The following is a 115,343-nucleotide window of genomic DNA, read 5'->3' as shown; positions in this document are numbered from 1 at the left end:
CTAGCGAATATGAAGGATGACCGTATTCAAAGAAAAGAAATTCGGGATCCATGCTTCCTAATGCTGATATAAAGAACAAGAGGCCTGCAATGATGAGTGATTTCTTGCGACCAAGGTTGGTGGCCAGGAAACCAGATATTGCAGAGCCAATGATACAGCCAATCAGGGCACTCGCAGAAGTAAAGCCGTGCCAACCATCGGTGTAGTCAAAGTCTCCAGCTGTCTTGAAGAATGCTTGAAGTCCCTTTTCTGCTCCAGAAATCACAGCAGTATCATAGCCAAACAAAAGTCCGCCTAATACTGCTACCATAACTATACTAATTAAATAGCCTCTGCTACCATTTTCATTCTGTGCCATAATACTTGATTGTTATTTGTTATTTGACAGAGAACTTATAGGCGGCGTGACTGTAGTACTTCTCGCCGGGATTAAGTACTGGACTAGGCCATTCGGGATGGTTGGGTGAGTCGGGGTACTTTTGGCTTTCCAGACAAACTGAGATGTACTGAGGATAGTGTTTGCCATGCTTGCGAACGATCTTCTCCTCACCCTGAATACCCTGGAAATTGCCAGTGTAAACCTGTACACCAGGTTCGTTTGTAAACATCTCCATGAAGATGCCGGTTTTGGGACTGTAAAGTGTAGCGCATACCTGTGTGTCATCACCTTTGGTGTTTAAACACCAATTGTGGTCATAACCGCCATTCGCATTCTTTACTTGATTGAACTCGCGATCTAGTCCGTCAATGATTGCATGTTCGGTGCGGAGATCCATTGTTGTGCCCTCAACTGCGCGAATCTCACCGGTAGGCATATATGAGTCGTCGGCCACGGTAAATGAATCAGCATTCACCATTAGTAGCTGATTCAAGCCGCCAGCTTCTTCCTCAAAATCGCCTGAGAGATTGTAGTAGTTGTGATTGGTCTGGTTGATGATAGTGGGCTTGTCTGTGGTAGCCTCCCACGTGATGTCGAGGGTATTGCCATTGACGATCTTATAAGTTGTGGTGGCAGTTACAGTACCAGGGAATCCGTTCTCGCCGTCTTCAGCTACGATGGTTAGCTTCAAAGTCTGCTCGTCAATCTGCTCAGCTTTGTATACCTTGTTCATCCAACCCGTATCGCCGCCGCCATGTAGACAATGGTCGCGTCCATCGTGCTTGTCGTTTTGCTTCAATTGAATGGTGTCGCCATTTAGCACAAAGCGACCCATGTTGATTCGGTTGGCATAGCGGCCAACACTTGAACCGTAGTCGGTGGTCTTCTCCATGTACTGGGCAATGTTGTCGAAGCCAAGTACAACGTCAATGAGTGAGTCGTTTTTGTCGGGTACCATCAGCGAAACAATTCGTCCACCATAATTTGTGATACATACTTCCATGCCCTTGTCTCCTTTTAAGGTGTAGAGCTTTACGGTATCACCGTTAATAATTGTGTCAAACTTAGCTGGGTTAAGGCCCGAAGCAGTTAATTCAGATGCGGTTGGTTGGGGATCACACGACATCATCGTGAGAGCCACCAGTGCCCCAAATCCAAAAAGTGAAGCTTTCAATGCTTTCATTGTTTTTGATAGGTTTAAATTAAACAGTTTTAGTTATTATTTTAAAATTGGGTGTAAAGTTACAATTTTTATTTGTTCTACCCAAGACAATGGCAATCTATTTTGTAGTAGGCGCCTTCTTTTAACAATTTTTTTGCCTTATGTGGTTGATTTGTGGTGTGAAATGATTAACTTTGCAGTCCATAAACATATATTATGAAAGAGATTAAAGTACAAGATGCACAACTGAGTGAAGCTGCTATGAAAGGAATGGATGCATTCCTTCAGGTTATTATTCATGCTATTCGCAAAGCTGTTGGTGGCGAGCCTACGGTGGAAGTGATGCAGGCGTTGAATGCCGATCAGATGACTCTGCTCTGTTGGGATACACTCCATCAAGAGGTGATGGATGGAGGCTTTATCCAGTTGATACACAATGGATATGGCCCCTTTATCTTCAAGAATCCCTTTGCCAAGGCCTTGAATAAGATGTGGCATATGCGAGATCTCTCGAAGATGCTTTACGAGGTTCATACATTATGGCTCGAGAATCGCGAAGTGTTGGAGATGGAATGCTCGGACGAGGAGTTTATGGCGCTCTTTGAAAAGTATCCTCAGTTTGATGACTACGACGATATGTTTGTGGAAAATGAGGAAAGATGGACAGAGCAGGTTGCCCATTATGTAGATGAAAATATAGAAAAGTTTGTGGTAATAGAGAATGAATAAACAAGAACAGGAACTCCGAAAGAAGAGCCCTGTGCAGATAAAGAACAGGAAGGCTTCATTCGAATATTTCTTTATAGAGGAATACACAGCAGGCATCGTGCTTACGGGTACAGAGATTAAATCTATTCGCGCGGGTAAAGCATCATTAGTGGATACCTACTGCTCAATTATCCGTGGTGAGTTGTGGGTTAAAGGTATGTCTATAAGTCCGTATTTTTATGGATCGTATAATAATCATGAGCAAAAACGTGAACGTAAATTGTTGTTGACGCGGCGTGAGATAGCTCGTCTGGAGAGTGCGACAAAGCAGACAGGGTATACCATTGTTCCTACATTGGTGTTCATTGATGAACATGGAAGAGCAAAGATGGATATTGCATTGTGTAAAGGAAAGAAGGCTTTTGATAAGCGTCAGACGTTGAAGGAAAAGGAGGATAGACGTGAGATGGATCGCGCGATGAAGGTATATAAATAAACATTAGTTTTGGAGAATGAGAAAGTTTTTGTTTGTAGTAGTTGGTTTGCTGATTGCAATTTGTGTTGCCGCACAGCAAAAAAGAGAATTCCGTGGTGCGTGGATACAATGCGTGAATGGACAGTTTCAAGGTATGGGTACTCTTAAAATGCAGCAGACGTTGCTCTACCAGTTAGATGAATTAAAAAAAGATGGAGTAAATGCTATTATCTTTCAAGTTCGTCCGGAATGTGATGCGCTTTATCAGAGTAATATTGAACCATGGAGCCGTTTCTTGACTGGTCAGCAAGGAAAAGCCCCGTCGCCATATTGGGATCCTCTGCAGTGGATGATTGAACAATGTCACCAGCGTGGTATGGAACTTCATGCATGGATCAATCCCTATCGTGCCAAGACTAAAGGTACCTCAATGTTAGCTTCTAATCATGTTGGTGTGACTCATCCTGAGCGTTGCTTTTCTTATGATGATCTGCTCATTCTTAATCCTGGTATTCCCGAGAATCGCGATTATATCTGTCAGGTGGCTAAGGACATCGTATCGCGCTATGATATTGACGGTATTCATATGGATGACTATTTTTATCCTTATCCTGCAGCTGGACAGGTTATTCCCGATGATCAGCAATATCGAATGTACAGCAATGGAATTAAAGACCGTGGCGACTGGCGTCGCTATAATGTAAATCTCTTTATAAAGCAGTTCTATGAGACAGTACATGCGACAAAGCCTTGGGTGAAGGTGGGTATCTCGCCCTTTGGTATTTATCGCAATAAGAGAAGTGCTGCTATAGGCAGTAATACAAATGGTTTGCAAAATTATGATGATCTTTATGCTGATGTGTTATTGTGGATAAATAATGGATGGTTGGACTACTGTGTTCCGCAAATTTATTGGGAAATTGGTAATAAAGCAGCAGACTATGATACGTTGATTCGCTGGTGGAACCAACATGCTGGTGGTCGTCCGCTGTTCATTGGTGAAGATATAGAGCGCACGGTGAAAAATGCTGATCCTCAAAATCCTAGTCAGAACCAGCAACCTGCAAAATATCGTCTGCATCAGCAGATGAGCAATGTCCGAGGTACTGTTCTGTGGTACGCGAAGGCTGCTGTTGATAATACTGGTAACTACGCTACAATGCTGCGTAATAACTACTGGTGCTATCCTGCAATGCAACCTCAGATGTCGTTCATTAGCAGTAAGACTCCCAAGAGACCTCGTAAAGTGAAACCTGTTTGGACTAGTGATGGCTATATCCTTTTTTGGACTTCTCCCCGCGGCAAGCAATGGGACGAGATGGCTACTCAGTATGCTGTCTATCGATTTGAGAAAGGTATGAAGATAAATACAGATGATCCTTCAAAATTAGTTGCCATTACGTCGAATACTTACCTGAAGTTACCTTACAAAGACGGTCGTCATAAATACACTTATGTGGTCACGGCTTTGAACCGCCTTCAAGCGGAGAGTAAGGTGGTAAAGAAGACCGTAAAGTTGTAATAACCTTATAGTATTCATTATACTATGAAAGAACATTCGTTTGATAAAGTGCTGTCCAAGATGGGAATCAGCGAACTCAATGATATGCAGCAGGATGTAATAAATCACTTCCTGCATGGACGTAACGATATTGTTGTCCTATCGCCTACTGGAACAGGTAAGACACTGGCATATCTTTTGCCTTTGGTGCAGTTTTTAGATGCTCAGAGTGACGCTGTTCAGGCCTTGGTTGTTGTGCCGGGACGTGAACTGGCTCTTCAGTCGAATACAGTTCAGTTGTCTATGGGATCAGGTATTCGCTCGCAGGCTTGTTATGGCGGTCGTACAGCAATGGACGAACATAGGCTGCTGAAGAAGAACCACCCTCAATTGATATTCGGAACGCCAGGTCGATTGAACGATCATTTGGATAAGGGAAATATCGATAAACACCTTATTAAATATATAGTCATTGATGAGTTTGATAAATGTCTAGAAATGGGGTTTCAGGATGAAATGTCGCATCTGTTGGGTAAATTGCCTATGCTGGAGCGTCGTTTCCTTCTATCTGCTACCGATACCGACATTATTCCTCGCTATGTGGAGATGAGGCATACTGATCGCCTCGATTATTTGATTGAAGAGGAACGATTAAACGATAGGGTGGAAGTTTATGGCGTACAGTGCCCTGTGAAGGATAAACTCGATACCCTGGCTCAGTTGCTGAAGTCGCTTGGTGAGACGCAGAGTGTTGTTTTCTTGAACTATCGTGATTCAGTGGAACGTACGGATCAGTTTTTGCGTAAACAGGGTTTTGTAACTAGTGTCTTTCGTGGCGGAATGGAACAGCGTCAGCGTGAGGATGCTCTCTATAAGTTCTCCAATGGTTCGGCAACAGTTCTCGTTTCTACCGATTTGGCTTCTCGTGGTCTGGATATACCCAATATTGATAATATTATTCACTATCATCTTCCTGGTAATGAAGAGTCGCTGGTGCATCGCATTGGCCGAACTGCCCGTTGGGATAAGGTGGGACGTACTTTTTTTCTCGTGGGGCCGGAGGAACATATTCCTGGGTTTGTGGAATCACTGGCGCAGATTTACGAACCTTCTGCTGATGAGTTGATTCCTCAACCTTGTATGGCTACACTTTATATTGGTAAGGGCAGAAAAGACAAAATCTCGAAAGGTGATATCGTTGGTTTTCTCTGTAAAAAGGGTGGCCTTAAGACCTGTGAGATAGGACGAATAGATGTTTCTGATCGCTATGCGTATGCTGCTGTGAAACGAGAGAAGCTTCAACAAATCATACGATTGACTCGTGGAGAGAAAATCAAAGGCGTCCGTACGGTGGTCGAACCAGTTCGTTGACGATGGAGGGGTGTTGTAGATGAAGTAATTGATGCTAAAGATGTATATAACGAACTTTGCTTATGATTAATTGTTGTTAGGTTGACTTGACAAATTGAAAGGAAAAGCAACCTTTTTCATTAATTTTTGCCAAAATATTTGTCTAATTCAAATAAAAAGTGTAATTTCGCACGCAAATTTAGGAATCAGTATAAAACCAATAAACAATTCTAAAAAAAATTATGAAGAAGTACAACTTTAATGCAGGTCCTTCAATGCTTCCTCGTGAGGTCATTGAGGCAACCGCCAAACAGTGTCTTGATTTCAATGGTTCTGGTCTTTCTCTCATGGAGATCAGCCATCGTGCTAAGGACTTTCAGCCTGTTGTTGATGAGGCTGTAGCGCTCGTAAAGGAATTACTTGATGTTCCTGAGGGTTACTCCGTTATCTTCCTTGGTGGCGGCGCTTCACTGGAGTTCTGCATGATTCCCTATAACTTCCTCGTAAAGAAGGCTGCTTACCTGAATACAGGTGTTTGGGCAAAGAAAGCTATGAAGGAAGCAAAACTTTTCGGAGAGGTAGTAGAAGTGGCTTCTTCTGCTGATGCAAACTACACCTTCATTCCTAAAGATTTTACTGTTCCTGCTGATGCTGACTATTTGCACATTACTACGAACAATACTATCTATGGTACAGAAATTCGTAAAGATCTTGATGTTGAAGTGCCCCTGATTGCTGATATGTCTTCAGATATATTCAGCCGTCCTGTTGATGTGAAGAAGTACAACGCTATCTATGCTGGTGCTCAGAAGAATTTGGCTATGGCGGGTGTTACCATCGTCATCGTGAAGGATGACGCACTTGGTAAGGCTCCCCGCGAAATTCCTACCATGCTTGACTATCGCACTCACGTGTCAAAGGGTTCAATGTTTAATACTCCTCCTGTAGTACCCATCTACTGCGCTTTGGAAAACCTCCGCTGGATCAAGAAGCAGGGTGGTGTTGAAGCAATGGATAAGTTGGCTAAACAGCGTGCTGAAATTGTCTATGGTGAGATTGATAGAAACAAGATGTTTGTAGGAACTGCTCAGGCTCAAGATCGTTCATTGATGAACCTCTGCTTCGTTATGGCCCCCGAGTACAAAGATCTTGAGAAGGACTTCCTTGACTTCGCCGTTTCTAAGGGAATGGTAGGCGTGAAGGGTCATCGTGATGTAGGCGGATTCCGCGCTTCTTGTTACAATGCTCAAACTATTGAAGGTGTAAATGCTCTAGTAGCATGCATGAAGGAATTTGAAGCTCAGCACTAAATATTGTCAATTGAAAGTTATGAAAGTATTAGTCGCAACAGAGAAGCCATTTGCAGCAGCTGCTGTTAATGGTATCAAGGCAGAGATTGAGGCAGCCGGCAATGAGTTGGTACTGCTTGAGAAATATACAGAGAAGGCTCAGTTCCTGGCAGCAGTTGCTGATGCCGACGCGCTGATTATCCGTAGTGATAAGGTTGACGCAGAGGTACTGGACGCTGCTAAGCAATTGAAGATCGTTGTTCGTGCCGGTGCTGGTTACGATAACATCGACCTGACCGCAGCTACAGCACACAATGTAGTAGCTGAGAACACTCCTGGTCAGAACTCAAATGCCGTAGCCGAGTTGGTATTTGGTCTTCTGGTTATGGCCGTACGTGGTTTCTACAACGGCAAGAGCGGTAGCGAGCTGCTTGGTAAGAAGCTGGGTATCCTGGCTTTCGGTAATGTAGGTCGCAACGTGGCTCGTATCGCTAAGGGCTTCGGTATGGAGGTTTATGCTTACGATGCATTCTGCCCAGCAGAGGTTATCGAGGCTGCTGGCGTACACGCCGTAGCTAATCAGGACGCTCTGTTCGAGACTTGCGATGTAGTATCACTGCACATCCCTGCAACACCTGAGACTAAGCAGAGTATCAACGCTGCTCTGGTAGGCAAGATGAAGAAGGGTGGTGTACTGGTTAACACAGCTCGTAAGGAAGTTATTAACGAGCCTGAGCTGATTAAGCTGATGGCTGAGCGAGAGGACCTGAAGTTTGTGACAGATATCATGCCTGATGCTAACGACGAGTTCGCTAAATTCGAAGGTCGTTACTTCTCAACTCCTAAGAAGATGGGTGCTCAGACAGCCGAGGCTAATATCAATGCCGGTATTGCTGCTGCTAAGCAGATCAACGCATTCTTCAAGGACGGAGATACAAGGTTCCAGGTGAACAAGTAATTATTGCAAACATATGGTGCACAGGAGGGGGTAGCCCTACTTGTGCACTATTGTGTTTTAAAAGTTATACATATTAATCATGGCTATTATTAAACCATTTAAGGGTGTTCGCCCCCCAAAAGATCTTGTGGAACAAGTAGAGAGCCGTCCTTATGACGTGCTTGATAGCGAAGAGGCGAGGGCAGAGGCTGGTGATAATGAGAAAAGCCTCTATCACATTATCAAACCTGAGATCGACTTCCCTGTAGGCACATCTGAGTATGATTCTCGTGTGTATGAGAAGGCTGCAGAGAACTTCCAGAAGTTCCAGGATAAGGGGTGGCTGGTGCAGGATGCTACCGAGCATTACTACATCTACGCTCAGACCATGAACGGTAAGACTCAGTACGGACTGGTAGTTGGCGCTTATGTGGACGACTATATGAAAGGCAATATTAAGAAGCATGAGCTTACTCGTCGCGATAAGGAAGAGGATCGTATGAAGCATGTTCGTGTAAACAATGCTAACATCGAGCCTGTATTCTTTGCTTATCCTGATAACGCAGTGCTGAACGGGCTGATTATGCGTTATGCTGCTACTGAGCCTGAATATGACTTCATTGCCCCAATCGATGGTTTCCGCCATCAGTTCTGGGTTATCAATGATGATAAGGATATGCAGACTATCACAGATCAGTTTGCCAAGATGCCGTCGCTGTATATCGCTGATGGTCACCATCGTAGTGCTGCTGCAGCTCTGGTAGGTGCCGAGAAGCAGAAGCAGAATCCAAACCATAACGGCACCGAGGAGTATAACTACTTTATGGCAGTTTGCTTCCAGGCTTCGCAGTTGACTATTCTGGACTACAACCGTGTGGTAAAGGATCTGAACGGACTCTCATCGGAGGAGTTCCTCGCATCGCTGAAGGTAAACTTCGAGGTAGAAGATAAGGGTACTGAGATTTATAAGCCTCAGCAGTTGCATGAGTTCTCACTGTATTTGGATCAGCACTGGTACAGCTTGAAAGCAAAAGAGGGATCATACGACAATACCGATCCAATCGGTGTACTGGATGTAGATATCTCTAGCCGATTGATTCTCGATAAGATTCTTAATATTGGTGACCTTCGCTCATCACAGCGTATCGACTTTGTTGGTGGACTGCGTGGACTGGGCGAGTTGAAACGCCGTGTTGACTCAGGCGAGATGCGTGCTGCGTTGGCTCTGTATCCAGTATCTATGCAGCAGATTATGGATATTGCTGATAGTGGTAAGATTATGCCTCCAAAGGCTACTTGGTTCGAACCAAAATTGCGTTCAGGACTGGTGATTCATAAGTTGTCTTAATTCAATGATTGACGAATTTAAAACAGTTAAAAATATCAGCGAGGGATTTTACTCAGAGAAGCGGAGTAAATTCCTCGCTTTTGCACACCATGTAGAGACTGTCGAAGATATAAAAGAAATTCTTGCCGGTTATCGTAAGAAATACTATGATGCACGACATGTCTGCTATGCTTATATGTTAGGGGCTGCAAGGGAAGACTTTCGTGCAAATGATGATGGTGAACCATCGTCAACGGCAGGAAAACCTATTCTGGGACAGATTAATTCCAATGAACTTACAGACATTTTGATTGTGGTAGTTCGTTATTATGGTGGCGTCAACCTAGGTACTAGCGGACTAATTGTTGCCTATCGAGAGGCTGCTGCAGATGCAATTAATCATGCTGAGATAGAGGTTCGTTCTGTAGAGGAATTGATTACCTATGATTTTCCTTATGTGATGATGAACGATGTTATGCGTATCGTGAAAGATATGCAGCCTCGCATTGTTTCACAAGATTACGACAATACTTGTCGTATTGTCCTTGCTATTCGACAGTCAAATGCAGCACAATTGCGTGAACGTTTATCAAAACTTAGTTTTGAGTGAACAATATGTCTTAAGAACGAACATATGTTACTCAAAACTAAGTTCTTTCTCTCTTTATAATTGTTATTCTTCCATTAGTTTACGATAGCGCGCTTTCTTAGGCTCTTCTAGACCAAGTCTCATGGCTTTATTTGCTTCGTAATCACTAAAGTTTCCTTCAAAGTAAAAAACATTCCCATTTCCTTCGAAAGCAAGGATGTGTGTACAAATACGATCCAAGAACCAACGATCGTGGCTTATAACAACGGCACAACCTGCAAAAGCTTCTAAGCCTTCCTCAAGGGCGCGTAGTGTGTTTACGTCGATATCGTTAGTTGGTTCGTCGAGTAAAAGTACATTTCCTTCTTGTTTTAATGCTATGGCTAAGTGAAGGCGGTTTCGTTCACCACCTGAAAGAACTCCGCATTTCTTCTCTTGATCAGCGCCAGTAAAGTTAAATCTGCTGAGGTATGCACGAACATTGATGTCTTTGCCTCCCATACGGATAGAGTCGTTACCTTGACTTACAACCTCATAAACAGATTTTGAAGGATCGATATCTTTGTGCTGTTGGTCTACATACGACAGCTTAACAGTTTCTCCTACACTGAACGAACCTGCATCTGCCTGTTCTAGCCCCATAATGAGTCGGAATAATGTTGTTTTTCCAACGCCATTTGGTCCTATAACACCTACAATACCATTCGGTGGTAGTGTGAAGTTTAAGTCTTTAAATAGCTCTTTTCCAGGGAAAGATTTCGCAACATGTTCTGCTTCAATAACCTTGTTTCCTAAGCGAGGACCATTGGGAATAAAGATCTCTAACTTTTCTTCTTTTTGTTTCTGTTCCTCGTTTAACATAGTTTCGTATGAATTCAAGCGTGCCTTACCTTTAGCATGGCGAGCCTTTGGGGCCATTCGCACCCATTCTAATTCTCGTTCAAGGGTCTTGCGTCTTTTTGAGGCCTGCTTTTCCTCTTGAGCCAATCGTTGACTCTTCTGCTCTAACCAACTTGAGTAGTTGCCTTTCCAAGGAATGCCTTCACCACGATCCAACTCCAAAATCCATTCTGCTACATCGTCGAGAAAGTAGCGGTCGTGTGTGACGGCAATTACGGTTCCTTCATATTGTTGTAGATGTTGCTCAAGCCAGTCTATTGATTCTGCGTCCAGATGGTTCGTGGGCTCATCAAGCAACAGTACATCTGGTTTCTGTAGAAGCAGTCGACATAATGCTACGCGGCGTCGTTCTCCTCCAGAAAGATTCTTTACGCTCCAATCGCTAGGAGGGCAGTTTAATGCAGCCATTGCGCGTTCCAGTTTTGAATCCATGTTCCATGCATCTGTTGCGTCAATGACGTCCTGTAGTTCTGCTTGACGTTGCATTAACTTGTCCATCATGTCGGGATTTTCATAGTACTCAGGTAAGCCGAATTTGACGTTGATGTCGTCGTATTCGGCAAGTGCATCATATACGTGTTGTACACCTTCCATAACATTCTCCTTTACGGTTTTGTTTTCATTTAAAGGAGGTTCTTGTGGTAGGTAACCAACAGAGTAGCCGGGGCTCCAAACGACATCTCCCTGATATTGTTGGTCTAATCCGGCAATAATTTTCATAAGGGTTGATTTGCCTGCGCCATTTAGGCCAATGATGCCAATCTTTGCCCCATAGAAAAAACTGAGATAAATGTTCTTTAAAACTTGTTTCTGGTTTTGCTGGATGGTTTTGCTTACACCAACCATTGAGAAAATAACTTTTTTGTCGTCTGCTGTTGCCATAATACTTTATTTGTTTGTTGCAAAGATAACTGATTTTCTTTAATTACCAAACGGTTTATTTAAAAATATGCGTATGCTTAGCAACAATAAAAGGAAACCGTTTCTTCGGTTTCCTTTTTTCTTTTGGCGGAAGGTGAGGGATTCAAACCCCCGATACCCATAAGGGTATACCGGATTTCGAGTCCAGCGCGATCGATCACTCTGCCAACCTTCCTTTTTGAAAAATGGAACCCCATCAATGATGAGATTCCAGCGGTTTTTTTGAGGTGCCTGGCGGATTCGAACCGCCGTAGACGGTTTTGCAGACCGTTGACTAAGCCACTCATCCAAGGCACCCTTTTCGGTTTGCGGATGCAAAGGTACTACTATTTTTTTGTTTGACCAAATTTTTATAGGATTTTTTGTTAGTACAGTGACGATTTTCTCCATTTTTTCTTCTTAACTCCTTCAGTGCGCAGCCTTGACATGATGAACACGGGTCGTTAGTCGCATTCATGAGCTGAAAAATGCGTTTGCAGATGTAAACTATTGAGAGTGTTATTATTATGGCTACAATTGTTGTTTGCATCTTTGTTAAAGAGAATATTCCTTTACCTTATTTATTATTAAATAGTTTGGAGATTCTTAAGTGATGATTTTGTCGATGATGCTACTAATGGCGTTGGCCATGGGATTGGGTAGGGCAGGGTCTTCTGTTGTCTCAGGATTGATAATAGCCTTTAGGCCAAGCGGCTTTATGCTAATGTTAATCTCTGTATCCATATTGATTGGGTCACCATCGAAGTGCACTGCACCAGGACGCTCGCGATGAATATGAATACTTCGAGCTTGGAACGTTTTGATATGAGAGTTGCTGCTGAGTGTTTTAGCAAAAAGATCCATTGCAATCTTTGGTGCCTCTATAACATTAAAAGGTTCCATGATAATGATGTCCATTACTCCGTCTTGCATTGAGGCACCTGGAGCAATATATGCATTGTTTCCATATTGCGCAGCGTTTGCGCAGGTGATAAGAAATGCTTTATATTTATTCTTGCCAGCTTCGTCCTCAATAATATATGTGTCTGGTTCGTACTTTAAACCTTCTTTGAGTACATTTTCTACATAAGTGACAAGTCCGCGCTTGCCTGCTTCAGCAAACTTCAACGATACGAAAGCGTCAAATCCCATGCCGCAGGTGCAAAAGAAAGGTTTCTCATTGATGACACCATAGTCGAAGAATGCTGTTTGACCTAGATTGATAATGTCAATAGCTCCTTTCATGTTCATTGGAAGACATAGGTGGCGAGCTAATCCATTTCCGGAGCCACAGGGAATGATACCTAATGCTACTTGACTATGTACTAGAGAACGCGCTACTTCATTGACTGTTCCGTCACCACCTACAGCTACACAGATATCAACGCCTTCAGAAACGCATTGGCTGGCAATGGCAGCTGCATGTCCAGCATATTCTGTTGAGACAATCCGGCAATTGTATTTGCTTGCATCTATCCGTTGGCCAATAAGTTGAGGTAGTTCATCTTTTGACTTAGTCCCAGAGATAGGGTTTACGATAAATGTGATGTTCTTTTTCTCGTTTTCCATAGTGCAAATGTACATAATTTAGTTCAAATAACGTGATGTGGTACAATAAAAATGCTAAAATCAAACATTTATTATAAAAAATGTGCACGTTTTACGGATTTTTGTGTAACTTTGCAGCCTGAAATAAAAAGAAACCTATAAAAACAAATATGGGACAACTACAAGATAGATACAAATCGTATCGTATTCCGCAGGAATTTATGGAGAAAGGAGTCTATCCTTATTTCCGTGAAATTACTGGAAAGCAAGGAACGGAAGTCGAGATGGGCGGCCATAAGGTTCTGATGTTTGGCTCAAATGCCTACACAGGCTTGACTGGAGATCAGCGCATCATTGATAAAGCAAAGGCAGCACTTGAAAAATATGGCTCTGGTTGTGCAGGCAGCCGTTTTCTTAATGGTACGTTAGATATTCACGTACAATTGGAGAAAGAGATTGCAAAATTTATTGGTAAGGATGATTGCCTTTGTCTGTCAACAGGTTTTAGTGTAAATCAGGGTGTGATTCCTGCGTTGCTAAGTAAAGATGACTATGTCATCTGTGATGATCGTGACCATGCAAGTATTGTTGATGGCAGACGATTGGCTTTCGCTAAGCAGTTGCATTACAAGCACAATGATATGGCTGACTTGGAGCGTGTGCTTCAGAAATTGCCTCAGGAAGCCGTAAAACTGATTGTTGTTGATGGTGTGTTCTCTATGGAGGGCGATTTGGCTAAGTTGCCAGAGATTATTCAGTTAAAGCATAAATACAATTGCTCTGTGATGGTTGATGAAGCTCATGGAGTTGGTGTCTTTGGACGTCAAGGTCGTGGCGTTTGTGATCATTTCGGTTTGACTGATGAAGTTGATTTGATTATGGGCACATTCTCAAAGTCGTTGGCTAGTATTGGTGGCTTTATCTGCTCTGATAAGGATACAATTAACTTCCTGCGTCATACATGTCGTACATATATCTTCTCTGCTTCTAATACACCGGCTGCTACAGCTGCAGCTATGGAGGCCTTGCACATCATCCAGCAGGAACCCGAGCGTATTGAGAAGTTGTGGAATGTAACTCGCTATGCATTGAAGCGTTTCCGTGAGGAAGGTTTTGAAATTGGTGAGACAGAGAGTCCTATTATTCCTCTTTATGTACGCGATGCAGAGAAAACATTCCTTGTGACGGCTCTTGCATTTAATAATGGTGTGTTTATTAACCCCGTTATTCCTCCAGCATGTGCTCCTCAGGATACGTTAGTTCGCTATGCGTTGATGGCTACTCATACAGAGGAGCAGGTTGAACGCTCCGTGAAAATCCTGAAAAAAATCTTTATTGAGCAGGGAATTATCAAATAATTGCGAAAAAATTTGTGTGGGTGCAAAAAAATTAGTACCTTTGCACCCGCAAAATCGAGGTGTAGCGCAGTTGGTAGCGTTCCTGGTTTGGGACCAGGCTGTCGCAGGTTCGAGTCCTGTCACCTCGACAAAGTATTGGGAGTCTTAGAAATAAGACTCCCAATTTTTGTTTAGATGAATTTTTTATCCAAAAAATTTGTACGTTATTACTTTTTTTCTTATCTTTGCTGCCAGTAAATCGCCTTAAAGATATGAAGAGACCTAAGTTTTTTTTATTATTTCTATTATTACTATTGACTGTTTTACAAGCCAATGGAATGCAAAATAGGGTCTATCAGGTGATTAATGCGTCAAATGGATTGGCAGATAATAGTGCGCAGATAGTTGTTTGCACACGTTCTGGTCGTATGATTATTGCAACCTTGGGAAATCTTAATTTCTACGATGGTGTTACGTTTTCACATATCAGTACGCGTAATGATTATCAATATCAATTATCTGCTTATAAAGGAAATTATCATCTTTATTTTGATTTAAACCATCATGTATGGTTGAAAGATACTCATAAGGTATCGTGTGTTGACATGATGACAGAGAAGTTTGTCGCGAATGTTGATAGTGTCATAAATACAATTGGGTGTAAAGAGCCCATAATGGATCTCTTTACTGATAATGAAGGATATTTGTGGATGTTAACGAAAAAAGGTTTATACAGCGAGAAGTTCGAAAAGTACTTTAGTGTGTTGCCACATCGTAACTTGCAGGATCTTGATGTGTTTGACAATTTCTTATTAACCTTTTATGATAATGGTGAAGAAGTTGGTCAGAACTTGCAAACCGGTAATATCGTTCATCGCACTCGCGCCTATAACGAAAACAAGGCGACTGTATATAGTAATACGTCGGCATTGCTTCGATATGAAAATGGTTTCTTTCAGGTCAGAAATGGTGAAACGGGGTCTGTGGTTCTTTGGTTCAATGTGAAAGACCGTCAGTGGACTATTATAGGGGAGTTTCCGTATCATATTAATAATATCGCGCAGTACGATGGTAAAATCTACATGCCGTCTGAACATGGTTTTGGGGTTTATGACCTTGGTACTAATGCGTTAGATTGGATTAAAAGCATAACGCTAGAAGGAGGGCAAGAGATAGAAACTGATTGTAATATGCTGGCGTTCGACATGCAAGGCGGCATATGGATTGGTACAGAGACTCGTGGTGTTCTTTATGGACGTCCTACTAATGCCGCGTTTATGATGTATCCCCGAAGCAACACCAAATCACGTGAGTTGGAAATGCTTATGTCTGGATTGACTCAGAATATAACTGAGTATCAGGGACAAAGAGCAAACTGTCAGTATGTGGATAGCCGAGGCTGGAAGTGGATTGGTACTATAACAGGACTCTATTTATGTAAGTCGGAACATTCCTCTCCAATATCTTTCTCCAAGACTGATGGACTTAATAACATGGTTATTCATGCTGTTGTTGAGGATCGAAATCATAATATTTGGTTGGCCACATCAAATGGTATATCATGCATCATGTTTAATTCGGACAATGATATTATTTTTATTAATAATTTCGGACGCGGTGATGGTGTCCCCGTAGAATCTTTCCAAAATAATAAGGCCATGCTGCTGGATAATGGCCATATCATTATGCAGGCTATTGACCACATCGTGGAGTTTAGTCCAGAGGATCTTTATGAGGTCAGTACGCCTCATCCCTATAAATTCTATCCCAAGTTGATACAATTGCTGGTTAACGGAAACTATGTTCAACCAGGTATTGCTGTGGATGGCAATGTAATTGTTGACAGACCACTTACAGGCGTTAAAGACATTAGTCTGAATAGCTATCAGACTACTGTTTCGTTGACTTTCTCAGCGCTCAACTATTATCGTCCGCTTCAAACATTTTATCGTGTCAGGGTGAAGGGACTGGAAGCATATGAAGACTGGCAAGTATACTCCTATTTCAATAGTGGTGGAAAGGTAGATGGCAGGGGATTGTTGCATTTGCCTCTTGTAGGACTGGAGCCAGGAGATTACGTTATTGAGATGCAGGCATCCATGTTTCCAGATCAATGGGACGGAACACCGTTTGAGTGGTATGTCCATGTGAATGAGCCATGGTGGCGTACCACGGGTATCTTCTGGGGTGTTGGCATCATTCTTTTTGTATTACTTGTTGTGAACTTGGTTGTTTATATGCGTAATGAACGTCTTCGTATGCAGCGTAATCACGAAGAAGGCGACATTATTCGTAAGATACGTCAGTTTGTGCTGCGTTGTGACACGTCAGCAAACGAGGTGCTTATGCCTTCTTTAGACGATTTCCATTTGTCGCCGGACGATGAAAACACAAAGTTGAGTCCAGAGTTCATTAATACGATGATGACATTGATTCCTTTTGTTCGTGATCATATCCGAGGTGAATTGAGTATGAGTCAATTGGGAAATGTTGCTCATAAAGATGTGGTGAGTTTGTATCACATTATCATGGCGGATATATACAAGAGTCCTCGAAAGTTGGAATTGATTATTCGTTTGCAGCGTGGTGCTGAATTGTTGAAGAATACGGATAAGTCGGTCGAGGCGATTGCAAACGAATGTGGCTTCTTTACTCCAAACTATTTCATGGGCTCCTTCTTCCATCGCTACAAGATGACGCCTAGTGAATATAGGGAAAGTGTAAAGTAATGATTATGGCTTGAATGTGGTTTCGTTGAATCCAACAAGTCGCCAATTGCGATCTGTAATTCCTTTGTAATATACAAGCGCTTGATATTTATTCTCTGTTTGGTAAAACGACCCTTCTTCTGGCAGTGGGTGCGTGGTTCCATCCATATCAGTCATTATCAGTTGATAGTTGTAGTACCCAAGTTTCTGGAGTAGTGTTAGTTCGTACGCTTTCTTTTCTTTGTCGTACGTCATCCTGTAGTTCTCTGGTGCCTCTACTGTCCAACGTCCGTTTACTTTCACGTGAGCATAGTCGTATTTTGGAGCGGGTTGCAGAAGATAGTGCACGTATACATATTCCGATGTACGCTCTGCTTCGTAGTTGTCGCTGTTTCGTAACAGAAAAGCTCCGTTGACATCTTCGTCGTAAGTGTAGTTCCTGCTTGGCTCGCATGGAAAGGGTGTGGCATGCCATGTTTTTGTCGATTCTTCCCAATGCACATCCGAAAGTCCCATGGTAGGGTGGGTGGGATCTAATAACTCAAACTTATGATATTCGTTGCCGGCTTCGAAGATCAAGGGTTGGCAATGCTCCCATGTCAAACCTTGTGAGGTCTTTCCTGTGGGCAGTACGTTAACCTTCATATTGTCTTCTCTTCCGTTTTGCATTACGAATGTCTGAATTTGTTGCTCAGGGCGTGTTATGTTGATGCCGTTATATGTAATGCGCATTGACACTTGTTGGTGACTGTTGTTCGTATCAATGTCTGTGTTCGAATCCACATATAGGCTGAGACTCATTTGTGGCTCTAGAACGCGTAGTTCTACAACAAGTGCTTCGCATAGTTCCTCCTCATCTATAACGTGCAGCCTGTAGTTGCCACTCATACAAATACTCATTTGCTCATTTGGAAACGTAAAACTATAGTGCGTGTATAGTGTATGGGTGTTAATTGAATTCTCATAGTCGTCAATTGTTATGTCGTTGATTCCTTTCAGCCATTCGCTTTCAAATAATTCTTCGTTGGGTGTCCAGTCTGGATTACAAGGCTCAAGATGACATGTAAATCGACGATAGTTGTGTGACAGTTCGTCAAAGCTGATGGCAATCTGATCCTCACTTCCAAGTTGAATGATGGGAAGAGCTTCAAAATCATTGTTGGTGATAACTTGTAGACTCTTGATATTGGGCATTTTTATGCTGTGCCAGGCCATCAATGAAACTGGCAGAAATACGATTAAAAGCAATAGTCTTTTAGCATTCATGGATGCAAAGATAATAAATAAATGATAATATGCAATTGATAATTGAAATTATTTTCTTAACTTTGCACGCATGGAAAAGAAAAAAGATTCAATTATTATTCTGAGTGGTGGCATGGACAGTGTGACACTGCTCTATGACTATCAGGACCGCATAGCTCTGGCCATCTCGTTTGATTATGGCTCAAACCACAATGCGCGCGAGATTCCTTTTGCTCGCATGCACTGTGAGCGCTTGGGCATAGAGCATATTGTCATTCCATTGCAGTTTATGAGCCAATATTTCGAGAGCTCGTTGCTACAGGGCGCAGAGGCGATACCTGAAGGACATTATGCTGCTGAGAATATGAAGTCTACTGTTGTGCCTTTCCGCAATGGCATTATGTTGAGTGTGGCTGTAGGAATGGCAGAGAGCCGTGGGTTGCAGTATGTGATGATGGCTAATCATGGAGGCGACCATACTATCTATCCTGATTGCCGCCCAGAGTTCGTCAGCGCTTTTGATGCAGCAGCTCATGCGGGCACATATAATGGTGTGCATCTGTCTTCTCCCTATACCAATATTACTAAGGGACAGATTGCTGCTCGAGGAAAAGAGCTAGGAATTGATTATCGTGAGACGTGGTCATGCTATAAAGGTGGTGAAAAACACTGTGGAAAGTGTGGTACGTGTGTAGAGCGTAAAGAAGCTCTTGCTGAAGCTGGAATCGTTGATCCTACGGATTATGAATAATATTAATAAGTATGCCGTTTACATATCGTAAGTATGTTGTTTGCGATACGTAAACGGCATATTTATTACTGCTTAGTATGGCTTTTATGAAATGAAGAAACCCTGTCTCGAAAGACAGGGTTCTATGTTTGTTTGGAATAAGTTGTTTTGTTTGTAAGTTTGTGTGTTATGCTTCAGCAGCCTCGGGTATTACTGAAACGACACTCTTGTTGAACTTGCCCTTGTGGAAGTTCACTGTGCCATCGATGAGGGCATAGAGTGTATCGTCTTTACCAATAGCAACACCATTACCGGGATTGTGCTTTGTACCACGCTGACGAACGATAATGTTGCCAGCCAGACACTTCTGACCACCCCAGATTTTCACGCCAAGTCGCTGAGCTGCACTTTCGCGGCCGTTCTTAGAACTACCTACACCTTTTTTATGTGCCATACTGTGTCCTCCTTTAAGCGATTACTTGTTTAACTTCAACCTGAGTGAACTGCTCACGATGACCGTTACGCTTGCGAGAGTCCTTGCGACGCTTCATCTTGAAGACGATGACCTTGTCACCCTTCACCAGCGGGTTCACTACTTCAACTACTACTTTTGCACCTTCTACGGTGGGTGCGCCAACCTTGACAGCGCCGTCGGCATCTACGAGCAGCACTTTGTCAAACTCAACAGTCTTGCCTGCCTCCACGTCCTTGATGTGGTGCACGAAGAGCTTCTTGCCCTCCTCAGCCTTGAACTGCTGACCCTGAATTTCTACAATTGCGTACATTTGTTTTGTTTGTAAATAGGGTTTTTCCCGTAAGGCGGTGCACGTTCGTACACACTTAACCCTGCCTCCACGGGCTCATTTCGGGGTGCAAAGGTACTAATTTTCTATTACATAGAACCTTGCATACCCATTAATCTTTTAAAGTTTTATGTTTTTTTAACTTATAAGTCGGTTTAGAGACCTGCTTTGGTCAGTTCCTCTGCCATCTCCTGCTGCAGCTCGCGTGCTTTATTTCCAGCTACTTCTGCAAAGTTATCCTCGTTGCTGGCATAGATAATGCCGCGACTAGAATTGACCAGCAGTCCACAATCCTTGTTCATGCCATACTTACATACCTCTTGTAACGATCCGCCCTGAGCGCCTATGCCGGGAACAAGCAGGAAATGGTTGGGGGCTTCCTTACGTATGTCTTCGAACATGTGGCCTTGTGTGGCGCCAACAACATACATCATATTCTCGTCGTTGCCCCATTCTTGACTCTTCTTAAGTACTTTCTCAAACAGGCGTTCGCCATTTGCGTCCTCCATCAATTGGAAATCGTGTGAGCCTTTGTTTGATGTTAGTGCCAAGAGGATAACCCACTTGCCTTCGTAACTCAGGAAGGGGGTTACAGAGTCTTCGCCCATATAAGGGGCCACTGTCAATGCGTCAATGTTATATTCCTCGAAGAATGTGCGAGCATACATCTGACTGGTGTTGCCAATATCGCCACGCTTGGCATCAGCAATAATCAGATGGTGGGGATGGTTCTCCTTGATATACTCGCAGGTCTTTACGAAAGCCTCCATGCCTTTCAATCCATAAGCCTCATAGAATGCCAGGTTTGGCTTGTAGGCTACGCAATAAGGGGCCGTAGCCTCGATAATGGCTTTATTGAACTCAAAGATGGGGTCGTGCAGGTCGAAGACGCACTGGGGCATCTTCTTTGGGTCGGTATCCAAACCTACGCAGAGAAAACTGCGTTTCTGCTTAATCTGTTGTATCAGTTCTTGTCTTGTCATATTTGATGTCTTGTTTGTTGCTGAGCTACAGCAACATGCATTACTGATTATAGTTCATTTTCTTTCATGCGCTCTGCGTTCTCGGCCACGGTGAGAGCATCAATCATTGCTTGAATGTCGCCACCAAGGAATCCCTGTAGGTCGTGTGTGGTATAACCGATGCGGTGGTCGGTTACGCGGCCCTGTGGAAAGTTATAGGTGCGAATCTTCGCAGAGCGGTCGCCCGTTGACACCAGACTCTTACGACGACTGGCGATGTCGTCCATGTACTTCTGATGCTCCTTGTCATAGATGAATGTATAGAGGCGTGAGAGTGCGCGCTCCTTGTTCTTGGGCTGGTCGCGTGTCTCGGTACACTCGATGAGGATTTCCTCTGTCTCGCCTGTATTGGGGTTCTTCCACATATAACGCAGACGAACACCTGATTCCACCTTGTTCACGTTCTGACCGCCTGCGCCCGATGAACGGAAAGTATCCCATTTAATCTCGCCTTCGTTCACGTGAACTTCAAACTTATCTGCCTCAGGAAGTACTGCTACTGTAGCAGCACTAGTGTGCATACGTCCTTGAGTTTCGGTAGCGGGCACACGCTGTACACGATGCACACCGCTTTCGTATTTCAGCGTTCCGTAAACGTCGGCACCTGATACGGCAAAGTCAATCTCCTTATAACCACCCACAGCACCTTCGCTGACACTGGTGATGCTGAGTTGCCATCCCTTCGAGTCGCAGTAGCTCTTATACATTTTGAACAGGTCGCCAGCAAAGAGGCAAGCTTCGTCGCCGCCTGTTCCTGCGCGAATCTCCATCTGAACGTTCTTGGCATCCTCAGGATCCTTAGGAATCAATGCAATTTTTATTTCTTCTTCCAGCTTGGGCTGTAGGGCCTCGTTCTCGGCTAGTTCCTCACGAGCCATCTCTTTCATCTCTGGGTCACTCTCGTTGGCCAGGATGTCTTTGGCTTCACTGATGCTGTTCAAGCAGGCAATGTAACGCTTGCGTGCATCCATGATGTCGCCAAGATCTTTATATTCCTTCGTGAGCTTCACGAAGCGGTTCTGGTCGGCAATTACATCTGGGTCAGTAATCAGGGTTGAAACTTCCTCAAAACGAGCCTCCAGTCCGTCAAGTTTCTGTAGTATGTTATTATTATCCATATTCTGTTTGTTCGTTGCGACAGTGTTGCAACATACGTGTTTTAATATTCAAAGGTGCCAAACTCTGAGTGGATGGTCAGACTCTTCTGACCATCTTCGATGTGACCCACTATCTGAGCATCGATGTTGAAGCTCTTGGATATGTTGATAACCTGCTGAGCCATCTCAGGACGAACGTAGATCTCCATGCGGTGACCCATGTTGAATACCTGGTACATCTCCTTCCAGTCGGTGCCAGAGCACTCGTGAATGGCGCGGAAGAGTGGGGGAACGGGGAACATATTGTCCTTCACCACCTTGCAGTTGTCGTTGACGAAGTGTAGAACCTTGGTCTGAGCGCCACCTGTGCAATGAACCATACCGTGAATCTCAGGACGCAACTCATCGAGTAGCTTCTTGATGACGGGGGCATAAGTGCGAGTGGGCGAGAGGACCAACTGTCCAGCATTGACGGGAGAACCCTCAACGGCATCGGTAAGTTTATATTTGCCGCTATATACGAGCTCGTTGGGCACTGCGTGGTCGTAGCTTTCAGGGTAGTTCTCTGCCAGATACTTAGCAAAGACATCGTGACGAGCTGAGGTGAGGCCATTAGAGCCCATGCCACCGTTGTAGCGTTTCTCGTAGGTGGCCTGACCTGTTGACGACAAACCTACGATAACATCGCCAGGGCGAATGTTGGCATTGTCAATAACGTCTGAGCGCTTCATGCGGCAAGTTACCGTTGAGTCTACGATAATGGTGCGAACCAAATCGCCTACATCGGCTGTCTCACCGCCTGTAGGATATATACCGATACCCATCTCACGAAGCTCTGCCAGCAACTCATCGGTGCCGTTGATGATAGCAGAGATGACTTCGCCTGGCACCAGCATCTTGTTTCGTCCAATGGTTGACGACACTAGGATGTTGTCTACTGCACCAACGCATAGAAGGTCGTCTGTGTTCATCACGATAGCATCCTGTGCAATGCCTTTCCATACAGACAGGTCGCCAGTCTCTTTCCAATACATGTAGGCCAGGCTCGATTTCGTTCCTGCACCGTCGGCATGCATGATGTTACAATACTCAGGGTCTCCGCCCAGGATGTCAGGTATAATCTTGCAGAAAGCCTGCGGAAAGATACCTTTGTCAATGTTCTTAATAGCTGCGTGAACGTCTTCCTTGGCGGCAGAAACGCCACGCATCATATATCTGTTGTCCATAGTTCTTTTGGGGTTGCTTTATTATCTTAGAATTTAACCTGAGGTGCTTTCTCTGCACCAGCCTCGGCTTCAAACTTGTTCATCTTCTCGAATCCGAACATGCCAGCCAGCAGGTTGCTGGGGAATCGGCGAATGGAGATATTATAGTTCTGAATTTTCAGATTAGCCTTATTACGCTCCTCGTTGATACGGTTCTCTGTGCCCTCTAATTGTACCTGGAGCTCACGGAAATTCTCGTTGGCCTTCAGTTCCGGATAAGCTTCACCCACAGCGATAAGGCGTCCCAAAGCACTGCTTAATTCACCTTGGGCCTTTTGAAATTCCTCAATATTGTCGGCATCCAGAGTAATGCTGGTTGCCTTGGCGCGAGCATTAACAACACTCTCGAACGTCTCTTTCTCGTGAGCTGCATAACCTTTTACCACCTCTACAAGGTTAGGAATCAGATCTGCGCGACGCTGGTAGGCCGACTGTACGTTAGCGAGGGCAGTGGTAGCTTCTTCCTCGACACCAACCATGCCATTATAAGTGCTCTTAACCCAGCCGAAGATAACGATAACAACAACGGCAATTCCAATAAGAATCAGATGATTTTTCTTCATAATACTTACCTTTATTAATATGTTATTTATATTCTTTGTTTTACCAACTTGACGTGGCACCGCCACCGCCACTGCTACCACCGCTGAAACCGCCACCAAAACTTCCGCCTCCAAAGCCGCCGCCGTGACTTCTGCCACCACCGCCATTCAGGATACTGCCAACCACATAGCCTGTGGCAAATGCAGAACCATTATTGACAAACGGATTCTTTGTTAGTCGTCCATTATAGTAGCGTTTTAAGTTCCAACCATGACGACGGGCCACAAACGTATAGACTCCCATCCAAACAAAAAGTAGGAAGAAGTAGATGGAGGGCAGAATCGCATCCTCGTCGTTATCACCAGAATTTGTTCGTCCGTTCAACTCTGACATCGCAGGTAGTTCCTTGCCTTGCAACAGGTCATATACAGACTCCACATAGTATATCAGTCCACTGTCGGGCATCTCTGCTTTCATACTTGGTATCAGATAGCGCTCTTGAAGTCTGAAGCACTCTGCGTCTGTAAGGTCTGCTTCCAACGAACGTCCTGTATGTGAGCGAAACTTATGGTCATCGTAGGCTAGTACCATCACCAGTCCTCGATTATTCTTTCCAACCTTATATATATCAAAAATGTCTTGTGCGAAGCGGAATATGTCACCATTCTCCACACGACTGACGATGGCTAGTACCGATTCGATGCCTAGCGAGTCGTCTAATTGTTTCAGTTGCGCATCCAGACGTCTTACAGTCTCGTCTGACACAATACCGTCTGGGTTCGACACGTAACGTCTGCCGTCCGTGAGGTGGGGCATAGGAATTGACCGTGCTGTCCACACCTTTTCTTTTCTTGCTTGTGTCATCTCCTCTGTGCCGACTGGTTCCTCTATATCTTCCATGCTAGCCAAGGCCTCAGTGCATGCTCCTAGCAATGATATAACACCTGCTACGATGACTATCCTCCAGAAAACACGCCACCACATGTCATCTTTCTTGGCCCGTTTCCATTCACGAATTATCTCTTTGGCCTCTCGATCGTAGTCAGTCTTGGTGATATTGTATTTTATTTCATATGTCTTAAGTCGGACACCATGTTTCTTCTCTGTTTTGTATTCTTTTTGCAGAGCCTTTACTTGCTGATTAAAGCGGCTGGCACATCCTGCCAGTTTGGCACGTGTGCTGTCAAGTAGAAGCTGCGTAGCACCCTTGCCCTTTTTGTCGTTCAGTATGCCTACTGTGACAATAAGGCCAAAGATGGCTATATACATTTCAAAGATGGTCCAACTTGTTTCCATAGTCTTTTATTCTCTTCCATTCCAAAACTCCCACGAAGCAAATGCCTGCAGAAGCAGCATCTCCAAACCGTTCTTGACATTAGCGCCGCGTTCAGCTCCCTTTTTCATAAAGAGAGTCTCGTCTGGATTGTATATCAGGTCATAGAGTATTGTATGCTCGTCCATAGCCTCATAAGGCAGGTTGGGACATTCCTCCGTCTTGGGGAACATGCCTAGTGGCGTGCAGTTTACAATGACATTGTATTCCTTAATCACTTCTGGTGTGATATCCTCATAGCAGATGGTCTCAGGTCGACGGTAACGACTAACGAACACAGTTTCTAATCCCAAAGATCTTAATCCATAGTCAATGGCCTTTGATGCGCCACCTGTTCCCAATATTAATGCCTTTTTATGGCAATCCTCCAACATGGGCTCAATGCTCTGTGTAAAGCCAATCACGTCAGAGTTGAAGCCTTTAAGTTTGATTTCCTTTCCAACGTGTGTTACCCGAATCACGTTGACAGCTCCGATGGCTCTTGCTTCTGGACTGATACTGTCAAGATATTCCATTACTTTCTGCTTGTAGGGAATTGTTACGTTCAGTCCTTTTAGTTCTGGATTCGAATCCAATACTTCAGCTAAATCGTCAATGGTCGGTATCTCAAAATTCATGTACTTAGCATTAATGCCTTCGTCGGCAAAACGCTGATTAAAGTAGTTGATGGAGAATGAGTGGCCTAGGGGATAGCCAATGAGTCCGTACTTGTCCATAGTCTAAAGTTTATTTGGTTGCAAAATACATAGTGCAGATTCCGAAAGTTAATCTTTGGAAGGTTGCATCCTTGAAACCTGCCTGCTGCAGAATGTTCTTCATACGCTCACCCTGTGGGAAGGCCTCAATTGTTTTGGTTAGATACGAATAGGCGCTGGTGTCTTTGGAGATGAGACGTCCATAGACAGGCAGCACCGTATGAGAGTAGATATGGAAGAGTTGTTTCATGGGGAATTTGACTGGGGATGTCAATTCTACAATGCTTAGGTGTCCTCCAGGTTTTAGAACGCGACACATCTCACAGAGTCCTTTATCCAAATCTGCGAAGTTGCGTATTCCAAAAGCCGCAGTCACAGCATCGAAGGTGTTGTCCTCGTAACTCAGGTGTAGACAGTCTTCTTTTTCAAATCTTACCACCCTGTCTAGTCCCAGTTGTTTCACCTTCTGACGTCCTATTTCCATCATCCCTTCACTAATGTCTGCACCAATCAAAGTTTCAGGACGTAGCATTTGTGCTGAAAGAATGGCAAAGTCACCTGTTCCTGTGGCAATGTCAAGCATAACCTTTGGAGCATGAGGTGCCAATTGGCAAATCGCCTTTTTGCGCCATCCTTTGTCAATGTCCCATGACAGTCGGTGGTTCAGCGTGTCATAGGTGGGAGCGATGTTGTCAAACATTCGCTCCACCTGTTGCGCTTTCTCACCCTCGTGATAGGGGTTGATCTCTTCCTGTTTATACATTAATAATTATTCTTTTGACTTGAAAGCTTTAAGCCATTCGCCTACGTTCTTTTCGATGCGAGCAGCGATGTCCTCGTCGCTAGTCTCACGTTCAAACTTCTCGCCAACGATGTGCTCGTACAGCTCGATATAACGGTCTGATACGCTCTCGGCATACTCGTCAGTAATTTCTGGCATGGCCTGTCCTGGCTCGTTCATGAAGTCGTGTTCGATGAGCCACTGACGTACGAACTCCTTTGATAACTGGCGCTGAGGCTCGCCCTTAGCCAACTTCTCCTCGTAGCCGTCGGCATAGAAGTAGCGACTTGAGTCGGGCGTATGAATCTCGTCGATGAGGTACACTTTACCATCACGCTTGCCAAACTCGTACTTCGTGTCAACGAGGATAAGACCACGTTTAGCGGCAATCTCTTGACCGCGGGCGAAAATCTTGCGAGTGTAGTCCTCCATGATGGCGTAGTCCTCTGCCGATACGATGCCTTGAGCAATGATCTCTTCCTTCGAGATGTTCATGTCATGACCCTCGTCTGCCTTGGTGGTAGGTGTGATGATGGGCTCAGGGAAACGCTCGTTCTCCTTCATGCCGTCAGGCAACTTCACGCCGCACAACTCACGACAACCATTCTTATACTCGCGCCAAGCTGAGCCTGTCAGAATAGAACGGATAATCATCTCCACACGGAATCCCTCGCACTTCAGTCCAACGGTCACCATAGGATCGGGTGTAGCTAGTTTCCAGTTAGGGCAGATGTCGGTAGTGGCATCAAGAAACTTGGCAGCAATCTGGTTAAGTACCTGCCCCTTGAAAGGAATGCCCTTTGGCAGTACTACGTCGAATGCTGAAATACGATCGGTGGCAACCATTACCATCAGATCGTCGTTGATGTTGTACACATCGCGTACCTTTCCATGATACACGCTCTTCTGTCCTGCGAACTTAAAGTCCGTCTTAGTTAATGCTTTCATTGTTATTTCGTTCTTTATCAAAAGTCTCATATGCATTGACAATGCGCGTCACCAACTTGTGTCGAACAATGTCTCCTCTGTCTAGGTTGACAATACCGATGCCCTCCACATTGTTTAATATATGCAAGGCCTCGATGAGGCCGCTCTTTTGTGAATGTGGTAAGTCAATCTGGGTCATGTCTCCAGTGATAATCATCTTGGTGTTCCAGCCCATGCGGGTCAAGAACATGCGAATCTGCGCAGGCGTTGTATTCTGAGCTTCGTCAAGAATGACCACTGCGTCTGACAGCGTTCTGCCTCGCATGAATGCCAAGGGGGCGATCTGTATGACGTGCTTCTCCATCATGTCCTGCAGTTTTACCTGGGGTAGCATGTCCTCTAGTGCGTCGTAAAGTGGTTGCAGATAGGGGTCAATCTTGTCTTTCATGTCGCCAGGTAGGAATCCCAGTTTCTCGCCGGCTTCAACAGCTGGGCGACTCAGAATGATTTTCTTTGCAGTTTTGTCTTTAAGAGCCTTGACCGCTAAAGCTATCGAAAGATATGTCTTGCCAGTGCCTGCAGGTCCCACGGCAAATACCATGTCGTTATTCTCGTAGGCTTCAATGAGTCGCTGTTGATTCTGTGTGCGTGCTTTGATGGGACGTCCTGACATGGAGTAGACCACCACGTCGTTAGGAACGTCGTCTTTGGTACGTTTGCCCTTAACGATGTCCAGAATATCCTCTTCTGTCAGGCTGTTAAATCTCAGTACGTGCTTTCGAATCTTTTCCGAGCTTTCTTCAAAGGCAGCCATCTGTTCCTCGTCACCCATGATGCGTATCACATTATCACGCGCCATAATGCGCAATTTGGGATAAAGCGCTCGCAACATCTGCAAATGTGCGTTGCCCACCCCGTAGAACATGACAGGGTCAATATCTTCTAAAACAATATGTTTCTCTATCAAAGTGCTATCTAACTAAAAGTGAAAATTCGAATTTGCCTGCAAAATTACAAAAAAGATATGAATTATACCTTATCTTTAGATAAAAAAATCTAGTGGAAATACGGGTTCATTCTAAATTCTTCGTTTAGTATTGTCTTTGGACCGTGTCCAGGGTAGGCTACGGTGTCTTTTGGAAGTGTGCTGATTTTGTCTTCCAAGCTGTTCATTAATTCGCTCCAAGAGCCTCCTGGCAAGTCTGTGCGTCCAACGCTCAATCGGAATAATGTGTCGCCAGTGAATAGCACATTCTCTTCTTCGCAATAGAAAATGACACTGCCCTTTGAATGGCCAGGTGTGTGAATAACCTTTAGCGTATGGTTGCCAAAAGTGATAAGCTCGTTGTCCTTCAAGAGATGTCCAACGGGAGGTGTTGTCCTGTCGTAGTCAATACCCATTCCCATCATGTCGCATTGCATGGCGATGTCTTTAATCATTGATGCATCTTCAGAATGTATTTCCGGTTGAAGTCCGTAAGCTTCGAAAATAGTGTTATTGCCGAAATTGTGGTCGAAATGGCCATGGGTACAAAGCAGATGAATAGGTGTTAAGTTTTTGTATGATATATATTCTGTAATAGCCTGTCGTTCAGAGTCGTAAAAAGCACCGCAGTCTATGATAACGCACGCATGGGTGTCGTCACTAACCACGTAGCAGTTCTCTTGAAGCGGGTTAACTTGAAAGGTCTTTATGTTGAGCATTCTCTTTGTCTTCTTGCTGTTGGACTTTTTGTACGACTGTTATACGGGAACGTAAATTACGTGTTTCTCCTTAAACCATTCTTCTTCGAAATATGTGCTTAACTCAGCACTTTCTATGATGCGACGGAAGGGGTGTGTCTCGGCTTGTAAGTCACCGCCTTTTAAGCAGATAACGCCGTTGGGGATGGCGTTGTGCTGATCTTTTGAGATGTTCTTGCGTACGATTTTTAAAAGGTCGGGTAGGGGCATGACAGCACGACTCACCACAAAGTCGTATTTATCTTTCTCATCTTCGCCGCGTAGGTGTTCTGGGTGGCAGTTCTTCAGTCCTATGGCATTACTTACCTCCTGGGCTACACGAATCTTCTTTCCAGTGCCATCGATTAGTTTGAATTCGCAGTCAGGAAACATGATGGCCAAAGGTACGCCAGGAAAGCCACCGCCAGTGCCGAAATCCAGAATTTTTGTGCCTGGTTTGAAATGCACGAACTTTGCGATGCCTAGTGAGTGTAGTACGTGGTGTTCGTAGAGATTGTCTATGTCTTTGCGCGAGATAACGTTGATTTTCTCGTTCCAGTCATGGTACAAAGCGTTGAGGGCTTCAAATTGTTTCTTCTGACCCTCGATTAATGTCGTAAAATACTTTTCTATTATTTTCATGTTGCAAAGGTAGCACAATTTGATGGAAATACCAAATTTATTTGGATTTTTCCAGAAATGGCGGTGATTGTATGAAACTGACGTGCAGTGGTTTGTGCGAAATGTCCTTTTTCTCTAGAACATTTGGCAGTTCGAAAAGATATTCGTAACTTTGCACCCGATTTTAAATTGATAATGCATGAAAGAACTGAAAGCAGCCCTCTTTGATTTGGATGGGGTAGTATTTGATACCGAACCTCAGTATACCGTCTTTTGGGGGAGTCAGTGCAGATTGTATCACCCAGAACATCCTGGTCTCGAGCATGAGATTAAAGGCTCTACGCTCGATCAGATTTACGATAAATGGTGGAATGGTGAACTCGTAAAGGAACGTCCTGTTGTGACGCAGCGCTTGAATGAGTTTGAGGCTCAAATGGATTATTCTTACATCGCAGGCCTGCAGGCTTTTATTGACGATCTACATCGTCATGGCGTTAAGACAGCTGTGGTAACGAGTAGCAATCTGCCAAAGATGGAGAGTGTCTATAAAGCGCGTCCTGATTTTAAAGATCTATTTGATGAGATTTTAACAAGTGAGGATTTCGCAGAGAGTAAACCTTCGCCCGACTGCTATTTGCGTGGAGCGGCACGTTTTGGTGCTAAGCCTGAGGAGTGTGTGGTGTTGGAGGATAGCTTCAATGGGTTGAAAAGTGGTCGTTCTGCTGGCATGTTTGTCGTAGGGCTGACAACCACGAATAAAGAAGAAGATATTAAGCTGCTGTCTGATGTGCAGATGGTTGATTATCAAAACATTAATTATAATAAGTTAAAGAGATTATGGCAGGATATCTAGTGAGCGATGAGCGCAAAGTAACCACCCACCGCTTTATTGAAATGAAGCAAAAAGGTGAGAAGATTTCAATGCTCACCTCCTATGATTTTACAACGGCAGGCATTGTAGACCGTGCAGGTATCGATGGTATCTTGATAGGTGATTCAGCCTCGAATGTGATGGTCGGAAATTCCACTACATTACCCATGACTGTCGATCAGATGATTTATCATGCCAAGGCTGTAACACGTGCTGTGAAGCGTGCCTTGGTGGTTTGTGATATGCCATTTGGTTCCTATCAGACGGGCGTGCACGATGGTGTGGTAAACGCTATCCGTATCATGAAAGAGAGTGGTTGCGATGCCTTGAAAATGGAAGGCGGTGTGGAAATTCTTGATACCGTTAAAGCTATTCTGGATGCAGGAATCCCTGTGATGGGGCATCTTGGATTGACCCCTCAGAGTATTAATAAGTTTGGTACGTATGCTGTACGTGCTAAAGAAGAGCGCGAGGCTGCTAAACTGCTAAGTGATGCCAAGGCCTTAAGCGAGGCAGGTTGCTTTGCTATTACATTGGAAAAAGTTCCTGCAAAACTGGCAGAGCAGGTGACAAATGAAATCAATGTGCCTACTATTGGCATTGGTGCAGGTGGCGGTTGTGATGGTCAGATCTTGGTTGTGGCCGATATGCTTGGTATGAACCAAGGATTCTCACCTCGTTTCTTGCGCCGCTATGCTGATCTGAATACCGTGATGACCGATGCCATTGGTCAGTATGTCACGGATGTGAAGAGTGGCGACTTCCCCAACGAAAGTGAAAGTTATTAAATGAATACACAGAATACAACGGTACATATCAGATTGTGGCACAGAGAGTTCTGGCTGATGTCAATAGCCAATCTCTTGCTGTCGATGGCTGTCACAATGCTTATCCCTACCTTGCCTCTGTGGATGATGCAGGCGCTGCATTTCTCCAGAGAGGAAGTGGGTCTCATCATGGGGGTCTTTGCTGTAGGTTTGTTTTTGCCAGGCGTATTCTGTTCGTATTTAGTTCAACAGCGTCGACGTAACTTGGTATTTGTCTGGTGCGTCTTGCTGCTTGGTTTATCAATGGTGCTACCCATGCTCTCGCTGCCATTCTTTAATCGTCCTTTGGTGGTTGGTATGTGGCGTTTGGCACAGGGCGCCTTTTTTGGTCTAGCACAGATGGTCTTGACGTCAACGCTGATTATTGATACCTGTGAGAGTCATCAGCGTACAGAGGCCAACCATTCGGCCACGTGGTTTGGTAGGTTTGCCTTGTCTCTTGGTCCCATGGCTGGTTTGTTGCTCATAGCCTTGTCAAGAGCCCTCTGTCCTTTGCATTTGGAGAATGGGTGCGAGAGTAATCTTCTTTTCTTGAATGTAGCCTTTATATCACTTGTCTGCTGTCTTGTGGCCGTGATTTTGGTGTTGATGATTCATTTCCCCTTCCGTGTGCCTGAGGATGGCGTGCGTCTGATTAGTCTTGACCGATTCTTCCTGACGTCAGGCTTCCCCCTCTTTCTGAATCTGATTTTAATCACAGTACCCATAGGCATGCTGATGTCCATGCGTGTGCCAGCCAACTCCTATGGTATGGTTATGATAGGTTTCCTGCTGGCATTACTCGCCCAACGTTTCGTATTCCGTAATGCTGAACTGAAGAGCGAGGTGGTTACGGGACTCATCCTCATCTCCACAGCATTGATCATCCTTCTGGCTTCGCGTTTGTCTCCCCTCACCACGCCTCTCTTGGGCTTGGGCTTGGGCATCGTTGGAACGCGATTCCTTTTGTTCTTCATCAAACTCAGCCGCCATTGTCAGCGAGGAACATCGCAGAGCACTTTTATGCTGGGTTGGGAGAGTGGTTTGGCACTTGGCGTAGGCCTTGGCTACTATTGCTTTGCAGATAATGTACAACTCATGCTGAGTATCGCGTTAAGTCTCGTCTTACTTGCTTTGGCGATGTATGTAGTCTTTACTCATCAATGGTTTGTAACTCATAAAAACCGATAATAATCAACTTACAATCAACTGATATGAAACAATTTAACGACAAGAATTTCGTACTTGAGACAGAGGTGGCTCAGGATCTTTATCACAATCATGCGGCAAAGATGCCTATTATCGACTACCATTGTCATCTTAATCCAGAAATGGTAGCCAACAATCATCAGTTTAAGAGTATCACAGAACTGTGGCTTGGCGGCGATCACTATAAATGGCGTGCCATGCGTACCAATGGTGTCGACGAGAAGTACTGTACGGGTAAGGACACCAGCGATTGGGAGAAATTCGAGAAATGGGCCGAGACCGTGCCTTATTGCTTCCGTAATCCCTTGTATCACTGGACGCATCTCGAACTGAAGACGGCCTTTGGCATCGATAAGCTGTTGAGTCCAAAGACGGCGCGCGAGATCTTTGACGAGTGCAACGAAAAACTGAAGCAACCTGAGTTCTCGGCTCGTGGACTCATGAAACTTTATAATGTGGAGTGCGTTTGTACTACAGACGATCCTGTTGACGACTTGCATAATCATATTGAATATGCACGTCATAAGGCTGCCGATGATCCCGTAATGATTCCAGCATGGCGTCCTGACAAGGCCATGAACATCGAGAAGTCAGACTTCGCTAAGTATGTCGAGCAGTTGGCCGAGGTGTCTGGAGTGAACATCGTGAAGTTTGCTGATATGATTGATGCTCTGCAGAAACGTCACGACTTCTTTGCTGAAAATGGTTGTAAATTGTCAGACCATGGTATTGAGGAGTTCTATGATGAAGACTATACCGATTCTCAGATTGAGACCATCTTCGAGAAGGCCATGCGCGGCCAACAGCTGTCAAAGTTGGAGATTCGTCAGTTTAAGAACTGCTTCCTGACACGTATGGCCGAGATGGATGCCGATGCCGACTGGACGCAGCAGTTCCACTATGGCGCCATTCGCGATAACAACACACGTATGTTTAATGCACTTGGTCCTGATACTGGCTTCGATTCTATTGGTGAATTCAGCACGGCTAAGGCCATGTCGAAGTTCCTCAACAACCTTGAAATGGAAGGCAAACTCACGCGGACCATATTATATACGTTGAATCCTTGTGCTAACGAGGTTATTGCCACTATGCTGGGCAACTTCCAGGGTGGCGAGCCAGGCAAGATTCAGTTTGGTTCAGGCTGGTGGTTCAACGACCAGATGGACGGCATGACCAAGCAATTGAATGCCCTTTCTGTTTTGGGATTGCTGAGTCGTTTCGTGGGTATGCTCACTGACAGTCGTTCGTTCCTCAGTTATCCTCGCCATGAGTACTTCCGTCGCATTCTCTGTAACCTCTTGGGTAATGACGTAGAGAAAGGCTTGTTGCCTGACGACCGCGAGACCTTGGCACGTATGGTGGAAGATATTTCATACAATAACGCTCGTCGTTATTTCCGTTTCTATTAAGAAATTAAGGGAGTCGTAAAAAAACTCCCTTATTTTTTTTTATATTTCATTTTTTTGAAGTAATTTTGCAGCCGGTTTTAAAAATAGACTTGATATGTGTGGAATCGTAGGATACCTTGGCACTCGTGATGCCTATCCCATCCTGATAAAAGGCTTACGTCGATTGGAATATCGCGGCTATGACAGTGCTGGTGTAGCAATGATAAACAGCGACGGCAACCTGAACGTTTATAAAACCAAAGGAAAAGTTGATAATCTTACGGAATTCTGTACTGACAAGGATGTCAGTGGTAGCATAGGTATTGCTCATACACGTTGGGCCACCCATGGCGAGCCCTCTTCACGCAATGCTCACCCCCATTATTCTGAATCACGTAACCTGGCCATCATTCATAATGGTATCATTGAGAACTATGCCGATATCAAGGCTAAGTTGATTGAGAAGGGTGTTACCTTCCAGAGTGATACTGATACAGAGGTACTCGTTCAGTTAGTGGAATATGTGATGAACCAGAAGAACCTTGACCTGGTTCAGGCTGTTCAGGTAGCGCTCTTCCAGGTTATTGGCGCTTATGCCATAGCCATCATAGATAAGCGCGATCCCAAGCAGATTGTCGCAGCACGTAAGCAGAGTCCATTGGTAGTTGGTATTGGCGAGAATGAATTCTTCCTGGGTTCAGATGCCAGTCCCATCATTGAATATACAGATAAGGTTGTCTATTTGGAAGACGGCAATATCGCAGTCATTCGTCTTGGCGAGGAGCTGAAGGTTATCAGTATCCTTGGCGAGGAGCAGAGCTTGGCTGTGAAGACCGTTGATATCGACCTTGGTCAGATAGAGAAGGGTGGTTATCCACACTTCATGTTGAAGGAGATCTTTGAGCAGCCAGAGTGCTTAACCAACTGTATGCGTGGTCGTGTGAATGTTGAGGCCGACCATGTAACGTTGAGCGCTCTGATAGACTATCGTCGTGAGTTGCTGAATGCCAAGCGCGTGGTTATCGTGGCTTGTGGCACCTCATGGCATGCAGGCTTGATTGGTAAACAGATCATCGAGTCGCTTTGTCGCCTCCCTGTCGAGGTTGAGTATGCCTCAGAGTTCCGTTATCGTAATCCCGTCGTTGGCAAGGGAGACGTGGTGATTGCCATCTCACAGAGTGGTGAGACAGCCGACACCCTTGCTGCCGTACAGTTGGCAAAGGAGCGTGGTGCATTCATCTATGGCGTATGTAATGCCATCGGCTCAAGTATTCCACGTGCCACAGATACTGGTACGTATATCCACGTTGGTCCAGAGATTGGCGTGGCTTCAACCAAGGCTTTTACTGGTCAGGTAACTGTACTCACCATGATTGCTTTGGCCATGGGTGAGGCAAAGGGTACCATCAAGCGCGAAGAGTATCTCAGTATCGTGAAAGGACTGAGCGAGATTCCTACTAAGATTCAGGAAGTGCTGAAGACTAACGAGAAAGTGGCCGACTTGGCTCGTACCTTCACCTATGCCCACAACTTCCTCTACCTGGGTCGTGGCTATAGTTATCCTGTAGCTCTTGAGGGTGCGTTGAAGTTGAAAGAGATTTCTTATATCCACGCCGAGGGTTATCCAGCGGCCGAGATGAAGCACGGTCCTATTGCTCTGATTGACTCAGACATGCCTGTCGTGGTTATTGCCACACACAATGCCATGTACGAGAAGGTGCTTTCTAATATTCAGGAAATTAAGGCCCGTCAGGGTAGGGTGATTGCATTGGTTACAAAGGGCGATACCACCATTTCGAAGATTGCCGACGAGGTGATCGAGTTGCCTGAGGTGATGGAGTGCTTAGAGCCCTTGGTGGCTACTATCCCTCTACAGCTATTGGCCTATCATGTGGCTGTTTGCAAAGGTAAGAACGTCGACCAACCAAGAAATTTGGCCAAGTCTGTTACTGTTGAATAATTTAAGGGCGATTCGTTATTAAACGTTTCGCCCTTCTTTTTAAGATAATACGCAAGATTGTAATTATAGGAAATGAGAGATGTAACATTGGTTCTGCAGGACGGAACAACATTTAAAGGAAAAAGTTTTGGCTACGAACAACCTGTGGCTGGTGAGGTGGTTTTCAACACCGCAATGATGGGATATCCAGAGAGCTTGACGGACCCCTCATATGCTGGTCAGTTGATGGTACTCACTTTCCCATTGGTGGGAAACTATGGCGTGCCCAAGTTCTCATTCGAGGACAATGGCCTCCCCACCTTCATGGAGAGTGACAAGATCTATGCATCGGCCATCATTGTGAGCGACTACAGCGCCACAGGCTATTCACACTGGAATGCTAATGAGAGTCTGGCCGATTGGCTGAAGCGCGAGAAGGTGCCTGGCATCACAGGCATTGACACACGTGCATTGACAAAGGTACTCCGTGAGCATGGTGTGATGATGGGTAAACTGGTCTTTGATGGAGCTGAGAACAACGGCAGTGCTGCCGACCTCTCTGCAGAAGACTATGGAAGCATCAACTGGGTGGCTCGTGTCTCTTGTAAGGACATCATCCGCTATAATGAGGGCGTAGGCAAAAAAGTTGTTTTGGTTGACTGTGGTGTCAAGGCCAACATCATCCGCTGTCTGGTGAATCGTGGTGTTGAGGTTATCCGCGTTCCCTGGAATTACGACTACACTTCGATGGACTTCGACGGTCTCTTCCTGGCCAACGGTCCTGGCGACCCAGATATGTGTGAGGATGCTGTGAACATCATCCGCAAGCAGATGTCCATGAGTCGCAAGCCCATCTGTGGTATCTGCATGGGCAACCAGTTGCTGGCCAAGGCAGGTGGCGCTTCAATCTATAAGTTGAAGTATGGTCATCGCTCACACAACCAGCCTGTGCGTGAGGTAGGTACCAACCGCTGTTACGTCACCAGTCAGAATCATGGTTATGCCGTGGATGCATCAACGCTGGGAAAAGACTGGCGCGAACTCTTTGTGAATATGAACGATGGCTCGAACGAGGGTATCTGTCACCAGACCAACCCCTGGTTCTCAAGTCAGTTCCATCCTGAGGCCTGCTCAGGTCCTGTTGATACGGAGTTTATGTTCGACCGTTTTATTGATGCATTGTAAGAAAGGAATAATTAAAGGAAAACAAAGACGATGAGAGATAACAATATAAAGAAAGTGCTACTGTTAGGTAGCGGCGCGTTGAAAATTGGTGAGGCTGGCGAGTTTGACTATAGTGGTAGTCAGGCCCTGAAGGCGTTGAAGGAAGAAGGCATCAAGACGGTGCTTATCAATCCTAACATCGCCACCGTTCAGACCTCAGAGGGTGTGGCCGACCAGGTTTATTTCTTGCCTGTTCAGCCTTACTTCGTTGAACGCGTCATCGAGAAAGAGCGCCCTGATGGCATCCTGCTGGCCTTTGGTGGTCAGACAGCTTTGAACTGTGGTGTGGAACTCTATCAGAGTGGCGTACTCGAGAAGTATAATGTCAAGGTGCTGGGCACCCCCGTTCAGGCCATCATTGATACTGAGGACCGTGAGCTCTTCGTCAAGAAGCTCGACGAGATTGGTGTGAAGACCATCAAGAGCGAGGCCTGCGAAACCATCGAGCAGGCTCGTCAGGCAGCCGCCAATCTGTGTTATCCTGTCATTCTTCGTGCCGCTTATGCACTGGGTGGTCTGGGTTCTGGCTTCTGCGACAACGAGGAAGAACTCAACAAACTGGCCGAGAAAGCCTTCGCCTTCTCACCCCAGGTTCTAGTCGAGAAGTCGCTGAAAGGTTGGAAGGAGATCGAGTACGAGGTGGTGCGCGACCGTTACGACAACTGTATCACCGTGTGTAACATGGAGAACTTCGACCCCTTAGGCATTCACACTGGCGAGAGTATTGTTATAGCACCCTCACAGACACTCACCAACAGCGAGTATCACAAGCTGCGTGCACTGGCTATCAAGATCATCCGTCACATCGGCATCGTGGGCGAGTGTAACGTGCAGTATGCCTTCGACCCTGAGAGCGAGGACTATCGCGTCATCGAGGTGAATGCTCGTCTCAGCCGTTCTTCTGCGCTGGCCTCTAAGGCCACTGGCTATCCTTTGGCTTTCGTTGCTGCCAAGCTTGGTATGGGATACGGCCTCTTCGAATTGAAGAACAGCGTGACCAAGACTACGAGCGCCTTCTTTGAGCCTGCGCTCGACTATGTTGTATGTAAGATTCCTCGTTGGGACCTGTCTAAGTTCCATGGTGTCGACAAGGAGTTGGGCTCATCCATGAAGTCTGTAGGCGAGGTGATGGCCATCGGACGTACCTTCGAGGAAGCCATCCAGAAAGGCCTGCGTATGATTGGTCAGGGCATGCACGGATTTGTCGAGAACAAGGAACTGAAGATTGCCGATATCGATGCCGCCCTGCGCGAGCCGACAGACAAGCGTATCTTCGTCATCTCGAAGGCTATGCACATGCCTGAGTATTCTATTGACAGAATCCATGAGCTCACCAAAATCGACAAGTGGTTCCTGCAGAAGTTGCAGCACATCATCAATATCGACGAGCAGTTGAAGAAGCAGAATGTCAACACCCTCGATGCCGACCTGCTTCGCCAGGCCAAGGTTTATGGCTTCACCGATTTTCAGATTGCACGCGCTCTGCATCTCGAGGGCGAGTATGGCAACATGCACAAGGCCCTGATAGTGGTGCGCAATCGCAGAAAGCAGTTGGGCATTTTGCCAGTGGTTAAGCAGATCGACACACTGGCTGCCGAGTATCCTGCGCAGACCAACTATCTGTACGTCACCTATTCAGGTGTCAGCAGCGATATCCAGTACGAGAACGATAAGAAGAGCATCATCGTCCTTGGCTCTGGTGCCTATCGTATCGGCTCCAGCGTTGAGTTCGACTGGTGTGGTGTTCAGGCCCTGAACACCATCCGTAAGGAAGGCTATCGCTCTGTCATGATTAACTATAACCCTGAGACTGTGTCAACAGACTACGATATGTGCGACCGTCTGTACTTCGATGAGTTGACCTTCGAGCGCGTGATGGACATCATCGACTTCGAGAATCCTCATGGCGTCATCGTCTCAACGGGTGGACAGATTCCTAACAACCTGGCCATGTATCTCGACGAGCAGCGCGTACCCATCCTTGGCACACAGGCTCAGGATATCGACGGTGCTGAGGATCGTGCCAAGTTCTCACAGATGTTGAACGAACTTGGTGTCAACCAGCCAGAGTGGAGCGCCTTGACCTCTATGGACGATATCAACGCCTTTGTCGAGCGCGTTGGCTTCCCCGTCTTGGTTCGTCCCTCTTACGTGCTCAGTGGTGCAGCCATGAACGTCTGCTCAAACATGGACGAGCTCGAGCGCTTCCTGCAGTTGGCCGCCAACGTTAGTGAAGACCATCCTGTCGTGGTGTCGAAGTTCATTGAGAACGCCAAGGAAATCGAGATGGACGCTGTAGCAAAGGACGGCGAGATCATGGCCTACGCCATCAGCGAGCACATCGAGTTTGCTGGTGTGCACTCAGGCGATGCCACCATCCAGTTCCCTCCCCAGAAGTTGTATGTCGAGACTGTTCGCCGCATCAAACGCATCTCACGTCAGATTGCCAAGGCCCTCCATATCAATGGTCCGTTCAACATTCAGTATATGGCTCGCGAGAACGATATCCTTGTCATCGAGTGTAACCTTCGTGCCTCACGTTCATTCCCCTTCGTTAGTAAGGTGCTGAAGCTCAACCTCATCGACCTGGCCACCAAGGTGATGCTGGGTCTGCCCGTCGAGAAGCCAGAGAAGAACCTCTTCGACCTCGACTATGTAGGTATCAAGGCCTCACAGTTCTCGTTCAACCGTCTGCAGAAGGCCGACCCAGTGCTTGGTGTCGACATGGCGTCAACAGGCGAGGTGGGATGTATTGGCGACAATACTGATACAGCCCTGCTCAAGGCCATGCTCAGTGTTGGTCATCGTATTCCCAAGAAGACCGTCCTGCTGTCTACAGGTGGTGCCAAGCAGAAGGCCGAGATGCTCGATGCCGCTCGCATGCTAGTGAACCACGGCTATGAGCTCTACGCCACCAAGGGCACCAGTCAGTATCTCTCTGACAATGGCATTACTAATACCTTGGTGCTGTGGCCTTCTGAGGAGGGCGACAAGAAAGATACACCCTCAGCCTTGGAGTTGCTGCACAGTCACAAGATCGATATGGTTGTCAATATTCCCAAGGACCTGACCACCCACGAGTTGACCAATGGCTACAAGATTCGTCGTGCAGCCATCGACCTCAATGTGCCCCTCATCACCAACGCCCGTCTGGCAGCAGCCTTCATTCAGGCCTTCTGCAATGTGGGTATCGAGGGCATCGGTATCAAGGCTTGGAACGAGTATAAGTAAAACACAATCGGTTAATTTATTCATACTTTCCTTGTATGGATGCGAATTATTTAGTAATTTTGCATCTGTACAAGGAATTTTCTATGAAGATATATCCACTTTTGTTCGAACCTAATCTCCACACAGTGGTGTGGGGAGGCGAGCGTTTGTGCCCCTATAAAGGTCTGCTGCAGTCATCCGAGTCCGTTGGCGAGAGTTGGGAGGTGAGTGCCGTTCCGTCCAGTCCCAGTATCATTGCCAATGGTGCGTATGCTGGTCGCGATCTCATATCCGTTGTCAGCGAGCATCCAGAAGCCATCCTTGGTAAGGCCGTATGCGAGAAGTACCATGGTCAGTTGCCCCTTTTGGTCAAGTTCATCGACGCCAAGCGCGACCTCAGCATACAGGTGCACCCAGACGACGCCATGGCCCAGCGTGTGCATGGCAAGATGGGCAAGAGCGAGATGTGGTATATCATCGACGCCCAGCCAGGCAGTTTCCTGTATGCCGGCTTCAAGAAAGAGATCACCCCAGAGGAATATAAGCAACGCATAGCCGACGGCTCTATTGTCGAGGTCCTGGCGCGCCACGAGGTACATGCTGGCGATGTGTTCTATCTGCCTGCAGGACGTGTGCACGCCATTGGTAGTGGCATCCTCCTGGCCGAGGTGCAGCAGTCGTCCGATGTCACCTATCGCATCTTCGACTACAACCGTCCAGGTATGGATGGCAAGCCACGCGAGTTGCACACCGAATTGGCAGCCGAGGCCCTGAACTACCATGTGGAGGACGAGTATCGCACCCTCTATTCCTCTGTTCAGAATAAAGCCAACCTCATTGTCAACTCACCATATTTCAGCGTGCGTGTCACGCGTACGGAAAAACCCTTCCATCGCAACCTGCTGAAATACGACAGTTTTGTGATAACCATGTGCATCTCAGGCGATTGCGAACTATATTTTCGCCAGTCGGGCGAAAAGCTGTTACTCAAAGAAGGTCATAGCTGTCTGATTCCTGCCTCACTGGCCGACTACGACGTGGTGCCCCTTCAGGGACAGACACGTGTGCTCGACGCCTTTATCGACAATATGGATAAGAGTCTTGTGGGTCAGGTAACGCGTTTCCTCCATATCACGGCATAGAAACGATAGGGTAGAAAGACCGTTAGAAAAAACAAGAAAGAACAATGATAAAAACAGGAGAGCAGTTAATAGCTGCTCTCTCTCTTTTTCATCCACACATGCAAGGCCACGCCCCCAATCACCAGCGCTAACGGCGTGAAAGTGATGAAGTTGACAAACGTGAAGTGCAGCAGTTGGAGCGTTGCAAACAGCAAAACGCCTATCAGGATGAGCGCGAAGCCCCCATATTTAGCTATAAATTTCATATAAATCGTTAAATTTAGTGCAAAAGTACAAAATAATTCGCTGCCGATGATACATAATCCATTATTTTTTTGTACCTTTGCACCCGCAAATTGCAAAAATAACATTATTTAATTTTTTAAAAGTAGTATGAATCAGTACGAAACCGTTTTCATTTTAACTCCCGTTTTGTCTGACGAGCAGACAAAGGAAACGGTCGCTAAGTTCAAGAAGGTTCTCACCGACAAAGGTGCTGAAATCGTGAACGAAGAGGCCTGGGGATTGAAGAAACTGGCTTACCAGATTGAGAAGAAGACCTCTGGCTTCTATTTCCTCATCGAGTTTAAGGCTGAGCCAGAAGTGATTAAGACATTGGAGACCGCTTATCGTCGTGACGAGAAGGTGATTCGTTTCCAGACTGTTAAATTCGACAAGTTTGCCGCTGAGTATGCTGAGAAGCGTCGCAACAAGTTCGGTAAAAAAGAGGAGGCTTAAACTATGGCAGAACAGAGTGAAATCCGTTATTTGACTGCTCCTTCTATCGATACGAAGAAGAAGAAGTATTGCCGTTTCAAGAAGAGCGGTATCAAGTATATCGACTACAAGGATCCCGAGTTCCTGAAGAAGTTCCTGAACGAGCAGGGTAAGATTCTGCCCCGTCGCATCACAGGTACCTCTCTGAAGTACCAGCGTCGTGTGGCTCAGGCCGTTAAGCGTGCACGTCAGATTGCATTGCTGCCTTACGTAACCGATTTGATGAAGTAAACAAAGGAGGACGCAAGAATGGAATTGATTTTGAAAGAAGATGTTATCGGCTTGGGATTCAAGAACGATATCGTGAATGTAAAGTCTGGTTATGGCCGTAACTACCTGATTCCTCAGGGCAAGGCTGTGATTGCTTCTCCTTCTGCTAAGAAGATCCTGGCTGAGAACCTGAAACAGCAGGCTCACAAGTTGGCTGCTCTGAAGGCTGCTGCCGAGGAGAAGGCTGCCGCTTTGAATGGCGTGGCTCTGACCATCGCTGCAAAGGTGAGCGCTACTGGTCAGCTCTACGGTTCTGTTACTAACATGACCGTTGCTGAGGAGCTCGCTAAGCTCGGCAAGGAGGTTGATCGCAAGATCATCGTCCTGAAGGATATTAAGAAGGTAGGCGATTATGTTGCAGTTGTTCGCTTCCACAAGGAGGTGAGCGCAGAGATTCCTGTAAAGGTTGTTGCTGAGGGTGCACAGCTCGAGGCTGCTCCTGCTGCTGAGGCTCCCGTTGCTGAGGCCGAGGCTCCTGTTGCAGAGTAATTATGCTGTAAAGCAATTCGTTTATTATAACATTAATCCTGGTTGTTCTTTGAACAATCGGGATTTTTTTTTGTCTTCACAGTCATGAGTTCATCATAGTTGAGCGAGGGTGAACTATATATACAAAAGCAAAGCGGATGAACCTGTGGTCCATCCGCTTGAATTTCTGTTACGCTTTCTGCGGTACTGAAATTACTCAGCAACAACTGAGTCAGCAGCCAGAGTGTCAGCAGCCAGAGTGTCAGCAGCCAGAGTGTCAACCTCAGCAACCTCAACTGAATCAGTAGCAACCTCCTCGGCAGCCTTGTTACCATTACCACAAGCTACAAACATAGCAGCTACAGCGAACATAAATGCAATCTTTTTCATTTCTTTGCTTTTTTAAATCTGTAAAACAATCATTTGTTAATTAAAACGTTGCAAAGGTAGACATTTTTTTAATACGATGATACTTTTTTTTCGATTTTTTTTAGGGTGTTTTTGTAACATTTTTGTAACTTGCTGAAAATCAGTGAAATACCAAATGTTAAAAATAGTATAAAAACTACACTCAACTGAAAAAGCGGCAGAAATGCGTAATATTTGCTGTTTTTTGTGTACCTTTGCGGAAACAAATAAAGATACATATTTTATTTATGATAGATACATCGGCCTTTCAAGGAAAAACGGCTAAATATTTCACGCTTGGATGCAAGTTGAACTTCTCTGAGACCTCCACCTTTGCGCGCATGCTCCAGGAGATGGGCGTTCGCACGGCGCAAAAGAGCGAGCAGGCAGACATATGTCTCATCAACACCTGTTCAGTTACAGACGTAGCCGATCACAAGTGTCGCCAGGCCATTCATCGTCTGGTACGCGAGAACCCAGGCTCGTTCGTTGTTGTCACAGGTTGCTATGCCCAGCTTGAGGCCGAGACGGTGAGCAAGATCGACGGCGTGAGTCTGGTACTTGGAGCCAACGAGAAAGCCAGTCTCATCCAGTTCCTCTCAGATGCCTTTGTCAATCGCGATGCGAGTGAAGCATCACAGGGACAGAACGGCGAAGGCAAAGCGCAAGCCAAGTTCATGGCCCAGAAGACCAAGGACATCAAGACCTTCTCGCCCTCGTGCTCGCGAGGCAATCGCACCCGTTATTTCCTGAAAGTACAAGATGGCTGCGACTATTTCTGCACTTATTGCACTATTCCCTACGCACGCGGCTTCAGTCGAAACCCCTCCATTGCCTCGTTGGTAGAGCAGGCCCAGCAGGCCGCTGCTGAAGGAGGCAAGGAGATTGTGCTCACAGGCGTTAACATTGGCGACTTTGGCAAAACCACAGGCGAGCAGTTTATCGACCTGGTGAAGGCCCTCGATAGAGTAGAAGGCATTCAGCGCTATCGCATCAGCAGTCTTGAGCCCGATTTGATGAGCGACGAGCTCATCGACTATTGCGCTCACGACAGTCGCGCCTTTATGCCCCATTATCACATTCCCCTTCAGAGTGGCAGCGACACCGTCCTGAAGTTGATGCATCGTCATTACGACCGTCAGCTCTTTGCCGACAAGATTCTGCATATCAAGGAAGTGATGCCCGATGCCTTTATCGGCGTCGACGTGATGGTAGGCTGTCGTGGCGAGACCCCAGAATGCTTCGAGGAAACCTACGAGTTCCTCCAGTCGCTGCCCGTCACCCAGTTGCACGTCTTCCCATACTCCGAGCGCCCAGGCACCTCGGCCCTGAAGATCAACTATGTGGTCTCAGAGCGCGATAAGAAGTTGCGCAGCAAGCGCCTCCTGGAACTCTCAGACCAGAAGACCCACGACTTCTATCAGCAGTTTGTGGGCACCACCATGGACGTGCTCTTCGAAAAAGCCCCACGAGGCCGTGCCATGCATGGCTTCACAAATAATTATGTACGTGTAGAACTGTCGCCTGCCGATGCCCGTCCTGAGTACGACAACCAGATTCTCAAGGTGCGCCTGGGTGAATTCAATGCCGCAGGAAATGCGCTGAAAGGAGAGGTGATTTAGTTGATAGTTGATAGTTCATAGTTTATAGTTCATAGTTTATAGTTCGTAGTTCATAGTTTATAGTTAAGAATTGATGGAAAAGAAAGTAGCAGTAGTGATTTTGAACTGGAATGGCGCCGACATGCTTCGCCAGTATCTGCCCACCGTGCTCGAGTATTCGCGCGACGAGGCCGAGGTCTATGTGGCCGATAATGCATCGACAGACGAGAGCGTCGAACTGCTCAAGACCACCTTTCCAGAAGTAAAACTCATCGTTCTCGAGCGCAACTGGGGCTTTGCCGACGGTTATAACAAAGCCCTTGCCCAGATAGATGCCGAATACTATCTGCTGTTGAACAGCGATATCGAGGTGACCAAGAATTGGCTCACGCCCCTCATCACCTTTATGGATGCCCATCCAGAGGTGGCCGCCTGCCAACCCAAGTTGCTCAGCATCTTCGAGCGCCAGAAGTTCGAGTATGCAGGAGCCAGTGGCGGCTATCTCGATCGCTATGGCTATCCCTACTGTCGTGGTCGCGTGTTCGATGTGCTCGAAGACGACAAAGGACAGTACGACGAGCCCACCCAGATTCATTGGGCCACAGGAGCAGCCCTTCTCGTGCGCTCGCGTATATATAAAGAGGTAGGCGGACTCGATGGCCGTTTCTTTGCCCATCAGGAAGAGATCGACATGTGTTGGCGCATGCGCATTCGTGGCTATCAGCTCTATAGCATCCCCCAGAGTAAGGCCTATCATGTGGGTGGTGGCACCCTGCCAAAATCCAGTCCCATGAAGACCTATCTAAACTTTAGGAATAATCTAACGATGCTCTATAAGTGCTTGCCGCAAAGCGACTTATCGCGCGTGATGATAGTCCGTTTCTTCCTCGACTACCTGGCCGCTTTCCAAACCCTTCTGCTCAAGCGAAATGTGGCCGACTTCAAGGCCATTTGTCGTGCGCGTCGCGACTTCAAGCGATGGAAGAAAGACTTCGAGGCCGACCGCCAGCACATTCAGCAGAGTAGGGCACAGGGCGTCGTTGACTATACCCCCATGCTCCTTCTTTGGCAGTATTATGCCCATGGCCGACGCACCTTCGACCAGTTGCCCAAGTAACGCCAGCTCGAGGCATATAACCAAAAAAGTGATTACTCGTGGTGATAAGGCTCACCCTTGATGATGGTGCACGCCCTGTACAGCTGCTCAGTAAACACCAGTCGCACCATCTGATGTGAGAACGTCAACTTCGACAGCGACAGTTTTTCGTTTGCCCTTTCATACACAGCAGGCGAAAAACCATAAGGTCCACCAATCACAAACACCAGTCGGCGTGCCTTGTTCTGCATCTGTTCCAGCCAGGCCGCCATCTCGATGCTCCTGAACTCCTTGCCATGCTCGTCCAGCAGCACCACCGTGTCCGAAGGCTGAATCTGCTTCAGGATCAAGTCGCCCTCCGCCTTCTTCTGCTGCTCCTCCGTCAAGTTCTTTGTGTTCTTCAGTTCAGGAATCGTGATGATGTCGAACGGCATATAATGGCCAATGCGCTCAGCATAGTCGTTGATGCCAGCCACAAAATGCTTGTTCACCGTTTTGCCCACCAGAATCAAGTTAGTCTTCATACTCCTCCTTTCTTTTAGGGTTCATAGGAAACCATCCACGCTTCACTCGCTTTCTCTGTTCAAACAGTTCGCCAATGGTCCACAGTGCCGAAGCCCCCACCACGCCAATCACAGCCGACACCACTTCGTTGCTCGTAAACAGCGCAGCCACGATGCAGGCGATGCCCAGCAGCAGGAAGAGCCACCAATAGCGTGTGCCTGTGTGATATTCAACCTTGATGACGATAGGGTGGAAGATGCCAATGACCAGAAAAGTGGATATAGCTATGATAATGCCTGTGAAATACATAATTAAATTTTTTGTTGGTTTGCAAAGTTACGCATTTTTTTCGATAACCATGCAGCCCTATCGGGATTTTTTTTGTACCTTTGCAACTCGAAAACGAAACTTAAGAAAATACGTACATATATGGGAAAAGTAATCTTGACGGGCGACCGTCCTACTGGTAAGTTGCATCTGGGCCATTTTGTTGGCTCATTGCGCCGTCGTGTGGAACTGCAGAACGCAGGCGACTACGACAGGATGTTTGTGTTCATGGCCGATGTGCAGGCCCTTACTGACAACGCCGACAATCCTGAGAAGATACGTAACAGCGTGACGCAAGTAGCCCTCGACTATCTGGCTGCAGGCCTCGATCCCCAGAAGTGCACCCTGTTCATTCAGAGCGGCATCCCTGAGTTGGCCGAGCTCACCACCTACCTGATGAACCTCATCACCGTGAGTCGTGTTCAGCGCAACCCCACCGTTAAGACCGAGATTAAGATGCGTGGCTTTGGTGGCGAGAGCATCCCCTTGGGCTTCTTCTGCTATCCCGTTTCTCAGGCAGCCGACATCACCCTGTTCAAGGCCACAACCGTTCCTGCCGGCGAGGACCAGGAGCCCATGCTCGAGGTAACACGCGAGTTGGTGAACCGTTTCAACAACACCTATAGTCCCAACAACCCCATCCTCGTTGAGCCCAACATCATGCTGCCAGAGAACCTCACAGCACGCCGTTTGCCAGGCACCGATGGCAAGGAGAAAATGTCAAAGTCGCTGGGCAACTGCATCTACCTCTCCGACTCAGCCGACGAGGTATGGCAGAAAGTACGCTCTATGTATACCGACCCCACCCACCTCAACGTCTCAGACCCAGGTCATGTAGAGGGCAATGCCGTCTTTACATACCTCGACGCCTTCTCAACCGACGACGACTTCAAGAACTTCTGGCCAGAGTATCAGAACCTGGACGAGCTCAAGGAGCACTACACCCGTGGTGGACTGGGCGACATGAAGTGTAAGAAGTTCCTCAACGAGGTGCTCAACCAGTATTTGGAGCCCATGCGCCAGCGTCGTGCCGAGCTCGAGAAGGACATCCCTGAGATCTACAACATCCTGCGCAAGGGCACAGAGGCTGCTCGCGAGGTTGGTGCTCAGACCATGAGCGAAGTACGCAAAGCCATGCAGATCAACTACTTCGACTAATCTCTAATCTAACGATAACGTAATCAAAAAGAAAACTGGCGAGTCTGAGTGACTCGCCAGTTTTTCTTTTATCTTCCTTAGAACGGCATCGGCCCGTTGGGCGCACCAGCAAAGGGATCATAGCCCTCAGGCAGGGGCATAGGTCCAGAGCCGTCCACCTTCGACTCCATCAGTTGGCCATGACTGCTCGACGACAATCTTCCCTCCTCAGGATTCTCGAAGCGCGTAAACTCGCCACGGAAGTTCAGCAGCACGTCGCCCGTCGCACCCTTACGATGCTTTGCAATGATAATCTCGGCCATTCCGTGCAGGTCGCGACCCTTATCATCCTGGAAGATGTGATAATACTCAGGACGATGCACAAACAGCACCATATCCGCATCCTGCTCGATGGCACCCGACTCACGCAGGTCGCTCAGCTGCGGACGCTTACCTTCCAGTCCCTCACGACTCTCCACACCACGGTTCAACTGCGACAGCGCCAGGATGGGAATATCCAGCTCTTTGGCCAGTCCCTTCAGCGAACGCGATATCGTTGACACCTCTTCCTGACGGCTCGAGAAGCGCATGCCGTTGGCGTTCATCAGCTGCAGATAGTCAATCATGATAATCTTCACGCCATGCTCACGCACCAGTCGGCGAGCCTTTGTTCTCAACTCAAACACAGACAGTCCAGGCGTGTCGTCCACATACAGCGGTGCACCAATCAGGTCGTTCACACGCTTGTCCAGTCGGTCCCACTCGTCAGGCTGCAGTTGTCCGTTCAGAATCTTCTTACCCGATATCTCGCAGGCGTTCGAAATCAAACGGTTCACCAGCTGCACGTTCGACATCTCGAGCGAGAAGAACGCGATGGGAATACGGTGGTCGGCCGCAATGTTCTTAGCCATAGACAGCGCGAAGGCCGTCTTACCCATGGCCGGTCGTCCAGCAATAATCACCAAGTCGGAAGGCTGCCATCCACTCGTCTTGTCGTCCAGTCCAGTATATCCACTTGTGATACCCGTCAGTCCGTCCGTATTGGCAGCCGCCTTCTGAATCACGCTGATAGCCTGACTCACCACAGGGTCAATCTGCGTGTAGTCCTTCTTCATGTTCTTCTGCGACAGTTCGAAGAGCGAGCCCTCGGCCTGCTGCATCAGGTCGTCCACGTCGATCGTCTCGTCGAAGGCCTTCGTCTCGATGTCGCTGGCAAACGATATCAGCTGTCTGGCCAGCGATTTCTGGGCCACGATGCGCGCATGATATTCCACATGGGCCGACGAAGCCACGCGCGACGAAATCTCAGCAATATAGGCCGGTCCGCCAATCTCCTCCAGATGTCCCTGCTTGGCCAGTTGTTCCGCCACGGTCAGCACGTCCACCGGCTGTTCGTTCATCGACAGTTGCTGGATGGCACTGTAAACGATTTGGTTTCTGGGTTCGTAAAAACTCTCAGGGCGCAGAATCTCGCAAACCACGGCATAGGCATCCTTGTCAATGAGCAGTGCGCCCAGAACGGCGCGCTCCACGTCCAGAGCCTGTGGCTGCAAGTGAGCGTAAGTATTGTCGACAGACGGCTGTTTGCGTGTCTGTCTTCGTGCGTTAGAAGTCTGCTGTGGCATAAAATCTTTTTGTTTTGTGATGCAAAGGTAATCATTTTTTTTGGATGAATAGGGTAGTGGCGAAAAATTTTTTAAAACTGAGTTAAACTTTAAATATCATAACGCGTCAAAAGTTCAGTTGAATAAACCAAAACAAGCAATAATGAAACGACTTCTATTCACCATGGCCGTCATTTTCTCGGCCCTTTCAATGCAGGCTCAGCGCACCATTAGTGGTACTGTGGTCGAGGGCGACACACAAGAGTCTGTCATTCAGGCAACTGTAACCTTGTTAAAATCAGACAGTTCCACCGTTCGCAATGCTGTGACTAACATGAATGGTCAGTTCTCCATGACTGCCCCTTCCGATGGCAAGTACATCGTTCGTGTCACCTATGTGGGCTACAAACCCCTCTACAAGAACATCACCATGGCAGGCAAGGCCATCAACCTGGGCAAGCTCACCATCAATCCTGATGCCGTGATGCTGAAGGGTGCCACCATCACCTCTCACCTGGCCAAGGTGCAGTCGAAGGGCGACACCCTGATCTTCAATGCCGACGCCTATCGCACCCCTGAGGGCTCAGTGGTCGAGGAGTTGGTGAAGCGCATGCCAGGTGCCGAGCTCGACGACGATGGCAACATCAAGATCAATGGTAAGACCGTCACCAAGATCAAGGTCGATGGCAAGGAGTTTGGCGACTCAAAGACAGCGTTGAAGAACCTGCCCACCTCGATTATTGAAAAGGTACGCGCATACGATGAGAAGAGCGACTTGGCTCGTATCACAGGTATCGACGATGGCAACGAGCAAACCGTGCTCGACTTCGGCATCCGTGCAGGCATGAATCGTGGCACCATGATGAACGTCGACCTGGGCAAGGGCACCAAGGATCGCTATACAGGTCGTTTGTTTGGCATGTACATGCGCGACGACTATCGCGTCATGGGTATGCTCAACGCCAACAATACCAACGACATGGGTATGGGTGGCGGTGGCGGCCGACGCTTTGGTGGCGGCATGGGCATGGGCGGTGGCGGCCTCAATGCAGCCAAGACCGGCATGATCAACCTGAACTACGAAAAGACCGACCTCATTATTGCACAAGCCAGCGTCAACTTCAACCATCGCGATGGCGACTCATGGTCGCGCCGTTCAAGCGAGAACTTCGTAGGTTCAACCTCTTCGTTCCAGAACTCTATCAACCAGAACTATTCTCGTTCTAACAACTGGAGCGTCACTGGTCGCGTGGAGTGGACACCCGATACCCTGTGGAACATCTCATTCCGTCCCAACTGGAGCTTTGGCACCAACGACGGCACAGGCAACAGCACCTCGGCCACGTTTAATGCCGATCCCTACGACATCGTAAACGAACAGATTTCTTCAGCCATTATATCTGAGCTCTTGAAAAATACTAATTCTAACGGTGATGACGTTTATAGCAAGTTGCGTGATATTGCTGTCAACGGTTCAGCCAACAAGTCGCTCACCTATGGCGAGAACAAGCGCTTGGGTGGTACTCTCCAGATTAACCGTCTGCTCAACGGCCGTGGCCGCAACATCACCATCCAGTTGACTGGTAACTATAGCGACAACGAGAACAAGCAGTTGTCTAACAACTTCACTCGTCTGTTCAAGAGCACCACCACCTTTAATGGCGTCAGCGGACTGGACAATTATCAGACCAACCGTTATACCCTGGCGCCCACCAAGTCGTACGACTATAGCGCACGCGCCACATATAGCGAGCCAATCGCCTACGCCACGTTCCTGCAGTTCAGCTATACCTTCCAGTATCGCTACAACGAGAACGACCGTAAGACGTTCGACTATTCAGACCCCTTGCTCAGTGATCCAACCAGGGGCTACGACTGGACAGGCGTCAATCCTTCATATCGCAGCTGGAGCGACTACTTCGACCTTATCAACCCAGGCTATTCTCCCTCTACGGGCGACACTTTCTGGACCAAGAATCAGAGTCAGTATTCTGAATATACCAACTACATCCACACTGGCGAGGTGATGTTGCGCTTCATTCGCAATACCTACGACTTCAACGTTGGTGTGCAAGTGATTCCTCAGAGATCACACTATAATCAGGACTACTTAGGTCAGTTGGTCGACACCGTCATTAATGTCGTAAACTGGAGTCCTTCTGCCAACTTCCGCTGGCGCTTCTCTCAGCAGGGCAACCTTCGCTTTGAGTATCGTGGCAGCACCAGTCAGCCTTCTCTGTCTCAGTTGCTTGTTCTTGATGATGATACCAATCCTCTGAACAAGACCACAGGTAACCCTAATCTGAAGCCTTCGTTCACCCAGAGCTTCAACCTGCGCTATAACGACTATTTCCAGGCTCACCAGCGCTTCATCTTCGCCAACCTGAACTTCTCGACCACATCGAATAGTATTGCGAATAGAGTGGAATATAATGCAGAAACTGGTGGACAGACCTCAATGCCTGTTAACATCAACGGCAACTGGAACGCAGGTGGTAACATCACCTTCAACTCGGCCATCGACTCGCTGGGCTACTTCTCATACAACATCTCTTTGAACGAGAACTACAACCACCGTGTGGGCTATGTCGCTAAGAACAATGAGTCACTTCGCAACGTCACCAACTCACACAATATGGGTGGACGCCTGGGCACCAGCTATCGTAACGACTGGTTGGAAGTCGAGCTCAACGGCTCTTTGAACTACAACTACACTCGCAACGAACTTCAGCCTCAGTCAAACCTCGACACCTACACCTTCTCTTACGGCTTCAACACCACGCTGCAGATGCCTTGGGGCTCACAGGTCACCACCGACCTCAGCATGAACAGCCGTCGTGGTTATACTGACGCTTCGATGAACACCAACGAGCTCATCTGGAACGCCCAGATCTCTCACAGTCTGCTGCGTGGCAAACCACTCACGCTCACCCTGCAGTTCTACGACATCCTGGGTCAGCAGTCTAACTTCTCGCGCACCATCTCAGCCATGGCCCGTACCGATAACGAGTACAACGCCGTTACCAGCTACGTGATGTTCCGTGCCAGCTATCGTCTCAACCTCTTCGGCACCCGTCAGTCTCGCATGGGCATGGGCATGGGTATGGGCATGCCAATGGGTGGCGGCTTCGGTCCTGGCATGGGCGGCGGCAACCGTGGTGGTGGAAACCGTGGCGGTGGAAACCGTGGCGGTGGTGGCGGCTTCGGCGGCGGACGTCCTATGGGTGGCGGCTTTGGCGGCCCAGGCATGTTCTAAACACGTCTAATTACAACCCTAAGATATACGACTTAGGCCAACGCAAAAACGCATAATGGAAAGACCCTGGCAATAGGATGAGGAGCCAGGGTCTTTTTTTTGTATAATTGAAAAATTAAAAATCCAAATGAATCTTCTCTTAATTATATAACTGGATCCATTTCGCCATCTCGTTGAGCGCCACGAAACGGTAGCGCTGCGAGGTCACTGGAACAGGGGCGTAGGTGAAATGTCGAGCCTCTGCCTTGCGCATCAACGTCTCTTCGACAGCCGCTTGGATATCACTGTCCAGGAAAGCCTGCTCAGTAGGTTCAAGCAGCAATAACTGCCCCCTAGAACAAGCCTCGAAATAAACCCCACCAGGCTTGAAGAAACGCTCGTGTGGCGACCCCTCCTTTGGAAAACCAGCGTTGAGTAGCACCACCAACGGATAGCCCTGTTCTCGCATCGTTCGTGCGATGAGTTGCTCGCCCTTGCTGATAGCCGCTGTATAGGTAACAGCCCCATTATGCGCAGCCGCCAGCACCATTCGCAGTCGTTCCTGCACCTCCTCGTCAGTGGCGCTTCGCGATATCTCCACCACCTGTCTGTCAGGCCAGTCCAATAGGAAATGATTGCCCATTGAAGTGAACAGCAGTCCAGCGACCCCTGTCTGCCTATGCAAACGGAAAAGGTCAGGGTTGTGCCTTTTTATCCACAGTCGCCGTGGGTTGTCCTTCACATAGTCAATCATTCGTCGCAGCTGTCCAGGCGCATGCAGTATTCGCTCATGATAATAAGCAGGGTTCTGCTCCCAGATGCTGCCCCTGTTCGCAAAAATGCGAGCGAAATGCATGGGCGCGTCCTCGCCATCCACACCAGCGGCGCGCCCGTTGCCCTCGCCCTGCACGCCCCCGTTGCCCTGCGCTCCAGCGGCGTTCTCGTTTTCGTTCCCATTCACTCCAGCGGCGCCCCCGTTGCCCTGCGCTCCAGCGGCGCGCCCGTTTTCGTTCCCATTCACTCCAGCGGCGCGCCCGTTGCCCTGCGCTCCAGCGGCGTGCCCGTTTTCGTTCCCATTCACTCCAGCGGCGTTCTCGCCGCTGCTCATATACATCTCCTTATACACCTTTGTGCAGCCGCTTTTGAACCCACGCACAACAGCACCGATGCTCTGCGGCAGCTGCTCCAGCACCTGAATCACCAGATGCACATGGTCGGGCATCACCTTCAGCGCCAGCACCTTCAGGGCGAACCCCCTTTCAGCATAAAACAGCGGCAGCCCATTCAGCATCGCATACACACGACGACCAAAGGAGTTCAGCCTCACGAAGGCCGTCTCTGCGTTCTCGCCCGCCAGTGTTCCAAACAGCGGATAGCGATCCTCCACAGGCAGCGTAAAATGATAGATAGCACGCCCCTTATAGTCCCATCCGTTTTCACGGTGGTGCCTCATGGGGTCAGCCGGCCTCCGTTTCCATTGTCCTTCAGTCATCGTTGTTCAGCCTTCTCCTCTTTTATCAGTTCCTCCACGTCTTTCTTTAGGTTTTGATATCGCAATTTGCGACATCAAAACTCCCTCCTGATGATTATCTATGATTATAGCATCGCCAAGTCAGAATCAAACATTACTCTTTGTCCTCTGACGGTACGAATCAGACTCTCTATATTAAAATCTTTAATTGGTAACGGTTTAATAATCTCAGCCATCTTGGACTGGTCGCAATTTGCGACCACCTTCTTTGACTCGTCCTCAATCTTCTTACCTTTCTTCGCCATTTGTCGTTATTGCGCAGTTTAAATTTTCTGACTGCAAAGATACAAAAATCCACTTATTAAGCCTAAACGGATTAATTATTTTTGAAAAAAAATTATCTAAAAAAGGTGGCCGTTTTATGACAGCCACCTTCTTCTATTTTCATTTTTCCAAATGATATGCCGATATGCCGATATGGGTAGGGATTTAGCAATGGCCATCTCGCTGCACAACAATCGACTGTCAAAAATAAACTATTCTTGTTTATATTCGCTTTTCGATTGCAATAAACGCGCTTTCCTTTCCTCACGCGCCAGTCGAATTTCCTCATTAATTTCGTCCAGTGTGAGCTCAGGTCTGTCGCTGGCAGCAACCATATTTTTGAATTCACGGAATTCCTTCAAGGCTTGCGTCTGCACAGCCATAAAGGGTGCAGGATTCTCTTTCTCGGCCACCTTCACCACTTCAGCATTCAAGGCTGCTGAAATCTTGCAGATAGTAGCCATCGTCAGGTTATGAGTACCAGAAAGCCATCTGCTCACCTCTGTCTCAGTCTTACCCATCAGGCGAGCAAAATCCTTCTGCGACATGCCCTTTGCCTCAAGGATATCGTAGATACGGTTTGCGATAGCAACAGACAGTTCCATCTGCAATTTCATTTCTGGCGAGATTGTACTTCGAACCTCATCCATGATAGCGTTAGTCTTCATAAACAGATTCCTTTTCTTCTTCGTTTATAAATCTGCTGCAAAAATAAACATAAAAGTTGATTCCTCCAAATATTTGCTATCAAACCATAAAATAATTCGCAAAAATGATAATTATTCGCAAAATTATTCTTATCTTTGCACCCGTCAGACATGGAATAAGACAATGAATATTGAATTTGAAAATGCGGCTTTAGAGGAACTCTACACCAATGGCAAGACCCAAGACCACCAATATAAGCGTCTTTCAAAGGACGTTGTGAAACAATACATCAAGGTGGTCAACTATATTAAGGCTGTCAACCGACTAGAGGACCTCTTTCAAATCAAGTCGCTCCACTACGAGAAAAAGAAAGGCGATCTCAATGGTGTTGATGTCGTATGGATAAATGCCCAATATCGCCTTTTCTTCTACAGTTCACCTGATGATACAGGTATCATTGTAAATGCATTGTTATTTGAAATTTCGAAGCATTATGAGTAAGAAAGTATTAACCCCATTCGTTGCCACACATCCTGGTGAAATGATTAAGGACGAACTCAAGGAACGTGGCATGACCCAGAAGCAGTTGGCAGCAGAGACAGGCATCAAGCCCTCTGTGCTCAGCGAGACCATCAATGGCAAGCGCAGCGTGTCGCTCAGTGTTGCTGTTGCTTTAGAGAAAGCCCTTGGCATTTCTGCTGACATCTGGATGAACATGCAGACGCAGTACGACCTCGACACAGCCAATATCACTGAGCGTGACAATCAGCGCCAGACCGTTTCCATCACCATTCCCATGCGCGATCGTAATCTCCTTCAGGAGTTAGTCCGTAAGTTTGGTTGGGCCTGCGTCTTCTGAGCAATATGGAGATGTCATAGCAAAGGCCGTCCCATCAAAACAAAAAATCCCTGACCTGCCACCATGCAGGCCAGGGATTCTTTTTATTTTCATTTTCCCAAATGATATGCCGATATGCCGGTTTGCCAAAACTAAGCTCTTTCGGTGCAAAAATACGTAATATTTTCCAATTATCGGCTCATTTTGAGCTAAAAAATACGTTTTGAAGCATAATTTTGAGCCGATTCCGCTTCTCATGTCTTTTGTTTATGTTCGATCATTTCGGGGTGCAAAGGTACAAAATTTTTGGCCAATTTGCAAGTTTTTTGAGAAAAACATGGGGGGACATACCCTCAATTCTCCTTACAAAAGCCCCTCTGAGATTTAAAAATTCTCCACCAAAAAATTTTTGCGCGCGTACAGGCGAAATATGCGCAAATAACTAATATACTGATAGTTAGAGGCTTATAAAAACACCTCCAAAAGTGTAAAGAATCAGAAAGCGTTCGCATATTCGTTTAGGGTGCAACGGAGCCTGTTTTACCCTGCAACTCATGCTGAGTTACCATGTAAAACAGGCTCCGTTAGGGTGTAACTCAGCCTCCGTTGCATCGTAAAATCGATAGGGGTCAAAAATGGGCGAAAATCAAGCCGAAAACACCCCAAAAACACCCCTTTCGCCGCTCTAGTTTGTCCATTCTCAGACCCCCAATTTTTAGCACTTTTTCTTTACATGTATAATTATTTATGGCATATCGGCAAACCGGCAAACCGGCAAACCATTTGGTTTTTTCACTTTCATGATAGGGAGCGTGAAGGAGGGTAGTATAATAACTATATTTATATATATTATAATATATATTAAATATAGAATATATATATCCCTTTTCATTGATGCGCCATAAAAATATCGATTTTCCAAATGGTTTGCCGGTTTGCCGGTTTGCCGGTTTGCCACAAACCGAAAATACCCCAAACCATTATTTGATATATTTCTGACATCTTGCACCCAGTCCTGTCGTCCTTCTGTCATCATTGCATGGCAAACCGGCAAACCGGCAAACCGGCAAACCATTTCGTTTTTTCATTTTCCATACCCCAATTTAAGCAAAAGTCGAGATCGTTGTATGCATTTTAGCGGAGTTTAGATGTGATTTTTCTGCATTTTAGCGGAGTTTAGATGTGATTTTTCTGCATTTTAGCGGAGTTTAGATGTGATTTTTCTGCATTTTAGCGGAGTTTAGATGTGATAATCTTACGCTTATAGCTTTCTCGCAAACACGCGATGTTGAGATTGACGGCAATACAATACATATCATTTCGGCATCGGAATGGTCGCTTAAAAACAAGGACTGACCTGTGACCCCATACACCCCTACACCCATATCATTTCGTTTTTTCATTTCAGCATAACTCATTTAGCCCCACCACCTCAAACTCCTTCAGGTTGATATACGCATCCATGTCGTCGTTCTCCTCGTCGAACGCATCGATGGCCGCATATACAGCCTCCACCAACGGCTCCCTCCTGTTCTGCAGTCGCAGCATCTTCCCATACAGCGACCTTAATTGCCTTCTGTCGCCCACCAGGCAGACAGACATAAATGCTGGATTACTCATTTGTTTTTTTTCGTGCGAAGGTAGAAGATCTGGGCGAGACGAGCGAATATTTTAGATCAGTTTAGATCGAATTAGGAAAGATTAGAGAAAATATAAATATAAATGCATATATTTCATTGGAATTATGTATCTTTGCAATCAGAACTAAAGACGATATAAATATATGCTAAGAAACAGACTGCCTGAAATAGAAATACCATATGACAACCCTTTTCAGAATGATAAGCTGAACAGGAAATCATGTGCGGATACGTTCTGCTCATTGGTGAAGATGTATTCCGATACGGGTTGTGTGGTTGCGCTAAATGGTGATTGGGGAATGGGAAAAACCACCTTTGTAAGGATGCTTATGCAGAAGATGGAAAAAGAACATGCTCATCCTTTGTATTTTAATGCTTGGGAGAACGATTATGTTTCAGATCCACTGATAGCGCTGCTTGCAGAATTGAAAGTATTGTCGCCACAATCGAGCAAATGGAATAATGTCGTTGCATGTGGAGCTAAAGTTTTGACAAGCGCAGCAACGTCGGCAGTAAAGACCATAGTAAAGAATAAACTTGGGATAGATTCTGATGCATTTGAAGCAGGTGCTGATGAGATTGAAAAGTTGCTGAAAGACGATATAGAGGAATTCTCGAAACAAAAGACCTCGTTTGCGGAATTTCGTAAAGCCCTGCAAAATTATATTGCAGAAAACACAACGGAGGATTATCCTGTTGTTTTCTTCGTGGATGAACTTGATAGATGTAATCCTCGTTTCTCTGTACATGTATTGGAACGTATTAAGCATTTGTTTGATATTCCTAACGTTGTGTTTGTCTTGTCTATCAATAAGAAGCAACTTGGTTATGCCGTGCAGGGGTATTTTGGTAGCGCAAATATTGATGCTGACAACTATTTACGTCGTTTTATTGACATTGAATATTCGCTTCCGCAGCCAGATCGTGAGGAATTCTGTCAATATCTCTATCATTTTTATTGTTTTGATGAGGTATTTGGTAATAAGGATAGAAAACATAATACTGAGTTCCAATCTGAAGGTGATAATTTTCTGCAGATGGCAAAGATATTATTATCCTCGTCCAAGATAGACCTTCGTACTATAGATAAGGTTATGGCTCATACCCGATTGGCTTTAATGGAGTTTGGAAAAAATAACTATATTATACCTGATGTTTATTTCTTGCTGTGCTATCTTAAAATTGTGAAGCCTGAACTATATCGTCAGATTGTTGATACCAGTTTTACTGCCCAACAACTGTTAACAGAGTTGGAAAGTTATTTTCCACGAGAGTTGTTAGTGATGGATGTTGAAAACACAGCATGGAGGCAGATGGCTCATACGATAGCATCGTTAGTTTATATGTATACACTTAATTTTAACGGAATTGAACGCGAGCAAATTATTGATCCTAAGAATAATATGGCAAGCGTTCTTAAAACAACGTGTATTGATCAAAGATTTTTTGATGAAACGCTTTCATTCAAAAAATATCGAATAGGATGGGCGAATACCCCATTGCATTTTCTAATCAAAAGGATAGAGCTTGAACAAGGATTTGTGACTTACTAAAATATATCATATTAAACAATAATGGCATGGATAAGAATGGTTTTATAGATTTCAATACGAGGATCTCACCAGAGAATTCTGGGAAGGCTGATAGTTATGCTCGAGCCATTACGATTCTCGAAGAGGTATTGCCATATCATAAAGAGATAGACCTAGAGGGACATTCACTTTATGAACTGCCTGATGCCGCTATTGATGAGGTTATACGTGTGGTCAAAGAAGAAGTGAAAAAGATGAGAAATCGTCAGCAGAATATCTTTGACACCTATGGCAGACCAAACCAAAGGAGCTATCCACTTAATTCTTTCTGCTCAGCAGCTTTGAAGAGTTTGAAGAAGTATGCAGAATATGAGAGGGAAGTGGTGGAGGTTGACAAGCTCGTAGCCTTGGAAACGAATCCAAAAAAGATTTCGAAGAAGCTCACTGATTACTTTGACATAACCAAGGAAGGTGAAGATATTCAATCAGTTACGAAACGAAGAAAAGGCCAGGAATATTTCCGTCACATGATACTCGCTAACTATGGCGGCCGCTGTGCCCTGACAGGAATTAGTGTGCCACAAATGTTGCTGGCCAGTCACATCATTCCATGGTCAGATAGCAAACCGCAGCAGAAACTTAGTCCAGAGAATGGCATCTGTTTGTCTGCTCTTTATGATAAAGCTTTTGACAAAGGCCTTATGACCATCTCGCCAGATGACTACTCAGTCCAGCTGTCTTCTGCGTTGCGAGATTATGGGTCGCAAGAGTATTTTGAAAGACACTTTGGTGGCATCGATGGCAAGAAGATAACTATGCCAATGATGTATGAGCCCAATCGCAATTTCTTGGCATATCACAGAGATCATGTGTTTGTAGGAATTTGAAGCAAACAATTTAAGATATTCTTGTGACTATATAATCTTTAATATGACTTTCGTTAATTTTGACTTAAAAAAAGCCTGTTCGTTTTAGTATTTACAAATAAATTTGTATCTTTGTAGCTGCAATCTAAATATAGTGGCTGTGATGTGCGTTGAGATGTGCTGAGCCATTATGAAAGCACTGCAATTAGAATACGTTACTAAACCTTTTCTGAAGCCTTGATAGCCGTGATAGTCGAACAGGAGGAGTAAGCACTCACGTTTTCTTTTTGTAGTTAGATAGTAATAATTAAACGTTCGTAATGGGTGCTTGCGGACAACGAAAGACAAATAACAATAAAGGAATAATATAGAGTCTTTGACATCCTTGTTTTGACTGATTAACCAGAATTACGACAAAAGGAACACATCAGTTGGACAAGCAATTGGATGTTTGCGCTCATACGGGCGTGGACAGTTAGATTGTTGTCTGATGTGGGGCCGTCGTAAGCCTTGGTTAAACGCATCTTTCTTCCACGCCCTTTTTTCGAAAACGAAGAGAGGGTTTTTCATGTCAAAGAAAAAATATAAAGGAATAGATTTGTTCTGTGGTATTGGCGGTTTTCGACTTGCTATGGAAGATAATAATGTAGAGTGTGTTTTCTCTTCCGATAATGATAAGTTTGCACAATTAACCTATCAAGCTAATTTTGGCGAAATTCCAGAAGGTGATATTAAAAAAATAGAAGCAAAAGACATTCCTTCATTCGAAATTCTCGCTGCGGGATTTCCCTGTCAACCATTCAGTTATGCTGGCGAAAAACTTGGATTCAATGATGAGATAAGAGGAACATTGTTCTTTGATATTTGCAGGATTCTTGAGTACCATAAACCACCAATGGTGTTCTTGGAGAATGTGAAGGGTTTGAAATCTCATGAGAATGGAAAGACGTTGAATACCATTATTGAGAAGTTAAAGGAATTGGGGTACTTCCCCCATTGGAAAATACTTTCTTCTCTCGATTATGGCTTGCCACAAAAAAGAGAACGTTGGTATTGCGTAGCTTTCCGTAAAGACGTTGATTTCTCTTGGCCAGAACCTATCGGAGGACATCCTGTTTTAAGAGACATTGTCGACTTAAATGATGACAATCCATCGTTAAAGCTCCCTCAGTTCGAATTAGATAGAATCGATTATCATTTTTCTGTTGCTAAACCAGGCGATAGAGTCAAGCACGATAATTCCAAATATGCGCCTCATACAAAAAAAGGTAAGTATGGTGTATACTCCTTTCAGAAGCCTGATGGGTCATTGAGATTTCATGTTGGTGATGCGGCCAAAACACAAATTCAGGAAGCATTCTATTCATGTCTTGATACCTATGCCTCAACGATTATCGCCAACAGGACACCTAAACTGTGGGATATTAGAAGAAAACTCTCTGTATTGGAAGCTCAAAGACTACAAGGATTTCCTGATGATTTTAAATTTCCCGTTTCTGATGCACAAGCGTATCATCAGTTGGGAAATTCAGTGAGTGTTCCGATCATCAAGTTAATTATGAAGGAAATGATTCAAACTTACAATAAAATCGAGTAGCGATGAAGTACTTTTCAATTGAAACTGTGGTGAATGCCTATGAAGGATTCCAAAATTGTATGACTAACAAGTCATGGGGATATTTGGCATTGTTGAAAGGCTGTAAGAATAGTATACGACCATCCGTGCCAAATGAAGTAGATACGACTATCGTATCTAATTTCCTTGAAGATATTTTCAATTTATCCGATACAAAGAAATACTACGAAAGCGGCCGAACTCTATATGTCGTTTTCTCAAACCAATGGGACCGTTATTTCAATGACCAAGGAAGTTATTCTCCTAATATCTATGATGTGATAGCTTGGGCTTATCGTAGAAAAGCATTCGCTGATAATATTTCGAACGAGGATATTATTGCTATGTTCGCAAAAGAATTCAATATTCCTATGAATGTCATTTCGAACAGTTTTAATAAACAACCCAAGTCTTTAAAATTTTCGGATTCATTGTATACGGAATCATTGTTAAAGATGGAATTAGCTGACTGTGATGTTGATACGAGTAAGAATAATATAGATGCAAAGAAAGGTGGCTTCGCTGCTGCACCTGGGGAAATAAGTCGTGGCCCATTTATTCAAACTTTATATGCAGGACTGGAAATTACTGATTATGTACTAATTCTACAATCTAATTATTTTTCACTTTATGGAGATAGAGAAAAAGAGATAGATAATAATCGTGACGAAATCAGTATTAAATCTCTTCAGCGAATCTTCTATGGTGCACCAGGAACAGGAAAGTCTCATGAGATAAAAGAGCAAACGGAAGGTAGAGCTGTGGTGAGAACTACATTCCACCCAGATAGCGATTACTCGACATTTGTTGGTTGCTATAAGCCAAGCATGAAGTCTAAGGACAGAATATATTCTGCAGAAGAATTGGCTGTAAAACTGAAAGAAATCAAGAATACTGGGGTAACATATCCTTGCCATAAATTTGCAGCAAAGTATTGGAGATCATTAAAAGATCTCGATGCTAATTGTATAAAGCAGATATTGCTTGCTTGTGGGTTTACAGAGGCATATGGTGTTGAGGTTTCAAAAGGAGTCGCTATTGGTCAGGAATATCTTAACAAAGAAGAAGACGGTAAGATTATATACATGTTTACTCCACAGGCCTTTACTAATGCTTATGTTAAAGCTTGGAGTACAACAGAAGATGTATATCTTATAATCGAGGAAATCAATCGTGGCAATTGCGCTCAGATATTTGGTGATTTGTTCCAATTGTTGGATCGTGGTGATGATGGGAATTCTGAATATCCTATTGATGCAGATACAGACCTTGGCAACTATATTGCAAAGGAATTAGAAAGTAGTACACGTACAGATTTTCCTGAAGGTGTAAAGGATGGTAAGAAATTGGTTCTCCCTTCCAACCTTCACATTTGGGCCACGATGAATACAAGTGACCAAAGCCTGTTCCCAATTGACTCTGCTTTCAAGCGTCGTTGGGACTGGAAATATCTGCCCATTGAGAATGCTGAAAAGGGTTGGAAGATAAAGGTCAATGGAAATGAATACGATTGGTATCAATTCTTGGAAGCTATAAATAAAGAGGTATTTGATCTAACGCATAGTGAGGACAAGCAATTAGGTTATTTCTTTGCAAAGGCGAAAGGCACTGAGATAGATGCAGAAACGCTAGTGAACAAAGTCTATTTCTACCTTTGGACTGATGTGTTCAAGGACTATGACTACGAGAGCCAAAATGCATTCAGAAAGCCTAATAGTAATGAACCAATTGCTTTCAAAGACTTCTTTAAGAAAGGGCAAGAGTTGGATGAGCAAATGGCTGAACAAGTGCTGATTAATCTGAAACTAGAAAAGCTTAACAAACCACAAGATTTGTTTGCATGAAAATTCTTGTAGAGGAATGTCAGTATGATGCCGCATTGGTGCGCGATGTGCTGCAAGGCGTAGATGCTTTGCAAAATGTCGAAGGGCTAGTGTCGCTCAGTTATGTGGGCTATTTCTACAACCCCAAACTGAATGGCGGCAAAGGCGATACTGTGTTCATTCTACCTAAGGTTTTGATGAATGAGGAAGGGAAGGTGTTCTCAAAGTATGCTCCTGACGATATCATCCATATGGATACCTGTAAACTGAATGACCAGGAAAGAAGATTCCTCTATGAGTTTGCAGTATGGATATATAGAGCTGTAGATGTGTACCAGCGTTTGCATAAAGATAGCGACATCGTATATCATCGCAAGATATCGCAGGTGGGACGTGGTTTGAAGAAACGTGCCAACACATTGTTGGACATACTGCTTTCTTTGATTCAGTTCAACAAGGATAACCAGTCGCTAATCACTTTTATCCTTAAGAACCTTCATTCAGGTTTCAATAAAATCAATTGGACGCGAACGATCAACCACTCAGCTGCTATCATCCAAAATGATGAGCCTGTATATATTAATCCTGTGAATAAAAGGCGTCAAGTGAATTTTGACGAGGAGCTACTTGTTATCTACTATAGTATACTCAATTATATTAGTCAGACATATGGCTTCCATGTGGATATAACCGTTGGATTTCCGCTTATTACAGGCTCAAAATTTGAAAGCTATCTGAAAGGTAGAGGAGTTGTTCGTTTACGCCAAATCAAATATAAGTATTTCTCAGACAAGATGCTGGAGCTATGGAATCTCTGCTATGCTTTCTTTGCCCATCGTACTGAGATCACCACAAGTGCCGAACTGAAAGAGTACCTGCTCGTAAAGAATTTCTATGTGGTATTTGAGGCCATTATAGATGAATTGATTGGCGACAGTAAAGATGATCTGCCAAAGGACTTCAAGGACCAGAAAGATGGAAAACTGGTAGACCATCTCTACACCTACCCAGGACTGTTAGAAGCTGATGAAGAACAGCGAACTTACTATATTGGAGATAGTAAGTATTATAAAATAGGTGGTTCTCTGGGTGACACGTCTATCTATAAACAATACACCTATGCACGAAATATTGTGCAGTATAACATTGACTTGTGGATGGACGAAAATACTCCTGACCCAGAGATAAAACTTAGGGATGATGTGACGGAGGGATATAATATCATTCCCAACTTCTTCATCAGCGCAGCAATGGAAAAGGACGACTACAGTTATAACCATCGTGAGATAACGCTCACTAAGATAACTGGCAAGAGAAATCCTGAAATCAAGTTCCAATTCAAGGATCGATTGTTTGACCGTGATACTATGCTGCTTTCACGCTATAATGTGAATTTCCTGTTTGTGATATCGTTATATGCTCGTAATAAACAAGCAGAGAAAGCAGAATGGAAAGATGAGGTGAGAGCACAGTTCCGTAGGGAAATACGTAAGGTGTTGGAAGATGAGTACAGTTTCTACCCAATGCGTTCAAGAGGCGTAGTCTTGGATGACTATATGACTCAGCATTTTCGTCAGCTCAATGGTAAAGTGTTCACGCCATTCCAAGATAAAGGTATTTTGACTTTAGCGCTTCACACCCCTAATGGCAGACATACATTGAGTGCTGAACAGGCAAGTCTAGTAAACATGCTAAGGGCTGATTTTGACATTGACGATAATTATAATTTGGGAAATGAGCCTCAATTGCCACCACCTACAGACTTGCAGTTTATGGTGGACGACTATGTGTTACTTGGATACTATAGGAGCGAAGAACAACTTAAGTGGATTCTCAACAAGAAGCATTATAATGTTCGTTCTGGAAAAGATGGAGGCTCGCTAGACTTGTCGTCAAGTGTTTGTGCTGCGCGATTCTTGTTACTTTATGGTAAGGATGGTATATACAAGTTCGCCCTGAAACCCAACAGCGTTCGTGTATGGGACAAGCAAGACATGATTAATGATGGCTACAAGAATCCTCGTCACGATTTCTATCTGGTATTCTTTATTGAAAAGCAAATTGTAGAGGGCGACTTTGCAAAGATGAGCTTCGATGAGAATAAAATAAAGAACTTGCTGAATCAGTATGGAAAAGACAATGCTGGTCATGACAAAGGAGCAGTAGCTGTTCCTTTCTCTGAGTTAGCAAGATGCAAAAATGACTTATAAGTAACAGAGCGACAGATTAAGAATTGCTTCGAGTTACTGACGTTTTCTTTTGATAATATAATATGGATAAACTCTCTCCCCAACAACGACATGCCAACATGGCGGCGATTCGGTCGAAGGACACGAAGCCTGAGATGATTGTGCGCAAAGGGTTGTGGCGTAGGGGATTCAGGTATCGGCTGAACCATAAGCGGCTGCCTGGGCATCCTGACCTAGTGCTGAGGAAATATCGCACGTGCATCTTTGTAAATGGGTGCTTCTGGCATGGACACAAGGTGATGTTTGATGGAAGAGGTGTGATGGCTGAGGGCATCGCGAACTCTGAATGCTGTAAGATTCCTAAGACGAACCGTGAGTTCTGGGTGGCGAAGATCTGCAGGAACAAGGAACGTGACAGGGAGGAACAGCGCAGGCTGGCTGAGATGGGATGGCACTGCATCACGGTGTGGGAGTGTGAGCTGAGGCCTCAGAAGCGTGAAGAGACGCTGGATGCCATCGCGTTTACGCTGAACCATATTTGGCTGCAGGACCATGGTGCGAGGGCTAATGTGAGATGGATGATGGAAGAAGGAAGTGGGCTGAAAGCTGCAGAAGAGAGGTCTGATGTCTGATGGAGGAATAAAACAAAAACTGGCTCGTCATCACGACGTGCCAGTTCTTGTATTAATAATTAATTTTTTTAATTTAATGAAACCAAAAATCAAATGTTAGCAAAACGCTCACAAATGTTTCTTGGGTGCAAAATTATGATTTTTTTTTGAAGTACCAAACTTTTAAGCAAATTATTTCGTAACTTTGCAGGAAAAAAGAAGGCTGATGGCGGATGTGAGATGTCTGATGTCTGATGTCTGAGGGCGGATGTTATATGAAAAGGGATATGAAACGGATTGAGGTTGTTGCAGCGATTATTCATGATGGGGAGGGGCGCATCTTCGCCACCCAGCGTGGATATGGCGACTATAAGGACGGATGGGAGTTTCCTGGGGGAAAGATGGAACCTGGGGAGACGCCTGAGGAGGCGCTGAAGCGCGAGATTTGGGAGGAGCTGGAAACACGGATCGTGGTGGAAAGGCTGGTGCAGACGGTGGAATGGGATTATTCAGCCTTTTACCTGACCATGCACTGCTTCTGGTGCCACGTGGAGAGTGGACAGCTGACGCTGAAGGAGCATGAGGCGGCGAAGTGGCTGGCTATGGACGAGCTGGACAGCGTGGACTGGCTGCCGGCTGACAGAGAAGTGGTGGGGAAGATCTAAGCGGATTATTTCGTATCTTTGCAGGCAAAAAATTAAACAAGTATGGATATTAGCATAGCAACATTAGAGGATTTGAAGAAACTAAGGCCGGATTTATACCTGGCTGTTAAGGAGGAGATATTCCCTCCTAAACGTAAATATAAGAAAAGAGTATCGAAGAACGATGATTTCGACATTTCCAATTATAATAGGGTGATTAGAGAGGCGATGATTGGGGATCTGGTTCAGAGGAAATCGAATGGTTTAGTTGGTGAGGTGATTGACATCAAGGTTTTGAGTCCGAGTGTGAAAAGACTTATCGTGAAGAACTTGAGTGGGATTAAATCTGGCATAGTAAATGATATTAGCACGTACTATGTGCTTGAGGAGAAGGATGAAGGCTGATGTCTGAGGGCTGAAAAGTCTCTATTTTATGCATTTTATACGCTGTATTGCATAAAAAAGTATGTTTTTTGTGCAATAGACTTGCTGAATTGAAGAAAAAACTATATATTTGCAGCGTGTTCAGCAAAAGTATAATGTTCAGCCGGACTGAACAATGGTTTAAAACTGAACACTTGGCCATATGATTAAAGAACGTCAAATACTGGAGAGTGCTGTTGAGAATCTCAGAAATCAATGTCAACGCATAAGGATTGAGGTGTGTCCCAATGGGGATAGCAATGGCTTTGTTGATATTTCTGGAATAAAGTTCAGATGTGAAATCAAACAATATGTCAAGAGCTCACAAATTCCCTCTATTATTAACCAATGCAAAAGCAATGGCACCAATCTGCTTGTTGCTGAATATATTAGCAGCACGGCAATGGAACGACTTGTTGAGCAGGATATAAACGTCCTTGATACAAGTGGCAATTGTTTTGTCGAGGTGAAAGATAGGTTGTTTATCCACATAACTGGGAATAAGAAAACCCTTCCTGACAAAGAAAAGGGAATGAATTTCAAGGTATCGGGTTTCAAAGTATTATTTAGTATTCTGACCTTGGAAGACGAACAGATTCCGTCTATCAGAAATCTTGCATCAAAATCTGGTTCATCTAATGGAACTGTCAAACATGTAATTGATGTCTTGGAGGCAAATGACTATATTATTTCTAGTGGCAAGAACAAATTTATTAAGGATAGAGAACGCCTGTTGGAAGATTGGGTGGATTTGTTCAATAAATCACAAAGATCAGCTTTGCAATTAGGGCGAGCTTCGTGGATTATATCAAATAAAGAGTGGCAAAAAGTTTCATTGCCAGAAGGCATGATTTGGGGAGGAGATCCTGGAGCATACCTGATGAATGGCTATATGACACCAGCAGAATTCTGTATTTACACAGAGCTCCCTGTCAGAGAAATAGTGAAGACGAAGGCCATGGTTCCTAACAAAGAAGGTGATATTATTTTCTATCAGAAATTCTGGGAGGGAAAACTAAGTGAGTTAGGTTCTGCCATACTGTTCTATGCAGACCTGATTAATCAAAACAACAGCCGCTGTCTGGAAGCAGCAAAGAGAATAAGAGATGAAAGACTTACATATACAAAGTAACCAATTTGTACTACCACAACAATTTGAAACGCTCAAAAAGTTATGCCAGTGCCTTGGGAATCAGGATTTCTTTGTAATTGGAGCCGCAGCAAGAGACATGCTTTCTATAGCACTGGATATTGATCTTTCCACAAGAACAACACGAGATTTGGATATTAGCATTGCTGTTGAATCATGGGATAGTTTCATGAAGATACAGGAATTGCTGATAAGTTCTGGTTTTGAGAAGGACAATGTTAGAAAACAAAGATTCTACTATAAGGATTTTGAACTTGACGTGGTGCCTTTTGGAAAGTTGAGTGAAGATGGCGCCAAGATTTACTGGCCACCAGAGGCGAGTCCGGAGATGACAGTAAGAGGCTTTGAATCCGTGTTGAAAGAGTGTGTAAACGTAAAGGTTGATGATGCGGCTATTGAATTCAAGATTCCAACTACTGCAGGTTTGTTTGTTACAAAGCTGGACGCATGGATTGACCGTGGTCTTGAAAAAGACAACGATATGGATGACATGATGTATCTTGTGGACAATTACTACGTGCCAAATTGCACAGAACCAGCTTATACTGAGGTCTACGATGCCGTTGAAGACGCTGACCCGTTTGTCTCAGGAGCTTATATGTTGGCGATGGATGCTTCTTTACTATTGACGGATGAGGAAAAAGCATACTATAGAGATGTCATTGAAAAAGAACTGACTAAGCAGGAAACTAGTTTGCTTATACAGAAATCAATGAAATCAAGCAAGAAAGATTATGATACTGTGTATCGGGCTTGGGAACTGTTTGTTAAACGTTTAGTTCAGAACTGAGAACTGAGAACTGAGAACTGAGAGGTGGTACTTAACTAAATGCTGATGAAATATAGATTTAGGATATCGGGCGTGCATTATGCGGCAAACCCTGAGGCCGAGGAGAGGAGGATGGCCGACACGGAGGAGATGCACGAGAAGACACGCGCGATGTTGAGAAAACTGGAGAGTGAGAGACCTGTGGTGTCGCTGCTGGCTGACCCAAGTAACCATTATAACCCTGACTGCGTGATTGCGTTTTCGAGGGGAAAGAGGATTGGACGCGTGGCCGACGAGTGTGTGAACAAAGTAAAGAGTCTGCTGGCGCAGAGCGAGGATCCCATCCTGTTTGCGCACATCGAAGAGGTGGCCGTGAGGGAACATGGCTGGCTGATGGTGTGTGTGGAGGCGGAAGAGCTGAAGGAGATGCTGCCCCTGCAGTCGTCGACCATCGACTGGAGCATGTGGCTGAAGGACGACCTGATGCGACTGTCGCCCCACCAGCAGATATTGACTGAGATGGAGGCGTACTACATGCTGAAGAACATGCTGAGGGGCAACGTGGACGAGGCGGACCTGGAGGAGCTAAGGACGTATCTGGGCCTGTGGATGCAGGGCAGCTGTCACGACCTGAGCAGGGAGACGCGTGAGGCGCGCACGCAGTTCATTGCGCAACTGGAGAACGCCCAACGCGAGGAGGTGAGGCGACTGAACGAGCCGCTGAAGGAGCAGCGTACGTCGATATGCGGACGCATGGCCCTGATTGAACGCACATCGCAATGGTGGACGGAGCGACTGGAGAGCGAGGAGATGCAGCGCCTGTGGATGCAGTGGTGGCTGGACAACGAGGGACGGCCGCTGGAGGGTCTGAAACGGTTGGACGAGCAACTGCGAAGGATGCCTGGCGGACTGTATGGCGACATGGGGCAGCGCGACGTGGTGCTGTCGCGCCTCTATTATATGAACACGCCTCGCAAGGCGCTGGATGCCATCGTGACGCTGCTGATGCTGAGGGAACTGGCGTGCAGGAAGATGGACATAGAGATGAGGCCGATGACGGCAGCCGACTATGCTGCATTGGAGAGGCATGGCGTGATGTCGAAACCCAAGGCACCGCTGAAGACCGTGAAGTCGAAGAAGGCGCTGGCTCCGGCCGTGGTGAACGCAGCGAAGGTGGACGAGGTGGTGCACCTGCTGGCGCAACTGATGGAGGGCAAGACGAAGCCCAAGGACGTGTTGATGCCTGTGCGTGCAGCCATGGATGCTGGCGTGATCAGACGACCCACATGGGAGGAGTTCAGGGGCGAGTTTGGCAAGGAGAAACTGAAGTCGAAGTCGTCGTACAGTGACTATACGAAACCTGAGAACCAGCCATACAGTGGGAACGACTTCGAAACGATGAAAGCAGCGTTCGAGGCGCTATAAAAGTCGAACAAAATCCGATCATTTCCGGTCATTTCCGATCATTTCCGACCGTTCGGAAATGACCGGATTTTTTTCTTGCATTTGCTTCGGCAATGTTGTACCTTTGCATCGTCAATTAAAACAATGACCATTTAGACATAACATTAAATAACAAAAAGTATTAATATTGCATTTTTATTTAAAAACACATTTGAAAAACCATGAAAAAGTATGTATTAGTGATGAATGCCATGGAGTTGATGAACAACTTGACCAATGGCAAGCGCGTAGAGGGGGTTCTGTTTGTTGATGGGGACTCTGGAAAATTAACCTTTAAAGCATACAACAGACAGAGCCCCAAGCGGGCGCGCGAGAAGGACCGACTGGTGAAGAAGTTGCCCTGGGGGTGGGTGAAGGAGTCGGTACAGCGCGTAAAGGTGTTTGGCAGTTTTCCTAAGGAGTATGATGCGGCTGAGGTGATGGGACTGCTGGAGGAACACACGAAGGATGCGAAGCAGGCGATGGTAGAAAAGAAGCTGGATGAAATTGTGTTCTGCTAGTGAGACGAACACGGATTTAACGGATAAAACGGATAATTAGTATGTTTTGTTATCAGAAGAATTTAAGTAATCCAACACAGCCGGTGGACGAGGCGCAGTTCTGGGCACTGTTGAAGGCGCCAAAATGGAATGAGAACATTGATAAGTTTCGCGAAACACATGAAGCCGCACTTAAACGAAAACTGCCGGCCTTTATCTTTCAGGCCACGTTTGATGAGACCGCATCGAAGACTGGGAAGTTGGGACGATGGCGCAAACAGAGTGCTACAAGGTTGACGGGACTGGTGGTGATGGATATTGACCATGTCCATAATCCTCGTGAGTTGTATGAGAAATGGCGCAGGGAATTGCCAGAACTGTTTAACCCCTCCATTCAGGGAGGGGCCGGGGGTGGGTCTATCTTGTTGGTCTATGTGACGCCGAGCGGCGAGGGACTGAAGATTGTGTTTAAGGCGCGCAAGGAGTGGGGCAACTTGATTGACAATCAGCACGAGATGGCAAAAGTGCTGGGCGTCGAGGTGGACGAGAGTTGCAAGGACGCCAGTAGGATGAGCTTTATCTGCAAGGAAACGGATGTGTTGTTTCTGGACAACGAGCTGTTTACGTATGAGAACAAGGAGTATGGGGGAGCGGTATGACGAGGATTATCGCAATGGTTGCTCGAAAGAAACGAACACGGATCTAACGGATAGAACGGATGATCCGTCAAATCCGAATAATCCGTGTTCGAAAATAAACCCCAAAGACAATCCGTGTTCGAAAATTTACTTCAAAGGCATTCCGTATTCTGACATTATCGCGGAGTGGTGGAAGCGGAATGGGGGCGAGCCGCAGGAAGGCGAGAGGAACGTGAAGCTGTATCAGTTGGCAGTGAACCTGAGGGCCATCTGCGACAACAAACGCGAGCGACTGATGGCGATTATGCCTCGGCTGGGATTGGACGAGCAGGAGCTGAAGAGCATCGTGGACTCGGCCTGCAAGGAGCCGCCCAAAGGGCTGTCGAAGATGATGAGGGAGATACTGGAGATGTTTGAAGGAAGAAGGATGATGGAAGAAGGAGGAGGTCTGAAGGAGGATGTCAGCCCTCAGACCTCAGACCTCGACCATCAACTCTGGGACTGGGGCGAGCAGATTGAGGCACTGATGCCGCATTACCCCATGCTGAGGGACATCTGTAAGGGACTGAAAAGGAACCAGTATCCAGCGGCGCTGTTCGTGGCCAGCGGACTGATGATGACGCTGATGACACGCTGCACCTACAGATTCTATCACCGACCGGAGGAGCTGCGACGACTGAACAACTCGACGCTGATCATTGGCGACCCTGCCAGTGGTAAGAGCTTTGCAACCAGACTCTTTAAGCTGCTGGCTTCGCCCATCGTGGCGGCCGACCAGGCGGGCAAGGATGCCATCAACGCCTATCGTGAACAGGTGCGCACCAAGGGGGCGAACAAGGAAAAACCCAAGAAGCCGAAGGTGGTGGTGAGGATTCACCCTGCACGAACATCGAACGCGCAGTTTATTCAGGACATGGTGAACGCCAAGGAGCAGGTGGACGGCAAGGAGATGCAACTGCACATGCTGACTTTTGACACGGAGCTGGACAACACGCTGGCACTGCAGAAGGGTGGGGCCTATATCGACAAGCAGGCGCTGCAGCTGAAGGCTTTTCACAACGAGGAGGACGGTCAGGCGTACTCGAACGTGGACAGTGTGTTTCAGGAGTTTTTCGTGGTGTGGAACTACATCTATACGGGTACGCCCATTGCCCTGAAGAGGATGGTGAACGAGCAGAACTTTGGCAGCGGACTGGCCACACGACTGACGTGCATACCCCTGCCGGCCACGAACTTCGAGATGATGAGCCGCGAGGCGAACGTGGACCTGGACAGCGACGAACGACTGAAGGCCTGGGCCGAGAAACTGGACAAGATGAAGGGCGAACTGACGGTGCAGAAGATTGTGGACGAGCTGTATGAATGGACGGCACGACGCATGGAGGACGCCAAGGAGAACGACTCGAAGGCCGACGAGATGCTGCTGAAACGCTGTGCCTATCATGGGGTGAACTGCTCGGCACCGTTCATCGTGATGCGCCACTGGGACCAGATGAAGCAGGACGGCCCTTACTGGTGTGGGGCGTTTGAGACGGACGAGGTGGATTGGCAGTTGGCCGAGCTGATTGTGAACATGCAGTATGCCTGTCAGCGCCACTTCTTTGGGGCTATGGCCGAGAACTACTTCGACAACAAGCTGAAGGAGGCCTCAGTGAACGTGAAGCGCAAGCAGAAGACCTTTGAGGCCTTTAAGCGACTGCCAGAGGAGTTTTCGTGCGAGGATGTGGTGCGATGTTTTAACCTGAGTGGTATTCAGTCGGCCAGGACTAAGGTGAGCAGGCTGATGCGCGACCGACTGGTGGAGAAGGTTCGCGAGGAGAAAGGAAAAACACCAGCCCTGTATCGCAAGACTGGTGTTTCTATCCTCTAAAAATAAAGGGGGTTGTTCGACTTTTTACTCGGCGTCCTTGCGGTCGTCAACATTGTCGCCCTCGGTGGGCTTCATCTCCTCCTTGAAGTCGGTGATGCCGTTCTCGATGAGGATGTTGTACCACTGGATGAGCTTCTTGATGTCGCTGGTGTGCACACGGTCGCGATCGTAGTTGGGCAGCACCTTGGCGAAATACTCGCGCAGGTCGTCGCCACTGGCTTTCTTGTAGTCGATGGCCGACTTGTTGCCGTTCTCGAGGGTCTTCAGGCTCTCGAGAACATCCATCAAGGGGATGTCGTCGCTATCGGTGAACATGGCGATGTCGGCCAGCGAGGTGATGCGGTCGGAACCGAAGGCGGGCTGACGACGGTGGGTGGCATCGAGGGCCTCGACGATGAGGTTGTTCTTGCCACGAGAAACGAGTTTGTAGAGGCCGGGCTTTCCGGCGATAGCTAAAATTGTTTGTTGCATGATAGTCTATTCTTTTATAATATTATTAATAATGTGTTCAATCTGTGGCTCCAGGGGGCGGCCGTCGTTGACGATCTCGAACTGGGCACGCTGCTGGAGTTCGTGCTGGGGCCACTGCTTGTGGATCCAGGCAAGGGCCGACTGGCGACTGATATGGTCGCGCTGCATGATGCGCTCGAGGCGCACAGGGAGGGGGGCCGTGACGGCGATGACGCTGTCGACAAGATGGTCGAAGCCCGACTCATAGAGAATGGCGCATTCCATCCACTGCAGGCCACTCTGGGTGAAATCCTCGGCCACGGCAGGATGGACAATGGCATTGATGGCCTGCTTGTTGGACTCGGACGCCATGAGGAACTGGGCCACGCAGGCTTTGTTCAATTGGCCATCGGCAAGGTAGGCATCAGGACCGATGAGGGCCGTGAGCTGCTGGCGGATCTGTGGCGAGGTGCGCATGAGGTGCTTGGCGGCACTGTCGCAGTCGTAGATGCGAATGCCACGTGCTTCGAGCAGTCGGCACACATAACTCTTGCCACTGCCTATGCCTCCTGTGATGGCTATCTTCATATTGTTAATACTGTTCTTCGATGAGGTAGTCCACTTGCGTGACCGAGAGGGTGGCACGCGTGACGCCATCGGGCTTCTGGAGCAGGGTGATGGCGCATTTGCTCGAGGGACTCTTGCTGAACTCGTTATAGTCGGCCACCACGAGGAAATCCTTCTGGGTGAGTCGGCGGTAGTTCTTCATGCCTGTGACAAAGCGGACGGTGACCTTGGCAGGAAATGTGCGCAGGATCTTGCCCTTGGGCATGTTGATGCCCTCGATGGGCACGTTGTCGATGCTCTCCTCGGTGAGCACGTCGGCATAGACGCGGACGGTGACGTTGTTGGGCACCATCTTTACGCCAGGGATGCTCTGCAGGCGGGTGTTGACCACGAGCGTGTCGTGCACGTCGGTGCGATTGATGATCTCGGTGCTCACATGCTTGATGCTGTCGAGCTTGGGACGCGAGGCATAGATGACCACGCTATCGGGCGACAGCTCTTTCTTCGAGATGAAGAACATGTTCTGGGGCGTGATGCGCGCCTGGAGAACCACGGGCACCTTCTTTCGCTCGCCGTAGTTATAGAAGAACGTGAGCTTATCGGGCTTGACTGACTCGACACGGACGGAGGCCGGCAGAAGGGCCTCCAGGAGGCGGCGAAGGTCAGTATTGGCAATGCGGCCAGTGCCATGTGCCTCGGCATAGCGCTCGAAGTCGACCTCGAGGTGCTGACGACGAAGACCATAGATGACAGGGAGCAGATTAAAACCCTTGTCGCTGATGGTGACACGGATGCTGTCGTTCTGGCCAGAGGTGATGATGACGTTCTTGGGCACATGGGTGATGTGGACGCCGATGGTGACCTCGCGCGTGTAGGTCTCGTTGAGGGTCATCGTGAGCCAGAAACTGCCCGAGAGGAGCAGAAAGGCCAAAAAAATCAGTAACTCCCTGTTGGCGGTGCTAAACAGGAAATTACTGACTGTACGGATGATACCCGGCATTTTCAAAGTGACAATACCTTTAGTATGGTGACTTACTTCTGAAGCGTGGTGCTTGTGGTGTCCTTATAGACGAAGCCCTTGTCGACGGTGATCACCACATCGCGTGCGATCTCGACCTCGACAGTGTTCTTGGCCAGGTCGATGCTCTTGACGGTGCCATAGATGCCACCACCAGTCACTACCTGTGTGCCACGCTGAAGCTCGTTCTGAAACTTCTGGATTTCCTTACGCTGTTTCTGCTGAGGACGGATCATGAAGAACCACATGATTGCGAAGATGGCAACCATCATCAGGATCATACTCATGCCACCGCCCTGGGCGCCAGCCCCTTGGGCTGCTAAAAAGAGATTTGTCATTGTTGCTTATGTTTATTTGTTGTTAGTGTCGTTGTTTTGTTTCTTGTCCGACTTCTTATCGTCCTTCTTGTCGTCCTTCTTGTCGTCCATGTGCTTCAGCAGGCGACCCGTGTGAATGAGGTGACGGGCGATGGCGTCGAGCATGCCGTTGATATAGCCGCTAGAGCGTGGGGTAGAGTAGAGCTTGGCCAGGTCGACAAACTCGTTGATGGTGACGCTGACGGGGATGCTGGGGAAGGTGAGCATCTCGGCAATGGCAATCTGCATGATGATGACATCCATGTAGGCCAGGCGAGAAAAGTCCCAGTTGCGCGAAGCCTCAGTCATCATGCGCTGATACTCGTCGCCGTTGAGGATGGTGGCACGGAACAGCTTGCGAGCATAGTCCTGCTCCTCCTCTGAGTCGTACTCAGGCAGCAGCTCCTGCTTCTCGCCGTTCTTCTCGTCGAAACGCTTGATGGTTTTGATGACGAAAGTGTCGACAACCTCTTTATCGTCGTTCCAATAAAGACTCAGTTCCTCTAAAAGCTGATCCAGGTCTTCGTTCTCCTGGATGAATGTGCGATAGAGACGGCGCCACAACTCGCGATCGGTGGCGTAGTCGTCGTCCTTGCTCTCCAGATAGTCCTTGTAGAGCTGACTCTGTTCAATCTGCTCGAAGAGTTTGCCGATGAACTCGGGGTAGTCGGCCCATGAACGGTTTTGTGTTTCCAAAAATTCTGCCAGCTGCCTGTTGTTCTCTAACTGCAAGGCGAAGCGATTGTAAGCAAACTTCTGCGAAGGCTCTGGAAGTCCCTCGCGCTGGGCTCTGGCCTGAAGCACCTCCAGGCGTCGACGCGATTCCTTAGTGACGGCAACCATGAGAGACAACAGATAGTTGTAGAGATCGTAGGCCTTCGACAGGCTGAAAAAGAGCTCTTTCTCTGCTGTGTCCATGTTCTTGTTACCATTTTGATAGTACGCGTAGGTTAACTGAACAATCTTAATTCTAATGATTTCCCTATTAATCATGTGGTATGACGTTTTTTATCGGATGCAAATTTAGTGATTTTTCCGTGATTACACAAGAAAAACAGGCAATTTTTAAATTTTTTCTATGAACAGTTATGTTTTATCAATTCTTTTTCGTACCTTTGCACCCGCTTTTTTCGTGTGATGGCGAATTAAGTCAAACAAATTTTATGTATAATAACTTAATTTAGAGTAACACAAACGTTATGAAAGAAATCGCAATCAATGGCCAGAAGCGTGAGGCTACTGGCAAGAAGGCTTCTAAGGAACTCCGCAAGGAGGGTCTGGTTCCCTGTAACCTTTATGGTGAGAAGAAGGGTGAGAACGGTCTGCCCGAGGCACTCGCATTCACTGCTTCATTCTCAGAGCTCCGCAAGGCTGTTTACAGTCCTCACGTTTTCGTGGTGAACCTCACCATCGACGGCAAGGAGCACAAGGCTATCATCAAGGAGCTGCAGTTCCACCCCACAACAGACGCACTGCTGCACGCTGACTTCTACGAGATCAACGATACCAAGGCAATCACCGTTGGTATTCCCGTTAAGCTCAACGGTCTGGCTCAGGGTGTTCGCGACGGTGGTAAGCTGAACCTCTCAATCCGTAAGATTGACGTGACCGCTCCCTACAAGCAGATTCCTGAGGTTCTCGATATCGACGTTACCAACCTGGCTCTGGGTAAGGCTATCAAGGTTGGCGAGTTGAGCTTCGAGGGTCTGACTCTGGCTACTCCCGCTCAGGTGGTTGTATGCTCAGTGAAGGAGACTCGTGCATCAAAGGCTGCCGCTGCTGCCGTTGCACAGTAATATTTTTGATTTTCGTAATGGAAAAGTACTTAATTGTAGGCTTGGGCAACGTAGGCTCTGAATACGAACAGACCCGCCACAATACAGGTTTTATGGTATTGGACGCTTTTGCAAAGGCGTCCAATATCGTTTTTGAGGATAAACGATATGGTTTCGTGGCTGAGACTTCGCTGAAAGGGCGAAAAGTGATACTGCTGAAACCATCGACGTATATGAATCTGAGTGGCAATGCCGTGCGCTATTGGCTGAACAAAGAAAATATTGACCAGAAGAACTTGCTGGTGATCAGCGACGATGTGGCGCTGCCCCTGGGTGCCTTCCGACTGAAGGCGAATGGGTCGAACGGCGGACACAACGGGTTGGGACATATTCAGCAGTTGATTGGTCAGGATTATGCACGCCTGCGTATGGGCATTGGCAATGACTATCCGCGTGGTGCCCAGGTGGACTGGGTGCTGGGCCGCTATAGCGAGGAGGACATGCAGGTGCTGCAGCCTTCGATCGACATGGCTGGCGACATTATTAGGAGTTTTGTGCTGGCTGGCATCAACATCACGATGAACCAGTTTAATAAGTATGGCAAGGGTCCGCAGGCCGTCAAGGCTGCTGGCGCAGAGAAAAAAGATTAGCAGGGATGAACGAAGCACGAATAGACAAATGGCTGTGGGCGGCACGTATCTTCAAGACACGCTCGATCGCCTCGGATGCCTGTAAGAACGGACGCGTGGCTGTGAACAACGTGAACGTAAAGCCTTCGCGCATGGTGAAGGAGGGCGACGTGATTAGAGTGCGTAAGCCGCCTGTGACCTATTCGTTCAAGATTCTGAAGACCATTGAACAAAGGGTGGGGGCAAAACTGCTGCCTGAGATTTATGAGAACGTGACGCCACAGGACCAGTATGAGTTGCTGGAGATGAACCGTATTAGCGGCTTTGTGGATCGCGCTCGCGGCACGGGTCGCCCCACGAAGAAAGACCGTCGTGCGATGGATGCTTTTGTGACGCCTTCGCTGGAGGGCTTTACGGGGTTCGACTTTGACAGTTGGGACGACGACGATGACGACGACGATATTTAACCAATACATAAAATCATTAAACAATGAAAACAATCAAATCTTTTTTAGGTATTTTTGCTTTTTCGGCATTAGTGGCTTCGTGCCTCAGTAATGAAGAGAGTTATCAGGCTGGCTTCGTGGTGGCAAAGCCTACGAGTAACGGTCTGAACGTTTATTATGCTAATAATACTGGTGACTCGCTCGTCTTCTTTGGTTATGGCAACTGGGCTATCGACAACTATCAGTTTGATGGGGCTGACAACTCATGGATTGACGTGACGACGAAGAAGGGTAAGGCTGCCGTGCTCTATAGTCAGGAGCTGGCTTTTGAGCAGAACACCACTGGCGTGGCTCGCTATGGCGGCATCAGGATTTTTGATACGGATCACTCGGATGCCTATGCGCCCATCGTGTTCTATCAGTATGCTACGCGTGGCGACGGCTCGCTGGGAAGTGCTGCCGACGTGAGGGAGATCAGTGGTACGGACGGCAGTCTGGTGGAGCTTGCCTATGATGCGCAGCATCGCCCCCTGATGGTGAGAATCACGAAGAACGGCACTACGCTGCAGGACCTGACCATCAGATACAGTAAGTTGGACAGCACGATGACGGTGAAGGATAAGGCTTCTGACTTTACTGCGAAGCTTGGTCGCGACTATCAGCCTAACTTGCTGACGAACGCTACGGACACGGTGACATACTCAACTTACTATAGAACGGTGGATGGCTATTCGTATCCTGTTTACGCCAACTATGTGTTTAACTATCGCCACGTGACGGCTACGAAGAATGTGCTGATTACGCATGACTTTGGCAAGGAGGGTGTGAGCTTGAACTCGGACAGTCTGCGCAACATCAAGCAGTTGTTCTTCTTTGAGGGTGGCCAGCGTGTGGGCAACCTGGAGTTGACCTATAGTGCTAACGACAACCGCTGTCAGAGCATCGACGCCAACCAGCTGGTGCGTGGCGTGGAGGAATGCGACCCTTATCTGCTGGCTTCGCTTTTCCGCTATACGCGCAGTACGAGTATCCTGAAGAAGGCGAAGGGTAAGCAGGGTGAAGAGAACGTGGAATATAATGTTTCAACAACGTTGAACAATGATAAGAGCATCCATACTATGACTGTAAGTAAAGGTGCTGAGAGTATTATCTATACATTTAATTACTAATAAGTTATGAGTAATCAGAGAGAACAAGAGGGATTGAAGAACCTGGGTCGCAAGACGGAGTATAAGTCTGACTATGCGCCTGAGGTTCTCGAGACCTTTATGAATAAGCACCCAGAGAACGACTACTGGGTGCAGTTTAACTGTCCTGAGTTTACTTCGCTCTGTCCAATCACTGGTCAGCCCGACTATGCGGAAATAAAAATCCTGTATATGCCTGGCGAGAGAATGGTGGAGTCGAAAAGCTTAAAACTCTATCTGTTCTCGTTCCGCAATCATGGCGATTTTCACGAGGATTGCGTGAACGTGATTATGAAGGACCTGGTGAAACTGATGGATCCGAAGTATATCGAGGTGATTGGCTTGTTCACACCTCGTGGCGGCATCAGCATTCATCCGTACGCCAACTACGGCCGTCCTGGCACAAAGTACGAGGAGATGGCCCAGCAGCGTCTGATGAACTATCAGATGACGGGTCTGTAAACTATCAGATGACGGGTCTGTAGAAGCCGCGTGGACCGTTGTTGAAGCGCAAGACGAGTGAGTCGGGCGTGAGCAACATGAGGTCGACGGTATCAGTGCTCACAACGATGTTGTTGCCCAGCGAATCGGTCTTCGACTCAATGAGCAGAAACTGACCCTTGTTGAAGGCCCACTCACGATAGCGCTTCAGAGGAGGATACTCCACAGGAAGCATCTCGTCGCTGGTAGCCTGTCTGTTGGCACCTTTGGTGAAGAGCACGTTGTCGCTTTTGAACACGTATGTATACTCATGGGGAATGTGGAGCAACTCGCGGATGGAATCTGGCAGTTGTTCCACTTTCTCGTGATGGGTGAGTCCTTCCATGTCGGCCCTTTCGCGCAGGGTGGGGAGCACCTGCTGACACCATTCGCCCATCAGGTTGTCGAGGTCGACAAGCATGCGCGCCTTGGTAGAGTCCTGCTCATCGCGCACAATGGCCAACTTATCGCCAATGCGGATGTTGCCAAACACCATGTGCTGGCGAGTGGCGTCGAGTACGTTGAGCGTGTCTGGGTCGCCTCCGTCGTAATCGAGGGTGAGAAAGACGACGATGGTGTCGTTACAGCCGTCGCACGCCAGACCATAGATGGTGGCGTCGTCGTTAAGGAGTGAGTCGACTTCTGATGACTCGACTTGATTGTCGTTTTCTTTCGTCTGACTACAGCTGCTGAGCATCGCTAAGGCGAAAATAGTGGCAAAAACTAGTGCTTTTTTCATCTTCTTTGGTCATTATTTGCTGCAAAGTTACTAAATAATTATGAATTATGCCTTTTGGATAACCGCTTTTTTCAGAAAATGAATTCTGATATAAAAAATATTTCGTAACTTTGCATCCAATTTAGGAAATTAGTGAAGTAATATATAAAAAATTATGGCAACAAAGAAGAAAATCAAGTTTAGTCTCGTCTACCGCGATATGTGGCAGTCGTCTGGAAAATTCCAGCCTCGCAAGGATCAGTTGGAGCGCATCGCCCCTGTGATCATTGAGATGGGCTGTTTCTCACGTGTGGAAACCAACGGTGGCGCCTTTGAGCAGGTGAACCTGATGGCAGGTGAGAATCCTAACGATGCTGTTCGTGCTTTCTGTAAGCCCTTCAATGAGGCCGGCATCCAGACTCACATGCTGGACCGTGGCCTGAACGCGCTTCGTATGTATCCTGTTCCTGATGATGTTCGTGAACTGATGTACAAGGTGAAGAAGGCACAGGGTGTGGACATCCCACGTATCTTCTGCGGATTGAACGACACGCGTAATATCATTCCTTCAATCAAATGGGCCAAGGCTGCTGGCATGATTCCTCAGGCTACCCTTTGTATCACGAACTCTCCTGTTCACACCGTTGAGTACTACTCTAACATTGCCGACGAGGTGATCGCCGCTGGTGCCGAGGAGATTTGCTTGAAGGATATGGCTGGTATTGGTCAGCCCGCTATGCTGGGTGCCCTGACCAAGGCTATCAAGACAAAGCATCCTGAGATTATCATCCAGTATCACGGCCACTCTGGTCCTGGTCTGTCAATGGCTTCTATCCTGGAGGTTTGTAACAATGGTGCCGACATTATCGATACTGCTATCGAGCCTCTGTCATGGGGTAAGGTTCACCCAGATATCATCTCTGTTCAGTCAATGCTGAAGAACGAGGGCTTTGATGTGCCTGAGATCAACATGAACGCCTATATGCAGGCTCGTACGCTGACTCAGGAGTTCATTGACGAGTGGCTGGGCTACTTCATCAATCCTGCCAACAAGCACATGTCGTCACTCCTGCTGGGTTGCGGACTGCCTGGTGGCATGATGGGTTCGATGATGGCCGACCTGGGTGGCATTCAGACCATGATCAACAAGATTCGCGCTCAGAAGGGCGAGGCTGAGTTGACCATGGACGACATGCTGGTGAAGCTGTTTAATGAGGTTGAGTATGTATGGCCTCGCGTGGGCTATCCCCCATTGGTTACACCGTTCTCTCAGTACACGAAGAACATCGCCCTGATGAACCTCCTCACCATTGAGCAGGGTAAGGGTCGCTTCGTGATGATGGACGACGCTATGTGGGGCATGATCCTGGGTAAGTCAGGAAAAATTCCTGGAACAGTGGATCCTGAGCTCGTTGAGTTGGCCAAGAAGCAGAACCGTGAGTTTACGGATGTGGATCCCCACACGCTTCTGGAGAACGCCCTCGACGGCTTCAAGAAGGAGATGGACGAGAACGGCTGGGATTATGGTAAGGACAACGAGGAACTCTTCGAGTTGGCCATGCACCCAGAGCAGTATCGCGCCTATAAGAGCGGTCAGGCTAAGAAGCAGTTCCTGGCCGACCTGCAGAAGGCTAAGGACGCTAAGCTGGGCTCGAAGATGAGCGCTGAGGAGCTGGCTGCCTTCAAGCACGCTAAGGCTGACGCCCTGGTGGCTCCCTCTGCTGGTCAGATTTTCTACGAGTTTAATGGCGAGGGTGAGTGCGCTCCCTGTCTGGAGCCGTTCATCGGTCAGAAGTACGAGGAGGGTCAGACCTTCTGCTACCTCATGGAGAAATGGGGCGAGATTGTTCCCGTTCCTGCTGCCCTTGGTGGTAAGCTCGTTGAGGTGAGCGCCAAACAGGGTGCTAAGGTGCGCAAGGGCGACGTGCTGGCTTGGATTGAGCGCGACGATAAGTAAGATCTATCATCATTTTTAGGTATATGCCATCGAAACTTATGGGTTTCGGTGGCATTTTCTTTATTATTTTTGTATCTTTGCACCCAAATATAAATAGGTGAGATGAAGTTATCGGAACTGAAAACGGGTGAAAAGGGCGTTATCGTCAAGGTGCTGGGCCACGGTGGCTTCAGAAAGCGTATCATCGAGATGGGCTTTGTGAAGGGCAAAACGGTGGAGGTGCTGATGAATGCCCCTTTGCAGGACCCAGTGAAATATAAGGTGATGGGCTACGAGGTGTCGTTGCGCCATCAGGAGGCAGAACAGATTGAGGTGGTCAACGAGGGGAGTTTGGAGCAGACGTCGTTCAGCGATGTGCAGGCCCAGTCGGTTCCTGATGACGAAAGCATGGAACAAGAAAGGGCTATGCGCCTGCAGCGAGAGGCTATGCGCGAGCGCCGTACGATTCACGTGGCCTTGGTGGGTAATCCCAACTGTGGCAAGACGTCGCTCTTTAACTATGCATCGGGTGCGCATGCTCATGTGGGCAACTATTCTGGCGTTACTGTTGATGCGAGCGAGGCGCACGCCACGATGTTCGGCTATGAGTTTTTGCTGACCGATCTTCCTGGTACCTATTCCATGTCGTGCTATTCGCCTGAGGAACTCTATGTGCGCAAGCACCTGAGTGAAAAGATGCCTGACGTGGTGATTAACGTTATCGATGCTTCGAACCTGGAGCGTAACCTGTATCTCACCACCCAGCTCGTGGACATGAACGTGCGTATGGTTTGCGCGCTGAACATGTATGACGAGTTTGAGCGTCGTGGCGACCGTATAGATCTCAGGACGCTGTCGTCGCTCTTTGGTATGCCCATGGTTCCTACGTCGTTTAAGAGTGGCATGGGTGTGAAGGAACTGTTCCGTGCTGTTATTCAGGCCTACGAGAAGCAGGAGCTGACGCGTCATATTCACATTAACTATGGTCATGAGATTGAGCAGGGTATTGAGCATATTCAGAAATACCTGAAGGCCGACGAGCATATTCGCTTGCGTTACTCAACCCGTTATCTGGCCATCAAACTGCTGGAGCATGATAGTGATGTGCTTCAGTATGTGGGAAGTCATCTGGCTGAGGAACATCGTCCTGAGGACAGAAAGCAGTTGCTGCAGGCTCGCGATGTGGCTGCTGCCCGTGTGCAGGAAGAGACTGGTAACGATTCTGAGACGGCCATTATGGACGCTAAGTATGGTTTTATTAATGGTGCCTTGAAGGAGGCTGGCTATAAGACGGGCTCGAAGGAGGATACCTATCGCTGGACGCATTTGATAGACAATGTTCTGTCGAACCGTTTCCTGGGATTCCCCATCTTCTTTGCTATTCTCTTCGTGATGTTTCAGACGACCTTCGCCATAGGGCAGTATCCCATGGACTGGATTGACGCTGGCGTGGCATGGCTGGGCGAACTGGTGGAGAACAGTATGGACGACGGTCCCCTGCGCTCGATGCTTGTTGGGGGCGTTATTGGTGGCGTGGGTAGCGTCATCGTGTTCCTGCCACAGATTCTTATTCTGTATTTCTTTATCTCGTTGATGGAAGACTCAGGCTATATGTCGCGTGCTGCCTTCATCATGGACAGACTGATGCATAAGATGGGACTGCATGGAAAGTCGTTCATCCCCCTGGTGATGGGCTTTGGATGCAATGTGCCTGCTGTGATGGCTACACGTACGATTGAGAGTCGCCGTTCGCGTATTATTACCATGATGATTCTTCCCTTTATGTCGTGCTCAGCGCGCCTGCCTATTTATATTATGATTACAGGTACTTTCTTTGCGCTTGAGTATCGCTCGTGGGTCATGATAAGTCTTTATGCTGTGGGTATTGTCCTATCGGTCGTTGCCAGTAAGATATTTGCCGTGTTCGTGCTGAAAGGCGAGGACACGCCCTTCGTGATGGAGTTGCCCCCATATCGCTGGCCGACGGCTAAGGCTATTGGCAGACATACATGGGAAAAGGGTAAGGAGTATCTGAAGAAGATGGGTGGCATCATCCTGGTGGCCTCTGTCCTTGTGTGGGCCTTAGGATATTTCCCTCACCACGATGAGCTGTCGAACCAGGAACAGCAGGAGCAGTCGTATATTGGCAGGATGGGTAAGGCCGTGGAGCCTATCTTCACGCCTCAGGGTTTTAATTGGAAACTCGATGTCAGTCTGATTGCTGGCGTGGGCGCCAAGGAGATTGTGGCCTCGTCGATAGGTGTGCTATATAGTGGTGACGACTCGTTTGCTGACGATGATACATTCTCAGACGATACAGAGAAATATACGCGTCTTCATCAGTTGATGGCTGCCGACGGCATCTCCACACTGGCTGCCTATTGCTATCTGCTCTTTGTGCTTATCTACTTCCCTTGCGTGGCAACGATTGTGGCCATCAAGAACGAGACTGGCTCATGGCGCTGGGCACTTGTGGCTGCTATCTATACCTCCGTGCTGGCGTGGGTGGTGTCGGCCTTAGTGTTTCAGATTGGAAGCCTCTTCTAATTCCTGCTTCAGGAATCTGGGCGTATAACCCTTAAGACTCTTTGCTACTTCCTCAGGTGTGCCTTCGCAGAGGATGGTGCCCCCATTGCGTCCGCCCTCTGGTCCCATGTCGATGATATGGTCGGCCTGGGCGATGACGTCGAGGTTGTGCTCGATGATGATGACCGTGTTGCCACGATCCACCAATTTGTGAATCACCTGCATCAGGATACGGATGTCGTCGAAGTGCAAACCAGTGGTGGGCTCGTCGAGGATATACAATGTGCGACCAGTATCGCGCTTTGACAGTTCTGTGGCCAGTTTTACACGCTGACTCTCGCCACCAGAAAGGGTGGTGGAGGGCTGTCCCAGTTTGATGTATCCCAGTCCTACGTCCTGAATAGTCTTGATCTTCCTCAGAATATCGGGCACGTTCTCAAAGAACTCAACAGCTTGGTTGATAGTCATATCGAGAACGTCGGCAATAGATTTTCCCTTGTATCTCACCTCCAAGGTCTCGCGATTATAGCGTTTGCCATGACATTCCTCACAAGGAACCTGAATGTCGGGCAGGAAGTTCATCTCGATGGTCTTATAGCCATTACCTCCGCAGGTTTCACATCGGCCTCCCTTTACGTTGAACGAGAAGCGGCCTGGCTTATAGCCACGAATCTTTGCCTCAGGCAGTTCCACGAACAGTGAACGGATGTCTGAGAAGACACCTGTATATGTGGCAGGGTTTGAGCGTGGCGTGCGTCCCAATGGACTCTGGTCTACGTTCACCACCTTGTCGATATGCTCGATGCCGTCAATGCTCTCGTAGGGCATGGGACGATGTAATGAGCGATAGAAATGGTGCGATAGGATGGGTTGCAGGGTTTCGTTGATGAGGGTCGACTTGCCAGAGCCGGATACGCCTGTCACTACGATGAGTTTTCCCAGAGGGAACGATGCATCAATATGCTTCAGGTTATTGCCACTGGCTCCGTGAATGGTGATACTCTTGCCGTTGCCTGCTCTTCTGGTGGTGCTGTTCTCGCTGGCAATATCTGTCTTCAGACTACGATTCAGGTATTGCGCTGTCAGGGTGTTGGTCTTCAGCAGCTCTGCAGGTGTGCCTTGGAATACCACCTCGCCACCTTTTCGTCCTGCCCTTGGACCAATGTCAACAATATAGTCGGCTGCCAGCATCATGTCTCTGTCGTGTTCCACGACAATCACTGTATTACCCAGGTCGCGCAGTTCCTTCAGCGAGCGAATGAGTCGTTCGTTGTCGCGCTGGTGCAAGCCGATGGAAGGCTCGTCGAGGATATATAGTACGTTTACCAGTTGCGAGCCAATCTGTGTGGCCAGTCGGATGCGTTGACTCTCACCACCAGAAAGAGAGGCTGACTGTCTGTTAAGAGACAGGTAGTCCAGGCCTACCTCTAATAGGAAGTCTACGCGTGTGCGAATCTCTTTGAGAATCTCTGTGGCAATCTGCTTTTGTTGTTTGTCGAGGTGATCCTCTACCTTGTCGAGCCATTCGCGCAGTTCGCTGATGTCCATGGCGCACAACTCAGCAATGTTCTTGTCCCAGATGCGATACGATAAGGCCTCGCGATTCAGTCGCTGACCATGACATTCAGGACATTCACAGTCCTCAAGGAACTGCTCGGCCCATTTCTGTCCGTTGGCAGTCTCATCGCTCTCCATGATGTCGCGCAGATATTTTATCACGCCATCGAAGGTCACGAAATAGTCGCTTGAGGTGTGAACCAGTTCCTTGTCAATGCGCACGTTCTCTAATGCACCATACAGAATTTCGTTCATGGCCTCGTCTGGAATCTCGTCAATGGGTGTTGTCAGCGTCAGATCATATTTCTTAAGGATGGCCTCAACCTGCCAGAAGATGAGTTGGTTTTTATATTTTCCCAAGGGTACGATGCCACCCTCGCGGATGTTTGCCTTGGGATTGGGAATGACTTTGCTCAGGTCGATCTCGCTGACCACACCCAGACCTTTGCATCGCTGACAGGCGCCTTGGGGAGAGTTGAACGAGAAGACATTGGGGGCAGGGTCGCTATAGGCAATGCCCGATGTGGGACACATCAGTCTCTTGGAGAAGTGTTTTACCTCGTTCGTATCCTTATCCAGAATCATGATGAGACCGTCGCCTTGCTTCATGGCTATCTCAACACTCTTCTTAAGACGTTCTTTATCAATACTTTCCGGTTCTATAGTTGCAGGAAGGCTTAACTTATCAATCACGACCTCGATATCGTGGTTCTTGTAGCGATCAACCTTCATGCCTTGTCGAATTTCCTGCACCTCGCCATCCACACGCATTGTCAGGTAACCTTTGCGTCGCATACTCTCGAACAGTTCGCGATAGTGACCCTTACGGTTTCTGACTACAGGTGCCAAGATGAAAATTTTCCTGCCGGCATAGTCCGTCTGTATCATCTCGATCACGCGCTCCTCTGTGTATTTCACCATCTCTTCGCCCGTTACATAACTGTAGGCTTTACCAGCACGTGCAAAAAGCAGTCGCAAGTAATCGTAAATCTCGGTGGTGGTGCCAACCGTTGAGCGTGGGTTTTTGTTGGTGGTTTTCTGTTCGATGCTGATGACTGGCGACAGACCCGTAATCTTGTCAACGTCAGGGCGCTCCATGCCGCCTAGGAAATTGCGCGCATAGGCCGAGAACGTCTCTATATAACGTCGCTGTCCCTCGGCGAAAATCGTGTCGAAGGCCAGTGATGACTTACCACTACCGCTCAGTCCTGTAATCACAGTCAGTGATCCTCGAGGAATCACCACATCAATGTTTTTCAGATTGTGCACACGTGCGCCATAGACGCAAATCTTTTCGCCTTCGTTATTTGCCACTTGTGCTTCCTCCCTCAGAATAATGTCTTAATAGATTCACGTCTTTTCTAATGTTATATTCACGGCCGTCGGCACCACGTGCCTTAACGATGACGAAGTACACGCCCTCTTTGCATTTAGAGCCATGATAGGTGCCGTCCCATCCTTTTGCAGGGTCGTTCCATGTGAACAGCTTCTGGCCCCATCGGTTGATGATGGTGGCTTGGAACGATACGATGCTTCTGTAGCCAGGTTTGGCATGATAAGTATCGTTCAGTCCGTCGCCGTTGGGTGTAAATGCGTTTGGAAACTCCAGCCAACTGTCTGAGATGACAATCTTGATACTATCGGGATTTATCTCTGATTCGTCGTCCAAAGTCGCTTTCAGAAGGATGGAGTAGGTGCCCGACTCTGTAAAGGTGTATTGTGTGTCCTCTTCGTAGCGCACAAACATTTCCTCCAGTTTGTTGTTGCCCAAATCGCGGCGGAAGTGCCATTCGTATGATGCTGTATGGGCACCAAGTCCTGAGGGGTTAGCCCTGAAACTAACCTCCAATGGTGCCTGTCCGTTGTCAATGCTTGTTACTTCGTTTACCACGCCTGTGCTATCTGTATAGATAGCCTTGGGACTTATTGTCTGTGCTGATGCTGTCATAAATGTCAAAAACAGCATTCCGAACGACAAGATTATCTTCTTTTTCATAATTCTTTCTATTTTGTGGGCAAAGTTACGAATTTATTTTGTACTTTTGTCGGCGAAAACCGAAAAAATGAGATTATGAGACATTTATTAAGATATTTTCTGATATGCACCTTGGCCTTGTTGATGCCTGTGTTGGCTCTGGCTCAGACGAAGGTCACCCACGAGGTAAAGAAGAAAGAGACCATGTATGGCATTGCCCGTATGTATGGTATCACCGTGGAGGAACTGGTTCAGGCTAATCCTGGTATGGAGCAGCCTGACTATCAGCTTAAGAAAGGTGCCGTCATTACGATTCCTGTTAGTGCGTCCTCAGTATCCTCTTCTGTTGCGCCAACTTCTTCAAATGTCATTCGTTTGGGTGTTATGCTGCCTTTGCATAAAAACAATAACGATGGTAAGCGTATGGTGGAGTACTATAGGGGTGTTCTCATGGCTTGTGACTCGCTGAAACGTGAGGGAATATCTGTTGATGTTCATGCATGGAACCTGCCTGAGGATGGCGACGTGCGCGCCCTTCTGGCCGATCCTGCCGCTGCCCAGTGTGACATTCTCATTGGCCCGCTTTATTCTAAACAGGTGGAGCCGATGGCAACTTTTGCTGCCAAGAACGACATACGTCTCGTTATTCCTTTCTCTATCCATGCTCCTGAGATCTACACTAACCGTAATTTGTTTCAGGTTTATCAGGTGCCTAATGATCAGGTAGAGACGACTGCTCGCCGTTGTGTGGAGTGGTTCAAGGATTATCATCCCATCATTATCGACTGTGGCGACACGACAAGTACTAAGGGCGCTTTCACGTCTACCTATCGTCGTCAGTTGGAGGTGCGTGATATTAAGTACAATATTACCAGTCTGAAGTCGTCTGAACTCAATTTTGCTTCGGCTTTTGTAAAGAACCAGCCTAACTTGGTTATTCTCAATACCGCTCGTTCGCCAGAGCTTCTTTCTGCTTTCGGTCGACTCAGCGCTGTTAAGGCTGCTAATCCTGATATCCAGATTTCAATGTTCGGATATACGGAGTGGATGATGTATACGCAGTATCAGAAAGATAACTTTCATAAGTATAATGTCTATATTCCAGCCCCTTTCTATACCAATCTTCAATCAGCACAGACGGAGCAACTTCAGCGTCGTTATCGTCAGAACTTTGGTCAGGACATGATCAACGCTCTGCCTCGCTTTGCTCTCACAGGCTTTGACCACGCTGTGTTCTTCCTGCGTGGACTCCATAAGTATGGAAAGTCGTTCGATGGTGCCGCTGGACGCTTTGGCTATCAACCAGTACAGACACCATTGAAATTTGAACGTATTGGTGCTGGTGGACTGCAGAACCGTGCCTTTATGTTTGTTCATTATAAGGACGACCGTACCATTGAAACGATCAACTATTAAGAGGAGCATATGAATCACAGACATCTTGTTTTCTTTTTTCTCCTCTTTTTTACACTTACGACAGGAGCTCAGGTGGGTGACCATCGCGATGAACTCGCTATTGGTGTTAATGGTGGCTATGTGTTGAGTAGCGTTGGCTTTAGTCCAGAGGTTCCTCAAGACCAGCATACTGGACTCACAGGCGGTTTTACCCTGCGTTATACTTCAGAGAAATATTTCTCAAGCATCTGTGCTATCGTGGCTGAGTTTAACTATGCTCAGTTGGGATGGAAAGAGCGTATCCTGACGCCTGGCGATGAACCTGTGGTCAATCCTCTTACGGGGGTGGCCGAGACCTATCGTCGTGATATGACTTATCTTCAAGTGCCTATTTTCGCCCGTATGGGGTGGGGACGTGAGCGCCGTGGACTTCAGTTCTTTGCTCAGGCTGGTCCTCAAGTTGGCTACTTCCTTAACGAGAAGACCTCTGCCTCTTTCGACATTACCCAACCCAACCTCACTGACCGTACTTCCAAGATCGTGGCTCAAGATAGTATGTCTGTAGAGCACCGCTTGGACTATGGCATCGCAGGTGGTCTGGGACTTGAACTCTCTGTGCCCAAGTTGGGACATTTTCTAGTGGAGGGCCGATACTACTATGGTCTGGGCGATATCTTCGGCAATTCAAAACGCGACTATTTCGGTCGTTCCAACCTATCGAATATTGTCATCAAAATGACCTGGCTCTTCGATATCCATCGCAGTAAGAACCCAAAAATTAAATAACTAACAAATTATGTTTAAAAACCATCCAAAAGGGCTATTGCTCGCTGCCCTCAGTAACATGGGCGAGCGCTTTGGCTATTACATCATGAACGCCGTACTGGCGTTGTTCCTCTGCTCAAAGTTCGGTTTGACCGATGGACAGAGTGGCTTCATCGCAGCCATGTTCCTTACCGCTATCTATGTGTTGAGTCTTGTGGGAGGTATCATCGCTGACCGTACCCAGAACTATAAGGCTACCATTGCTTGGGGTCTCGTGGTGATGGCTCTGGGCTATGTGCTCCTTTCAATCCCTGTACTCTCTACTCCTGACAACATGTCGTGGCTCCTGCCGTTCACCATCTTCGCTCTGGCACTTATCGCCTGTGGTAACGGTCTTTTCAAGGGTAACCTTCAGGCCATTGTGGGTCAGATGTACGACAACTTCGAAGCTAAGGCTGCACAAGAAGGACCAGAGCGCTTGAAATGGGCTCAGGGTCAGCGTGATGCTGGTTTCCAGATCTTTTATGTGTTTATCAATGTGGGTGCCCTCGTGGCTCCGTTTATTGCGCCCCTTCTCCGTAGTTGGTGGCTCAATGTTCATGGACTCACTTATAATGCGGACCTGCCTAAGTTGTGTCACGCGTATATTGCTGGTAATATCACTGATAATGATTTGACCAACCTCAACGAGTTGGTGGTTAAGGTAGGTGGCAACACTGCTGATCTTTCGGCTTTCTGCACCCAGTATCTTGACATCTTCAATACGGGCATCCACTATTCGTTCATTGCCTCTGTGGTCACCATGCTCATCTCTCTTTGCATCTTCCTGTGGTCTAAACATCTATTCCCCACACCAGGCAAGAAGGAAGCAACAACTTCTGTTGACTATACGGAGGAGGAGAAGCTTGCTATGGCTAAGGAGATTAAGCAGCGCATGTACGCTTTGTTCGCTGTACTTGGCATTGCTGTATTCTTCTGGTTCTCTTTCCACCAGAATGGTCAGTCGTTGTCGTTCTTCGCACGCGACTTTGTTCAAACTGACTCTATTGCTCCTGAGATTTGGCAGGCTGTAAATCCATTCTTTGTTATCTTCCTTACGCCCATTATCATGTGGATATTCGCTAAGCTCACCAAGAGCGGCAAGGCCATCTCTACGCCTCGTAAGATTGCCTATGGTATGGGTATCGCAGGTATTGCTTATTTGTTCTTGGCTATTTATTCTGCAACACAGGGTTATCCCTCTGCCAACGAATTTACCGCTTTGGCTGACTCTGCCAAGGCAGGCCTGAAGGCAGGTCCTTGGGTGCTCATCGTTACTTATTTCTTCCTTACTGTAGCTGAGCTGTTTATCTCGCCTCTGGGCTTGTCATTTGTATCAAAGGTGGCTCCTAAAAATCTTCAGGGCCTCTGTCAGGGTCTTTGGTTGGGTGCTACGGCCGTGGGTAACGGCTTGCTGTGGATAGGTCCGCTTATCTATAATGAATGGCCTGTTTGGATCTGCTGGACAGTGTTCCTCGTAGTCTGTGTTATATCTATGGCTATCATGTTCGGTATGGTTAAGTGGCTTGAACGTGTTACTAAGTAAATATAACTATAGGTGATTATTTCACTTTTGCTATCCTCCTTTCTCACGCTTGTTGAGTTGAACTGTGAAAATTTGTTTGATACTCAGCATGATGTGGGAAAGGAGGATTCTGAATTTCTATCTGATGGTATACGCCATTGGACGCCAACGAAATATTGGAACAAATTGAATGATATTGGGCAGGAGATTTTGTCCTGTTCCGATGATTTACCCGATATTGTTGCTTTAGTAGAGGTAGAAAATGATTCGGTTCTCAGAGATTTGACTCGTAGATCTCTACTCCGTCATGCAGGGTATCAATACCTGATGACGGAATCGAAGGATGTCCGTGGCGTTGATGTGGCTTTCTTATATCAGCCGCATAGCTTCCGTCCCTTATGCTATGACTATTTGGAGGTGCCAGTGGTGAATGATATGCGTCCTACACGTGATGTTCTCTATGTGAAAGGACAATGTGTTTCTGGTGATACCTTACATGTTTTTGTTGTTCATGCCCCTAGTCGTTATGGTGGAGAACTTGAGACTCAGGCTTACCGATTGCAAGTAAGTCAAATAATCCTAAAGGCTTTATCGCATATCAATGATCAGTCCAAGGTCTTGATTGCTGGCGACTTTAACGACTATGCTGACAGTCCTTCTATACAGTTACTTTGTCATTCTGGTCTTATAAATGTGACCCGAGGGGCTCGTGGCCTTCATGGCGCACCTGCAAACTATCGTTATCGAGGTGAATGGCATTCGCTTGACCATGTGTTAGTATCTCCTGGTCTGGCTGCGAAGGTAGATAATTCCTATATTAATGATGCCCCATTTCTGATGGAAGAGGAACCGACGTATGGGGGGAAACGACCACGACGCACTTTTCGTGGAATGCGTTATCAGCGTGGATATAGTGATCACTTGCCTTTGGTCGTGCGTTTTAAGATGGATTAGATGGACGACACCTGGGAAAATCCACTGATAAAATTTGGTAGTTCGCACGAATTACACTAACTTTGCGGCATGGAAGACAAAATACTGAATACATATCTTGACGAGATAGGGCGTGAGCAGTTACTCACTGAAGAGGAGGAAGCACGCCTGTCTGCCCGCGTCCTGAAAGGGGATGAGAGGGCTCTGAATAAATTGATAGAAGCGAATCTGAGGTTTGTTGTGGTGATAGCACGCCAGTATCAGGGTAAAGGACTGAGTATGGAAGACCTGGTGAGTGAAGGCAACATGGGTCTGATGAAAGCTGCAACGAAATTTGATGCCACAAGGGGACTTAGGTTTGTTAACTATGCCGTGGTGTTTATCAGACGACAGATAGAGAAAGCGTTGGACAAAGAGAGCTCGGAACAGCGCGTGGAGAGTACATGTGATGGACAGACACGGTCGGTGGATGCACCACTGGGCTCGAAGGCGAATGTAAGTCTGTTGTCTGTATTGGTGAATTCAGACTCGCCCATGGCCGACCAGAGAGTATATGATGCTAATCTTGCGGAAGCAATTGAACAAGCGCTGGAGGACCTGAATGATAGGGAAAAGGCTGTAATCGTATCTTATTACGGCATTGGAACGGAAAGAATGACAATGAGTGAAATTGGCGAACAGATGGGACTCAAAAGAGAACGGGTGCGCCAGATACGAGATCGTGCCACACGGCGCATGAGAAAAAAAATAGCGATTAGGAAAGCCTAATCGCTATTTTTCTTTTCTTACTGAATACCACGCTCGCGCAGTTTTTCTTGCCAGCGCCATGCTGTACGCAGGATCTCATCTGTAGGTGTCTCTGCCTTCCAGCCAAGAACCTTGTTGGCTTTGTCGACATTACCCCAAACCTGCTCGATATCGCCTTCACGACGTGGAGCGTAGGTCCAGTTAACTTTTACGCCTGTAGCTTTTTCGAAGCCCTCAACAACCTCGAGTGTAGACAATCCCTTACCAGTACCAATGTTGAATACCTCAACAGCTTCGCACTCAGGCTTGTCGAGTACACGCTCCATGGCCTTGACGTGAGCCTTAGCCAAATCAACTACATAGATATAGTCGCGGATACAGGTCTTATCGGGAGTGTTGTAATCGTTTCCAAAAATCTTCAACTGCTGACGAATGCCCATGGCAGTCTGAGTGACGAAAGGAATAAGGTTCATGGGCACACCATTGGGCAATTCGCCGATGAGTGCTGATGGGTGGGCACCGATGGGGTTGAAATAACGAAGGATGATGCTCTTAATGGGGGCACCGCTGTGGATGTAGTCCTGAATGATCTCCTCGTTCACCTGCTTGGTGTTGCCGTAAGGCGACATGGCCTTCTGGATGGGTGCATTCTCTGTGACAGGTAGATTCTCAGGTGCTGGCTGACCATATACGGTGCAGCTTGATGAGAAAATAATACCCTTGACATCATACTTTGGCATGAGCTCCAGAAGATTGATGAGTGAGGTAAGGTTGTTGCGATAGTAGAGTAGAGGCTTCTCGACGCTCTCACCTACGGCCTTTGAGGCTGCAAAGTGGATGATTCCCTCAATCTTGGGGTACTTCTTGAACACACCTTCCAGGGCCTCGAAGTCGCAACAATCAACTTGCTCGAAAGCAGGACGGATTCCTGTGATCTTCTCGATACCATCAACAACATTGGCATTAGAATTAGAGAGGTTATCGATGATGACTACTTCATAACCTGCTTCCTGCAGTTCTACGGTGGTGTGGCTGCCAATGAAGCCGGTGCCACCTGTGACGAGGATTGTTTGTTTCATTTTTTCTATAGTTTAGAAGTTCGTTTTATTTGTTTTGCGTGCAAAGATAGTGTTTTTTTCTGAAATCACCATCCTTTTCGTTGTTTTTATTCAAGACCCATGAGTTTGCGAAGACCAACATCTACGCCAGAAAAACCCATAAAGGCAAGACTTAACAAACCTGCTGTGACCAATACAATTGCCATGCCACGCATGCCTTTTGGGATGTTGGTGATAGCCAGTTGTTCGCGGATGCCGGCAAAAACGGTGAGTGACAAGCCAAAGCCAATGGCAGTTGAGAAGGCATAGACTAAACTCTGAAGGAGAGTCATGTCTTTCTGGATGACTAGGATTGCTACACCGAGCACAGCACAGTTGGTGGTGATGAGAGGAAGGAAAATTCCTAGGGCCTGATAGAGTGTGGGTGAGAGCTTCTTGAGGATAATCTCGACCATCTGTACAAGTGAGGCGATGACAAGGATGAATACGATGGTTTGCAGATACTCGAGATTTGCTGGCGTCAGAACAAAGGTCTGGACGAGCCAGGTAACAAAGGTGGCGAGCACCATAACGAAGGCTACGGCCATGGACATGCCCATAGATGTACCTATCTTCTTGGAAACACCCAGGAATGGACATATGCCGAGGAACTGCGCCAATACTATGTTGTTGACGAAAATGGCGCTGATAAAAATCAGAATGTATTCCATAGTCTCTTATTTCTTCAGTTTGTTTACAATAGCAATGAGATAGCCCAATGTGATAAAGGCGCCTGGGGCAAGAACAAAGAGCAGGATGTTATAATGCTCGGGAATGAAGGTCCAACCAAAGATGGAACCTGAGCCTAGAACCTCGCGCACAATGCCAAGGAGAGTGAGACCAAGTGTGAAGCCTAGTCCGATGCCGACTCCGTCAACAAGGGATGCTAGTGGTGTGTTCTTGGCGGCAAAGGCCTCGGCACGCCCCAATATGATGCAATTGACCACAATAAGGGGAATAAATAGACCTAGAGCTTTGTCGATGTCTGGCAGATAGGCTTTAATGGCCATTTGGAGCAGGGTGACAAAGGCAGCGATAATCACGATGAATACGGGAATTCGTACTTTGTCGGGGGTGATGTTCTTGATACAAGAGATGACGACGTTGGTGCATAGAAGCACGGTCATGGTAGCCAACCCCATCGATAGACCGTTGAGGGCAGAGGTGGTGGTGGCTAGCGTGGGACACATGCCCAACATAAGGACAAATGTGGGGTTGTCCTTGATGATGCCGTTCTTGATAATCTGGATATAACTCATGACTTTAATTCTTCAATCCTAAATATGCTTTATATGCGTTGTTCACTGCCAGTAGGAAGGCTCGACTCGTGATGGTTGAGGCGGTGATAGCATCTACTTGGCCACCGTCCTTCTTGACATAGAGGCTGTCTGCAGGGGTCATTCCGATGATGCAGCCGTTCTGTCCCTCTTGAAACCACTGGTCTGCTTTAGCTCCAAGACCTGGCGTTTCCTGGTGCTCGAGGATGGTATAGCCCAAAATGGTGCCTTCGGCATTGAAGCCTACTAGAACCTTGAGTGGACCACCGAATCCTAGTGTAGTACTTTCTACAGCAGCCCCTTTCTTGTTATGATAGATAATAAATACTTGGTCCTTACCCTTAGCGTCGCATTGGTGAAGAGTATCTATAGAGGTTACTTCGATTTTGTTGCTGGCCATCACATTTTTAATACCTTCCTGAAGGGCCTCATTTTTCTGAAGAGCAATGGGGGTAGCGGTGAGATGGTTCATGTAAGCCAGGACTAGTCCCATGAGTACAGCAACGCTTGTGAGGACTAAAACCATATTTATAAAGGTGGATTCTAGCTTCTTCATTTCTTTACCTCCTCTCCGTAGCGTTTGGGCTTAAATTGATTGTTGATGAGTGGCGTAAATGCGTTCATGATGAGAATGGCGAACGACATGCCCTCGGGATAGGCTCCCCAGTTGCGAATGATGATGGTGAGTAGACCGATACAAATGCCATAGACTAACTGTCCTTTTGGGGTCATGGGTGATGTGACATAGTCAGTGGCCATGAAAATGGCTCCCAAAAGGAGACCGCCGCTAAGGATAACGGTGGTAGGGTCTGCATAGACTGGATCAATTAGGTGCATAATGCCGCTGAACACAAACACGGTGGCAATGATGCTTATGGGGATGTGCCAAGTAATGATGCGGCGCCATAGCATGAAAGCAAAGCCTGCCAAAAGGGCTAAACCACAAATCTCACCAATAGTACCTGCACCTCCGCCTAACGAATGGTTGCCCAAGAGAAGGCTAAAGGCATCTGGCAGTTGGTTTAGTACTTCGACATCGTGGTTTTGTATGGCTTGCTTCATCAGTGCTAGTGGGGTGGCACCTGTAGTGACGTCGGTGTATTGAAGCAAGTGACCAGGTTGGGGCCAACTAGTCATCTGGGCTGGAAATGCCACTAATAGGACGCATCGGCCAACAAGGGCAGGATTGAAGATGTTGTTGCCTAGTCCGCCAAAGGTCATCTTACCTACGCCGATTGCAAAGAGAGCTCCGATAAAGATTATCCAAATAGGGAGGTTGGAGGGCAGATTCATGCCTAGAAGCAGACCTGTAAGTGCGGCCGAGCCGTCAAGGATTGTATTGCGCTGGTTGCCTAGTACAAAACGATTGATGAACCACTCCAAGAAAATGCAAGCTGTCACACTTGTGAGACAGACAATAGCTGATCCTATTCCAAAATAGGCAAATGATACGAAGAGAGCAGGTAAGAGGGCTATGAGAACACCATACATGTTGCGCTCAACGGTATCGGTGCCATGGATGTGTGGCGATAATGATACGATGAATTTATTCATTGTTTCTTTGTATTTCTGTTTCGAATAATACCCATGACTGTTTGTTTGCCTTGGCGGATATGATCAAGCAGGGGACGATGGGCAGGACATGTGAATTGGCAAGAGCCGCACTCAATACAACTGATAATGTCTTCGTGCTCGGCTTCTTCCCATTGTTTAAAGGCAGAGAGCTTGGACAGCAGATAGGGCTCCAATCCCATGGGACATACACCTACGCATTTGGCGCAACGGATGCAGGGCTGGGGTTCCAGACGACGGGCTTCATCGCCAGAAAGAATGGTGACAGAGTTGGTGCCCTTGCAAATGGGAACTTCTGTCGAGGTGAGGGCTTTGCCCATCATGGGGCCACCCGCCAAGAGTTTGTTTTCGCCTTCGGGCAATCCTCCGCATAGGTCGATGAGCATCTGCATGGGGGTGCCCATGCGTACCAAGTAGTTGCTGGGTTTTTGAAGACGCTTTCCTGTGACGGTGGTATAGCGTTCGAATAATGGCTTGCGTTTCATAACTGCTTCATATACAGCATATGCAGTGCCAACGTTCTGAACTATTGCTCCAACGTTTACTGGAATGGCTGGCGGCGCTGGTACCTGTCGACGGATAACGGCATCTACGAGTTGCTTCTCGCCACCTTGGGGATAGCGCTGTTTCAAGGGAACCACCTCGACGTGATAGGGTGAGCTGTGGAACACCTCGGCGCATTTCTGAGTGAGGAGGGCGATGGCCTTGGGCTTGTTGGTCTCGATGCCAATATAGCCATTTGTGACCTTGGCTGCTTTCATCAAAAGTTCTAAACCTACGAGTATCTCATCTGCTTTCTCCATCATCAGACGGTAGTCGGCGGTGATATATGGTTCGCACTCCACGGCGTTGATGATGACGCATTCTGCTTTGGCTGTGGGAGGCGGACATAATTTGATAAAGGTGGGAAATCCAGCACCACCCATGCCTGTAATACCGCCTAGTTTAATACGCTCTATAATCTCTTGTGAGGTGAGTTCAGGATGATTACTCACAGTCTCTAATGTTGAGCTGCGATCTATGCTTTCCTCCCATTCGTCACCCTCAACATCAATGAATATAGCGGGTTTGCGATAGCCGGTGGCATCGATGGCAGAATCGATTTTGGCCACTATGCCACTAACGGACGAATGGATGGGGGCCGACACAAAACTGCTTGCCTCGGCCAAAAGGGTACCCACTTTTACCTTGTCGCCCTTTTGAACAACAGGACGAGCTGGAGCTCCGATATGTTGTGATAAAGGGAATATGGCTTGTTGGGGAAGAGGAGCCACTTGAGTGACTTCCTCGTGCGTCAGCTTGTTTTCCTCGGGGTGGATACCTCCTATGCGAAATGTTCTGATATTCATGATAATGTGGTTTTCTCGGGTTGCTCAACTGATACAGGAACGTCCGATTTCCTTTCAGGAAAATTAACGGCATGGATAGCCTTGGTAGGACATGCCTCAACGCACTTGCGACACAGTCGACACTTGTTGGCGTCAATGTATGATACGTTGTTACCCTGGGTAATGGCGTCGAACTGGCAAGCCTTGGTGCACTTTCCACAACCTATACATGCAGCCTTGCATGATTTTATGGCAACGGCGCCCTTGTCCTTGTTAACGCATGATACGAAGACACGGCGTCCCTTGACGCCTTTCTTGCGGAGCTCGATGATAGTGCGTGGACACGCCTTTACACATGATCCACAAGCAGTACATTTTTGTTCGTCGACCTCGGGAAGATTCGTGTCAGGGTTCATGTGTATGGCATCAAAGGGACATGCGTCAATACAATCACCGCAACCTAAACAACCATAGCCGCAACCGGTCTCGCCGGCACCGCAAGCGTGCATGGCAGCACAGGTATGTAACCCTACATACTCTGCAGTTTTAACGCGCTTGTCGCACGAACCGCTGCATCGCACGACAGCTATCTTGGATTCGCCATTAGCTATGGCCATACCCAAAAGATCTGCCACGCGAGTCATCGTGTCGACACCACCCACTGGACAATTCAGTCCGTCAATGTTGCCTTTGTCGGCACCTTTAACCAAAGCTTCAGCAAGTCCTCCACATCCGGCAAAGCCGCATCCACCACAGTTGGCACCCGCCAACAATGCGTTGACCTGCTGAATGCGTGGGTCTTCGTAGACGGCAAACTTCTTGGAACATACGTACAGCACAATGGCTGCTATCAGTCCTATGCTACCCAAAACGATCACCGCAATAAGAAAAAAATCCATAAGTTTTGTTGAGTTCAATTTGTTTGTGCAAAGGTACTACAAAAAAATGATTTAGGGTGAAGGAATGGTCTTTTTTTTCAAAAATATGACGTTTCGCTTGCAAATACAAATCTTTTTTGATACTTTTGCACTGAAAAAGAGTGAAAACCAAAGTTATGAATGCAACAGAACAAACACTGCAACAGATTCTGAGGGCACTAAGAAAGGTGGCCGAGAAGTTTCCTAACAACATCGAGGCATCGGTGCTTACCGATATCCATATCAGAGCTAATCAGGATACGGGTGAGGTTCAGGTGTTCGACGACGATGAACGCGAGCTTACACGCTGTGTGGTGGAGCAGTGGATTGAGAACAAGGATGACGACTTCTATAATCAAGCCGCCTCTGTTTTTCGCGGATGTATTGAGAAGGAGAAAGACTTGATGGAAAACCTCTCGATTCTCAAACCCTATGCCTTTGTACTAGAGGATGAGGATCGCGATTCGGTAGCTGAACTCTATGTGGTGGATGATGACACCGTGATTATTGACACTGAACTGATGAAGGATCTGGACAAGGATCTGGATGATTTCTTTGAGAACTTGCTGAAATCATAAAATGATTGGGATGACAGAATCAGTAACAGACTCGACATCGGCATCCTATTCTACGTTTATCTTGCGTATATACCAGTGGCGCGAGAAGCATATCAGCGAACGTATGTTTGTGCTGATATTGGCTTTTCTTGTGGGTTTTTTTGCTGCAGTAGCAGCCTTTGTGCTTCATTGGTTTATTAACCAAATAGTTGCTTTGCTCACTAGTTCTTTTGATGCGGGAAGCAGTAACTGGCTCTATCTTGTCTATCCTGTGGTTGGTATTTACCTAACCTCGCTTTTTGTACGCTATATCGTGAAGGATAATATCTCGCACGGTATCACGCGTATCCTCTATGCCATAAGTCAGAATCGTTCGCGTTTGCGTTCGCACAATACTTGGTCGAGTGTTATCGCATCTGCCATCACCATCGGCTTCGGTGGCTCTGTAGGTGCAGAGGCGCCTATTGTACTTACTGGTTCGGCAATTGGTTCGAACCTAGGAAAGTTGTTCAAGATGGACAGTAAGACGCTGATGCTATTGGTGGGTTGTGGCGCTGCAGGTGCTATTGCTGGTGTATTTAAGGCACCTATTGCAGGTCTTGTCTTCACAATTGAAGTGTTGATGATCGACCTGACAATGGCATCGCTGATGCCTATTTTGGTGAGTTGCGTCACAGCCACATGTTTTACGTATATTTTTAGTGGTGATGCCGCCCTGTTTACATTCCATTTGGATAATGCGTGGACGGTGGAGCGTGTACCAGGGTGTATCGGTTTGGGCGTGTTTTGCGGATTAGTTAGCTTGTATTTTATCCGTACAATGGGCTTCTGTGAGGATATCTTTGCTCGCTTCAAGGAAAAGCCGTATGTAAAACTGCTGATTGGTGGCACTATGCTTAGTCTGCTGATATATCTATTTCCATCGCTCTATGGTGAGGGTTATGGCGCTATTAACTTGTTGCTGAATGGTGCGTCTGATTCAGACTGGGGACGTGTGATGAATAATTCGCTTTTTGCCGGGCATACGGATATGCTACTCGTATATATCGCTTTGGTTTTGCTGACCAAGGTCTTTGCCACATCGGCCACGAATGGTGGTGGCGGTTGTGGTGGTACGTTCGCACCTTCGCTGTTCATAGGTTGCTTTAGTGGTTTTTTCTTCTCACGTATATGGAATATGTATGAGGTGGGTACGTTCTTACCCGAGAAAAACTTTGCATTGATGGGTATGGCGGGCGTGATGTCGGGCGTGATGCATGCACCACTTACTGGAATCTTCCTCATTGCAGAGTTGACCGGTGGCTATGATCTTTTTCTGCCTCTGATGATTGTGAGCATATGTTCATATCTTACGATTATCCTCTTTGAACCGCATAGTATCTACAGTTCTCGATTGGCTAAGCAGGGTAAACTGATTACGCACCATACAGACCATGCGGTGCTGACGCTGATGCAGATGGATAGTGTGATTGATCGCGATTACCTGACGGCAGAGCCCGATACGGAATTGGCTGACATTGTGAGGAAAATCAGTCAGTCGCGCAGTCGTGTGATTCCGGTGGTGGATGGTGCTGGCAACTTATTGGGAGAGATTGATATCGCTAAGATTAGAAATATAGTGTTCCGTACAGAACTCTATCATCATTTCAGGGCAGGACAACTGATGCAGGAACCGAAGGCTGTTCTGAGCGATAATATTCCGATGGCTGAGGTGATGAAGACATTTGAGAATACGCAGGCTTCGTGGCTGCCGGTGCTCGATCAGGAGAATCACCTGAAAGGCTATATCTCGCGCCGACGTGTTTATACACAATACCGCAAGATGGTGGCTGACCTTAGTGAGGACTGATGATAAATGATTTGTGAAGAAATGAAGAAAGAAGATCTTAGAATAATTTTCATGGGCACGCCAGAGTTTGCGGTGGAGACCCTAAAAGCTCTTGTTGATAATAATTATAATGTGGTGGCAGTGGTTACTCAGCCGGATAAACCTGTGGGGCGTCATCAAAACGAACTTCAGCCCTCGGAGGTGAAAAAGTTTGCGTTATCTCACAACTTACCAGTGTTACAACCGGTAAAGATGAAAGACCTGGAGTTCGTTGAGGAACTTCGCTCATATCATGCGAACCTTCAGGTGGTGGTGGCCTTCCGCATGTTGCCAGAGGTGGTGTGGTCTATGCCTGAGTATGGCACCTTCAACGTGCATGCGGCACTCTTGCCTCAGTATCGTGGTGCGGCTCCAATCAACTGGGCGGTTATCAATGGCGAAACGGAGACGGGCGTGACAACGTTCTTCCTGGACCACGATATCGATACAGGTTGCATCATTATGAAGAAACACTTCCCAATTCCTGATGATGCTAATGTGGAGTATGTGTACGACGGCTTGATGCACTTAGGAGCGGAAATCTGTTTAGAGACGCTGGATGCCATCGTTGCTGCTGATGGAAAACCGGAGAGCATACCGCAAGAGGAGATCGATAATTTGAAGCCTGCTCCTAAGATATTTAAGGAGACTTGTCAGATAGACTGGCATCAGTCGGCCAAAAAGACATACGACTTTGTGCGAGGTTTATCGCCTTATCCTGGGGCATGGACAACACTACGCGATGCGGAAGGGCATGATACGGTGCTCAAGATTTTCAGTACGACAAAGACTACCGACGAGGTTGATAACAGCAGGGTGGGGGCACTCCGTGCAGACCGCAAGCATCTTTTTGTTGCATGTGAAGACTGTTGGCTTCGAATAGATGAGCTTCAGTTAGCAGGCAAAAAGCGTATGGATGCACAGGCTTTCCTTAATGGAATGAAAGAAATAGAAAAATATTCTGCTATCTGATATAATAAATGTGTGGGCATTGCGTTACTTATATGTAACAACTGATAAAAGAAAGTGCCTATGCAGATTTTTACACATGAAGAAATGACTCCCAGTAAAAAGACCATTGAACTGATTAAAAAGATTGCCTACAGTTTTAATGTGGAGAATCAGCAGGTCTTTTGCATGAATTAAAGAAAAAGGAAAATGACGATTGTTTCACCTTCTCTTTTAGCGGCCGACTTTTTACATCTGGACCGCGATATTGATATGATTAATCGTTCAGAGGCCGATTGGTTGCATCTGGATGTGATGGACGGAGTATTTGTACCTAACATCTCATTTGGTTTTCCTGTGCTCGAGGCTGTAGCCAGCAAATGCCAGAAACCACTTGATGTTCATTTCATGATTGTACACCCTGAGCAGTATATTCTGCAAACGGCTCGACTTGGCGCTATGATGATGAATGTGCATGCAGAGGCTTGTACGCATTTGCATCGTACCGTGCAGGAGATTCATCAAGCTGGCATGAAGGCAGGTGTTACACTGAATCCATCCACTCCAGTTAGTGTGCTTCAAGATATCATTTGCGATGTGGATATGGTACTTTTGATGAGTGTAAACCCCGGCTTTGGAGGTCAAAAGTTTATTGAAAATACTATCCAAAAGGTGAAGCGTTTGCGCCAACTTATTATTGAGAGCGGCTCAAAAGCACTTATCGAAGTTGATGGCGGTGTGCAGGGCTCGACGGCTCCGCGGTTGGTAGAGGCAGGCTGTGACGTTCTGGTGAGTGGCAGTTACGTGTTCAAGGCGCCAGATCCGGAGAAAGTTATTAAAGAATTAAAAGCTCTGTAATCTTACAGAGCTTTTTTGTTTATCAGAAATACTTGTTTATCCGCAAAGGGCCAACTCAATCTGATTCTCCTTGGCCATGCGACGCAAATTGATGAGAGCGTAGCGCATGCGTCCCAGTGATGTGTTGATGCTGACACCGGTGAGTTCTGCAATCTCCTTGAACGATAGTTGCTGATAATAGCGCATATACACCACCTCGCGCTGGGTGGCTGGCAATACGTCGACCATCTTCTTGATATCGCGAAGTATTTGCTCATTGACCATCTCTGTTTCGCGACAGATGTCCATTACTGAGGCGCTCTTCAGGTTTTGTAGGTCGTTGTCCTTGTTGACTTCAACGATATGGTTGGCTTGTTGGGTGCGATACCAATCCATAATACAATTATGCGCAATACGCGTTAACCAAAACTGAAACTTGCCAGAGTCGGTGTACTGTCCCTGTTGCAACTTGGTGATGGCTTTGACAAACGTTTCCTGGAAAATGTCGTCAGCAACGTCATGATCGTGAACCACGAACATGATGTAGGTAAACAACTTGGTCTGACTGCGATTCAATAACTCATCGAACGCACGATTGTTGCCTTGAACGTAGAGCAGAGCCAACGCTTCGTCGGTCACTCCTTCAAATTTCTTCATATATGTACCAATTTTTTATGAAGTAAAATTTGTTTCGATAGGCAATAATTTTTGGTTTTACGAGTTATTTAATTGAATTATCGGGTGCAAAAATAAGTAAATTAATTCTAACGACCAAATATTTCGTTCGTTTTTTTACTTTTTACTATCAAAATAATTGTTGTCTAGCAGATAAATTTTTTCTTTTTGTGTTAAATCCTTAATATAATAACGGGCAAGTCATGTTGTTTGACCTGCCCGATATTGCGTTGTTATGATTGGCTTTAATCGAAGAATCCTGGTTGCTTGTACTCAATGCCAAGTTCGCGGTCAACGGTAGCAAGGATGCCCTGTACTTGACCAAGGGCGAACATGCGGCCGAGTAGGGTGTAGCCAGCATTGTGACCGTGGCTGCTCTCGTCCATAATTCCGCCAGGCTCATCGGTAAAGGTCATACCATGGTCCACACGCATGGGCAGAGCAGGATTCTCTTGCTCGAAGATACGACACAGCTCGATCAGGTCGGCACGACCGCCAAGGTGACTGGCTTCGGTGAAATCGCCATTGGGGAATATGTGGCATGAACGCAGGTGTACGAAGTGAGTGCGAGAGGCAAACTTCTTGGCCAACTCAACCACATTATTGTATGCTCCGGCAGAGAGTGAACCAGCACAGAATGTCAGACCATTATGCTTGTTGGGCACAGCATCGAGGAACCACTGGATATCCTCCTCGGTACGTACGATGCGTGGCAAGCCAAGAATCTCGATTGGGGGATCGTCGGGGTGAACACACATGTTCATGTTGCACTCCTCGCATACGGGCATGATAGCTTCGAGGAAGTACTTCATGTTGGCGCGTAACTTAGCCTTGTCGATGCCCTTATACAAATCGAGGAACTCGCGGAACTTTTGTACAGGAGCCTCGTCGTTCTCGCTGAAGTTACCGCTAACAAAACCCTGAGTCTTGATTACGATATTCTCAACCAACTTGTGGTCTTTCTCGGGAGTCATGGTCTTAGCCAACTCGTCGCACTCAGCGATAACACTACGACCTTTGCCCCAACCCTCGGGGAACTGGAACTTCTCCCACTCCTCGCGAGCGCCTGGACGCTTCAGAATATAAATGTCGAAATAAGCAAATTCGGCATAGTTGAAGTACAGGTTGGTTGCACCATTGGGGTTGTCGTGGAACAGGTCTGTACGAGCCCAGTCGAGCACTGGCATAAAGTTGTAGCAGATGCAGTGAATGCCTTCGGCTGCCAGATTGCGCAGACTCTCCTTGTATACCTCTATCTGGTGGTCGCGATCAGGACCGCCGTATTTGATTGTTTCTACAACGGGCAACGACTCTACTACGCTCCAACGCATGCCGTAGCTCTCGATGTAAGTCTTCAAATCGTGAATCTTCTCACGTGTCCAAACTTCACCTAGAGGCACATCGTGCAGGGCGGTTACAATACCCTCAACACCTATTTGTCTCAGTTGTGCAAGAGTAATCTTGTCTTTCTTGCCAAACCATCTCCATGTTCTTTCCATTTTTATCTTTTTTAAGTTAGAATTTCAAATTGCGTGCAAAGATAGTGAAAAATTTGGTTGTTACAAAATATTTTCGTACCTTTGCACGTCAAAAATAAAATAAGTACTTATAATATATGGCTAAGAGATTTGCCGAACATAACGGCTTGAACCTGACGCAGGTGAATAACGAGATTTTGGAGAAATGGATGAAGGAGGATATCTTTCATCGCAGCATTGAAGAACGCGAGGGATGCCCTCAATTCGTGTTCTTTGAGGGACCTCCATCGGCCAATGGTCATCCAGGTATTCACCACGTGCTAGGTCGTTCGTTGAAGGATACCTTCAACCGCTATAAGACTATGCAGGGCTTCCAAGTGAAGCGTAAGGCTGGTTGGGATACTCATGGACTTCCCGTGGAATTGGGCGTGGAGAAGGAACTTGGTATCACAAAGGCTGATATTGATAATAAAGAAAGCGAGAAATATATCTCGACAGAGGACTACAATAAGAAGTGCCGTGAGAATGTGATGAAGTTTACAGCAGAATGGCGTGAACTTACTGAGCGCATGGGCTATTTTGTAGATCTCGATAATCCTTATATTACTTACGATAACAAGTATATTGAGACCCTTTGGTATCTGTTAAAGCAGTTCTATAATAAGGGTTTGCTCTATAAAGGCTACACCATTCAGCCTTATAGTCCTGCCGCAGGAACAGGCTTGTCTTCACACGAGTTGAACCAACCTGGTTGCTATCGCGACGTGAAAGATACAACTTGCACTGCTTTGTTTAAGGTGAAATTGAGTGATGAGCATCCTGAGTTTGAGGAGTTCGCCAAGAAGTGGGGTACACCGTATTTCATGGCGTGGACAACAACTCCTTGGACATTGGCTGCCAATAGCGCTCTCTGTGTAGGTCCGAAAATCGACTATGTGGCTATTGAGACCTATAATCCTTATACTGCCGAGAAGATTACGGTGGTAATGGCTGAGGCTCGCGTGGCTGCTTACTTCGATACTGCAGCTGAGATTACCGACGGTGGCGAGATGCCTGAATATAAAAAAGGTGAGAAGTTCTTGCCTTACCGTGTGGTGGCTCACTATAAAGGAACCGGATTGGTTGGTATGGAGTATGAGCAACTTCTTCCCATGATTAAGCCAATGGGTGATGCCTTTAAGGTGATTCCTGGCGATTATGTGACAACGGAGGATGGTGCGGGTATTGTGCATATTGCGCCTAATTTTGGTGCCGACGATGCTTTTGTTGCAAAGAAAGCTGGTATTGGTCCTATTGTTCTTATCGACAAGAAAGGCAATGAGCGTCCTGTGGTTGACCTGCAGGGTAAGTATTTTGTCATTGATGATCTTGATGCGGACTTTGTGAACAAGTATGTTGATATTGAGAAGTGGAGTAAGTATGCTGGTCGTTATGTGAAGAACGCATACGATGATCAGCTAACTGATAAAGATGAGACACTTGATATCTCTATCTGCATGGATCTTAAGGCTGAAGGTAAGGCTTTCAAGATTGAAAAGCATGTACATAATTATCCTCACTGCTGGCGTACGGACAAACCAGTGCTCTATTACCCCTTGGATTCTTGGTTCATTAAAAGTTCGGCTTGTAAGGAGCGCATGAGCCAGTTGAATACCACCATTGGTTGGCATCCTGAGTCTACAGGTACTGGACGCTTTGGTAACTGGCTTGAGAATTTGAATGACTGGAACTTGTCGCGTAGTCGTTTCTGGGGCACACCTCTGCCTATCTGGCGTAGTGAAGATGGCGAAGAAAAATGTATCGGCAGTTTGGAGGAACTCTATTCGGAAATAGAAAAGGCCGTTGCTGCTGGTGTAATGAAGTCTAACCCGTTGAAGGATAAGGGCTTCGTTCCTGGTGATATGTCGAAGGAGAACTATGACAAGATTGATCTTCATCGTCCATATGTCGACTATATTATATTGGTAAGCGAGAGTGGCAAGCCCATGAAGCGCGAGAGTGACCTGATTGACGTATGGTTCGACTCTGGCTCTATGCCGTATGCACAGATTCACTATCCTTTCGAGAATCGTGAACTTATTGAAGACAATAAAGCATTCCCTGCTGATTTTATCAACGAGGGCGTTGACCAGACTCGTGGATGGTTCTTCACTTTGCATGCAATTGCAACAATGATTTTTGACTCTGTAGCTTTCAAGAACGTGATTTCTACGGGTCTCGTGCTCGATGCGAAAGGTAATAAGATGTCGAAGCATGTGGGCAACGTGATTAATCCCTTCGAGATGATAGAGAAGTATGGTTCTGATGCCGTTCGCTTCTATATGGTTACCAATTCTGAACCTTGGGATAATTTGAAGTTTGATCCAGAGGGTGTGGTTGAGATTAGTCGTAAGTTCTTCGGAACATTGTATAATACTTACTCACTCTTCGCTATGTATGCCAATGTGGACGACTTTGATCCGAAGGCTCCTCAAATTCCTGTTGAGAAGCGTCCAGAATTCGATCGTTGGATTCTCTCTTGTCTGAACTCGCTGGTAAAGGGCGTTGAAGAGGAAATGAACGGATTTGACCCCACGCGTGCAGGACGACTCATCGATAAGTTTGTAGATGAAGATCTCTCCAACTGGTATGTGCGACTGAATAAGAAGCGTTTCTGGGGTAAAGAGATGGATGAGGATAAGTTGGCTGCCTATCAGACATTGTACGAGTGCTTGATGACAGTGTCTAAGTTGCTCGCTCCGTTTGCACCTTTCTTTGCTGATCGTATCTACAATGATATGGGTGGCGAGATGGATAGCGTGCACTTGGAGAAATTCCCTGTTGCTAATCTGTCACTAGTAAATGCCGATTTGGAACAGCGTATGGAGATTGCTCAGCGCATCACAACTATTGTGTTGGCTCTGCGTCGAAAGGAAAGTATCAAAGTGAAGCAGCCTTTACAGACACTGATGATTCCTCCTGTGGATGAAGCTCAGCGAATGGCCATTGAGAGCGTGAAGGATATCTTCCTTCAGGAAGTAAACGTTAAAGATGTGAAATTCGTTGAAGGTCAGGGTATTCTGGTTAAGAAGGTAAAGTGCAACTTCCGTACGATGGGTAAGAAGTTTGGTAAACTGATGAAAGGCGTTGCCGCACAGATGGATGCGCTTACTCAGGAACAGATTGCTCAACTAGAGATGGAAGGTTCTATTGGAATCAATGTGGAAGGTCAAGACCTTACCGTTGAGGCTGTAGACGTTGATATCATCAGTGAAGATATTCCCGGATGGCTGGTAGGCAACGAGGGTAATCTTACTGTGGCCCTTGACATTACTTTGACTGACGACCTTCGTAATGAGGGTATGGCTCGAGAGTTAGTGAATCGTATTCAGAACATCCGTAAAAAGAGTGGTCTGGAGATTACCGACCGCATCTGTGTTCAGATAGAACCTAATGAAGCAGCAACTAAGGCTGTTGAGGCTTTTGGTGACTATATTGCCCGTCAGGTACTGGCCGATGATATTAAACTTGAAAATAATGAGGGTCAGACTGTTGAATTTGATGAATTTAAACTAAATATCAATATTACTAAATCTTAAGACTTATGGCGGAGAAGACACGCTACACTGACGAGGAACTCGAGGAGTTCCGCCAGATAATTAACGAGAAGTTGGCCTTGGCAAAACGTGACTACGACCTGATGATGGCTTCGTTGACTAATCAGGATTCTAACGATGTGGACGACACATCACCCACCTATAAGGCATTAGAGGAGGGTAGTGCAACACAATCAAAAGAGGATCTGATTCAGTTTGCAGCTCGTCAGCAGAAGTTTATTCAAGGATTGAAGGCTGCTTTAGTGCGCATTGAGAATAAAACTTATGGCATTGATCGTATCACAGGAAAATTAATTCCTGCAGAGCGCCTGCGTGCTGTGCCTCATGCTACGCTAAGTGTTGAGTCAAAACAATTGGAAAAGAAATTGAAGTGAGCAACACGAAAGTGCAGATTTCTAATGGAAAGATGGCGATGGTTGTCATCGCCATCATTCTATTGGTCGACCAGATTGTTAAGATCTGGGTTAAGACTAATATGAGTATCGGAGAAACGGTAATCCAGTGGGATGCATTCAATATCACCTGGTTTCGTATGACGTTCCTAGAGAATAACGGGGCTGCGGGCGGAATGCAACTCTTTGGCAGTAAAGTGTTTCTCACATTGTTTAGAATGATAGCCATAGGATTTGTAGGCTATTATTTATGGAAACTTAATAAACGTGTGGAGCCCGTTCGAAAGGGCTTTTTCCTCACGCTGGCGTTGATTCTGGCTGGCGCTGCAGGTAACCTTATTGATTGTTTGTTCTATGGCCTTTGCTTTAGCGCCTCAACAGGTTTTGATGTTAGTCAGTTCGTGGGCTTTGCTGGTGAAGGACATTATGCAGGATTCCTTGAGGGTCGTGTAGTCGATATGTTTGAACTACCTTTTACCTTCATATGGAATATTGCTGATGCAGCTATTACAATTGGTGTTATTTTGTTGTTGCTTGTTTACAGAAATGATTTGAATAATCTTTTGTCAAAGAACGTTCACACTACTTCTGCAGAATAAAGTGAATAAACTCTGGGGTATTATAATAATAGGTGTAACCTTGCTGATGGGTGCCTGCAAACCAGGTACGCCAAGTGAGTTTATTCAGCCTGATGATATGGAGGATATTCTTGTTGACTATCACTTGGCTAGGGCGATGGCAGAGCAAGATGGTGGTCCTTATGAGGAGACCAATTATCGACAAGCTCTCTATATAGAGGCTGTGCTTCAAAAATATGGATATACGAAATCAGAGTTTGATTCTTCGCTTGTTTATTATTATAAACGTGCTGATCGTTTCGTTGATATCTATGAGCATGTTGCTGAACGTTTGGAAGAGCAGGCTTTGTTGTTGGGTGCCACAGAGGGTGAGATTGGAAAATATGCGTCCTTGAATGCAAATGGTGATACGGCAAATATCTGGTCTGATCGTACGTCTTTGGCAATGATGCCATTACCTCCGTATAACAGATGGGACTTTAAGGTTGCTGTGGATAGCACCTTTAAAATGGGCGACAGTTTCCTGATGCAGTTTGTTTCAGACTATATGTATCAAGATGGTGTGCGTGAGGGTGTTCTTTATGTGTCAGTGTCATACGATAACGATACAATTATCAGTAGGAACATTAGATTCTCGGGTGGAGGTATTAATCAACTTCGCATACCAGAGTTTAATGACCATCAGATTGAATCTATCAAAGGCTTCTTCTATCTTGGTGATGGAAGTCATAGAACCACGACTACAAGATTACTTTTCTTGAGTAATATTCAGTTTATCAGGTTCCACAAGAAACAAGAAGAGAAGCAAGAAGTTGAGAATATGTTGTTTGATGAAAGTAACGATGAGAAACAGAAGGATAGCGTCGCACCAGGTATTGACAGAGAACGGCTCAGCCCTCGAATTATGCGTCGTTGAACTGGAGGACGGTGTGGTGAAAGATTATTATCTGCTAACTCATGAGTTGGAACATACTGAGTGGATTGGTGGAGACATTGTGTTGAAGAAAGATGAGAATGGTTGGCTTCGTGCCTTCCACAACGATATAATGATAAAGTAGAACTAAAACCTTTAGATTATGGATATCAAAGTTCGTTTGGCAGTAATGAACTTCTTGGAGTTCGCTGTATGGGGTGCTTACCTCACTTGTATGGGTAACTATCTTGGTGTTGCCGGTTTAGGTGATAAGATTTCATGGTTTTATGCCATACAGGGCATTGTGAGTATCTTTATGCCTACACTCATGGGTATTGTTGCCGATAAGTATATTCAGCCACAACGTTTGTTGGGATTATGCCATTTGCTAGCCGGTGGTTTCATGTTGAGTTGCTGGTGGATGGGCATGCAAGCTGGTTTTGGCAACGAGTTGCAGGATAAGTCAACGTTTATTCTGCTTTATACATTGAGTGTTGCGTTCTTTATGCCAACTATAGCATTGTCTAATACATCAGCATTCTGTATTCTTAAGAAGAATGGTATGGATACAGTCCGTGACTTCCCACCAATCCGTGTGTTGGGAACTGTTGGCTTCATTGTCACCATGTGGTTCGTCAACTGTGCTTACTTTGATGATTGTTTCGGTTTTACTTTAACAGACAATGCACATAAGTTCCAATATACCTATATGCAGTTCTTTGTCTCTGGTTTACTGAGCCTTGTGCTTTGTGCATATTGCTTCTCATTGCCTGAGTGTAAGATTGAAAAACGTGAACAGAAAGTATCACTGATGGAAACATTAGGACTTAATGCATTCAAGCTTTTCAAACGCAAGCAGATGGCCATGTTTTTCATATTCTCTGCCTTGCTTGGTATGTGCTTGCAGGTAACTAATGGTTATGCAGGTCCCTTTATTACCAGTTTTAAGGGCATTCCTGAGTTTGCAGATACTTTTGCTGCCAACAATGCAACGTTGTTGACGTCTATCTCACAGATTAGTGAGGCACTTTGTATTCTTATGATTCCTTTCTTCTTGAAGCGATTTGGTATCAAGGTGGTAATGCTTATGTCTATGTTTGCATGGGTGTTCCGTTTTGGTTTCTTTGGCGTTGGCGATCCCGCAATGCCCGGAGTTATCTTCTTTGTATTGTCATGTATCGTTTACGGTGTAGCCTTTGATTTCTTCAATGTTTCAGGTGGCATCTTTGTTGATCAGGAATGTGAACCTTCTATTAAGGCGTCGGCTCAGGGATTGTTCATGATGATGACCAATGGCTTAGGAGCAACTGTTGGAACGTTGGCTGCAGGTGAAATTGTGAATAAATATTGCCAATGGGAAGGCGGTTTCTTGGAAGGCGATTGGCAAACATGCTGGTTTATCTTTGCTGGTTTTGCTTTGGTCGTAGGCGTTGCATTTATGCTAGTATTCAATCCGGAAAAGAAGTAAGCAGAAAAACTATTTTGGAATAACTGAGGAAAGAAAATTAAGACATGAAGGAAACGAGATATTTCTTTGTTCCTAACGCACAGAATATACATGAACTGCCCGATGATGAGGCGGTTCATGCTGTTCGTGTGCTTCGCCTGACGGCAGGCGACGAGATGATGCTGATGGACGGTGAAGGATCGTTCTACAAGGCTAAGGTGACCTTAGCTACGCAGAAACGCTGTCTTTATGATATCGTTGAGATATTGCCACAAGAACGTCAGTGGCAGGGCTACGTTCATTTGGCTATTGCGCCTACAAAGTTGATGGAGCGCATTGAGTGGATGACAGAGAAAGCCGTTGAAGTGGGTATCGATGAGTTGTCGTTTTTGGATTGTCAGTTCTCTGAGCGCCGTTCGCTAAAGTTGCCTCGTATCGAGAAAATTGCTGTTTCAGCAGTAAAGCAGAGTCGTAAGGCTTACATGCCTCGTTTAAATGACCTCACGGCTTTCAAAACATTTATTAATGAGCATCGTGAGGGTCGTCGCTATATTGCCCATTGCTATAATGAAGTGCCTCGTGTGAACCTTTTCGATGAGCTTCGTAAGGGTGGGGCAGCTGAGGATGCTTTGGTCCTGATTGGTCCTGAGGGTGATTTCTCAATTGATGAAGTAAAGATGGCTGTTGATGCAGGTTTCATCTCTGTAGATTTAGGTAAGAGTAGGTTGCGTACAGAGACGGCAGGTCTCTCGGC

The 115,343-nt window shown here is 46.7% G+C and carries 109 protein-coding genes and 3 tRNA genes (2 of these 112 running past the window's edge); 66 read left to right on the top strand and 46 right to left on the bottom strand.

Annotation, left to right across the window (positions count from 1 at the left end; genetic code table 11):
- Both xylE and M1D30_RS07820 read right to left on the bottom strand, forming a co-directional pair.
- Positions 1-358: the 5' portion of a D-xylose transporter XylE gene (gene xylE / locus M1D30_RS07825; RefSeq protein WP_248502673.1), read on the bottom strand. The gene continues 1,118 nt to the left of window position 1, outside the view; 358 of the gene's 1,476 nt are visible here — the first part of the coding sequence; the start codon lies at positions 356-358; its stop codon lies beyond the left edge, outside the window.
- A gap of 19 nt (positions 359-377) precedes the next feature.
- On the bottom strand, positions 378-1,562 hold the full coding sequence (locus tag M1D30_RS07820; protein ID WP_248502671.1) for an aldose epimerase family protein: 1,185 nt from the start codon (positions 1,560-1,562) through the stop codon (positions 378-380).
- Between the two features lie 195 nt (positions 1,563-1,757).
- Between M1D30_RS07820 and M1D30_RS07815 the strand changes: the two genes are divergently transcribed.
- The 8 genes from M1D30_RS07815 (at position 1,758) to M1D30_RS07780 (ending at position 9,738) form a co-directional block, all read left to right on the top strand.
- Positions 1,758-2,270, top strand: a complete 513-nt coding sequence (locus M1D30_RS07815) for a DMP19 family protein (protein ID WP_248502669.1) — start codon at positions 1,758-1,760, stop codon at positions 2,268-2,270.
- Positions 2,263-2,745, top strand: a complete 483-nt coding sequence (gene smpB, locus M1D30_RS07810; protein ID WP_248502667.1) for an SsrA-binding protein SmpB — start codon at positions 2,263-2,265, stop codon at positions 2,743-2,745. The genes M1D30_RS07815 and smpB overlap by 8 nt, the downstream gene beginning before the upstream one ends.
- Before the next feature lie 16 nt (positions 2,746-2,761).
- Positions 2,762-4,246, top strand: coding sequence for a glycoside hydrolase family 10 protein (locus M1D30_RS07805; RefSeq protein WP_248502665.1), 1,485 nt, complete (start codon positions 2,762-2,764; stop codon positions 4,244-4,246).
- A gap of 24 nt (positions 4,247-4,270) precedes the next feature.
- Positions 4,271-5,596 carry a DEAD/DEAH box helicase gene (locus M1D30_RS07800; protein ID WP_248502663.1) on the top strand — a complete coding sequence of 442 codons (1,326 nt, stop codon included), beginning with the start codon at positions 4,271-4,273 and terminating at the stop codon, positions 5,594-5,596.
- A 221-nt stretch (positions 5,597-5,817) separates the two neighbouring features.
- Positions 5,818-6,885, top strand: coding sequence for a 3-phosphoserine/phosphohydroxythreonine transaminase (serC, locus tag M1D30_RS07795; RefSeq protein ID WP_248502662.1), 1,068 nt, complete (start codon positions 5,818-5,820; stop codon positions 6,883-6,885).
- Between the two features lie 19 nt (positions 6,886-6,904).
- Positions 6,905-7,822: an NAD(P)-dependent oxidoreductase gene (locus M1D30_RS07790; RefSeq protein WP_248502660.1), complete on the top strand. Its 918-nt coding sequence runs from the start codon at positions 6,905-6,907 to the stop codon at positions 7,820-7,822.
- Positions 7,823-7,901: 79 nt separating this feature from the next.
- Complete coding sequence (locus M1D30_RS07785; RefSeq protein ID WP_248502658.1) at positions 7,902-9,149, top strand: DUF1015 domain-containing protein; 1,248 nt, start codon at positions 7,902-7,904, stop codon at positions 9,147-9,149.
- A 4-nt stretch (positions 9,150-9,153) separates the two neighbouring features.
- Positions 9,154-9,738, top strand: coding sequence for a YigZ family protein (locus M1D30_RS07780; protein ID WP_248502656.1), 585 nt, complete (start codon positions 9,154-9,156; stop codon positions 9,736-9,738).
- Positions 9,739-9,801: 63 nt separating this feature from the next.
- Here the strand turns inward: M1D30_RS07780 and ettA are convergent, their stop codons facing one another.
- The 4 genes from ettA to M1D30_RS07760 all read right to left on the bottom strand — a co-directional run bounded on the left by ettA (position 9,802) and on the right by M1D30_RS07760 (position 13,086).
- Entirely contained in the window at positions 9,802-11,499 is a 1,698-nt protein-coding gene (gene ettA / locus M1D30_RS07775; RefSeq protein WP_248502654.1) for an energy-dependent translational throttle protein EttA, read from the bottom strand.
- Between the two features lie 124 nt (positions 11,500-11,623).
- Positions 11,624-11,713: transfer RNA gene (locus M1D30_RS07770), tRNA-Ser, on the bottom strand.
- Positions 11,714-11,763: 50 nt separating this feature from the next.
- Positions 11,764-11,835 (bottom strand) — tRNA-Cys (locus M1D30_RS07765).
- A gap of 288 nt (positions 11,836-12,123) precedes the next feature.
- Entirely contained in the window at positions 12,124-13,086 is a 963-nt protein-coding gene (locus M1D30_RS07760; protein ID WP_248502653.1) for a diacylglycerol kinase family protein, read from the bottom strand.
- A gap of 149 nt (positions 13,087-13,235) precedes the next feature.
- Between M1D30_RS07760 and M1D30_RS07755 the strand changes: the two genes are divergently transcribed.
- From M1D30_RS07755 to M1D30_RS07745, 3 genes are all read left to right on the top strand, one after another.
- Positions 13,236-14,423, top strand: coding sequence for an aminotransferase class I/II-fold pyridoxal phosphate-dependent enzyme (locus M1D30_RS07755; protein WP_248502651.1), 1,188 nt, complete (start codon positions 13,236-13,238; stop codon positions 14,421-14,423).
- A gap of 55 nt (positions 14,424-14,478) precedes the next feature.
- Positions 14,479-14,551, top strand: a tRNA-Pro gene (locus M1D30_RS07750).
- Positions 14,552-14,674: 123 nt separating this feature from the next.
- On the top strand, positions 14,675-17,131 hold the full coding sequence (locus tag M1D30_RS07745; RefSeq protein WP_248502649.1) for an AraC family transcriptional regulator: 2,457 nt from the start codon (positions 14,675-14,677) through the stop codon (positions 17,129-17,131).
- 3 nt (positions 17,132-17,134) lie between these two features.
- Here M1D30_RS07745 and M1D30_RS07740 read toward each other — a convergent pair whose 3' ends face one another.
- Complete coding sequence (locus M1D30_RS07740) at positions 17,135-18,304, bottom strand: DUF5103 domain-containing protein (protein WP_248502648.1); 1,170 nt, start codon at positions 18,302-18,304, stop codon at positions 17,135-17,137.
- Positions 18,305-18,446: 142 nt separating this feature from the next.
- Here M1D30_RS07740 and queC point away from each other — a divergent pair, with 142 nt between their 5' ends.
- A complete protein-coding gene (gene queC / locus M1D30_RS07735) occupies positions 18,447-19,106 on the top strand; it encodes a 7-cyano-7-deazaguanine synthase QueC (RefSeq protein ID WP_248502646.1) in 660 nt (219 codons plus the stop codon).
- Positions 19,107-19,272: 166 nt separating this feature from the next.
- On the opposite strand, the gene rpmA is transcribed toward queC, so the two are convergent.
- The 13 genes from rpmA to rsmG form a co-directional block, all read right to left on the bottom strand.
- Complete coding sequence (rpmA, locus tag M1D30_RS07730) at positions 19,273-19,539, bottom strand: 50S ribosomal protein L27 (RefSeq protein WP_248502645.1); 267 nt, start codon at positions 19,537-19,539, stop codon at positions 19,273-19,275.
- Positions 19,540-19,552: 13 nt separating this feature from the next.
- Positions 19,553-19,870: a 50S ribosomal protein L21 gene (gene rplU, locus M1D30_RS07725; protein WP_237823453.1), complete on the bottom strand. Its 318-nt coding sequence runs from the start codon at positions 19,868-19,870 to the stop codon at positions 19,553-19,555.
- 173 nt (positions 19,871-20,043) lie between these two features.
- A complete protein-coding gene (gene pyrF, locus M1D30_RS07720; protein WP_248502643.1) occupies positions 20,044-20,871 on the bottom strand; it encodes an orotidine-5'-phosphate decarboxylase in 828 nt (275 codons plus the stop codon).
- 47 nt (positions 20,872-20,918) lie between these two features.
- A complete protein-coding gene (prfA, locus tag M1D30_RS07715; protein ID WP_248502642.1) occupies positions 20,919-22,028 on the bottom strand; it encodes a peptide chain release factor 1 in 1,110 nt (369 codons plus the stop codon).
- 41 nt (positions 22,029-22,069) lie between these two features.
- On the bottom strand, positions 22,070-23,233 hold the full coding sequence (locus M1D30_RS07710; RefSeq protein WP_248502640.1) for an AIR synthase-related protein: 1,164 nt from the start codon (positions 23,231-23,233) through the stop codon (positions 22,070-22,072).
- Positions 23,234-23,259: 26 nt separating this feature from the next.
- Positions 23,260-23,835 (bottom strand): LemA family protein, encoded by a 576-nt coding sequence (locus M1D30_RS07705; RefSeq protein ID WP_248502639.1) that lies wholly within the window; start codon positions 23,833-23,835, stop codon positions 23,260-23,262.
- Between the two features lie 40 nt (positions 23,836-23,875).
- On the bottom strand, positions 23,876-25,111 hold the full coding sequence (locus tag M1D30_RS07700; protein WP_248502638.1) for a YgcG family protein: 1,236 nt from the start codon (positions 25,109-25,111) through the stop codon (positions 23,876-23,878).
- A 6-nt stretch (positions 25,112-25,117) separates the two neighbouring features.
- A complete protein-coding gene (locus M1D30_RS07695) occupies positions 25,118-25,864 on the bottom strand; it encodes a shikimate dehydrogenase (RefSeq protein ID WP_248502637.1) in 747 nt (248 codons plus the stop codon).
- A 10-nt stretch (positions 25,865-25,874) separates the two neighbouring features.
- On the bottom strand, positions 25,875-26,606 hold the full coding sequence (ubiE, locus tag M1D30_RS07690; RefSeq protein WP_248502635.1) for a bifunctional demethylmenaquinone methyltransferase/2-methoxy-6-polyprenyl-1,4-benzoquinol methylase UbiE: 732 nt from the start codon (positions 26,604-26,606) through the stop codon (positions 25,875-25,877).
- 6 nt (positions 26,607-26,612) lie between these two features.
- Positions 26,613-27,572, bottom strand: a complete 960-nt coding sequence (locus M1D30_RS07685) for a phosphoribosylaminoimidazolesuccinocarboxamide synthase (protein WP_248502634.1) — start codon at positions 27,570-27,572, stop codon at positions 26,613-26,615.
- Positions 27,556-28,518, bottom strand: coding sequence for a PhoH family protein (locus M1D30_RS07680; RefSeq protein WP_248502633.1), 963 nt, complete (start codon positions 28,516-28,518; stop codon positions 27,556-27,558). Before M1D30_RS07680 ends, M1D30_RS07685 begins: the two co-directional genes overlap by 17 nt.
- A gap of 89 nt (positions 28,519-28,607) precedes the next feature.
- A complete protein-coding gene (locus tag M1D30_RS07675; protein WP_248502631.1) occupies positions 28,608-29,255 on the bottom strand; it encodes an MBL fold metallo-hydrolase in 648 nt (215 codons plus the stop codon).
- A gap of 39 nt (positions 29,256-29,294) precedes the next feature.
- A complete protein-coding gene (gene rsmG / locus M1D30_RS07670; protein WP_248502625.1) occupies positions 29,295-29,915 on the bottom strand; it encodes a 16S rRNA (guanine(527)-N(7))-methyltransferase RsmG in 621 nt (206 codons plus the stop codon).
- Between the two features lie 178 nt (positions 29,916-30,093).
- Between rsmG and M1D30_RS07665 the strand changes: the two genes are divergently transcribed.
- The 8 genes from M1D30_RS07665 (at position 30,094) to M1D30_RS07630 (ending at position 41,686) form a co-directional block, all read left to right on the top strand.
- Complete coding sequence (locus M1D30_RS07665; RefSeq protein WP_248502623.1) at positions 30,094-30,747, top strand: HAD family phosphatase; 654 nt, start codon at positions 30,094-30,096, stop codon at positions 30,745-30,747.
- Positions 30,732-31,553, top strand: coding sequence for a 3-methyl-2-oxobutanoate hydroxymethyltransferase (gene panB, locus M1D30_RS07660; protein WP_248502621.1), 822 nt, complete (start codon positions 30,732-30,734; stop codon positions 31,551-31,553). The genes M1D30_RS07665 and panB overlap by 16 nt, the downstream gene beginning before the upstream one ends.
- Entirely contained in the window at positions 31,554-32,762 is a 1,209-nt protein-coding gene (locus M1D30_RS07655) for an MFS transporter (RefSeq protein WP_248502619.1), read from the top strand.
- Positions 32,763-32,785: 23 nt separating this feature from the next.
- A complete protein-coding gene (gene uxaC, locus M1D30_RS07650; protein WP_248502617.1) occupies positions 32,786-34,192 on the top strand; it encodes a glucuronate isomerase in 1,407 nt (468 codons plus the stop codon).
- A 94-nt stretch (positions 34,193-34,286) separates the two neighbouring features.
- Positions 34,287-36,131 (top strand): glutamine--fructose-6-phosphate transaminase (isomerizing), encoded by a 1,845-nt coding sequence (gene glmS, locus M1D30_RS07645; RefSeq protein WP_248502616.1) that lies wholly within the window; start codon positions 34,287-34,289, stop codon positions 36,129-36,131.
- Between the two features lie 72 nt (positions 36,132-36,203).
- Positions 36,204-37,295 (top strand): glutamine-hydrolyzing carbamoyl-phosphate synthase small subunit, encoded by a 1,092-nt coding sequence (gene carA / locus M1D30_RS07640; RefSeq protein WP_248502614.1) that lies wholly within the window; start codon positions 36,204-36,206, stop codon positions 37,293-37,295.
- Positions 37,296-37,325: 30 nt separating this feature from the next.
- Positions 37,326-40,565: a carbamoyl-phosphate synthase (glutamine-hydrolyzing) large subunit gene (gene carB, locus M1D30_RS07635; RefSeq protein WP_248502612.1), complete on the top strand. Its 3,240-nt coding sequence runs from the start codon at positions 37,326-37,328 to the stop codon at positions 40,563-40,565.
- Positions 40,566-40,648: 83 nt separating this feature from the next.
- Positions 40,649-41,686 carry a type I phosphomannose isomerase catalytic subunit gene (locus M1D30_RS07630; protein ID WP_248502610.1) on the top strand — a complete coding sequence of 346 codons (1,038 nt, stop codon included), beginning with the start codon at positions 40,649-40,651 and terminating at the stop codon, positions 41,684-41,686.
- Positions 41,687-41,751: 65 nt separating this feature from the next.
- Here the strand turns inward: M1D30_RS07630 and M1D30_RS07625 are convergent, their stop codons facing one another.
- The gene (locus tag M1D30_RS07625) at positions 41,752-41,931 is read right to left on the bottom strand and encodes a hypothetical protein (RefSeq protein WP_248502608.1); all 180 of its coding nucleotides are present in this window, start codon (positions 41,929-41,931) and stop codon (positions 41,752-41,754) included.
- A 127-nt stretch (positions 41,932-42,058) separates the two neighbouring features.
- Here M1D30_RS07625 and rpsF point away from each other — a divergent pair, with 127 nt between their 5' ends.
- From rpsF to rplI, 3 genes are read left to right on the top strand one after another with little or no spacing between them, the layout of a single operon-like run.
- Positions 42,059-42,403, top strand: a complete 345-nt coding sequence (rpsF, locus tag M1D30_RS07620; RefSeq protein ID WP_248502607.1) for a 30S ribosomal protein S6 — start codon at positions 42,059-42,061, stop codon at positions 42,401-42,403.
- Between the two features lie 3 nt (positions 42,404-42,406).
- Entirely contained in the window at positions 42,407-42,673 is a 267-nt protein-coding gene (gene rpsR, locus M1D30_RS07615; RefSeq protein ID WP_013064765.1) for a 30S ribosomal protein S18, read from the top strand.
- A gap of 18 nt (positions 42,674-42,691) precedes the next feature.
- Positions 42,692-43,201 carry a 50S ribosomal protein L9 gene (rplI, locus tag M1D30_RS07610; protein ID WP_248502601.1) on the top strand — a complete coding sequence of 170 codons (510 nt, stop codon included), beginning with the start codon at positions 42,692-42,694 and terminating at the stop codon, positions 43,199-43,201.
- A 192-nt stretch (positions 43,202-43,393) separates the two neighbouring features.
- Here rplI and M1D30_RS07605 read toward each other — a convergent pair whose 3' ends face one another.
- Positions 43,394-43,570, bottom strand: coding sequence for a hypothetical protein (locus tag M1D30_RS07605; protein ID WP_248502600.1), 177 nt, complete (start codon positions 43,568-43,570; stop codon positions 43,394-43,396).
- A 266-nt stretch (positions 43,571-43,836) separates the two neighbouring features.
- Here M1D30_RS07605 and mtaB point away from each other — a divergent pair, with 266 nt between their 5' ends.
- Together mtaB and M1D30_RS07595 are read left to right on the top strand one after the other, a co-directional pair.
- The gene (gene mtaB / locus M1D30_RS07600) at positions 43,837-45,210 is read left to right on the top strand and encodes a tRNA (N(6)-L-threonylcarbamoyladenosine(37)-C(2))-methylthiotransferase MtaB (RefSeq protein ID WP_248502599.1); all 1,374 of its coding nucleotides are present in this window, start codon (positions 43,837-43,839) and stop codon (positions 45,208-45,210) included.
- A 73-nt stretch (positions 45,211-45,283) separates the two neighbouring features.
- Positions 45,284-46,306, top strand: a complete 1,023-nt coding sequence (locus M1D30_RS07595; protein WP_248502597.1) for a glycosyltransferase family 2 protein — start codon at positions 45,284-45,286, stop codon at positions 46,304-46,306.
- A gap of 32 nt (positions 46,307-46,338) precedes the next feature.
- Here M1D30_RS07595 and rlmH read toward each other — a convergent pair whose 3' ends face one another.
- Positions 46,339-46,809, bottom strand: a complete 471-nt coding sequence (gene rlmH / locus M1D30_RS07590; RefSeq protein ID WP_248502596.1) for a 23S rRNA (pseudouridine(1915)-N(3))-methyltransferase RlmH — start codon at positions 46,807-46,809, stop codon at positions 46,339-46,341.
- The gene (locus tag M1D30_RS07585; RefSeq protein ID WP_248502594.1) at positions 46,799-47,098 is read right to left on the bottom strand and encodes a DUF4491 family protein; all 300 of its coding nucleotides are present in this window, start codon (positions 47,096-47,098) and stop codon (positions 46,799-46,801) included. The genes rlmH and M1D30_RS07585 overlap by 11 nt, the downstream gene beginning before the upstream one ends.
- 120 nt (positions 47,099-47,218) lie before the next feature.
- Between M1D30_RS07585 and trpS the strand changes: the two genes are divergently transcribed.
- Complete coding sequence (gene trpS, locus M1D30_RS07580; RefSeq protein WP_248502593.1) at positions 47,219-48,274, top strand: tryptophan--tRNA ligase; 1,056 nt, start codon at positions 47,219-47,221, stop codon at positions 48,272-48,274.
- Positions 48,275-48,351: 77 nt separating this feature from the next.
- Here trpS and dnaB read toward each other — a convergent pair whose 3' ends face one another.
- Positions 48,352-49,878 carry a replicative DNA helicase gene (dnaB, locus tag M1D30_RS07575; protein ID WP_248502592.1) on the bottom strand — a complete coding sequence of 509 codons (1,527 nt, stop codon included), beginning with the start codon at positions 49,876-49,878 and terminating at the stop codon, positions 48,352-48,354.
- Between the two features lie 142 nt (positions 49,879-50,020).
- On the opposite strand from dnaB, the gene M1D30_RS07570 reads away from it, so the two are divergent.
- Positions 50,021-53,113 (top strand): TonB-dependent receptor, encoded by a 3,093-nt coding sequence (locus M1D30_RS07570; RefSeq protein ID WP_248502590.1) that lies wholly within the window; start codon positions 50,021-50,023, stop codon positions 53,111-53,113.
- A gap of 139 nt (positions 53,114-53,252) precedes the next feature.
- Here M1D30_RS07570 and M1D30_RS07565 read toward each other — a convergent pair whose 3' ends face one another.
- The 3 genes from M1D30_RS07565 to M1D30_RS07555 form a co-directional block, all read right to left on the bottom strand.
- Positions 53,253-54,584: a transposase gene (locus M1D30_RS07565; protein ID WP_248502589.1), complete on the bottom strand. Its 1,332-nt coding sequence runs from the start codon at positions 54,582-54,584 to the stop codon at positions 53,253-53,255.
- A gap of 104 nt (positions 54,585-54,688) precedes the next feature.
- On the bottom strand, positions 54,689-54,868 hold the full coding sequence (locus M1D30_RS07560; protein ID WP_248502587.1) for an ORF6N domain-containing protein: 180 nt from the start codon (positions 54,866-54,868) through the stop codon (positions 54,689-54,691).
- A gap of 231 nt (positions 54,869-55,099) precedes the next feature.
- Positions 55,100-55,555, bottom strand: coding sequence for a helix-turn-helix transcriptional regulator (locus tag M1D30_RS07555; protein ID WP_248502585.1), 456 nt, complete (start codon positions 55,553-55,555; stop codon positions 55,100-55,102).
- Between the two features lie 163 nt (positions 55,556-55,718).
- Between M1D30_RS07555 and M1D30_RS07550 the strand changes: the two genes are divergently transcribed.
- Together M1D30_RS07550 and M1D30_RS07545 are read left to right on the top strand one after the other, a co-directional pair.
- Positions 55,719-56,036 (top strand): type II toxin-antitoxin system RelE/ParE family toxin, encoded by a 318-nt coding sequence (locus M1D30_RS07550; protein ID WP_248502583.1) that lies wholly within the window; start codon positions 55,719-55,721, stop codon positions 56,034-56,036.
- Positions 56,029-56,394, top strand: a complete 366-nt coding sequence (locus M1D30_RS07545) for a HigA family addiction module antitoxin (RefSeq protein ID WP_248502578.1) — start codon at positions 56,029-56,031, stop codon at positions 56,392-56,394. The genes M1D30_RS07550 and M1D30_RS07545 overlap by 8 nt, the downstream gene beginning before the upstream one ends.
- Before the next feature lie 1,383 nt (positions 56,395-57,777).
- Here the strand turns inward: M1D30_RS07545 and M1D30_RS07540 are convergent.
- A complete protein-coding gene (locus M1D30_RS07540; RefSeq protein WP_248502571.1) occupies positions 57,778-57,993 on the bottom strand; it encodes a hypothetical protein in 216 nt (71 codons plus the stop codon).
- 163 nt (positions 57,994-58,156) lie between these two features.
- Here M1D30_RS07540 and M1D30_RS07535 point away from each other — a divergent pair, with 163 nt between their 5' ends.
- The 14 genes from M1D30_RS07535 (at position 58,157) to M1D30_RS07470 (ending at position 74,086) form a co-directional block, all read left to right on the top strand.
- Positions 58,157-59,566 (top strand): P-loop NTPase fold protein, encoded by a 1,410-nt coding sequence (locus tag M1D30_RS07535; RefSeq protein WP_248502569.1) that lies wholly within the window; start codon positions 58,157-58,159, stop codon positions 59,564-59,566.
- A 128-nt stretch (positions 59,567-59,694) separates the two neighbouring features.
- Positions 59,695-60,432: an HNH endonuclease gene (locus tag M1D30_RS07530; protein WP_248502566.1), complete on the top strand. Its 738-nt coding sequence runs from the start codon at positions 59,695-59,697 to the stop codon at positions 60,430-60,432.
- 547 nt (positions 60,433-60,979) lie between these two features.
- Complete coding sequence (locus M1D30_RS07525; protein WP_256466166.1) at positions 60,980-62,008, top strand: DNA cytosine methyltransferase; 1,029 nt, start codon at positions 60,980-60,982, stop codon at positions 62,006-62,008.
- A gap of 2 nt (positions 62,009-62,010) precedes the next feature.
- Positions 62,011-63,870 carry a hypothetical protein gene (locus M1D30_RS07520; protein ID WP_248502564.1) on the top strand — a complete coding sequence of 620 codons (1,860 nt, stop codon included), beginning with the start codon at positions 62,011-62,013 and terminating at the stop codon, positions 63,868-63,870.
- The gene (locus tag M1D30_RS07515; RefSeq protein WP_248502562.1) at positions 63,867-66,059 is read left to right on the top strand and encodes an LlaJI family restriction endonuclease; all 2,193 of its coding nucleotides are present in this window, start codon (positions 63,867-63,869) and stop codon (positions 66,057-66,059) included. Before M1D30_RS07520 ends, M1D30_RS07515 begins: the two co-directional genes overlap by 4 nt.
- A gap of 62 nt (positions 66,060-66,121) precedes the next feature.
- Positions 66,122-66,670 (top strand): very short patch repair endonuclease, encoded by a 549-nt coding sequence (locus tag M1D30_RS07510; RefSeq protein ID WP_248502560.1) that lies wholly within the window; start codon positions 66,122-66,124, stop codon positions 66,668-66,670.
- Positions 66,671-66,936: 266 nt separating this feature from the next.
- Positions 66,937-67,314, top strand: a complete 378-nt coding sequence (locus M1D30_RS07505) for a (deoxy)nucleoside triphosphate pyrophosphohydrolase (protein WP_248502558.1) — start codon at positions 66,937-66,939, stop codon at positions 67,312-67,314.
- 42 nt (positions 67,315-67,356) lie between these two features.
- Positions 67,357-67,698 (top strand): hypothetical protein, encoded by a 342-nt coding sequence (locus M1D30_RS07500; RefSeq protein WP_248502551.1) that lies wholly within the window; start codon positions 67,357-67,359, stop codon positions 67,696-67,698.
- A 181-nt stretch (positions 67,699-67,879) separates the two neighbouring features.
- Positions 67,880-68,848: a type IV toxin-antitoxin system AbiEi family antitoxin gene (locus M1D30_RS07495; protein WP_248502549.1), complete on the top strand. Its 969-nt coding sequence runs from the start codon at positions 67,880-67,882 to the stop codon at positions 68,846-68,848.
- Positions 68,823-69,656, top strand: coding sequence for a nucleotidyltransferase (locus tag M1D30_RS07490; RefSeq protein WP_248502547.1), 834 nt, complete (start codon positions 68,823-68,825; stop codon positions 69,654-69,656). Before M1D30_RS07495 ends, M1D30_RS07490 begins: the two co-directional genes overlap by 26 nt.
- Before the next feature lie 45 nt (positions 69,657-69,701).
- Complete coding sequence (locus M1D30_RS07485) at positions 69,702-71,060, top strand: hypothetical protein (RefSeq protein WP_248502545.1); 1,359 nt, start codon at positions 69,702-69,704, stop codon at positions 71,058-71,060.
- A gap of 200 nt (positions 71,061-71,260) precedes the next feature.
- On the top strand, positions 71,261-71,599 hold the full coding sequence (locus M1D30_RS07480) for a hypothetical protein (RefSeq protein WP_248502543.1): 339 nt from the start codon (positions 71,261-71,263) through the stop codon (positions 71,597-71,599).
- Between the two features lie 41 nt (positions 71,600-71,640).
- Entirely contained in the window at positions 71,641-72,237 is a 597-nt protein-coding gene (locus M1D30_RS07475) for a BT4734/BF3469 family protein (RefSeq protein WP_248502541.1), read from the top strand.
- Positions 72,206-74,086, top strand: a complete 1,881-nt coding sequence (locus M1D30_RS07470) for a hypothetical protein (protein ID WP_248502539.1) — start codon at positions 72,206-72,208, stop codon at positions 74,084-74,086. The genes M1D30_RS07475 and M1D30_RS07470 overlap by 32 nt, the downstream gene beginning before the upstream one ends.
- Before the next feature lie 24 nt (positions 74,087-74,110).
- Here the strand turns inward: M1D30_RS07470 and M1D30_RS07465 are convergent, their stop codons facing one another.
- The 5 genes from M1D30_RS07465 to nusB are packed head-to-tail and all read right to left on the bottom strand — an operon-like array spanning position 74,111 to position 77,470.
- Entirely contained in the window at positions 74,111-74,557 is a 447-nt protein-coding gene (locus tag M1D30_RS07465) for a DUF5606 domain-containing protein (protein WP_248502537.1), read from the bottom strand.
- A gap of 6 nt (positions 74,558-74,563) precedes the next feature.
- On the bottom strand, positions 74,564-75,124 hold the full coding sequence (gene coaE, locus M1D30_RS07460; protein WP_248502534.1) for a dephospho-CoA kinase: 561 nt from the start codon (positions 75,122-75,124) through the stop codon (positions 74,564-74,566).
- A gap of 4 nt (positions 75,125-75,128) precedes the next feature.
- Positions 75,129-76,103: a CdaR family protein gene (locus M1D30_RS07455; protein WP_248502532.1), complete on the bottom strand. Its 975-nt coding sequence runs from the start codon at positions 76,101-76,103 to the stop codon at positions 75,129-75,131.
- A 32-nt stretch (positions 76,104-76,135) separates the two neighbouring features.
- Positions 76,136-76,459, bottom strand: coding sequence for a preprotein translocase subunit YajC (gene yajC / locus M1D30_RS07450; RefSeq protein ID WP_248502530.1), 324 nt, complete (start codon positions 76,457-76,459; stop codon positions 76,136-76,138).
- 12 nt (positions 76,460-76,471) lie between these two features.
- Positions 76,472-77,470, bottom strand: coding sequence for a transcription antitermination factor NusB (gene nusB / locus M1D30_RS07445; protein WP_248502528.1), 999 nt, complete (start codon positions 77,468-77,470; stop codon positions 76,472-76,474).
- A 206-nt stretch (positions 77,471-77,676) separates the two neighbouring features.
- Between nusB and M1D30_RS07440 the strand changes: the two genes are divergently transcribed.
- Genes M1D30_RS07440 through queF form a run of 5 tightly spaced genes read left to right on the top strand, consistent with a single transcriptional unit; the run spans position 77,677 to position 80,976 of the window.
- Positions 77,677-78,273: a 50S ribosomal protein L25/general stress protein Ctc gene (locus tag M1D30_RS07440; RefSeq protein WP_248502526.1), complete on the top strand. Its 597-nt coding sequence runs from the start codon at positions 77,677-77,679 to the stop codon at positions 78,271-78,273.
- A 17-nt stretch (positions 78,274-78,290) separates the two neighbouring features.
- A complete protein-coding gene (gene pth, locus M1D30_RS07435) occupies positions 78,291-78,902 on the top strand; it encodes an aminoacyl-tRNA hydrolase (protein ID WP_248502524.1) in 612 nt (203 codons plus the stop codon).
- Positions 78,903-78,907: 5 nt separating this feature from the next.
- Complete coding sequence (locus tag M1D30_RS07430; protein WP_248502522.1) at positions 78,908-79,348, top strand: RNA-binding S4 domain-containing protein; 441 nt, start codon at positions 78,908-78,910, stop codon at positions 79,346-79,348.
- 23 nt (positions 79,349-79,371) lie between these two features.
- Positions 79,372-80,496, top strand: a complete 1,125-nt coding sequence (locus M1D30_RS07425) for a hypothetical protein (protein ID WP_248502520.1) — start codon at positions 79,372-79,374, stop codon at positions 80,494-80,496.
- 6 nt (positions 80,497-80,502) lie between these two features.
- Positions 80,503-80,976, top strand: a complete 474-nt coding sequence (queF, locus tag M1D30_RS07420) for a preQ(1) synthase (protein WP_248502518.1) — start codon at positions 80,503-80,505, stop codon at positions 80,974-80,976.
- A 4-nt stretch (positions 80,977-80,980) separates the two neighbouring features.
- Here the strand turns inward: queF and M1D30_RS07415 are convergent, their stop codons facing one another.
- Positions 80,981-81,733: a hypothetical protein gene (locus M1D30_RS07415; RefSeq protein ID WP_248502516.1), complete on the bottom strand. Its 753-nt coding sequence runs from the start codon at positions 81,731-81,733 to the stop codon at positions 80,981-80,983.
- Positions 81,734-81,887: 154 nt separating this feature from the next.
- Between M1D30_RS07415 and M1D30_RS07410 the strand changes: the two genes are divergently transcribed.
- A complete protein-coding gene (locus tag M1D30_RS07410) occupies positions 81,888-83,669 on the top strand; it encodes an oxaloacetate decarboxylase (protein WP_248502514.1) in 1,782 nt (593 codons plus the stop codon).
- Between the two features lie 102 nt (positions 83,670-83,771).
- Positions 83,772-86,195 carry a ferrous iron transport protein B gene (gene feoB / locus M1D30_RS07405; RefSeq protein ID WP_248502512.1) on the top strand — a complete coding sequence of 808 codons (2,424 nt, stop codon included), beginning with the start codon at positions 83,772-83,774 and terminating at the stop codon, positions 86,193-86,195.
- Here the strand turns inward: feoB and uvrA are convergent.
- Entirely contained in the window at positions 86,166-89,045 is a 2,880-nt protein-coding gene (uvrA, locus tag M1D30_RS07400; RefSeq protein ID WP_248502510.1) for an excinuclease ABC subunit UvrA, read from the bottom strand. The genes feoB and uvrA overlap by 30 nt on opposite strands.
- Positions 89,035-89,727, bottom strand: a complete 693-nt coding sequence (locus tag M1D30_RS07395; protein ID WP_248502508.1) for a gliding motility-associated C-terminal domain-containing protein — start codon at positions 89,725-89,727, stop codon at positions 89,035-89,037. The genes uvrA and M1D30_RS07395 overlap by 11 nt, the downstream gene beginning before the upstream one ends.
- 75 nt (positions 89,728-89,802) lie before the next feature.
- Between M1D30_RS07395 and M1D30_RS07390 the strand changes: the two genes are divergently transcribed.
- The 5 genes from M1D30_RS07390 (at position 89,803) to M1D30_RS07370 (ending at position 95,131) form a co-directional block, all read left to right on the top strand.
- Positions 89,803-91,122, top strand: a complete 1,320-nt coding sequence (locus M1D30_RS07390; protein WP_248502506.1) for a LysM peptidoglycan-binding domain-containing protein — start codon at positions 89,803-89,805, stop codon at positions 91,120-91,122.
- 9 nt (positions 91,123-91,131) lie between these two features.
- Positions 91,132-91,887 carry a porin family protein gene (locus tag M1D30_RS07385; protein ID WP_248502504.1) on the top strand — a complete coding sequence of 252 codons (756 nt, stop codon included), beginning with the start codon at positions 91,132-91,134 and terminating at the stop codon, positions 91,885-91,887.
- Between the two features lie 10 nt (positions 91,888-91,897).
- Positions 91,898-93,451: a peptide MFS transporter gene (locus M1D30_RS07380; protein WP_248502503.1), complete on the top strand. Its 1,554-nt coding sequence runs from the start codon at positions 91,898-91,900 to the stop codon at positions 93,449-93,451.
- Positions 93,452-93,463: 12 nt separating this feature from the next.
- Positions 93,464-94,384 (top strand): endonuclease/exonuclease/phosphatase family protein, encoded by a 921-nt coding sequence (locus M1D30_RS07375; protein WP_248502502.1) that lies wholly within the window; start codon positions 93,464-93,466, stop codon positions 94,382-94,384.
- A gap of 69 nt (positions 94,385-94,453) precedes the next feature.
- Entirely contained in the window at positions 94,454-95,131 is a 678-nt protein-coding gene (locus M1D30_RS07370; protein ID WP_248502500.1) for an RNA polymerase sigma factor RpoD/SigA, read from the top strand.
- Between the two features lie 17 nt (positions 95,132-95,148).
- Here the strand turns inward: M1D30_RS07370 and galE are convergent, their stop codons facing one another.
- The 7 genes from galE to M1D30_RS07335 all read right to left on the bottom strand — a co-directional run bounded on the left by galE (position 95,149) and on the right by M1D30_RS07335 (position 101,283).
- Positions 95,149-96,189: a UDP-glucose 4-epimerase GalE gene (galE, locus tag M1D30_RS07365; RefSeq protein WP_248502498.1), complete on the bottom strand. Its 1,041-nt coding sequence runs from the start codon at positions 96,187-96,189 to the stop codon at positions 95,149-95,151.
- Between the two features lie 86 nt (positions 96,190-96,275).
- Positions 96,276-96,878 (bottom strand): electron transport complex subunit RsxA, encoded by a 603-nt coding sequence (gene rsxA / locus M1D30_RS07360; RefSeq protein WP_248502496.1) that lies wholly within the window; start codon positions 96,876-96,878, stop codon positions 96,276-96,278.
- 6 nt (positions 96,879-96,884) lie between these two features.
- The gene (locus M1D30_RS07355; RefSeq protein ID WP_248502488.1) at positions 96,885-97,466 is read right to left on the bottom strand and encodes an RnfABCDGE type electron transport complex subunit E; all 582 of its coding nucleotides are present in this window, start codon (positions 97,464-97,466) and stop codon (positions 96,885-96,887) included.
- Positions 97,467-97,470: 4 nt separating this feature from the next.
- Positions 97,471-98,040 carry an RnfABCDGE type electron transport complex subunit G gene (locus M1D30_RS07350; RefSeq protein WP_248502486.1) on the bottom strand — a complete coding sequence of 190 codons (570 nt, stop codon included), beginning with the start codon at positions 98,038-98,040 and terminating at the stop codon, positions 97,471-97,473.
- Entirely contained in the window at positions 98,037-99,038 is a 1,002-nt protein-coding gene (locus tag M1D30_RS07345; protein ID WP_248502484.1) for an RnfABCDGE type electron transport complex subunit D, read from the bottom strand. Before M1D30_RS07345 ends, M1D30_RS07350 begins: the two co-directional genes overlap by 4 nt.
- On the bottom strand, positions 99,035-100,405 hold the full coding sequence (gene rsxC, locus M1D30_RS07340; protein WP_248502483.1) for an electron transport complex subunit RsxC: 1,371 nt from the start codon (positions 100,403-100,405) through the stop codon (positions 99,035-99,037). The genes M1D30_RS07345 and rsxC overlap by 4 nt, the downstream gene beginning before the upstream one ends.
- Positions 100,402-101,283, bottom strand: a complete 882-nt coding sequence (locus tag M1D30_RS07335) for a Fe-S cluster domain-containing protein (protein ID WP_248502482.1) — start codon at positions 101,281-101,283, stop codon at positions 100,402-100,404. Before M1D30_RS07335 ends, rsxC begins: the two co-directional genes overlap by 4 nt.
- A gap of 155 nt (positions 101,284-101,438) precedes the next feature.
- On the opposite strand from M1D30_RS07335, the gene M1D30_RS07330 reads away from it, so the two are divergent.
- The 4 genes from M1D30_RS07330 to rpe all read left to right on the top strand — a co-directional run bounded on the left by M1D30_RS07330 (position 101,439) and on the right by rpe (position 105,531).
- The gene (locus M1D30_RS07330) at positions 101,439-101,879 is read left to right on the top strand and encodes a hypothetical protein (protein WP_248502480.1); all 441 of its coding nucleotides are present in this window, start codon (positions 101,439-101,441) and stop codon (positions 101,877-101,879) included.
- A gap of 10 nt (positions 101,880-101,889) precedes the next feature.
- Positions 101,890-103,707: a chloride channel protein gene (locus M1D30_RS07325; RefSeq protein ID WP_371874053.1), complete on the top strand. Its 1,818-nt coding sequence runs from the start codon at positions 101,890-101,892 to the stop codon at positions 103,705-103,707.
- A gap of 21 nt (positions 103,708-103,728) precedes the next feature.
- Entirely contained in the window at positions 103,729-104,697 is a 969-nt protein-coding gene (fmt, locus tag M1D30_RS07320; RefSeq protein ID WP_248502478.1) for a methionyl-tRNA formyltransferase, read from the top strand.
- A gap of 186 nt (positions 104,698-104,883) precedes the next feature.
- Positions 104,884-105,531 (top strand): ribulose-phosphate 3-epimerase, encoded by a 648-nt coding sequence (gene rpe, locus M1D30_RS07315; protein ID WP_248502477.1) that lies wholly within the window; start codon positions 104,884-104,886, stop codon positions 105,529-105,531.
- A gap of 36 nt (positions 105,532-105,567) precedes the next feature.
- On the opposite strand, the gene M1D30_RS07310 is transcribed toward rpe, so the two are convergent.
- Both M1D30_RS07310 and uxuA read right to left on the bottom strand, forming a co-directional pair.
- Positions 105,568-106,167 (bottom strand): RNA polymerase sigma factor, encoded by a 600-nt coding sequence (locus tag M1D30_RS07310; protein WP_248502475.1) that lies wholly within the window; start codon positions 106,165-106,167, stop codon positions 105,568-105,570.
- A gap of 263 nt (positions 106,168-106,430) precedes the next feature.
- Positions 106,431-107,684: a mannonate dehydratase gene (uxuA, locus tag M1D30_RS07305; RefSeq protein ID WP_248502473.1), complete on the bottom strand. Its 1,254-nt coding sequence runs from the start codon at positions 107,682-107,684 to the stop codon at positions 106,431-106,433.
- Positions 107,685-107,800: 116 nt separating this feature from the next.
- Between uxuA and ileS the strand changes: the two genes are divergently transcribed.
- The 7 genes in view from ileS to M1D30_RS07275 are tightly spaced (at most 44 nt apart) and all read left to right on the top strand, a layout consistent with a single transcriptional unit that may run on beyond the window.
- Positions 107,801-111,241, top strand: coding sequence for an isoleucine--tRNA ligase (ileS, locus tag M1D30_RS07300; RefSeq protein WP_248502471.1), 3,441 nt, complete (start codon positions 107,801-107,803; stop codon positions 111,239-111,241).
- 5 nt (positions 111,242-111,246) lie between these two features.
- Positions 111,247-111,633 carry a TraR/DksA family transcriptional regulator gene (locus M1D30_RS07295; protein ID WP_248502469.1) on the top strand — a complete coding sequence of 129 codons (387 nt, stop codon included), beginning with the start codon at positions 111,247-111,249 and terminating at the stop codon, positions 111,631-111,633.
- Positions 111,630-112,250: a signal peptidase II gene (locus tag M1D30_RS07290; protein ID WP_248502467.1), complete on the top strand. Its 621-nt coding sequence runs from the start codon at positions 111,630-111,632 to the stop codon at positions 112,248-112,250. The genes M1D30_RS07295 and M1D30_RS07290 overlap by 4 nt, the downstream gene beginning before the upstream one ends.
- A gap of 1 nt (position 112,251) precedes the next feature.
- A complete protein-coding gene (locus M1D30_RS07285) occupies positions 112,252-113,145 on the top strand; it encodes a DUF4296 domain-containing protein (RefSeq protein WP_248502465.1) in 894 nt (297 codons plus the stop codon).
- Between the two features lie 13 nt (positions 113,146-113,158).
- Entirely contained in the window at positions 113,159-113,287 is a 129-nt protein-coding gene (locus M1D30_RS13740; protein WP_256466165.1) for a hypothetical protein, read from the top strand.
- An 18-nt stretch (positions 113,288-113,305) separates the two neighbouring features.
- Positions 113,306-114,610 (top strand): MFS transporter, encoded by a 1,305-nt coding sequence (locus M1D30_RS07280; RefSeq protein WP_248502464.1) that lies wholly within the window; start codon positions 113,306-113,308, stop codon positions 114,608-114,610.
- A 44-nt stretch (positions 114,611-114,654) separates the two neighbouring features.
- Positions 114,655-115,343, top strand: the 5' portion of a protein-coding gene (locus tag M1D30_RS07275; protein WP_248502462.1) for a 16S rRNA (uracil(1498)-N(3))-methyltransferase. 28 nt of this gene lie beyond the right edge of the window; the window shows 689 of its 717 coding nt (coding positions 1-689); its start codon is at positions 114,655-114,657; its stop codon lies off the right edge, out of view.

It is taken from the genome of Prevotella sp. E15-22 (assembly GCF_023204875.1).
GTDB lineage: Bacteria > Bacteroidota > Bacteroidia > Bacteroidales > Bacteroidaceae > Prevotella.
The sequence above is the reverse complement of the archived record's forward strand: the minus strand, read 5'-3'. Positions and strand labels throughout refer to the sequence as shown.

Bases quoted from the DNA above. Each gene is read 5' to 3' on its own strand.
- M1D30_RS07790 (WP_248502660.1), top strand. From the start codon at position 6,905: ATGAAAGTATTAGTCGCAACAGAGAAGCCATTTGCAGCAGCTGCTGTT.
- rpmA (WP_248502645.1), bottom strand. From the start codon at position 19,539: ATGGCACATAAAAAAGGTGTAGGTAGTTCTAAGAACGGCCGCGAAAGT.
- M1D30_RS07625 (WP_248502608.1), bottom strand. From the start codon at position 41,931: ATGAAATTTATAGCTAAATATGGGGGCTTCGCGCTCATCCTGATAGGC.
- M1D30_RS07470 (WP_248502539.1), top strand. From the start codon at position 72,206: ATGAGAACAAGGAGTATGGGGGAGCGGTATGACGAGGATTATCGCAAT.
- pth (WP_248502524.1), top strand. From the start codon at position 78,291: ATGGAAAAGTACTTAATTGTAGGCTTGGGCAACGTAGGCTCTGAATAC.
- M1D30_RS07520 (WP_248502564.1), top strand. From the start codon at position 62,011: ATGAAGTACTTTTCAATTGAAACTGTGGTGAATGCCTATGAAGGATTC.
- M1D30_RS07380 (WP_248502503.1), top strand. From the start codon at position 91,898: ATGTTTAAAAACCATCCAAAAGGGCTATTGCTCGCTGCCCTCAGTAAC.
- rplU (WP_237823453.1), bottom strand. From the start codon at position 19,870: ATGTACGCAATTGTAGAAATTCAGGGTCAGCAGTTCAAGGCTGAGGAG.
- M1D30_RS07760 (WP_248502653.1), bottom strand. From the start codon at position 13,086: ATGGAAAACGAGAAAAAGAACATCACATTTATCGTAAACCCTATCTCT.
- M1D30_RS07335 (WP_248502482.1), bottom strand. From the start codon at position 101,283: ATGGATTTTTTTCTTATTGCGGTGATCGTTTTGGGTAGCATAGGACTG.
- M1D30_RS07500 (WP_248502551.1), top strand. From the start codon at position 67,357: ATGGATATTAGCATAGCAACATTAGAGGATTTGAAGAAACTAAGGCCG.
- rpsR (WP_013064765.1), top strand. From the start codon at position 42,407: ATGGCAGAACAGAGTGAAATCCGTTATTTGACTGCTCCTTCTATCGAT.
- M1D30_RS07560 (WP_248502587.1), bottom strand. From the start codon at position 54,868: ATGGCGAAGAAAGGTAAGAAGATTGAGGACGAGTCAAAGAAGGTGGTC.
- smpB (WP_248502667.1), top strand. From the start codon at position 2,263: ATGAATAAACAAGAACAGGAACTCCGAAAGAAGAGCCCTGTGCAGATA.
- M1D30_RS07820 (WP_248502671.1), bottom strand. From the start codon at position 1,562: ATGAAAGCATTGAAAGCTTCACTTTTTGGATTTGGGGCACTGGTGGCT.
- M1D30_RS07465 (WP_248502537.1), bottom strand. From the start codon at position 74,557: ATGCAACAAACAATTTTAGCTATCGCCGGAAAGCCCGGCCTCTACAAA.
- feoB (WP_248502512.1), top strand. From the start codon at position 83,772: ATGAAGTTATCGGAACTGAAAACGGGTGAAAAGGGCGTTATCGTCAAG.
- M1D30_RS07395 (WP_248502508.1), bottom strand. From the start codon at position 89,727: ATGAAAAAGAAGATAATCTTGTCGTTCGGAATGCTGTTTTTGACATTT.
- M1D30_RS07525 (WP_256466166.1), top strand. From the start codon at position 60,980: ATGTCAAAGAAAAAATATAAAGGAATAGATTTGTTCTGTGGTATTGGC.
- ettA (WP_248502654.1), bottom strand. From the start codon at position 11,499: ATGGCAACAGCAGACGACAAAAAAGTTATTTTCTCAATGGTTGGTGTA.
- M1D30_RS07605 (WP_248502600.1), bottom strand. From the start codon at position 43,570: ATGAAAAAGATTGCATTTATGTTCGCTGTAGCTGCTATGTTTGTAGCT.
- M1D30_RS07675 (WP_248502631.1), bottom strand. From the start codon at position 29,255: ATGCTCAACATAAAGACCTTTCAAGTTAACCCGCTTCAAGAGAACTGC.
- nusB (WP_248502528.1), bottom strand. From the start codon at position 77,470: ATGATTAATAGGGAAATCATTAGAATTAAGATTGTTCAGTTAACCTAC.
- M1D30_RS07740 (WP_248502648.1), bottom strand. From the start codon at position 18,304: ATGCCCAATATCAAGAGTCTACAAGTTATCACCAACAATGATTTTGAA.
- M1D30_RS07805 (WP_248502665.1), top strand. From the start codon at position 2,762: ATGAGAAAGTTTTTGTTTGTAGTAGTTGGTTTGCTGATTGCAATTTGT.
- M1D30_RS07755 (WP_248502651.1), top strand. From the start codon at position 13,236: ATGGGACAACTACAAGATAGATACAAATCGTATCGTATTCCGCAGGAA.
- serC (WP_248502662.1), top strand. From the start codon at position 5,818: ATGAAGAAGTACAACTTTAATGCAGGTCCTTCAATGCTTCCTCGTGAG.
- M1D30_RS07745 (WP_248502649.1), top strand. From the start codon at position 14,675: ATGAAGAGACCTAAGTTTTTTTTATTATTTCTATTATTACTATTGACT.
- M1D30_RS07510 (WP_248502560.1), top strand. From the start codon at position 66,122: ATGGATAAACTCTCTCCCCAACAACGACATGCCAACATGGCGGCGATT.
- M1D30_RS07700 (WP_248502638.1), bottom strand. From the start codon at position 25,111: ATGGAAACAAGTTGGACCATCTTTGAAATGTATATAGCCATCTTTGGC.
- pyrF (WP_248502643.1), bottom strand. From the start codon at position 20,871: ATGACAAGACAAGAACTGATACAACAGATTAAGCAGAAACGCAGTTTT.
- M1D30_RS07815 (WP_248502669.1), top strand. From the start codon at position 1,758: ATGAAAGAGATTAAAGTACAAGATGCACAACTGAGTGAAGCTGCTATG.
- M1D30_RS07705 (WP_248502639.1), bottom strand. From the start codon at position 23,835: ATGAAGAAAAATCATCTGATTCTTATTGGAATTGCCGTTGTTGTTATC.
- M1D30_RS07425 (WP_248502520.1), top strand. From the start codon at position 79,372: ATGAAAACAATCAAATCTTTTTTAGGTATTTTTGCTTTTTCGGCATTA.
- M1D30_RS07535 (WP_248502569.1), top strand. From the start codon at position 58,157: ATGCTAAGAAACAGACTGCCTGAAATAGAAATACCATATGACAACCCT.
- M1D30_RS07505 (WP_248502558.1), top strand. From the start codon at position 66,937: ATGAAACGGATTGAGGTTGTTGCAGCGATTATTCATGATGGGGAGGGG.
- M1D30_RS07665 (WP_248502623.1), top strand. From the start codon at position 30,094: ATGAAAGAACTGAAAGCAGCCCTCTTTGATTTGGATGGGGTAGTATTT.
- carB (WP_248502612.1), top strand. From the start codon at position 37,326: ATGAGAGATAACAATATAAAGAAAGTGCTACTGTTAGGTAGCGGCGCG.
- M1D30_RS07370 (WP_248502500.1), top strand. From the start codon at position 94,454: ATGGAAGACAAAATACTGAATACATATCTTGACGAGATAGGGCGTGAG.
- M1D30_RS07280 (WP_248502464.1), top strand. From the start codon at position 113,306: ATGGATATCAAAGTTCGTTTGGCAGTAATGAACTTCTTGGAGTTCGCT.
- M1D30_RS07440 (WP_248502526.1), top strand. From the start codon at position 77,677: ATGAAAGAAATCGCAATCAATGGCCAGAAGCGTGAGGCTACTGGCAAG.
- dnaB (WP_248502592.1), bottom strand. From the start codon at position 49,878: ATGCCACAGCAGACTTCTAACGCACGAAGACAGACACGCAAACAGCCG.
- M1D30_RS07355 (WP_248502488.1), bottom strand. From the start codon at position 97,466: ATGAGTTATATCCAGATTATCAAGAACGGCATCATCAAGGACAACCCC.
- M1D30_RS07410 (WP_248502514.1), top strand. From the start codon at position 81,888: ATGGCAACAAAGAAGAAAATCAAGTTTAGTCTCGTCTACCGCGATATG.
- M1D30_RS07570 (WP_248502590.1), top strand. From the start codon at position 50,021: ATGAAACGACTTCTATTCACCATGGCCGTCATTTTCTCGGCCCTTTCA.
- rpsF (WP_248502607.1), top strand. From the start codon at position 42,059: ATGAATCAGTACGAAACCGTTTTCATTTTAACTCCCGTTTTGTCTGAC.
- M1D30_RS07330 (WP_248502480.1), top strand. From the start codon at position 101,439: ATGAATGCAACAGAACAAACACTGCAACAGATTCTGAGGGCACTAAGA.
- M1D30_RS07490 (WP_248502547.1), top strand. From the start codon at position 68,823: ATGAAAGACTTACATATACAAAGTAACCAATTTGTACTACCACAACAA.
- M1D30_RS07415 (WP_248502516.1), bottom strand. From the start codon at position 81,733: ATGAAAAAAGCACTAGTTTTTGCCACTATTTTCGCCTTAGCGATGCTC.
- glmS (WP_248502616.1), top strand. From the start codon at position 34,287: ATGTGTGGAATCGTAGGATACCTTGGCACTCGTGATGCCTATCCCATC.
- rsxA (WP_248502496.1), bottom strand. From the start codon at position 96,878: ATGGAATACATTCTGATTTTTATCAGCGCCATTTTCGTCAACAACATA.
- M1D30_RS07325 (WP_371874053.1), top strand. From the start codon at position 101,890: ATGACAGAATCAGTAACAGACTCGACATCGGCATCCTATTCTACGTTT.
- M1D30_RS07540 (WP_248502571.1), bottom strand. From the start codon at position 57,993: ATGAGTAATCCAGCATTTATGTCTGTCTGCCTGGTGGGCGACAGAAGG.
- uxaC (WP_248502617.1), top strand. From the start codon at position 32,786: ATGAAACAATTTAACGACAAGAATTTCGTACTTGAGACAGAGGTGGCT.
- queF (WP_248502518.1), top strand. From the start codon at position 80,503: ATGAGTAATCAGAGAGAACAAGAGGGATTGAAGAACCTGGGTCGCAAG.
- coaE (WP_248502534.1), bottom strand. From the start codon at position 75,124: ATGAAGATAGCCATCACAGGAGGCATAGGCAGTGGCAAGAGTTATGTG.
- M1D30_RS07495 (WP_248502549.1), top strand. From the start codon at position 67,880: ATGATTAAAGAACGTCAAATACTGGAGAGTGCTGTTGAGAATCTCAGA.
- rplI (WP_248502601.1), top strand. From the start codon at position 42,692: ATGGAATTGATTTTGAAAGAAGATGTTATCGGCTTGGGATTCAAGAAC.
- M1D30_RS07475 (WP_248502541.1), top strand. From the start codon at position 71,641: ATGTTTTGTTATCAGAAGAATTTAAGTAATCCAACACAGCCGGTGGAC.
- M1D30_RS07585 (WP_248502594.1), bottom strand. From the start codon at position 47,098: ATGTATTTCACAGGCATTATCATAGCTATATCCACTTTTCTGGTCATT.
- M1D30_RS07785 (WP_248502658.1), top strand. From the start codon at position 7,902: ATGGCTATTATTAAACCATTTAAGGGTGTTCGCCCCCCAAAAGATCTT.
- ubiE (WP_248502635.1), bottom strand. From the start codon at position 26,606: ATGTATAAACAGGAAGAGATCAACCCCTATCACGAGGGTGAGAAAGCG.
- rlmH (WP_248502596.1), bottom strand. From the start codon at position 46,809: ATGAAGACTAACTTGATTCTGGTGGGCAAAACGGTGAACAAGCATTTT.
- ileS (WP_248502471.1), top strand. From the start codon at position 107,801: ATGGCTAAGAGATTTGCCGAACATAACGGCTTGAACCTGACGCAGGTG.
- carA (WP_248502614.1), top strand. From the start codon at position 36,204: ATGAGAGATGTAACATTGGTTCTGCAGGACGGAACAACATTTAAAGGA.
- M1D30_RS07800 (WP_248502663.1), top strand. From the start codon at position 4,271: ATGAAAGAACATTCGTTTGATAAAGTGCTGTCCAAGATGGGAATCAGC.
- M1D30_RS07350 (WP_248502486.1), bottom strand. From the start codon at position 98,040: ATGAAGAAGCTAGAATCCACCTTTATAAATATGGTTTTAGTCCTCACA.
- panB (WP_248502621.1), top strand. From the start codon at position 30,732: ATGGCAGGATATCTAGTGAGCGATGAGCGCAAAGTAACCACCCACCGC.
- galE (WP_248502498.1), bottom strand. From the start codon at position 96,189: ATGAAACAAACAATCCTCGTCACAGGTGGCACCGGCTTCATTGGCAGC.
- M1D30_RS07555 (WP_248502585.1), bottom strand. From the start codon at position 55,555: ATGAAGACTAACGCTATCATGGATGAGGTTCGAAGTACAATCTCGCCA.
- M1D30_RS07345 (WP_248502484.1), bottom strand. From the start codon at position 99,038: ATGAATAAATTCATCGTATCATTATCGCCACACATCCATGGCACCGAT.
- M1D30_RS07595 (WP_248502597.1), top strand. From the start codon at position 45,284: ATGGAAAAGAAAGTAGCAGTAGTGATTTTGAACTGGAATGGCGCCGAC.
- M1D30_RS07685 (WP_248502634.1), bottom strand. From the start codon at position 27,572: ATGAAAGCATTAACTAAGACGGACTTTAAGTTCGCAGGACAGAAGAGC.
- trpS (WP_248502593.1), top strand. From the start codon at position 47,219: ATGGGAAAAGTAATCTTGACGGGCGACCGTCCTACTGGTAAGTTGCAT.
- M1D30_RS07630 (WP_248502610.1), top strand. From the start codon at position 40,649: ATGAAGATATATCCACTTTTGTTCGAACCTAATCTCCACACAGTGGTG.
- rsmG (WP_248502625.1), bottom strand. From the start codon at position 29,915: ATGAAAATAATAGAAAAGTATTTTACGACATTAATCGAGGGTCAGAAG.
- rpe (WP_248502477.1), top strand. From the start codon at position 104,884: ATGACGATTGTTTCACCTTCTCTTTTAGCGGCCGACTTTTTACATCTG.
- M1D30_RS07550 (WP_248502583.1), top strand. From the start codon at position 55,719: ATGAATATTGAATTTGAAAATGCGGCTTTAGAGGAACTCTACACCAAT.
- M1D30_RS07390 (WP_248502506.1), top strand. From the start codon at position 89,803: ATGAGACATTTATTAAGATATTTTCTGATATGCACCTTGGCCTTGTTG.
- M1D30_RS07545 (WP_248502578.1), top strand. From the start codon at position 56,029: ATGAGTAAGAAAGTATTAACCCCATTCGTTGCCACACATCCTGGTGAA.
- yajC (WP_248502530.1), bottom strand. From the start codon at position 76,459: ATGACAAATCTCTTTTTAGCAGCCCAAGGGGCTGGCGCCCAGGGCGGT.
- M1D30_RS07780 (WP_248502656.1), top strand. From the start codon at position 9,154: ATGATTGACGAATTTAAAACAGTTAAAAATATCAGCGAGGGATTTTAC.
- mtaB (WP_248502599.1), top strand. From the start codon at position 43,837: ATGATAGATACATCGGCCTTTCAAGGAAAAACGGCTAAATATTTCACG.
- M1D30_RS07430 (WP_248502522.1), top strand. From the start codon at position 78,908: ATGAACGAAGCACGAATAGACAAATGGCTGTGGGCGGCACGTATCTTC.
- uxuA (WP_248502473.1), bottom strand. From the start codon at position 107,684: ATGGAAAGAACATGGAGATGGTTTGGCAAGAAAGACAAGATTACTCTT.
- rsxC (WP_248502483.1), bottom strand. From the start codon at position 100,405: ATGAATATCAGAACATTTCGCATAGGAGGTATCCACCCCGAGGAAAAC.
- M1D30_RS07515 (WP_248502562.1), top strand. From the start codon at position 63,867: ATGAAAATTCTTGTAGAGGAATGTCAGTATGATGCCGCATTGGTGCGC.
- M1D30_RS07480 (WP_248502543.1), top strand. From the start codon at position 71,261: ATGAAAAAGTATGTATTAGTGATGAATGCCATGGAGTTGATGAACAAC.
- prfA (WP_248502642.1), bottom strand. From the start codon at position 22,028: ATGGATAATAATAACATACTACAGAAACTTGACGGACTGGAGGCTCGT.
- M1D30_RS07310 (WP_248502475.1), bottom strand. From the start codon at position 106,167: ATGAAGAAATTTGAAGGAGTGACCGACGAAGCGTTGGCTCTGCTCTAC.
- queC (WP_248502646.1), top strand. From the start codon at position 18,447: ATGGAAAAGAAAAAAGATTCAATTATTATTCTGAGTGGTGGCATGGAC.
- M1D30_RS07710 (WP_248502640.1), bottom strand. From the start codon at position 23,233: ATGGACAACAGATATATGATGCGTGGCGTTTCTGCCGCCAAGGAAGAC.
- M1D30_RS07655 (WP_248502619.1), top strand. From the start codon at position 31,554: ATGAATACACAGAATACAACGGTACATATCAGATTGTGGCACAGAGAG.
- M1D30_RS07565 (WP_248502589.1), bottom strand. From the start codon at position 54,584: ATGACTGAAGGACAATGGAAACGGAGGCCGGCTGACCCCATGAGGCAC.
- M1D30_RS07385 (WP_248502504.1), top strand. From the start codon at position 91,132: ATGAATCACAGACATCTTGTTTTCTTTTTTCTCCTCTTTTTTACACTT.
- M1D30_RS07695 (WP_248502637.1), bottom strand. From the start codon at position 25,864: ATGGACAAGTACGGACTCATTGGCTATCCCCTAGGCCACTCATTCTCC.
- M1D30_RS07455 (WP_248502532.1), bottom strand. From the start codon at position 76,103: ATGCCGGGTATCATCCGTACAGTCAGTAATTTCCTGTTTAGCACCGCC.
- M1D30_RS07295 (WP_248502469.1), top strand. From the start codon at position 111,247: ATGGCGGAGAAGACACGCTACACTGACGAGGAACTCGAGGAGTTCCGC.
- M1D30_RS07485 (WP_248502545.1), top strand. From the start codon at position 69,702: ATGAAATATAGATTTAGGATATCGGGCGTGCATTATGCGGCAAACCCT.
- fmt (WP_248502478.1), top strand. From the start codon at position 103,729: ATGAAGAAAGAAGATCTTAGAATAATTTTCATGGGCACGCCAGAGTTT.